This window comes from Mucilaginibacter agri, assembly GCF_009928685.1.
Classification (GTDB): Bacteria; Bacteroidota; Bacteroidia; order Sphingobacteriales; family Sphingobacteriaceae; genus Mucilaginibacter; species Mucilaginibacter agri.
In genome coordinates, this window is record NZ_WWEO01000045.1 from 115343 (window position 1) to 230685 (window position 115343).

Annotated in this window: 117 protein-coding genes, 1 tRNA gene, 2 other RNA genes and 1 riboswitch (2 of these 121 running past the window's edge); of the genes, 58 read left to right on the plus strand and 62 right to left on the minus strand. The window is 41.9% G+C overall.

Annotated elements, in window-relative coordinates; all coding sequences use genetic code 11:
* Window positions 1-210 carry the end of an NAD(P)-dependent oxidoreductase gene (locus GSY63_RS20580; protein WP_166587741.1) on the plus strand. Its footprint begins 432 nt before the window's first position, so the window shows 210 of its 642 coding nt (coding positions 433-642); its start codon lies beyond the left edge, outside the window; its stop codon occupies window positions 208-210.
* Window positions 211-368: 158 nt separating this feature from the next.
* Here GSY63_RS20580 and GSY63_RS20585 read toward each other — a convergent pair whose 3' ends face one another.
* From GSY63_RS20585 to GSY63_RS20605, 5 genes are all read right to left on the minus strand, one after another.
* Window positions 369-1160, minus strand: coding sequence for a PhzF family phenazine biosynthesis protein (locus GSY63_RS20585; protein WP_166587742.1), 792 nt, complete (start codon window positions 1158-1160; stop codon window positions 369-371).
* A gap of 46 nt (window positions 1161-1206) precedes the next feature.
* Entirely contained in the window at window positions 1207-2559 is a 1353-nt protein-coding gene (locus GSY63_RS20590; RefSeq protein ID WP_208094624.1) for a hypothetical protein, read from the minus strand.
* Window positions 2560-2634: 75 nt separating this feature from the next.
* Window positions 2635-3588 carry a pepsin/retropepsin-like aspartic protease family protein gene (locus GSY63_RS20595; RefSeq protein WP_166587744.1) on the minus strand — a complete coding sequence of 318 codons (954 nt, stop codon included), beginning with the start codon at window positions 3586-3588 and terminating at the stop codon, window positions 2635-2637.
* A 136-nt stretch (window positions 3589-3724) separates the two neighbouring features.
* Window positions 3725-4423 carry a deoxyribonuclease V gene (gene nfi / locus GSY63_RS20600; RefSeq protein ID WP_166587745.1) on the minus strand — a complete coding sequence of 233 codons (699 nt, stop codon included), beginning with the start codon at window positions 4421-4423 and terminating at the stop codon, window positions 3725-3727.
* A gap of 48 nt (window positions 4424-4471) precedes the next feature.
* A complete protein-coding gene (locus GSY63_RS20605) occupies window positions 4472-5332 on the minus strand; it encodes a sigma-70 family RNA polymerase sigma factor (protein WP_090466905.1) in 861 nt (286 codons plus the stop codon).
* A 281-nt stretch (window positions 5333-5613) separates the two neighbouring features.
* Between GSY63_RS20605 and GSY63_RS20610 the strand changes: the two genes are divergently transcribed.
* Complete coding sequence (locus GSY63_RS20610; RefSeq protein WP_166587746.1) at window positions 5614-5826, plus strand: helix-turn-helix domain-containing protein; 213 nt, start codon at window positions 5614-5616, stop codon at window positions 5824-5826.
* Here GSY63_RS20610 and GSY63_RS20615 read toward each other — a convergent pair.
* Both GSY63_RS20615 and lpdA read right to left on the minus strand, forming a co-directional pair.
* Window positions 5821-6660 carry an MBL fold metallo-hydrolase gene (locus GSY63_RS20615; protein ID WP_166587747.1) on the minus strand — a complete coding sequence of 280 codons (840 nt, stop codon included), beginning with the start codon at window positions 6658-6660 and terminating at the stop codon, window positions 5821-5823. The two genes, GSY63_RS20610 and GSY63_RS20615, sit on opposite strands and share 6 nt — an antisense overlap.
* Window positions 6661-6790: 130 nt before the next feature.
* Complete coding sequence (lpdA, locus tag GSY63_RS20620; RefSeq protein WP_166587748.1) at window positions 6791-8182, minus strand: dihydrolipoyl dehydrogenase; 1392 nt, start codon at window positions 8180-8182, stop codon at window positions 6791-6793.
* Between the two features lie 332 nt (window positions 8183-8514).
* Between lpdA and GSY63_RS20625 the strand changes: the two genes are divergently transcribed.
* Window positions 8515-11718, plus strand: coding sequence for a TonB-dependent receptor (locus GSY63_RS20625; RefSeq protein WP_166587749.1), 3204 nt, complete (start codon window positions 8515-8517; stop codon window positions 11716-11718).
* Window positions 11719-11846: 128 nt separating this feature from the next.
* Here the strand turns inward: GSY63_RS20625 and GSY63_RS20630 are convergent, their stop codons facing one another.
* A complete protein-coding gene (locus tag GSY63_RS20630) occupies window positions 11847-13028 on the minus strand; it encodes an AIR synthase related protein (RefSeq protein ID WP_208094625.1) in 1182 nt (393 codons plus the stop codon).
* Window positions 13029-13100: 72 nt separating this feature from the next.
* On the opposite strand from GSY63_RS20630, the gene GSY63_RS20635 reads away from it, so the two are divergent.
* Window positions 13101-14891, plus strand: a complete 1791-nt coding sequence (locus tag GSY63_RS20635; RefSeq protein WP_166587750.1) for a chloride channel protein — start codon at window positions 13101-13103, stop codon at window positions 14889-14891.
* Between the two features lie 48 nt (window positions 14892-14939).
* Here GSY63_RS20635 and GSY63_RS20640 read toward each other — a convergent pair whose 3' ends face one another.
* The gene (locus GSY63_RS20640) at window positions 14940-17111 is read right to left on the minus strand and encodes a glutamine synthetase III family protein (RefSeq protein ID WP_166587751.1); all 2172 of its coding nucleotides are present in this window, start codon (window positions 17109-17111) and stop codon (window positions 14940-14942) included.
* Between the two features lie 242 nt (window positions 17112-17353).
* On the opposite strand from GSY63_RS20640, the gene GSY63_RS20645 reads away from it, so the two are divergent.
* Window positions 17354-18184, plus strand: a complete 831-nt coding sequence (locus tag GSY63_RS20645; protein WP_166587752.1) for an energy transducer TonB — start codon at window positions 17354-17356, stop codon at window positions 18182-18184.
* A 73-nt stretch (window positions 18185-18257) separates the two neighbouring features.
* Here GSY63_RS20645 and GSY63_RS20650 read toward each other — a convergent pair whose 3' ends face one another.
* Together GSY63_RS20650 and rnpB are read right to left on the minus strand one after the other, a co-directional pair.
* On the minus strand, window positions 18258-19649 hold the full coding sequence (locus GSY63_RS20650; protein ID WP_166587753.1) for a sigma-54-dependent transcriptional regulator: 1392 nt from the start codon (window positions 19647-19649) through the stop codon (window positions 18258-18260).
* 121 nt (window positions 19650-19770) lie between these two features.
* Window positions 19771-20160, minus strand: an RNA gene (gene rnpB, locus GSY63_RS20655) — RNase P RNA component class A.
* A 284-nt stretch (window positions 20161-20444) separates the two neighbouring features.
* Here rnpB and GSY63_RS20660 point away from each other — a divergent pair.
* Both GSY63_RS20660 and GSY63_RS20665 read left to right on the plus strand, forming a co-directional pair.
* Window positions 20445-20630 carry a hypothetical protein gene (locus GSY63_RS20660; protein ID WP_166587754.1) on the plus strand — a complete coding sequence of 62 codons (186 nt, stop codon included), beginning with the start codon at window positions 20445-20447 and terminating at the stop codon, window positions 20628-20630.
* Window positions 20631-20931: 301 nt separating this feature from the next.
* Complete coding sequence (locus GSY63_RS20665) at window positions 20932-21411, plus strand: hypothetical protein (RefSeq protein WP_166587755.1); 480 nt, start codon at window positions 20932-20934, stop codon at window positions 21409-21411.
* A 50-nt stretch (window positions 21412-21461) separates the two neighbouring features.
* On the opposite strand, the gene GSY63_RS20670 is transcribed toward GSY63_RS20665, so the two are convergent.
* From GSY63_RS20670 to GSY63_RS20680, 3 genes are read right to left on the minus strand one after another with little or no spacing between them, the layout of a single operon-like run.
* Window positions 21462-21881 carry a c-type cytochrome gene (locus GSY63_RS20670; RefSeq protein WP_166587756.1) on the minus strand — a complete coding sequence of 140 codons (420 nt, stop codon included), beginning with the start codon at window positions 21879-21881 and terminating at the stop codon, window positions 21462-21464.
* On the minus strand, window positions 21878-22513 hold the full coding sequence (locus GSY63_RS20675; RefSeq protein ID WP_166587757.1) for an SCO family protein: 636 nt from the start codon (window positions 22511-22513) through the stop codon (window positions 21878-21880). The genes GSY63_RS20670 and GSY63_RS20675 overlap by 4 nt, the downstream gene beginning before the upstream one ends.
* A complete protein-coding gene (locus GSY63_RS20680; protein ID WP_166587758.1) occupies window positions 22510-22935 on the minus strand; it encodes a hypothetical protein in 426 nt (141 codons plus the stop codon). Before GSY63_RS20680 ends, GSY63_RS20675 begins: the two co-directional genes overlap by 4 nt.
* A 202-nt stretch (window positions 22936-23137) precedes the next feature.
* Here GSY63_RS20680 and GSY63_RS20685 point away from each other — a divergent pair, with 202 nt between their 5' ends.
* Window positions 23138-23377 carry a hypothetical protein gene (locus tag GSY63_RS20685; RefSeq protein WP_166587759.1) on the plus strand — a complete coding sequence of 80 codons (240 nt, stop codon included), beginning with the start codon at window positions 23138-23140 and terminating at the stop codon, window positions 23375-23377.
* Window positions 23378-23418: 41 nt separating this feature from the next.
* Here the strand turns inward: GSY63_RS20685 and GSY63_RS20690 are convergent, their stop codons facing one another.
* Window positions 23419-24108: a CBS domain-containing protein gene (locus tag GSY63_RS20690; RefSeq protein WP_166587760.1), complete on the minus strand. Its 690-nt coding sequence runs from the start codon at window positions 24106-24108 to the stop codon at window positions 23419-23421.
* Between the two features lie 309 nt (window positions 24109-24417).
* Between GSY63_RS20690 and GSY63_RS20695 the strand changes: the two genes are divergently transcribed.
* The 3 genes from GSY63_RS20695 to GSY63_RS20705 all read left to right on the plus strand — a co-directional run bounded on the left by GSY63_RS20695 (window position 24418) and on the right by GSY63_RS20705 (window position 28681).
* Window positions 24418-25728, plus strand: a complete 1311-nt coding sequence (locus GSY63_RS20695; RefSeq protein ID WP_166587761.1) for an aspartate kinase — start codon at window positions 24418-24420, stop codon at window positions 25726-25728.
* A gap of 26 nt (window positions 25729-25754) precedes the next feature.
* Window positions 25755-26915: a diaminopimelate decarboxylase gene (gene lysA, locus GSY63_RS20700; protein ID WP_166587762.1), complete on the plus strand. Its 1161-nt coding sequence runs from the start codon at window positions 25755-25757 to the stop codon at window positions 26913-26915.
* Between the two features lie 422 nt (window positions 26916-27337).
* Complete coding sequence (locus GSY63_RS20705; protein ID WP_166587763.1) at window positions 27338-28681, plus strand: GH1 family beta-glucosidase; 1344 nt, start codon at window positions 27338-27340, stop codon at window positions 28679-28681.
* A 26-nt stretch (window positions 28682-28707) separates the two neighbouring features.
* On the opposite strand, the gene GSY63_RS20710 is transcribed toward GSY63_RS20705, so the two are convergent.
* Both GSY63_RS20710 and GSY63_RS20715 read right to left on the minus strand, forming a co-directional pair.
* On the minus strand, window positions 28708-30729 hold the full coding sequence (locus tag GSY63_RS20710) for a tetratricopeptide repeat-containing sensor histidine kinase (protein ID WP_166587764.1): 2022 nt from the start codon (window positions 30727-30729) through the stop codon (window positions 28708-28710).
* 156 nt (window positions 30730-30885) lie between these two features.
* Window positions 30886-32067, minus strand: coding sequence for an acyl-CoA dehydrogenase family protein (locus GSY63_RS20715; RefSeq protein WP_166587765.1), 1182 nt, complete (start codon window positions 32065-32067; stop codon window positions 30886-30888).
* 83 nt (window positions 32068-32150) lie between these two features.
* Here GSY63_RS20715 and folB point away from each other — a divergent pair, with 83 nt between their 5' ends.
* Both folB and GSY63_RS20725 read left to right on the plus strand, forming a co-directional pair.
* Window positions 32151-32507 carry a dihydroneopterin aldolase gene (gene folB / locus GSY63_RS20720; RefSeq protein ID WP_166587766.1) on the plus strand — a complete coding sequence of 119 codons (357 nt, stop codon included), beginning with the start codon at window positions 32151-32153 and terminating at the stop codon, window positions 32505-32507.
* Between the two features lie 2 nt (window positions 32508-32509).
* The gene (locus tag GSY63_RS20725) at window positions 32510-33940 is read left to right on the plus strand and encodes an FAD-binding oxidoreductase (RefSeq protein WP_166587767.1); all 1431 of its coding nucleotides are present in this window, start codon (window positions 32510-32512) and stop codon (window positions 33938-33940) included.
* A gap of 82 nt (window positions 33941-34022) precedes the next feature.
* Here the strand turns inward: GSY63_RS20725 and GSY63_RS20730 are convergent, their stop codons facing one another.
* A complete protein-coding gene (locus GSY63_RS20730) occupies window positions 34023-34469 on the minus strand; it encodes an acyl-CoA thioesterase (RefSeq protein ID WP_166587768.1) in 447 nt (148 codons plus the stop codon).
* Window positions 34470-34601: 132 nt separating this feature from the next.
* On the opposite strand from GSY63_RS20730, the gene GSY63_RS20735 reads away from it, so the two are divergent.
* Entirely contained in the window at window positions 34602-35039 is a 438-nt protein-coding gene (locus GSY63_RS20735; protein ID WP_166587769.1) for an Hsp20/alpha crystallin family protein, read from the plus strand.
* Between the two features lie 84 nt (window positions 35040-35123).
* Here GSY63_RS20735 and GSY63_RS20740 read toward each other — a convergent pair whose 3' ends face one another.
* The gene (locus tag GSY63_RS20740; RefSeq protein WP_166587770.1) at window positions 35124-35615 is read right to left on the minus strand and encodes a YajQ family cyclic di-GMP-binding protein; all 492 of its coding nucleotides are present in this window, start codon (window positions 35613-35615) and stop codon (window positions 35124-35126) included.
* A 170-nt stretch (window positions 35616-35785) separates the two neighbouring features.
* Here GSY63_RS20740 and ppk1 point away from each other — a divergent pair, with 170 nt between their 5' ends.
* The 3 genes from ppk1 to GSY63_RS20755 all read left to right on the plus strand — a co-directional run bounded on the left by ppk1 (window position 35786) and on the right by GSY63_RS20755 (window position 39474).
* Window positions 35786-37837: a polyphosphate kinase 1 gene (gene ppk1 / locus GSY63_RS20745; RefSeq protein ID WP_166587771.1), complete on the plus strand. Its 2052-nt coding sequence runs from the start codon at window positions 35786-35788 to the stop codon at window positions 37835-37837.
* A gap of 2 nt (window positions 37838-37839) precedes the next feature.
* The gene (locus GSY63_RS20750; RefSeq protein ID WP_166587772.1) at window positions 37840-38715 is read left to right on the plus strand and encodes a Ppx/GppA phosphatase family protein; all 876 of its coding nucleotides are present in this window, start codon (window positions 37840-37842) and stop codon (window positions 38713-38715) included.
* 195 nt (window positions 38716-38910) lie between these two features.
* Window positions 38911-39474 carry a UbiX family flavin prenyltransferase gene (locus GSY63_RS20755; protein WP_166587773.1) on the plus strand — a complete coding sequence of 188 codons (564 nt, stop codon included), beginning with the start codon at window positions 38911-38913 and terminating at the stop codon, window positions 39472-39474.
* A gap of 60 nt (window positions 39475-39534) precedes the next feature.
* On the opposite strand, the gene GSY63_RS20760 is transcribed toward GSY63_RS20755, so the two are convergent.
* The 8 genes from GSY63_RS20760 to GSY63_RS20795 form a co-directional block, all read right to left on the minus strand.
* Window positions 39535-41973, minus strand: coding sequence for a S9 family peptidase (locus GSY63_RS20760; RefSeq protein ID WP_208094626.1), 2439 nt, complete (start codon window positions 41971-41973; stop codon window positions 39535-39537).
* A gap of 103 nt (window positions 41974-42076) precedes the next feature.
* Entirely contained in the window at window positions 42077-42664 is a 588-nt protein-coding gene (locus GSY63_RS20765) for a TMEM175 family protein (protein WP_166587774.1), read from the minus strand.
* Window positions 42665-42731: 67 nt separating this feature from the next.
* Window positions 42732-44933, minus strand: a complete 2202-nt coding sequence (locus GSY63_RS20770; RefSeq protein WP_166587775.1) for a tetratricopeptide repeat protein — start codon at window positions 44931-44933, stop codon at window positions 42732-42734.
* Window positions 44934-45027: 94 nt separating this feature from the next.
* Window positions 45028-45996: a YpdA family putative bacillithiol disulfide reductase gene (locus GSY63_RS20775; RefSeq protein ID WP_166587776.1), complete on the minus strand. Its 969-nt coding sequence runs from the start codon at window positions 45994-45996 to the stop codon at window positions 45028-45030.
* Window positions 45997-46012: 16 nt separating this feature from the next.
* A complete protein-coding gene (locus GSY63_RS20780) occupies window positions 46013-46291 on the minus strand; it encodes a GNAT family N-acetyltransferase (protein ID WP_166587777.1) in 279 nt (92 codons plus the stop codon).
* A gap of 54 nt (window positions 46292-46345) precedes the next feature.
* Window positions 46346-47008, minus strand: coding sequence for a fructose-6-phosphate aldolase (fsa, locus tag GSY63_RS20785; protein ID WP_166587778.1), 663 nt, complete (start codon window positions 47006-47008; stop codon window positions 46346-46348).
* A 184-nt stretch (window positions 47009-47192) separates the two neighbouring features.
* Window positions 47193-47292: signal recognition particle sRNA small type (ffs, locus tag GSY63_RS20790), an RNA gene on the minus strand.
* Window positions 47293-47375: 83 nt separating this feature from the next.
* Window positions 47376-47948, minus strand: coding sequence for a 2'-5' RNA ligase family protein (locus GSY63_RS20795; protein WP_166587779.1), 573 nt, complete (start codon window positions 47946-47948; stop codon window positions 47376-47378).
* Between the two features lie 72 nt (window positions 47949-48020).
* Here GSY63_RS20795 and dinB point away from each other — a divergent pair, with 72 nt between their 5' ends.
* Window positions 48021-49208, plus strand: coding sequence for a DNA polymerase IV (dinB, locus tag GSY63_RS20800; RefSeq protein ID WP_166587780.1), 1188 nt, complete (start codon window positions 48021-48023; stop codon window positions 49206-49208).
* Between the two features lie 86 nt (window positions 49209-49294).
* On the opposite strand, the gene GSY63_RS20805 is transcribed toward dinB, so the two are convergent.
* Window positions 49295-50518: a serine hydrolase domain-containing protein gene (locus GSY63_RS20805; RefSeq protein WP_166587781.1), complete on the minus strand. Its 1224-nt coding sequence runs from the start codon at window positions 50516-50518 to the stop codon at window positions 49295-49297.
* A 66-nt stretch (window positions 50519-50584) separates the two neighbouring features.
* Here GSY63_RS20805 and GSY63_RS20810 point away from each other — a divergent pair, with 66 nt between their 5' ends.
* Complete coding sequence (locus GSY63_RS20810) at window positions 50585-51214, plus strand: EcsC family protein (protein ID WP_243749292.1); 630 nt, start codon at window positions 50585-50587, stop codon at window positions 51212-51214.
* A 31-nt stretch (window positions 51215-51245) separates the two neighbouring features.
* On the opposite strand, the gene GSY63_RS20815 is transcribed toward GSY63_RS20810, so the two are convergent.
* The 4 genes from GSY63_RS20815 to GSY63_RS20830 all read right to left on the minus strand — a co-directional run bounded on the left by GSY63_RS20815 (window position 51246) and on the right by GSY63_RS20830 (window position 53571).
* Window positions 51246-51803 carry a GNAT family N-acetyltransferase gene (locus GSY63_RS20815; RefSeq protein WP_166587782.1) on the minus strand — a complete coding sequence of 186 codons (558 nt, stop codon included), beginning with the start codon at window positions 51801-51803 and terminating at the stop codon, window positions 51246-51248.
* A 119-nt stretch (window positions 51804-51922) separates the two neighbouring features.
* Window positions 51923-52513 (minus strand): hypothetical protein, encoded by a 591-nt coding sequence (locus GSY63_RS20820; RefSeq protein WP_166587783.1) that lies wholly within the window; start codon window positions 52511-52513, stop codon window positions 51923-51925.
* Window positions 52500-52997 (minus strand): RNA polymerase sigma factor, encoded by a 498-nt coding sequence (locus GSY63_RS20825; RefSeq protein ID WP_166587784.1) that lies wholly within the window; start codon window positions 52995-52997, stop codon window positions 52500-52502. The genes GSY63_RS20820 and GSY63_RS20825 overlap by 14 nt, the downstream gene beginning before the upstream one ends.
* Window positions 52998-53043: 46 nt before the next feature.
* Window positions 53044-53571: a hypothetical protein gene (locus GSY63_RS20830; protein WP_166587785.1), complete on the minus strand. Its 528-nt coding sequence runs from the start codon at window positions 53569-53571 to the stop codon at window positions 53044-53046.
* A 60-nt stretch (window positions 53572-53631) separates the two neighbouring features.
* Here GSY63_RS20830 and GSY63_RS20835 point away from each other — a divergent pair, with 60 nt between their 5' ends.
* The 8 genes from GSY63_RS20835 (at window position 53632) to GSY63_RS20870 (ending at window position 60997) form a co-directional block, all read left to right on the plus strand.
* Complete coding sequence (locus GSY63_RS20835) at window positions 53632-55032, plus strand: dicarboxylate/amino acid:cation symporter (RefSeq protein WP_166587786.1); 1401 nt, start codon at window positions 53632-53634, stop codon at window positions 55030-55032.
* Between the two features lie 149 nt (window positions 55033-55181).
* Complete coding sequence (locus GSY63_RS20840; RefSeq protein WP_166587787.1) at window positions 55182-55682, plus strand: hypothetical protein; 501 nt, start codon at window positions 55182-55184, stop codon at window positions 55680-55682.
* Window positions 55683-55761: 79 nt separating this feature from the next.
* Complete coding sequence (gene rplU, locus GSY63_RS20845; RefSeq protein ID WP_166587788.1) at window positions 55762-56070, plus strand: 50S ribosomal protein L21; 309 nt, start codon at window positions 55762-55764, stop codon at window positions 56068-56070.
* A gap of 33 nt (window positions 56071-56103) precedes the next feature.
* Complete coding sequence (gene rpmA / locus GSY63_RS20850) at window positions 56104-56535, plus strand: 50S ribosomal protein L27 (protein ID WP_166587789.1); 432 nt, start codon at window positions 56104-56106, stop codon at window positions 56533-56535.
* Between the two features lie 89 nt (window positions 56536-56624).
* Window positions 56625-56823: riboswitch (cobalamin riboswitch) on the plus strand.
* Window positions 56824-56928: 105 nt separating this feature from the next.
* Complete coding sequence (locus GSY63_RS20855; RefSeq protein ID WP_166587790.1) at window positions 56929-58881, plus strand: TonB-dependent receptor plug domain-containing protein; 1953 nt, start codon at window positions 56929-56931, stop codon at window positions 58879-58881.
* Window positions 58882-58936: 55 nt separating this feature from the next.
* A complete protein-coding gene (locus GSY63_RS20860; RefSeq protein ID WP_166587791.1) occupies window positions 58937-59518 on the plus strand; it encodes a DUF6580 family putative transport protein in 582 nt (193 codons plus the stop codon).
* Window positions 59519-59580: 62 nt separating this feature from the next.
* A complete protein-coding gene (locus tag GSY63_RS20865; RefSeq protein ID WP_166587792.1) occupies window positions 59581-60276 on the plus strand; it encodes an SIR2 family NAD-dependent protein deacylase in 696 nt (231 codons plus the stop codon).
* Window positions 60269-60997 (plus strand): Dph6-related ATP pyrophosphatase, encoded by a 729-nt coding sequence (locus GSY63_RS20870; protein ID WP_166587793.1) that lies wholly within the window; start codon window positions 60269-60271, stop codon window positions 60995-60997. The genes GSY63_RS20865 and GSY63_RS20870 overlap by 8 nt, the downstream gene beginning before the upstream one ends.
* Here GSY63_RS20870 and GSY63_RS20875 read toward each other — a convergent pair.
* Complete coding sequence (locus tag GSY63_RS20875; RefSeq protein ID WP_166587794.1) at window positions 60994-61242, minus strand: hypothetical protein; 249 nt, start codon at window positions 61240-61242, stop codon at window positions 60994-60996. The two genes, GSY63_RS20870 and GSY63_RS20875, sit on opposite strands and share 4 nt — an antisense overlap.
* Window positions 61239-61949: a DUF3291 domain-containing protein gene (locus tag GSY63_RS20880; RefSeq protein WP_166587795.1), complete on the minus strand. Its 711-nt coding sequence runs from the start codon at window positions 61947-61949 to the stop codon at window positions 61239-61241. Before GSY63_RS20880 ends, GSY63_RS20875 begins: the two co-directional genes overlap by 4 nt.
* A gap of 74 nt (window positions 61950-62023) precedes the next feature.
* On the opposite strand from GSY63_RS20880, the gene GSY63_RS20885 reads away from it, so the two are divergent.
* Genes GSY63_RS20885 through GSY63_RS20910 form a run of 6 tightly spaced genes read left to right on the plus strand, consistent with a single transcriptional unit; the run spans window position 62024 to window position 66548 of the window.
* Window positions 62024-62506, plus strand: a complete 483-nt coding sequence (locus GSY63_RS20885; RefSeq protein ID WP_166587796.1) for a GAF domain-containing protein — start codon at window positions 62024-62026, stop codon at window positions 62504-62506.
* Entirely contained in the window at window positions 62499-63146 is a 648-nt protein-coding gene (locus GSY63_RS20890) for an alpha/beta hydrolase (protein WP_166587797.1), read from the plus strand. The genes GSY63_RS20885 and GSY63_RS20890 overlap by 8 nt, the downstream gene beginning before the upstream one ends.
* Window positions 63143-63745, plus strand: coding sequence for a DNA-3-methyladenine glycosylase (locus GSY63_RS20895; protein WP_166587798.1), 603 nt, complete (start codon window positions 63143-63145; stop codon window positions 63743-63745). The genes GSY63_RS20890 and GSY63_RS20895 overlap by 4 nt, the downstream gene beginning before the upstream one ends.
* A 56-nt stretch (window positions 63746-63801) precedes the next feature.
* A complete protein-coding gene (locus GSY63_RS20900; protein WP_166587799.1) occupies window positions 63802-64308 on the plus strand; it encodes a pyridoxamine 5'-phosphate oxidase family protein in 507 nt (168 codons plus the stop codon).
* A gap of 45 nt (window positions 64309-64353) precedes the next feature.
* Window positions 64354-65646, plus strand: coding sequence for a kynureninase (kynU, locus tag GSY63_RS20905; RefSeq protein WP_166587800.1), 1293 nt, complete (start codon window positions 64354-64356; stop codon window positions 65644-65646).
* Window positions 65646-66548: a histone deacetylase family protein gene (locus GSY63_RS20910; RefSeq protein WP_166587801.1), complete on the plus strand. Its 903-nt coding sequence runs from the start codon at window positions 65646-65648 to the stop codon at window positions 66546-66548. The genes kynU and GSY63_RS20910 overlap by 1 nt, the downstream gene beginning before the upstream one ends.
* 116 nt (window positions 66549-66664) lie before the next feature.
* On the opposite strand, the gene GSY63_RS20915 is transcribed toward GSY63_RS20910, so the two are convergent.
* From GSY63_RS20915 to GSY63_RS20945, 7 genes are all read right to left on the minus strand, one after another.
* On the minus strand, window positions 66665-67099 hold the full coding sequence (locus GSY63_RS20915; protein ID WP_208094627.1) for a hypothetical protein: 435 nt from the start codon (window positions 67097-67099) through the stop codon (window positions 66665-66667).
* The gene (locus tag GSY63_RS20920; protein ID WP_166587803.1) at window positions 67092-68120 is read right to left on the minus strand and encodes a carboxypeptidase-like regulatory domain-containing protein; all 1029 of its coding nucleotides are present in this window, start codon (window positions 68118-68120) and stop codon (window positions 67092-67094) included. The genes GSY63_RS20915 and GSY63_RS20920 overlap by 8 nt, the downstream gene beginning before the upstream one ends.
* Before the next feature lie 100 nt (window positions 68121-68220).
* Window positions 68221-69000 (minus strand): SDR family NAD(P)-dependent oxidoreductase, encoded by a 780-nt coding sequence (locus GSY63_RS20925; protein WP_166587804.1) that lies wholly within the window; start codon window positions 68998-69000, stop codon window positions 68221-68223.
* Window positions 69001-69207: 207 nt separating this feature from the next.
* Window positions 69208-70590 carry an MATE family efflux transporter gene (locus GSY63_RS20930; RefSeq protein ID WP_166587805.1) on the minus strand — a complete coding sequence of 461 codons (1383 nt, stop codon included), beginning with the start codon at window positions 70588-70590 and terminating at the stop codon, window positions 69208-69210.
* Between the two features lie 52 nt (window positions 70591-70642).
* A complete protein-coding gene (locus GSY63_RS20935) occupies window positions 70643-71266 on the minus strand; it encodes an AlbA family DNA-binding domain-containing protein (RefSeq protein ID WP_166587806.1) in 624 nt (207 codons plus the stop codon).
* 17 nt (window positions 71267-71283) lie between these two features.
* On the minus strand, window positions 71284-71739 hold the full coding sequence (locus GSY63_RS20940) for a GNAT family N-acetyltransferase (protein ID WP_166587807.1): 456 nt from the start codon (window positions 71737-71739) through the stop codon (window positions 71284-71286).
* Window positions 71740-71743: 4 nt separating this feature from the next.
* Window positions 71744-72220, minus strand: a complete 477-nt coding sequence (locus GSY63_RS20945) for a DUF4442 domain-containing protein (protein WP_166587808.1) — start codon at window positions 72218-72220, stop codon at window positions 71744-71746.
* A 213-nt stretch (window positions 72221-72433) separates the two neighbouring features.
* On the opposite strand from GSY63_RS20945, the gene GSY63_RS20950 reads away from it, so the two are divergent.
* Complete coding sequence (locus GSY63_RS20950) at window positions 72434-72637, plus strand: hypothetical protein (protein WP_166587809.1); 204 nt, start codon at window positions 72434-72436, stop codon at window positions 72635-72637.
* 960 nt (window positions 72638-73597) lie between these two features.
* On the opposite strand, the gene GSY63_RS20960 is transcribed toward GSY63_RS20950, so the two are convergent.
* Window positions 73598-74563, minus strand: a complete 966-nt coding sequence (locus tag GSY63_RS20960; RefSeq protein WP_166587811.1) for a glycosyltransferase family 2 protein — start codon at window positions 74561-74563, stop codon at window positions 73598-73600.
* Window positions 74564-74619: 56 nt separating this feature from the next.
* Between GSY63_RS20960 and GSY63_RS20965 the strand changes: the two genes are divergently transcribed.
* The 6 genes from GSY63_RS20965 to GSY63_RS20990 all read left to right on the plus strand — a co-directional run bounded on the left by GSY63_RS20965 (window position 74620) and on the right by GSY63_RS20990 (window position 79043).
* Window positions 74620-74778: a hypothetical protein gene (locus GSY63_RS20965; RefSeq protein WP_166587812.1), complete on the plus strand. Its 159-nt coding sequence runs from the start codon at window positions 74620-74622 to the stop codon at window positions 74776-74778.
* Between the two features lie 72 nt (window positions 74779-74850).
* Window positions 74851-77076 (plus strand): phosphoribosylformylglycinamidine synthase subunit PurL, encoded by a 2226-nt coding sequence (purL, locus tag GSY63_RS20970; RefSeq protein ID WP_208094628.1) that lies wholly within the window; start codon window positions 74851-74853, stop codon window positions 77074-77076.
* On the plus strand, window positions 77076-77465 hold the full coding sequence (gloA2, locus tag GSY63_RS20975) for an SMU1112c/YaeR family gloxylase I-like metalloprotein (RefSeq protein ID WP_166587813.1): 390 nt from the start codon (window positions 77076-77078) through the stop codon (window positions 77463-77465). The genes purL and gloA2 overlap by 1 nt, the downstream gene beginning before the upstream one ends.
* 96 nt (window positions 77466-77561) lie before the next feature.
* Window positions 77562-78266: a tRNA1(Val) (adenine(37)-N6)-methyltransferase gene (locus tag GSY63_RS20980; RefSeq protein ID WP_243749293.1), complete on the plus strand. Its 705-nt coding sequence runs from the start codon at window positions 77562-77564 to the stop codon at window positions 78264-78266.
* 2 nt (window positions 78267-78268) lie between these two features.
* On the plus strand, window positions 78269-78547 hold the full coding sequence (locus GSY63_RS20985) for a hypothetical protein (protein ID WP_166587815.1): 279 nt from the start codon (window positions 78269-78271) through the stop codon (window positions 78545-78547).
* A 1-nt stretch (window position 78548) separates the two neighbouring features.
* Window positions 78549-79043, plus strand: coding sequence for a metallophosphoesterase family protein (locus tag GSY63_RS20990; protein WP_166587816.1), 495 nt, complete (start codon window positions 78549-78551; stop codon window positions 79041-79043).
* Between the two features lie 86 nt (window positions 79044-79129).
* Here GSY63_RS20990 and rnhA read toward each other — a convergent pair whose 3' ends face one another.
* Window positions 79130-79597, minus strand: coding sequence for a ribonuclease HI (gene rnhA, locus GSY63_RS20995; protein ID WP_166587817.1), 468 nt, complete (start codon window positions 79595-79597; stop codon window positions 79130-79132).
* A 115-nt stretch (window positions 79598-79712) separates the two neighbouring features.
* On the opposite strand from rnhA, the gene GSY63_RS21000 reads away from it, so the two are divergent.
* Window positions 79713-79786: transfer RNA gene (locus tag GSY63_RS21000), tRNA-His, on the plus strand.
* Window positions 79787-79879: 93 nt separating this feature from the next.
* Here GSY63_RS21000 and GSY63_RS21005 read toward each other — a convergent pair.
* Window positions 79880-80797 (minus strand): hypothetical protein, encoded by a 918-nt coding sequence (locus GSY63_RS21005; protein ID WP_166587818.1) that lies wholly within the window; start codon window positions 80795-80797, stop codon window positions 79880-79882.
* A 156-nt stretch (window positions 80798-80953) separates the two neighbouring features.
* Here GSY63_RS21005 and GSY63_RS21010 point away from each other — a divergent pair, with 156 nt between their 5' ends.
* Window positions 80954-81877 carry an AbiTii domain-containing protein gene (locus GSY63_RS21010; protein WP_166587819.1) on the plus strand — a complete coding sequence of 308 codons (924 nt, stop codon included), beginning with the start codon at window positions 80954-80956 and terminating at the stop codon, window positions 81875-81877.
* A 124-nt stretch (window positions 81878-82001) separates the two neighbouring features.
* Here GSY63_RS21010 and GSY63_RS21015 read toward each other — a convergent pair whose 3' ends face one another.
* The 4 genes from GSY63_RS21015 to GSY63_RS21030 form a co-directional block, all read right to left on the minus strand.
* Window positions 82002-83927: a beta-N-acetylhexosaminidase family protein gene (locus tag GSY63_RS21015; RefSeq protein WP_166587820.1), complete on the minus strand. Its 1926-nt coding sequence runs from the start codon at window positions 83925-83927 to the stop codon at window positions 82002-82004.
* Window positions 83928-84246: 319 nt separating this feature from the next.
* Window positions 84247-85320 carry an NHL repeat-containing protein gene (locus GSY63_RS21020; RefSeq protein WP_166587821.1) on the minus strand — a complete coding sequence of 358 codons (1074 nt, stop codon included), beginning with the start codon at window positions 85318-85320 and terminating at the stop codon, window positions 84247-84249.
* Between the two features lie 299 nt (window positions 85321-85619).
* Entirely contained in the window at window positions 85620-86795 is a 1176-nt protein-coding gene (locus GSY63_RS21025; protein WP_208094629.1) for a polysaccharide lyase 6 family protein, read from the minus strand.
* Between the two features lie 219 nt (window positions 86796-87014).
* Window positions 87015-87851: a hypothetical protein gene (locus GSY63_RS21030; RefSeq protein WP_166587823.1), complete on the minus strand. Its 837-nt coding sequence runs from the start codon at window positions 87849-87851 to the stop codon at window positions 87015-87017.
* Between the two features lie 233 nt (window positions 87852-88084).
* Here GSY63_RS21030 and GSY63_RS21035 point away from each other — a divergent pair, with 233 nt between their 5' ends.
* A complete protein-coding gene (locus GSY63_RS21035; protein WP_166587824.1) occupies window positions 88085-90469 on the plus strand; it encodes a TonB-dependent receptor domain-containing protein in 2385 nt (794 codons plus the stop codon).
* Window positions 90470-90473: 4 nt separating this feature from the next.
* Window positions 90474-91604, plus strand: coding sequence for a PepSY-associated TM helix domain-containing protein (locus tag GSY63_RS21040; protein WP_166587825.1), 1131 nt, complete (start codon window positions 90474-90476; stop codon window positions 91602-91604).
* A 27-nt stretch (window positions 91605-91631) separates the two neighbouring features.
* Here GSY63_RS21040 and GSY63_RS21045 read toward each other — a convergent pair whose 3' ends face one another.
* Entirely contained in the window at window positions 91632-92354 is a 723-nt protein-coding gene (locus GSY63_RS21045; protein ID WP_166587826.1) for a hypothetical protein, read from the minus strand.
* Between the two features lie 132 nt (window positions 92355-92486).
* Between GSY63_RS21045 and GSY63_RS21050 the strand changes: the two genes are divergently transcribed.
* From GSY63_RS21050 to GSY63_RS21060, 3 genes are all read left to right on the plus strand, one after another.
* Complete coding sequence (locus GSY63_RS21050; RefSeq protein ID WP_166587827.1) at window positions 92487-93317, plus strand: SDR family NAD(P)-dependent oxidoreductase; 831 nt, start codon at window positions 92487-92489, stop codon at window positions 93315-93317.
* Window positions 93318-93380: 63 nt separating this feature from the next.
* Complete coding sequence (locus tag GSY63_RS21055; protein ID WP_166587828.1) at window positions 93381-93971, plus strand: Crp/Fnr family transcriptional regulator; 591 nt, start codon at window positions 93381-93383, stop codon at window positions 93969-93971.
* A gap of 84 nt (window positions 93972-94055) precedes the next feature.
* The gene (locus GSY63_RS21060; protein ID WP_166587829.1) at window positions 94056-94808 is read left to right on the plus strand and encodes an SDR family oxidoreductase; all 753 of its coding nucleotides are present in this window, start codon (window positions 94056-94058) and stop codon (window positions 94806-94808) included.
* Between the two features lie 69 nt (window positions 94809-94877).
* Here GSY63_RS21060 and GSY63_RS21065 read toward each other — a convergent pair whose 3' ends face one another.
* From GSY63_RS21065 to GSY63_RS21075, 3 genes are all read right to left on the minus strand, one after another.
* Complete coding sequence (locus tag GSY63_RS21065; protein WP_166587830.1) at window positions 94878-95897, minus strand: tetratricopeptide repeat protein; 1020 nt, start codon at window positions 95895-95897, stop codon at window positions 94878-94880.
* A 56-nt stretch (window positions 95898-95953) separates the two neighbouring features.
* Window positions 95954-96346, minus strand: coding sequence for a response regulator (locus tag GSY63_RS21070; protein ID WP_166587831.1), 393 nt, complete (start codon window positions 96344-96346; stop codon window positions 95954-95956).
* A gap of 171 nt (window positions 96347-96517) precedes the next feature.
* A complete protein-coding gene (locus GSY63_RS21075) occupies window positions 96518-97063 on the minus strand; it encodes a 5' nucleotidase, NT5C type (RefSeq protein WP_166587832.1) in 546 nt (181 codons plus the stop codon).
* 254 nt (window positions 97064-97317) lie between these two features.
* Here GSY63_RS21075 and GSY63_RS21080 point away from each other — a divergent pair, with 254 nt between their 5' ends.
* Window positions 97318-97611, plus strand: coding sequence for a hypothetical protein (locus GSY63_RS21080; protein ID WP_166587833.1), 294 nt, complete (start codon window positions 97318-97320; stop codon window positions 97609-97611).
* Between the two features lie 277 nt (window positions 97612-97888).
* Window positions 97889-98452: a hypothetical protein gene (locus GSY63_RS21085; protein ID WP_166587834.1), complete on the plus strand. Its 564-nt coding sequence runs from the start codon at window positions 97889-97891 to the stop codon at window positions 98450-98452.
* A gap of 106 nt (window positions 98453-98558) precedes the next feature.
* Here the strand turns inward: GSY63_RS21085 and GSY63_RS21090 are convergent, their stop codons facing one another.
* From GSY63_RS21090 to kaiC, 4 genes are read right to left on the minus strand one after another with little or no spacing between them, the layout of a single operon-like run.
* Window positions 98559-100298, minus strand: coding sequence for a PAS domain-containing sensor histidine kinase (locus tag GSY63_RS21090; protein WP_166587835.1), 1740 nt, complete (start codon window positions 100296-100298; stop codon window positions 98559-98561).
* 14 nt (window positions 100299-100312) lie between these two features.
* Entirely contained in the window at window positions 100313-100624 is a 312-nt protein-coding gene (locus GSY63_RS21095) for a circadian clock KaiB family protein (protein ID WP_166587836.1), read from the minus strand.
* An 18-nt stretch (window positions 100625-100642) separates the two neighbouring features.
* Window positions 100643-100927, minus strand: coding sequence for a circadian clock protein KaiB (gene kaiB, locus GSY63_RS21100; protein ID WP_166587837.1), 285 nt, complete (start codon window positions 100925-100927; stop codon window positions 100643-100645).
* Entirely contained in the window at window positions 100927-102690 is a 1764-nt protein-coding gene (gene kaiC, locus GSY63_RS21105; protein WP_166587838.1) for a circadian clock protein KaiC, read from the minus strand. Before kaiC ends, kaiB begins: the two co-directional genes overlap by 1 nt.
* 239 nt (window positions 102691-102929) lie before the next feature.
* Between kaiC and GSY63_RS21110 the strand changes: the two genes are divergently transcribed.
* The 6 genes from GSY63_RS21110 to GSY63_RS21135 all read left to right on the plus strand — a co-directional run bounded on the left by GSY63_RS21110 (window position 102930) and on the right by GSY63_RS21135 (window position 108532).
* Window positions 102930-103919, plus strand: a complete 990-nt coding sequence (locus GSY63_RS21110) for an aldo/keto reductase (protein ID WP_166587839.1) — start codon at window positions 102930-102932, stop codon at window positions 103917-103919.
* Between the two features lie 142 nt (window positions 103920-104061).
* Window positions 104062-104967 carry a helix-turn-helix domain-containing protein gene (locus tag GSY63_RS21115; RefSeq protein ID WP_166587840.1) on the plus strand — a complete coding sequence of 302 codons (906 nt, stop codon included), beginning with the start codon at window positions 104062-104064 and terminating at the stop codon, window positions 104965-104967.
* 67 nt (window positions 104968-105034) lie between these two features.
* The gene (locus GSY63_RS21120; protein WP_166587841.1) at window positions 105035-105886 is read left to right on the plus strand and encodes an SDR family NAD(P)-dependent oxidoreductase; all 852 of its coding nucleotides are present in this window, start codon (window positions 105035-105037) and stop codon (window positions 105884-105886) included.
* 37 nt (window positions 105887-105923) lie between these two features.
* A complete protein-coding gene (locus tag GSY63_RS21125; RefSeq protein WP_166587842.1) occupies window positions 105924-106769 on the plus strand; it encodes an oxidoreductase in 846 nt (281 codons plus the stop codon).
* A gap of 106 nt (window positions 106770-106875) precedes the next feature.
* A complete protein-coding gene (locus tag GSY63_RS21130; protein WP_166587843.1) occupies window positions 106876-108144 on the plus strand; it encodes a hypothetical protein in 1269 nt (422 codons plus the stop codon).
* 205 nt (window positions 108145-108349) lie between these two features.
* The gene (locus GSY63_RS21135) at window positions 108350-108532 is read left to right on the plus strand and encodes a hypothetical protein (protein WP_166587844.1); all 183 of its coding nucleotides are present in this window, start codon (window positions 108350-108352) and stop codon (window positions 108530-108532) included.
* A gap of 44 nt (window positions 108533-108576) precedes the next feature.
* Here the strand turns inward: GSY63_RS21135 and GSY63_RS21140 are convergent, their stop codons facing one another.
* A complete protein-coding gene (locus GSY63_RS21140; RefSeq protein ID WP_166587845.1) occupies window positions 108577-108954 on the minus strand; it encodes a VOC family protein in 378 nt (125 codons plus the stop codon).
* Between the two features lie 73 nt (window positions 108955-109027).
* On the opposite strand from GSY63_RS21140, the gene GSY63_RS21145 reads away from it, so the two are divergent.
* Window positions 109028-109396, plus strand: a complete 369-nt coding sequence (locus GSY63_RS21145; protein WP_166587846.1) for a DUF4406 domain-containing protein — start codon at window positions 109028-109030, stop codon at window positions 109394-109396.
* Window positions 109397-109409: 13 nt separating this feature from the next.
* Here the strand turns inward: GSY63_RS21145 and GSY63_RS21150 are convergent, their stop codons facing one another.
* Genes GSY63_RS21150 through GSY63_RS21170 form a run of 5 tightly spaced genes read right to left on the minus strand, consistent with a single transcriptional unit; the run spans window position 109410 to window position 114378 of the window.
* On the minus strand, window positions 109410-111071 hold the full coding sequence (locus tag GSY63_RS21150; protein ID WP_166587847.1) for a MutS-related protein: 1662 nt from the start codon (window positions 111069-111071) through the stop codon (window positions 109410-109412).
* Window positions 111072-111099: 28 nt separating this feature from the next.
* A complete protein-coding gene (locus GSY63_RS21155) occupies window positions 111100-112356 on the minus strand; it encodes an aspartate kinase (RefSeq protein ID WP_166587848.1) in 1257 nt (418 codons plus the stop codon).
* Complete coding sequence (locus GSY63_RS21160; RefSeq protein WP_166587849.1) at window positions 112357-113154, minus strand: DUF3298 and DUF4163 domain-containing protein; 798 nt, start codon at window positions 113152-113154, stop codon at window positions 112357-112359.
* 2 nt (window positions 113155-113156) lie between these two features.
* A complete protein-coding gene (locus tag GSY63_RS21165; protein ID WP_166587850.1) occupies window positions 113157-113630 on the minus strand; it encodes a GNAT family N-acetyltransferase in 474 nt (157 codons plus the stop codon).
* Between the two features lie 58 nt (window positions 113631-113688).
* Entirely contained in the window at window positions 113689-114378 is a 690-nt protein-coding gene (locus GSY63_RS21170) for a YggS family pyridoxal phosphate-dependent enzyme (protein ID WP_166587851.1), read from the minus strand.
* 44 nt (window positions 114379-114422) lie between these two features.
* On the opposite strand from GSY63_RS21170, the gene GSY63_RS21175 reads away from it, so the two are divergent.
* Both GSY63_RS21175 and GSY63_RS21180 read left to right on the plus strand, forming a co-directional pair.
* Window positions 114423-114875 carry a DUF4296 domain-containing protein gene (locus tag GSY63_RS21175; RefSeq protein WP_262887372.1) on the plus strand — a complete coding sequence of 151 codons (453 nt, stop codon included), beginning with the start codon at window positions 114423-114425 and terminating at the stop codon, window positions 114873-114875.
* Window positions 114872-115343, plus strand: the beginning of a protein-coding gene (locus GSY63_RS21180) for an endonuclease MutS2 (protein ID WP_166587853.1). It continues 1895 nt past the right edge of the window; 472 of the gene's 2367 nt are visible here — the first part of the coding sequence; its start codon is at window positions 114872-114874; its stop codon lies off the right edge, out of view. Before GSY63_RS21175 ends, GSY63_RS21180 begins: the two co-directional genes overlap by 4 nt.

The following is a 115343-nucleotide window of genomic DNA, read 5'->3' on the forward strand; positions in this document are numbered from 1 at the left end:
CAGGAAAAAGAGCTTGAGTGGACATCGGTTAGCCCATCGGAAGTAATATACCCTGGCGAGCGCACAGGTAAATATCGTATTGGCACAAATCAATTATTGAAGGACGAGCATGGCAAAAGCCATATCAGTATGGAGGATTTTGCCGCAGGTATTTTAGATGAAATCGAAAATCCGCAACATATCAGGCAACAAATGACGGTGGGGTACTAAGGCAAAGAATCAAGAATCGAGAGACAAGAATCAAGATAAAATTTCAAAATAAAAGTTGTCATTCAGAGCGATAGCGAAGAATCTTCTGCGATGCCTACAACTGCTATACTTGTTTGAGAAGATTCTTTACTATGTTTAGAATGACAAATCATCCCCATCTAAATGTATATCTCTCCCTTCAAATAAGTCACCGCGTTGCCGCTCATCAGCACGCGGTCGCCTTTAAGTTCGCACCAAAGTTCGCCTTTGCGGGAGGATACCTGGTACGCGTGCAGTTTGTTTTTCCCTAATTTTTCTGCCCAATAAGGTATCAGGTTGCAATGTGCCGAACCTGTAACCGGATCTTCGGGAACGCCTGCTGCCGGGGCAAAAAAGCGCGACACAAAATCTACTGTGTTACCCGGCGCAGTTACAATTACACCTATGGTATCAATTTTAGATAGTGCCATATGATCAGGGTCGATGTCTAAAATGTCCTGTTCGTTCTCATACACCAAAAAGTAATCCCGGGAGCGTAAAATCGCTATCGGTTCTTTACCATTATCGCCAAGTGCCTCGAGTAAACCCGTGGTTAACTCAACAGGGTAGGGAGGCCTCGATGGGAAATCGAGTGTGTATTTATCTCCGTTTCGAGTTACTTTTAGTACGCCTGCTTTTTCGGTATCGAAAGTTATTTCGCTACCTGTATAATTAAGCTGCGTGAAAATGATATGTGCGGTGGCCAGGGTAGCATGCCCGCAAAGGTCTATCTCCAATTCGGGTGTAAACCAGCGCAAATGATAGCCGTGGGCTGTTTTTACGAAGAAGGCAGTCTCAGCCAAATTATTTTCCTTCGCAATTTTCTGCATCACATCATTAGGTAGCCATTCTTCCAACGGACAAACGGCTGCCGGATTACCGCCAAATAACCTGTCGGTAAAAGCATCGGCCTGGTAGATAGGTATGGTCATAATTGGTGAAGTATTATAATGCAATATAGCTATTAACAATTAAAAGCTACTCTATCCACAACACAGAGTTACCGGTTCCGTATTGGTTTTGCTCCCATATTTTATTCCCCGGGTCAAGTATCCATTTGCCGTCTATCAGAAATTTATACAGGTATTTGCCAGGCTTCAATCGCATGTTTATTACCCATTGATCGCCGCGGTGTTCGAGGGTATAGCCTTGTTCGTTCCAGTTGTTAAAGTCGCCAGCTAAACGTACGGTATGAGCTGAGCTATACCCTTTTAAAATAAAGGCGTGATTAGATCGTACTGCGAGGAATGAATTGGTTTTGCCATCCGTAGTGATCTGGTGTGGATTTGCGGGATCAGCTATCGCTTGGCCGTCGACAATGAACTTGTATTGATAATTTCCAGCTGAAATAGTGTAAGATAGCACCCAACCGGTAGCTGTTTTGCTAAGCTGCAGCATGTCGGCATCCCAGTTGTTAAAACCACCGGCAACACATACTTTGTGGGCGTTGGTGTAACCGTTGAGTTTAAATGTGACGCTTTCACCCAAAAGCAAAACTGAGCTAAGTTGCTTATTTTGCATCTGGGTCATTTTATTGGCCGGGTCAGTTATCCAACTGCCGTTTACCATAAAATGATAAAGGTAAATACCATCATGTAAATAAAGCGATGTTTCCCAGACACCATCCTTTTGGCGCATAGCTAACTCCAGCCATTTGTTGAAACTACCAGATACACTTATTTTCTTTGCCGATTGATAGCCAGCGAGTTTAAATGTATAGTTGTAGCGGTAATAAATGGAGTTGTTATTGCCCAAGCCATCATCTTCTAACAGGTTGTTGTTAAGATCGGGAGTCCAATTGCCGTTAACAATGAATTTGTAGGCGTATTTACCAGGTTCTAAACGGATATCGGCTACCCACCCACTGTCGGTACGGTTCATGATGCCTTTAATAGTGCTCCAGTTATTGAAATTGCCAGACAACAGCACACGTTTTGCCTGTGTATTGCCGGGGATAAAAAATCGTGTCAGGCCTGACGGCAACTCATGCACACTAACCCGGTTTGCAAAACTGTTTACCCCAAAAGCTACTTCAGACGGATAACCCGGCCTGCCATTGCTTTTGTACATATTGGAACTTAACAAGTAGGGGGTAAGTTGTTGGCTCTCATTAACATCAGCTAGCGAACGGTCTAACTCAATGATGTTTTTTTTAGCTTTTACGTTCCATCCGTTTTTTGTGGCGGCAGCGTAATCACCTTTCAATAGCATTTCGGCTGTTTGGCCAGTAACACCACCAGCTATAAGCATGCTGTCAATCTCGTTTTTACTCGTGCGGGTGTCCAGTATAAGTACTAAGCGGCCATGTTGCATCACCATTTTATTACGCATTTGGGCTACTGTTGCATTTAAGCAACCGAGTAACAGTAGTAACGTGAATAAATGCCGAAGCCTTGCCATTTTGTGTTATTGTTGATTGTAAATGTACATTTCAAATTCTTTTTTCGCGAAGTTTACGGTGAAAACACCGCGCGCAAAAAAGTCGTATCCCAATATACCGTCTACCGTGTAACCATAAGCCTTGCCAATATTTTCCAGGTTGGATACCAGTACCCTGTTGCTTATAAAAGGATAATCGCCAATGATGAGCTTTTCGAAACGGGCATAGATTATTTCGTACGATGACCCGCCGACACCCGTAACCTTAGATCGGTTGATAACCTGTAGCGATTTAATAATCTTTTTAGGTGCGTGATAATCTATCATGTTAGTTTCGGCGCCGGTATCAAAAGCAAACCACATCGATTTGTCGCTAACCGTTCCTTTAATAAATATTACGTCATTCATATACCGAAAGGTGATTTTTACAGTAGGGGTGTTAAATACGCGTTCCGCCGGGATGATCTCGCCTTTACTATCCAGCTTATGGACGTAGAGCAGGTTTTTATTTAAATCGATGGTAATTGCCAGTTTGGCGAAAAGCCTGGTACCTAACAAGCCCAGTATTTTTACCTGCTTACTGTTTTCAATGCCAGAAAGATCGGTTACATCGGCAACCAATCGATCGTAATGCAAGTCGAAACCTAAAGAAAAATTATGAACTACTGCTGTAAAGGTGCCTGCTGTACGACCGTTGATTCCACCGGCATCCTGCTCAGTAATTTTGGGTAGGTAGCGGAAATAAGTAGCGTTTAAGATAAGGTAAGGTGCGCCGGTATCGAGCAAGAAATTTCCGGCTACAGAATCTACCTGCGCCTCAACCAAAATCAGGTTGCCCGCACGTTTAATCGGTATGGTAAGTACTTTAAAGTCGCCGTAAGGATCGGAGTCGCCTTCTAATGCTTTTAGGTTTACACCTGCAATACGGATGTCGGGATTGCAAAATGCTTTGTCACAGCATAGCGCTGAAACCAAAAGCATAATAAGCAAAACCCGGTTGAACATGGAGACGTAATTGTTTAGTTAAGACGCCAAGCATAGTCGAATAGTTACGGCTGGATTTGGGTGATGGGAATAAATATTGGGGATACGCTTTGAGCTCGGAATAATTCTCTGATTAAAATAATGAGAACTGCTTATCTGTTCCGCTATCCTCAACTCTCACCCTGTTAACCAAAATATGAGCCTGACGGGTAGGCTCGGGAATACGATAACCACGAATGCAGTTTTTGATGATCTGGACGCTCTGATCCATGCTAACACGGTGCCCGGGCGAAATATAAATGGGGTTGCAATTCTTTTTGCTGCGCAAGGCTATGCCCACTATTTCGCCGCGATCATACATCGGACTTTCGGCGAACACTTCGTTGGCGGGCTCTTGATGGCGGCCGTACAGACGGCTTTTAGCACTGCCGATAGTTGGCACATCGGTAACTAAGCCAAAATGTGTGGCAATCCCTAGTCTACGTTCGTGCGCAATGCCTTGTCCATCTAGAACGAGGAGGTCGGGTTTAATATCTAACTTGTCCCATGCTTCTAGTAGGGCTGGTACTTCTCTAAAAGCTAATAGGCCGGAAATATAGGGGAAAGATGTACGGCTAATCACGGAGGAATGACCAACTACGGTCATCTCAGGACATTTTAACAGGATGATGCCTGCGTAAACTGTTTCGGAATATTTATTGAATGAGATGTCGGCACCGCCGATAACGTTGATTGGATTATCAAGCGATTCGATATGAATTTGCTGTCGTAATTCGCTTTGGTAGGCAATAGCTTGGGAAGGGGTGAGATGCTCATAGTCGGCGGGCTGCATACTATATAAAACAAAAAAGCCTCCGTTTGTTGCGGAGGCTCTGCGATTTTATCCTAAATAAGATTTCAGAATTTTACTTCTGGAAGTGTGTCTCAGCCTTTGTAGCGCTTTGTCTTTGATCTGGCGCACACGTTCGCGGGTTAAATTGAACTTTTCGCCAATTTCCTCGAGCGATAGCGGGTGATTGGTGCCTAATCCAAAAAATAAAACGATGATCTCACGCTCACGCTCAGTAAGCGTAGATAGCGAACGTTTTATTTCTTCTGATAACGACTCGTTAATTAAAATAGAGTCGGTGTTTGGCTCCTGGTTTTCCAGTACATCCAACAAGGTGTTTTCTTCACCCTGAACAAATGGGGCATCCATAGATACATGGCGGCCTGAGTTGCTCAGTGTGTCAGAAATTTTGTCAACGGTGGTTTCTAAAATGTCAGCAAGTTCTTCTGGTGATGGCTCGCGCTCATACTCCTGCTCTAATTTAGAGAATGCTTTGCTGATCTTACTTAATGAACCTACCTGGTTTAATGGTAAACGCACAATACGGGATTGCTCGGCAATAGCCTGCAAAATTGATTGACGGATCCACCAAACGGCATAAGAGATGAACTTGAAACCTTTCGTTTCATCGAAACGCTTGGCTGCTTTAATTAAACCTAAATTGCCTTCATTAATCAAGTCGCCCAATGTAAGGCCTTGATTTTGATACTGTTTAGCAACAGAAACCACAAATCGGAGGTTAGTTTTTGTTAACCGCTCTAAGGCAGCCTGATCGCCCTCGCGAATCTTTTGTGCTAATATTACTTCTTCTTCGGCAGTGATTAGGTCAACCTTACCAATCTCGTGGAGATATTTGTCCAGTGACTGTGACTCACGGTTGGTAATGGATTGAGTTATTTTGAGTTGTCTCATCTATTTTTATTACCTCGATTCTTGTTATAGAATTGAACGTGCAAAGATACAAAATTGTTGTTGAATATTTGCTCTTTATCCGATAATTACTTTCAGGTTGAAAATGTATTAAATTTAGGTTGTTTCTCGGTAATTATTTATCGATATTCAATAAATAATTAGACGCTCCCCAAGCTTGGTGCTCAAAAGCACTTAAATGTACAAAAAATAAATCATTTGTTAAAACACCTATTTTTTGCGAGTGCAAATATTTTTCTTTCAAATAAGACCTACAATATAAGATGCCAATAATTATTAATTTGGATGTGATGATGGCCCGACGCAAAATGTCATTGAACGAATTGAGCGAGCGGGTTGGTATTACCCTGTCTAATCTTTCGATATTAAAAAACGGTAAAGCCAAGGCCATCAGGCTCGAAACACTTGATGCGATATGCCAGGCACTGGATTGTCAACCAGGCGATATTTTGGCATATGAAAACCGGGAGTTATAACTCCGTTAATGCGAATGTTTCTTTAACACGTATTCCTTTTTCTGTTTGTTGCACGGTGCAACATTCGTTTGCAGAATCATGCTCGAGGTACAATACATACTGCTTGTCGGCTGCCTCATTAAAAAATAGCTTGCGCTCTGCCATTGTTTTCAACGGGAACATATCGTAAGCCATTATGTAGGGGATAGGCAAGTGCCCGATTGACGGTAGCAAGTCTGCCATGTATAAAATTTGTCGGCCCTTATAATTAATCAATGGAAGCATCATAGCCTCGGTATGGCCGGATACGAAACGGATACTGAAATCGTCAGTAAACGGTGTTTCATCTGTTATATCAACAAATTTTAGCTGAGCGTTTTGCTGAATGGGCAATATATTCTCTGTTAAGAATGAAGCTTTCTCGCGCTCGTTTGGGTTGGTAGCCCAATCCCAATGGCTGGAGTTGCTCCAATAAGTTGCATTTTTAAAGGCAGGGGCTAGTTTGTCGCCTTCGCGTTTTACAGCGCCGCCTACATGGTCAAAATGCAGGTGAGTTAAAAACACATCTGTGATATCATCCATCCCAAAACCTTTCGCGGCAAGCGATTTTTGAAGCGTATCGTCGCCGTGGAGGTAATAATGGCTAAAAAATTTTTCACTTTGTTTATCGCCGATGCCGGTATCTATCAATATCAAGCGGTTGCCATCCTCAACCAGTAAACAACGCATAGCCCAGGTACACATATTGTTATCGTCGGCCGGGTTAGTTTTTTGCCAAATGGATTTGGGCACTACACCAAACATAGCGCCGCCATCTAATTTAAAAAAGCCTGTATTGATAGTATGTAGATTCATGCCCCAATAGCCCCCTAAAAGGGTAATAAAATGTGAAAACTAATAATAGAAAAAGCCCTCATTAATTAATGAAGGCTTTCAAATTTATAAATACTTTAAGCTTTTCCAAACTCCCCTTTAGGGGTAGGGGCTATAAGTGTATTACTTCACCGTATGCATCAGCTGCAGCTTCCATAATAGCTTCGCTCATGGTTGGGTGAGGGTGTACGGTTTTAATAACATCATGACCGGTAGTTTCCAGTTTGCGGGCGGTAACTACTTCGGCAATCATTTCGGTAACGTTAGCGCCAATCATGTGTGCTCCTAAGAACTCGCCGTATTTAGCATCAAAAATTACTTTAACAAAACCTTCTTTGGCACCAGCTGCACTGGCTTTACCAGATGCCGAGAATGGGAATTTACCCACTTTAATTTCGTATCCGGCTTCGCGGGCTGCTTTTTCGGTGTAACCAACAGAAGCAACTTCCGGAGAGCAATAAGTACAACCCGGGATATTGTTATAATTGATTGGGTCAACATGTAAACCTGCAATTTTCTCAACGCAGGTAATACCTTCTGCAGATGCCACGTGAGCAAGTGCCTGGCCTTTTACAATGTCGCCAATAGCGTAAATGCCTTCAATATTGGTGCGGTAGTAATCGTCAACCAATACTTTGCCTTTGTCAAATTTAACGCCGGTTTCTTCCAGTCCGATACCTTCCAGGTTGGTGCTGATACCGATAGCCGATAATACAACTTCAGCTTCAAGCACTTCCATGCCTTTTTCGGTTTTAACATTTACTTTGCAAAGGTCGCCGCTGGTATCAACAGACTCAACTGTGGAGCTGGTCATGATGTTGATGCCTTGTTTTTTAAGGCTGCGGTTAAGTTGTTTTGATACTTCCTCGTCTTCTAACGGAACGATGTCACCTAAAAATTCAACTACAGTAACTTTGGTACCAATTGAGTTATAGAAGTAGGCAAACTCGATACCGATAGCGCCCGAACCTACTACAACCATTGATTTTGGCTGTTTAGGCAAGTTCATCGCCTGGCGGTAACCGATAATTTTAACACCGTCTTGTTTAAGATTAGGTAACTCGCGCGAGCGGCCACCTGTTGCCAATATAATATGTTTAGCCTGATGATCAGTTGTTGAACCGTCATTGGCTTTAACTTCTACAACGCCTTTGCCTTTAAGCTTGCCAAAACCGTTAATTACATCGATTTTGTTTTTCTTCATCAAAAACTGCACGCCTTTGCTCATACCATCGGCAACGCCGCGGCTGCGTTTAACAACAGCTTCAAAATCAACCACACCCTGACCTTCTATTTTAATACCATAGTCGGCAGCGTGATTAAGGTATTCAAATACCTGTGCGCTTTTTAATAGTGCTTTTGTTGGGATACAGCCCCAATTAAGGCATATACCACCCAAAGACTCCCGCTCAACTACTGCGGTTTTTAAACCTAACTGGGAAGCGCGGATTGCAGCAACATAGCCACCCGGGCCCGACCCTATAACAATGACATCGTAGTTCATGATATTTTACAGATTATGCTTTTTGTTTGCGCCAAAACTAAGTAAAAACCCCGAAATGCGAAACAGCCAATGGGGCTTAGCTATATATTGATGACGTTACTATTATAAAGAGGCGAAGATGCGATTGCAAATACCGTAATAAATATGATACAATTGAACGGTGCAATTGGCTTCTTACGAATTTTAAGGGCGTTTTGTTGCAAAAAATGTTTTTTGGATGATATATTGTTGATAAATCGATGTCTTTATTAACAATTCCTTAACATTGGCTCTTAGTGCTTTATCTATATTTGCGCCTTATTTAATTGATACGTTAAACAAACAAAACAAACATGAGAAAACACTTACTTCTCTCAATCGTGTTTCTGTTATCTACGCTGTTTACCTTTGCACAGGTAACCACAGGTAGCTTTACAGGTACAATCAAAGATTCGAAAGGTTTACCCTTGCCGGGTGCAACTGTTATTGCTACGCACGTACCTACCGGTACCAACTACAGTACAGTATCTCGCGGTAATGGTGATTTTACTATTCCAAACGTTAAAGCTGGTGGCCCTTACACCGTAAAAATCAGCTTTATCGGTTTTGCTTCACGCAGCTTTACAGATCTGAACGCGAGTTTAGGTACGCCAACTAAAGTAGAAGTAACTTTACTTGATGAAGGCAAAACGCTTGCTGAAGTAAACGTTACCGGCGCAAAAAAAGGTAGCGTTATCAGCGCTGAAAGAAGAGGTCCTTCTACCAATATTTCTTCTCGCGAGATCCAAAGCTTACCAACTGTTACCAGAAGCGTACAAGACTTTGCGCGTTTAACTCCGCAAGCTGTTTCAATCAACAGCAACTCTGACGGTAGCGCATTGGGTATCCAATTTGCTGGTCAAAGCAATAAATATAACCAGTTTACTGTTGACGGTGCCATGAGCAATGACGTTTTCGGTTTAGCTGGTAGCGGTACCAATGGTGGTCAAGCTGGTGCTAACCCTATTCCAATCGAATCTATCCAGGAGTTACAGATCGTGCTTGCACCTTATGATGTTACTCAAGGTGGTTTCACTGGTGGTGGTATCAACGCGGTTACAAAAAGTGGTACTAATACATTACACGGTTCTGCTTATGGTTACTACCAAAATCAGGATTTCGTTGGTAAAAGCGTAAGCACTGATTTAAAATATCAGAACTTCAAAAACAAAACTTACGGCTTTAGCTTAGGTGGCCCGATTATCAAAAACAAATTATTTTTCTTTGGTAACTACGAGCGTATAGATAATACTACTCCTTTAGCTAATGACCCTGCTGAAGCTGGTTCTGGTTCAAAATTCGATCCTGCTGTATTACAACAGTTACGTACTTTCGTTCAACAAAAGTATAACTTCGATATTGGTGATAGCTATGGTACTATCAACAAAAACCAAGGTTCACACTATGCTTTCGGTCGTTTAGACTGGAACATCAACGACAAAAACAAGTTAACTGTACGTCATAGCTATACTGACGGTGATAACTTTGTGATTAGCCGTAGCCCAACAACCATTAACTTCACCAGCAACGGTTACACTTTCAAAACTAAGAATAACTCAACTGTTGCCGAGTTAAACTCAAGCTTTGGAAATGGTTCATCAAACGTATTACGTTTAACTTATACCGCTACACGTGATAAACGAGCTACCTCAGATTTTCCTTTGGTATACATCCAGGATAATGGCTTGAACTACAACTTCGGTGGTGATGGTTCATCAGTAAGAAACAGCTTAAACCAAGATAGCTGGACTTTAACTGATAACTATACTATCTACAAAAACAAGCACACCATTACTTTAGGTACTGATAACTTGTTGTACAAATCAAACAACGTATTTATCCAATACTACTACGGTTACTATAACAAGTATACTTCAATAGCCCAGTTTGAATCTGGTACAGCAGCACCTGCTAACTACAGTGCTTACTACTCAAACGCTGGTGGTAATGATAATGCAAACCAGATCTTAAAGGCGGCTCAATTAGCTGTTTATGGTCAGGATGTTTGGAGCATAAGCGATAAATTTAAACTGACTTACGGTTTACGTATCGATATGCCTGTATTTATCAATAGCCCTGCTGAAAACACTGCATTCAATGCTACTGCTATTGCACAGCAATACGGTGTTAAAACTAACGAGGCGCCAAAATCAACTCCGTTATTTGCGCCAAGAGTTGGCTTTAACTGGGATGTTAACGGCGATGGTTCTACACAATTACGTGGTGGTGCTGGTATCTTTACCGGTCGCGTGCCTTTTGTGTGGATCTCTAACCAATACGGTGGTACTGGTGTAACAATCACCAAATTCTCATCAAGCGCTACTACTAATCCATCTACAGCTAACATCCATTTCAACTACGATCCTAACGATCCACACTTAGGTGCTCAGTTAGGTGCCAGCAATGCTCCATCTGAGATTGACTTAACTGACAAAAACTTTAAGTTTACTCAAACAGTACGTGGTAACATCGCTATCGATCAGAAATTACCTTTCTGGGGCTTGATCGGAACTTTAGAAGGTATTTATACCAAAAAGATCAACGATATCAACTATCAGAATCTTAACTTAACTGCTACTCCGGGTACTGTTACTTTGGGTAACACAACTCGTCCGTTCTACAACTTTACAAGAGCAAATAACAACTATACAGACGTTATTTATATGACCAACACAAGCAAAGGTTATGCTTATAACTTAACTGCTCAAATCCAGAAACCAATCTCTAACGGCTGGGCTGGTAGCATTGCTTACACTTACGGTCACTCAACTTCAGTTAACGACGGTACTAGCTCTACAGCTATCTCTAACTGGCGTTTCGCTTACAACACCAACGGTTTAAATAACCTTGATGTTAGCCGTTCTAACTACGATCCAGGATCACGTATAGTAGGTTACATTTCAAAACGTTTTGCTTACCTGCACAACAAAATGGCTACTACCGTTGGTTTAGTATATATTGGTCAGTCTGGTCAAACTTTATCTTACCTGTATGCTAATAACATTACTGGTGATGATGTATCAAGCAAAAGCTCTTCTGCTAACTTAGTATACTTACCTACTACAGTTGCTCAGGCTCAATTTGCTCCGTTAAAAGTTGGTACCACTACTTTAACTGCAGATCAGCAGTTTGCAGATTACATGGCTTTTGTTGATCAAAATCCATACCTGAAAAAACACTTAGGTCAGAATGTTGAGCGTAACGGTGACAGAATGCCTTGGGAAAACCACGTTGACTTAAAAATTCAACAAGATTTCCGCGTGTACAAAACTCACACGTTATCAGTTACTTTCGATGCAATGAACATTGGTAACTTGTTAAACAAAGATTGGGGTAACTCTTACTATGCGGCAAACCAAAGCGTAAGCTTGTTTACTGTAGTAACTCAAACAGCTACTCCTACATTTAACTTCGACAAAACTAAATTCAACACTGTTGATGGTAAACTTAGACCATACTTCTACAACGATTACTTATCTCGTTGGAGAGGTCAGCTAAGCGTACGTTACTCATTCTAATATTTAGAAAAGTAATATATGGCAAAGGCCCCGATTTATCGGGGCCTTTGCTGTTTAAGGGTAACTTGATAATTCACAATAAAAGCCCCGGTTAATTTTTTAACCGGGGCTTTTATTCTAAACCAGAGCTAATTATATACAAACTCGCCAAACTCAGAGCGGATGGTTACCTGTTTTTGCTCGGCTGCTTCTACACGGCCAATGATCTGTGCGTCGATGTTAAAGCTTTTAGAGATATTAATGATGTCTTCAGCAATTTCCTGCGGAACATACAACTCCATACGGTGGCCCATGTTAAACACCTTGTACATCTCTTGCCAGCTGGTACCAGATTCGCTTTGGATCAGCTTAAACAATGGAGGAACGTCGAACATGTTATCTTTAATAATGTGTACGTCGTTTACAAAGTGTAATACTTTGGTTTGTGCACCACCACTGCAATGTACCATTCCATCAATTTGCGAACGATATTTATCAAGTATAGCTTTAATAACGGGCGCATAGGTGCGGGTAGGAGATAACACCAGTTTACCGGCATCTACGGTTTCTCCGTTGCCTATGTCGATTTTATCGGTTAAGTTTTTACTTCCCGAAAACACCAATGAGTAAGGAACGGCTGGATCATAACTTTCCGGGAATTGTTCAGCCAGTTTTTTATTGAAAACATCATGGCGGGCGGAGGTTAATCCATTTGAACCCATGCCGCCGTTGTATTCGTTTTCGTAAGTTGCCTTGCCATAAGAAGCTAAACCGACAACTACATTACCAGCTTTAATGCGATCATTGCTGATAACATCACTGCGCTTCATGCGGCAGGTTACGGTACTATCTACTATAATAGTACGCACTAAATCACCAACATCGGCAGTTTCACCACCGGTTGAGTAAATGCCAATACCTGCTTCGCGGAGCTCAGCCAATATTTCTTCGGTGCCATTAATAATGGCGGCAATAACATCGCCCGGGATCAGGTTCTTATTGCGGCCAATGGTTGATGATAACAGGATATTATCTACAGCGCCTACACAGAGTAAGTCATCAACATTCATAATAATAGCATCCTGAGCAATGCCGCGCCATACGGAGATATCGCCCGTTTGCTTCCAGTATAAATAAGCCAATGACGATTTAGTACCCGCGCCGTCGGCATGCATAATATTGCACCAATCGGCTTCGCCACCCAATACATCCGGAATTATTTTACAAAAAGCTTGAGGGAATATGCCTTTATCAATGTTTTTAATGGCGTTGTGTACATCATCTTTGGAGGCCGACACGCCCCGCTGGTCATACCTTTGCGAAGAAATCATGGGCAAATATAAGCATCCCAATAGTTTTAAGCAGCAAATTCATTAAATTGCCGGCCTTCGCATCTTATTCTCATGATAAAGACACTTCTTCACTATATTAATGTTAACCGCTGGCGTTTGGTAAGATTAGGAAAAAATAACTTTCTGATCTATTGCAGTGTTTTTGTTGGCTTAATTGCCGGTCTCGGAGCCGTGTTGTTAAAATACCTGGTGCATTTTATGGAAGACCTGAGTCGCAGAATCTCGCTGCACTTACCGTTCCATTTTATCTATATCTTTTTACCGGCACTGGGTATACTACTTACGGTAGCCTACCAACATTTAATTAATCGCGATCAGATTCAAAAGGGGATAGGTACACTTATTTATATTATAAAGCGTAAAAAAGCTAACGTTAAGTTCAATAATGTTTACTCACATTTAATTACCAGTTCGCTTACTGTTGGCTTTGGTGGTTCATCGGGGTTGGAGGCACCAATTGTGTCTACCGGGGCGGCTATTGGCTCAAACACCGGTCGTTTTTTTAAATTGAGTTCTTATCATAAAACAGTATTAATGGCGGCTGGTGCATCGGCAGGTATCGCAGCTGTATTTAACAGCCCAATAGCAGGCGTACTGTTCTCGTTAGAAATTTTACTGGGCGAGATGAGTATATCCACGTTTATTCCGCTGCTTATAGCATCTGCTACCGGGGTGGTTGTAGCTAAGGCATTGTATTCGCGCCAACTGTTTCATTTGGTTACCGAAGGTTGGGTAATGGCTGCACTACCGTTCTACATTTTACTAGGGTTGTTAAGCGGATGGGTTGCCATCTATATATCAAAAACAGCGGAAAAGCTAGAAAAAGGAATTTTTAAAAAGCAAAACCGTTATGTGCGAGCAGTACTGGGCGGATTAATATTAGGAATCATTATTTTGATATTTCCACCAATGCTTGGTGAGGGCTATCATTATTTGCAGGAGTGTTTAAACGGAAATATTGGCGTGTTGAAAGAAGAGTCGCTATTTGCACCGCTTTTAGAACATCCTTGGGTAATGGCCGGGTTTATTGCCGCATTAGTGTTTATGAAGATTATTGCTGCAGGTATTACTTTGGGCTCTGGTGGTAACGGTGGTACATTCGCGCCAACAATGTTTACCGGTGCATTTTTGGGCTTGTTTGTGGCCTATGTGGTTAATCAAACAGGCCTTGTACATTTAAATACGAGCAACTTTATTGCTGTAGGTATGGCCGGTGCACTAAGCGGGGTTTTACATGCCCCATTGACCGCTATATTTCTCATCGCGGAAATCACCGGAGGTTATGTATTGTTTATTCCGTTGATGATCGTTTCGGCTATTGCCTATATTATATCGAGGCTGTCTAACCCGCACAACATGTACTGGCACGATCTGATCCACGAAAAGCATGTATATCCGGGACAGGATGACCAGATGCTAAACTCCATACAGTTGAATAAGGTAATTAATCGGAATTTTGTTCCGCTTGATAAGAATCAACCCGTATCCGAACTCTATAAATTGCTGGCAAGTACCAACGAAAATGTTTTTGCAGTATTAGATGCAGATCAGCAGTTAAAGGGTGTGCTTTGGCTCGACGAAATGCGTAAGGTATTATACGACCCTGCATTACCTGCAGATGCCACCATAGGTGATGTAATGGCGATACCTCCGGCAATTATTGACTACGAGCAATCCGCCCAAGATGTGATGCAACTTTTTGATACCATAGACGCCTGGCGCTTGCCGGTAACGCATAACAATAAATTCATCGGCTTTATATCTAAATCGGCACTGCTGAACCAGTATCGAGATGCGATGGTAAAACAGCATAAGCAGGCTGATTTGTTTAATCAAGCATAAATAAAAAGAAAGAGGCTCAGTTTGAGCCTCTTTCTTTTTATAAATCAATTATTTGATAAATAGCAATTCTCTGAATTTTGGTAACGGCCAAAGGCTATCGTCAACCAGTTGCTCCAACTTATCTACATGGTAGCGAATTGGTTGGAAGAATGTTTTTACCTTTTCGTCATAAGCAATAGACTTTTCACGAACATCGTCGATAGCATTAGCTTTCTTACGTTCGTCTACCATCTTATCAACATTGGTTTTAATGAAGTTTATATGCTCTGCCAATTTGGTGATGATATCTAATTGTGCGGCATAAGTATCAGGTTTTAAACCGATATCTTTAAGGCCCCTTACGCTCTCAACCAATTTGCTTTGGTAAGTAATGGCAGCAGGAATAATTACGTTGTTAACCAACTCGCCCATAACACGTGCCTCTATCTGAAGTTTCTTGTAGAATTCTTCTAACAAAATATCATGACGGGCGTGTGCTTCGCGACGGCTGAATACGCGGGTATCTTCAAACAGCTTTTCGGTTTTTTCGGTAATTAAAACGTCTAATGCTCTTGGAGTAGTTTTAACGTTTGAAAGACCTCTGGTTTCTGCTTCTTTTTCCCATTCTTCACTATAGCCATTGCCTTCAAAACGAATGGCTTTCGATTCTTTGATGTAACGTTTGATAACCGTAAGCAAGGCAAGGTCTTTTTTCTCGCCTTTTTTAATCAGTTTATCAACTTCAAGCTTGAACTTTCTTAACTGATCTGCAACGATCACGTTCAGAATGGTCATTGGATTGGCCGAATTTGCTGATGAACCTACAGCACGCAGCTCAAATTTATTACCGGTAAAAGCAAAAGGAGAGGTACGGTTGCGGTCGGTATTGTCTTTCAATATCTGCGGAATCTTCGGGATGCCTTGCCATAGTAAAGCTTCTTCCTTCAATTTTTTGCTGATACGAGAGGTTTCGATCTCATCCAATACATCATTTAACTGGCTGCCCAGGAAAATAGATATAATGGCAGGAGGGGCCTCATTAGCGCCCAGGCGGTGATCGTTATTTACGGTAGCAATAGATGCCCTCAAAAGGTCAGCATGCTCGGCAACCGCTTTAATGGTGTTCACAAAGAAGGTTAAGAACATCAGGTTGTTCTTAGGTGTTTTGCCAGGCGATAACAGGTTTTTACCGGTATTGGTAATCATTGACCAGTTATTGTGTTTACCCGAGCCGTTTACGCCTGCGTATGGTTTCTCGTGCAATAACACTTTAAAGTTATGGCGTTTGGCAACCTTGTCCATCAAATCCATTAATAAGGAGTTATGGTCGATAGCCAGGTTTATCTCTTCGTAAATTGGGGCGCACTCAAACTGCGATGGTGCAACCTCGTTATGGCGGGTTTTTAACGGAATACCTAGTAATAAGGCTTCGGTCTCAAAATCCTGCATAAAAGCGTAAACACGCTCTGGGATTGAACCGAAATAATGATCTTCCAGTTGCTGGTTTTTGGCAGACATGTGGCCAAACAGCGTACGACCGGTTAAGTACATATCCGGGCGTGCATTATATAAGGCAAGGTCTACCAGGAAATACTCCTGTTCGATACCTAAAGAAGCATTAACTTTCTCAATGCCTTTATCAAAATAGTGGCAAACATCAACAGCTGCTTTATCAAGCGCGCTTAGTGCCTTTAACAAGGGTACTTTATAATCCAGCGCTTCGCCGGTATAGGATACAAATACAGTAGGGATACACAAGGTGCGGCCCATAATGAAGGCAGGCGATGATGGGTCCCAGGCGGTATAACCACGGGCTTCGAATGTATTACGGATGCCGCCATTAGGGAAGCTAGATGCATCTGGCTCTTGTTGTGCAAGGGCATCGCCGCTAAACTTTTCTATAGCCCCGTCTGATGTCGGCTCAAAAAAAGCATCGTGTTTTTCGGCAGTTGTTCCGGTTAAAGGTTGAAACCAATGGGTATAATGGGTAGCACCTTTGCTCATTGCCCATGCTTTCATAGCCGATGCAGTTTGCTCAGCCGTATCGCGGGCAATAGGTTCGCCGTGGTCAATCGAATTTACGATACTATCGTATGCTTCTTTCGACAAATATTCCCTCATCTTCTTTTTATCGAAAACGTTGGCAGCAAAATAATCGGAAATTTTAGCACTTGGGGTTTTTACCTCTGGAATAGTGCGGGTTAACACTGCTTCTAACGCTTTAAATCGAATGTTTGACATTTTAGGAAAGGATTATTGACAATTAATTCATCAAAAATAAAAATCGAATTATAAAAACGGGTAAGTATTTGATATTTATTCAATAAAGTTTCAGAAAATTAGAAAATTATAAGTGAAATAATATATGTTTTAGCAATATGATATAAATGCAATTTTGGGCTAAAAAAAAGTAAAAACTTTATGGCTTGATAAAATATTATAATGTTTAAACACGTTATATATAAAATTTAATTTCAATCACCATGCTTATCCCAAAATTTGATTTGTACAAGTCTGAGTGGCTCGAACTTGTATTTGAGAAACGTAACAAGTCTTACGGTGCTTATGAATTAAGGCAACACTACTCGCAATATATGGTGCGGGCCTTATCGTACACCCTTTTTGGATTTGTTGCTATTGCTATTACTTTAAGTATTGTTGCACGTACTAAGCAGGTCGAACTAATTCGTGATAAGGAGATTACGATTGATCTCACGAAGGTGGTTATGCCTCCGCCTCCTAAACAGCAGGATAAAGCGCTGCCTCCACCTCCGGCTAAACCAATAACGGCTAAACCGTTAGCGCCAACTCAATCGGCGCCTAACGTAGTAATACCAACCCGCATCACGCCGGAGGAGGTAAATACAAATCCGCCAACAATAGCCGATCTTCAAAAATCTATCTCTGGTTCTGAAGTATCTAAAGGTACGGGAGCGCCTGCTGTACAACCAATTACAAATGGGGGCGGTGCAGGAAACGGTACTGCCGACAAAGGAGATGATAACGGTGGCGTACTGCTTACAGCAGATGTGGCACCTGAACCAAATGGTGGTATGGCTGGTTGGGCTAAGTTTTTACAACGCAGCCTTCGCTATCCAGATACTGAAGCTCAGGGCCGCGTTTTTGTAAGTTTCGTTGTAGAACGCGATGGTAGTTTAACTGATATTAAAATAGTTAAAGGCGTTAGTCCCGAACTGGATGCCGAAGCCTTGCGAGTATTGCGTATGGCTCCGAAGTGGAAACCTGGTTTGCAGGGCGGGCGTGCTGTACGTGTTCAGTATAATATCCCGATTGTATTCCAACTGAACAATTAATAAAGTTATTCTTATATAGCAAGAAAGGGTTAACAGTGATGTTAACCCTTTCTTGTTTGATCAAAGACTGGAATTATTCTCCTCTCTTCAATCCGTATTTCTCTATTTTGCTATAAAGGTGGCTTCGCTGTATGTCGATATCGTCAGCAGTTTTAGACACGTTCCAATTGTTTTTTTCGAGCTTGAACTTAATGTACTCACGCTCGGCAAAATCTTTATATTCCTGGAAGTTTTTAAACTGGTCGAAATCTGTTTGCGGTGTAGCGGCCCCACCGCCATTGGCCGCAGTGGCAATAGTAACGGGAGCCGATGGGTTGGCAAAGGCTTTTACATCACCATCGGTAATTACCTTATCGCTCAGGATGATCAGGCGCTCAACCATGTTACGCAGCTCGCGAATATTACCACTCCAAGGCAGTGCTTTAAGGGCTTCCATGGCGGGTTCTGAGAAACGTTTTACCGGCATACCATATTCGCTGCAAATTTCCTCCAAAAAGCTTTGTGTAATTAGTGGAATATCGTCGCGGCGCTCGGTAAGCGGCGGTACATGAATCAGGATCACGCTTAGGCGATGGTACAAGTCCATACGGAAATTACCGTCTTCAATTTCTTTCAACAGATCTTTGTTCGTAGCCGCTACTACGCGCACGTCAACCTCTATTTCCTTTTCGCCGCCTACGCGGGTTATTTTGTTTTCTTGAAGGGCGCGTAATACTTTAGCCTGGGCCGATTGGCTCATGTCACCAATCTCATCCAGGAAAAGTGTACCGCCGTTAGCCGACTCAAATTTGCCGATGCGTTGTTTTACCGCAGAGGTAAATGAACCTTTTTCATGGCCGAATAATTCGCTTTCAATCAATTCTGAAGGTATAGCCGCGCAATTAACTTCTATAAGAGGCGCATTACTTCGGTTCGACTTTTCGTGCAACCAGCGTGCAACCAATTCTTTACCGCTACCATTGGCACCGGTAACCAGTACGCGTGCATCGGTAGGGGCAACACGCTCTATCGTTTCTTTGATTTTTACTATTGCCTGCGAGTTACCCAATATAGGGCGAACTTTAGATACCTTACGTTTTAAAGTCTTGGCTTCGGTTACCAAACTTCCGCGATCGAGGGCGTTGCGTACAGTTATCAGTAAGCGGTTGAGGTCTGGTGGTTTTGATATAAAGTCAAATGCGCCTTTTTTGCTGGCTTCAACTGCCGTTTCAACCGTACCATGGCCCGAGATCATGATGAAAGGAAGGTCGGGCTTAATTATTAAGCCTTCGGTTAGCACCTCCATGCCATCCATTCGGTTCATTTTAATATCGCACAATACCAGATCGTAATCGTTTTTCTGGATCATTTGCAACCCATCTATACCATTATCGATATCTTCTACCTGGTAATCTTCGTATTCCAAAATCTCTCTGAGCGTGTTGCGTATCGCGCGCTCATCGTCTATAATTAAAACTTTCGCCATTATAAAGGTGTAATGCAGCTAATAATTGAAGTGCTAATATATTATTAATTGTATAGTAAATTAAACACTTGGGTTTTTGTTTTAAAAAAATTAACCCACCCTGAAACAGAGCGGGTTAATAACCAGCAGCAAAGCTATAAGCCGGGTTCTGTGTTGCCCCGAAGGGCAATTTCTATCATTAATCTTATTTTGACATTGCTGCCAAACTTTAACAACCTACCCATTCTGACCATGTTGCGAACAACATATAAAAGCGAGCAGCTTTAAATTCAGAACCTATTTGGTTTTTCAACTCCTGAGGTTTACCGTCATCCCGGTCGCCCGGTAATGCCGTGAGCTCTTACCTCACGTTTTCACCCTTACCCCGATAAATCGCGGCGGTATTTTTTCTGTGGCACTTGCTGTCGCCGGCTGGTACGGCGCCTTCCCGTTAGGAAGCAGGATGCTCTGTGTTGCCCGGACTTTCCTCCGTTCCGACTCTCATCGGTACAGCGATAGAACGTTTTGCCATGCAAAGATAGGGTTTTAATTGGTTGATGGTGTTGCGCAAAATAATTTCACAATACGATAATTTGTTGATTTGTTAATAAAAAAGCTGATTGGCTGATTGTTTTAATTACCCACAAATGCATTCTTAGCAGAATTAGCAAATCGTTCACTCAGTATTTGTATTAAAAAACAAAGTGTTTAAATTGAACTTGTATATATACCAACTAGCTAATAAACAGAATATAAACCTGGATAAATTATCGCCTGCTCCCCAACTGCGATATTGCTCCTTTATCTAAGCTCAGTATGAGATCATTTTTGATGACTGATGCGTACAACGATGCGCAAAATTTGAAAGCCTCTCTTGAAGCAGATTTAGAAATTATAGCAGCCTTCGAAGAATTAATGAACCTGGAAGAACAACAGGAAGAAAAGGCAGCGGAGAAGAAGAAAACAGTAGTTAAGAATCTGCACTATCGCAGAACAGCTTAAGCTTAGTTTTTCGATTTGGTAATTTGTTGATTTGTCAATTGGCGTTGACCGATTTGTTGGGTTATACGCTGTAATCGCATGGTTTTACTATTTTTTTCTTATCTTGCATGGGAAATAAGGATGTATGTCATCATCTCAACCGGAAAATATAGTTACTCAAAACTTAATTTCTCCCGAAACGGAAACAGATCGGTTGAAGCGCAATATCTATCGATCTGATATGGAAAAGTTTCTTTTATTCACTAAAATGCTTCGCGCCAACAAAATGTATAGTAAGGCTAGAATAACTCATAAGTAATTTATGGATGTACTTGACGAAGATTTGCTTCGTTTTTGGAAAAAGTTAAGCGAACACCGGGTCAATTATATTATGGTTGGCGGATTTGCCACACGTTTTCATGGTTTCAATAGGAATACCGACGACATCGATCTTTGGCTTGAAGATACACTATCAAATCGCCAGCGTCTTCGATCTGCTTTTAATGCTTTAGATTACGGCGACCAGCCTTTATTGGAAACTATGGAGTTTGTACCGGGCTGGACAAGTTTTTATATTGGCAGCGGTATAGAATTAGACATCATGACCACTATGAAGGGGTTAGAAGATTTGACTTTTGCTGAATGCCTGGAAATTGCTTCCGTTGCTAATCTTGATGGTATAGATATACCCTTCTTGCATATCAATCAATTGATTCAAAATAAAAAGGCTGTAAACAGACCTAAAGATCAGATTGATGTTATAGAATTGGAAAAAATAAAAACTATTAGAGAGCAAGAATAGTTTGGGCGTCGGCCATACTTATAATAAATTGGGAATAAATAAGTCCTCTCTTACTTACAATCCCCTAAGTCCTTATTAACATCCTCAACCTTTACAACCCCCATTTTATTACCAAACGAATTTTTAACATAAGTGAGCACCTGTGAAATTTCGATAGGGGCGAGGTCGGCGGGGGGCATTTGATTTTGATAGGGTTTGCCACTAACGATAACCAACTTATCTTTTAAGCCAAACTTGATGATGCAGGCCAGTTGAGTTTTGTTTTGCTTGAGGTAAACCGAGTCGGTAAGTGGCGGCATTAGTGCGGAAAGACCCTCACCATTATTACCATGACAGTTTTGGCAATGCTGTGTGTAAACTACTTCACCAGCCGAATAGGCACGCTTAAATTCAATGTCCTGATCATTAGCGCAGGATATAACCAGGAATGAGATAACGAATAAAATAAGCGCGCTTAGTTGCCACCTCATTGTGCAATGTTTTGATCTGGTTCGGCCTGTAGTGTTTTAATATCGGCTATCATTTTGGTAACCTCAGCAGGGTCCGTACCCAGGTACGATCCACGGATACGTTTTTGCTTATCCACCAGTATAAAATAACCATCGTGCACATTACCCTCGCGGGCTTCAACCATGTAGCCTTTGGCCAGTTTATAGGTTTCTTCTTTTTGTCCCTGTAGAAATAACCAATTATTGCCGGTAACACCTAGTTTGTCGGCATATTTTTTTAATACGTCAACACTGTCGTGCTTTGGGTCGATGGTATAGGATACGATCTTAAAATTGCCTACGTTTTTAAATTCTTTATATACGTTAAGCATGTTGCGGTGCATAACGGGGCAAATGCTTGGGCAAGTGGTAAAAAAGAAATCTGCTACGTATATGTTACCATCCAGGCTTTTGTTGCTTATGCTATCGCCATACTGGTTTATAAAATTAAACTTGGGGATAGTTTGGTAAATGGTATCCGTAACTGTTTTCCCATCAACCGTTTTAGTGCTTGCCTCTCGATTACCATATATAGGCAGCATTTTCTGGCTGGCCGAATTATTACAAGCGCTCAAAGCTAAAACGCATATTAACGCATAAAATAAGTTTCTCATTGTTGTTTGTATTTAGCCAGCGCCTTTGTCGACAGATCTATTGAGCTATTCAACTGCGAATCTATTTTGTTGATCTGTATGTTTTGCGTATTAAGGTACTCCATCACATCAGCATGCGATTTACCTTTGTAGTCAGGATCAAACTTATGCATCCAATCTTCCATGGCTTCGTCGGCAGTTTTAAGATTGCTGCTCTGTGTTCTAAATTCGGCTTTAAGCGCGGCAGAATCCTGGGGTGCAAATTTATCCAGTTTTAACAGGCTATCTATCTGAATTTTATTGGTCATGGCTTTATCTTCGGCAGCCATCACTTTATCGTGCGTAGCCAAAATTCCGTCCATTGATTTTTTTTCCTCAGCTTTATCATCGCTGCAGGCAACGATGGTTACACATGTTAAAGCAAGCAACCAAATTTTTTTCATAAGATATTCGATTAAATATGCGCCAAAGTTAATATTAAAGCGCAATTGAAAACTGAGACAAAATACAGTTTAAAATCATTTTTGATTATTAGATACAAAGGAGGATGCTTTCGCCATGCATTGCTATTGTAAACCTTAAACTAAATTGCGTGCTTTGAGCTAATATTTAGAAACCACTTCACAAAAATTGAGTTATAGCTATATGAATCCGTTTGTAGTAGAAATTCCGATGATAGATCGCCCGTTGGTGATCACCGTAAAACACCGCCCCGAAGCAAAAGCAAGCTTGTACGATTTATACTATGCCGACGGGCTTTGTGGCTATATGTATTGCAACGAGCATAATGTATGGATCTATAAACCGCATTTAAATGCGGCATTGCTGTTAGACGAGGGCCATATCCAGCATTTAGGTACAGCTATTCATGAGCAGTCGAAGTAAAGCCCTCTCAATCCCTCCCGAAGCGGAGGGATTAAATTTTATTACAAAAGACTTCTTAATACTTCCTGAGATATCTTGCGTTCGAGATCATTTTTGAGTACGATTCCTATCATTTTACGTTGGGAGTCGAGTACAGGGAGATAATCGTTTTTACCTCGACTAGAGATGTAGCTTTTCGATACTTTTTTATATGCATCAAGTACAGTATCATCGACGAACACAAAATCTTTAGTGGCCTTCGGATATTGCTTTTTAAATGTTTGGGAATCTTGAATTGCCGTTACAAAACTATCAATGGCAGCGTTATCAAAAGCAGGACCATTAGGTTCATTGTTGGGATGCAGATGATCTATTGGAAGTAGGCATTTGAACTGTTCGTCTTCGTTAACTATCTCTATGTATTTTAATTTTGTTAATCGCTCTAAATAATAAACTATGTCTTCGGATTTATAATAATCTCTTCTGCCTAAGACAAATCTTATACGAATACGCCTATTCTTTTCCTCTTCGCCAAGCTCATTAATTTCAGACCGCGGACCCTTAATTATAATAACATCTTTACCTTGGTCTATAAACTCAAATTTAGTAATTAATGATTCTGGAAGATCTTTTTTTAAATTGGCTTCTAGTTCTAAGCCCAATCCTTTAAATGTTTTTATATACCCACCAATAATGAGTGCAATTAAGATAGGGGTTCCTGCTACTAGCAACCATTTTGCGTCAAGTTTCATAAAGGGATAATTCCTCGCCTCAAGAGATAGGAACACAATTAATAAAATAATTGAAAAAAAGCTAAAAACCAAGAGTGTGAGATGTGGCCTTATATTTTTCATATTAGCGAAAAATGAGATTTATAAAGATAGCAAAGTTTAATAATGGAATCGCCTATTAAACCGTGTGCATTTTTTGTATTTTTAGCGCCGCCAAAGCTGGTGCGCTGTAAATTACTGCTGATATACAATCTTAGTACTTCTCCTTGCATCTTAAAACCTGCTTCTGGCAGCGGAATATCAGTTTTTGTCTTTTAAACAGAATAAATAATGAAAGTCTTAAAATTTGGCGGAACATCTGTAGGTAGTCCTGATCGGATGAAAAAGCTGCTGAATATTATTAATGCCGATGAACGCCAGATTGTGGTGTTGTCGGCAGTTTCGGGTACTACCAATAGTTTGGTTGAAATTGGTCAAGCCTATTTGGCCAGCGATAAGGCCAGGGCTGCAACATTAATTGCCACACTAAAAGATAAGTACGAGTTATTTATTAAGGAACTGTTTAATGACGAAAAATGTCTGAGCAGGGGTAAAGAGGTTATCGATTATCACTTCGGTTTATTAAGCCAATTATCCAACGATTTGTTTACACACATCGAAGATAAGATTGTATTGGCACAAGGCGAACTACTGTCGACTACTTTATATCATGTTTATCTGCAAGAGATCGGTGTGCCATCGGTATTATTACCAGCGCTCGACTTTATGAGAGTGGATGAAGATCACGAGCCTGTTGTAGATTATATAACCGATCATATTAACCCTTTGCTGAATAAGCACTTGGAGAATAAATTATTTATCACCCAAGGATATATTTGTAAAAATTCGTTCGGGGAAATTGATAATCTGCGCCGCGGCGGCAGCGATTATACCGCCTCGCTTATTGGTGCGGCTATCCGTAGCGAAGAAGTACAAATCTGGACGGATATCGACGGCATGCATAACAACGATCCAAGGATTGTGAAGAGCACGCAACCTATTAGCCAGTTATCATTTGATGAAGCGGCCGAGCTGGCATATTTCGGTGCAAAAATATTACACCCGCAAAGTGTTTTCCCGGCACAGAAATACAAAATTCCGGTTCGGTTACTAAATACTATGGACCCGCAAGCCGCCGGTACACTAATAACCGGTGACAGCGTGAAGGATGGTATTAAGTCCATCGCCGCTAAAGACGATATTACGGCTATCAAAATACAATCGAGCCGAATGTTATTGGCTTATGGCTTTTTACGCCGCGTGTTCGAGGTATTTGAGCGTTATAAAACTTCGATAGATATGATCACTACTTCTGAGGTAGGTGTATCTTTGACAATCGATGATACTACTCATCTGGGAGATATTACCAAAGAGTTGAATTCATTCGGCTCAGTTGAGCTAGATGTTAACCACACTATTATCTGTGTGGTTGGCGATTTCGGCGCCGATAAGCATGGCTACGCAGCACGTGTATTAGAATCGGTAAAGCACATCCCGATCAGGATGATCTCCTACGGAGGCAGCGATCATAACTTGTCGTTACTCGTAAAAACAGAAGACAAAGTAGAGGCCCTGAGAAGCCTGCATAGCAGATTATTTTAGTTTAGATTTTTTTAAAGCATTAATTAATGTTTACCAACGATATCACCAACCGTTTTCAACAATTAGAAACACCGTTTTACTACTACGACCTTAATGTACTGCGCAATACTTTGCAGGCTTGCCAAACAGCGGCTAACAAGTATAACTTCCATGTGCATTATGCCATGAAAGCAAACTTTAATCCTAAAGTATTGCAGGCTGTGCAATCATACGGATTTGGTGCCGACTGTGTTAGCGGTAACGAAGTTAAAGCTGCTGTAGAATATGGTTTTGGCAAAGACAAAGTTGTATTTGCGGGCGTAGGTAAATCGGATCGAGAGATCAACTACGCGCTGGATGCCGATATTTTCTGCTTTAATGTAGAGTCTGTTCAGGAGTTATTGGTTATCAATGACCTGGCTGCTGCTAAAGGCAAAATTGCTAATGTTGCTATCCGTATTAACCCAAACGTTGATGCGCATACCCACCACTTTATTACCACTGGTTTAGAAGAAAACAAATTTGGCGTAAACGTTTGGCAATTGCCCGATGTGGCAGATACTTTGCGTAACTGCAAAAACCTGCAATTGCTGGGCATCCACTTCCATATCGGCTCGCAAATTACAGACCTGGAGACGTTTAAAACGCTTTGTACCCGTGTTAACGAATTGAGCGAATGGTTTGAGCAAAAAGGTTTTAATATCAAAGTACTTAACGTAGGCGGTGGCTTAGGCGTAAACTATTACTCACCAGACCATGATAACGTTGCCGATTTTGATGCATATTTTAAAGTGTTCAGCGATTTTCTGAATGTTAAACCCAATCAGGAAGTACACTTCGAATTAGGTCGTGCTTTAGTGGCGCAATCGGCTTCTTTAATTGCGAGGGTATTATACGTTAAAAACGGCCTTAAAAAGAATTTTCTGGTGCTTGATGCCGGTATGACGGAATTGATTCGCCCGATGTTATATCAGGCATATCACCAAATTGAGAATTTAAGTCAGGTTGCTGAGGCAGAGAAACAACCGATCAAATACGATGTGGTTGGCCCGATATGCGAAAGCACGGATTGTTTTCGTAAGGATGTGGAATTGCCAGAATCATTCCGCGGCGATCTGATCGCTGTCCGTACTGCCGGAGCCTACGGCGAAGTAATGGCTTCACGCTATAACCTGCGCGATCAGGTGGAGAGTGTTTATAGCGAATAAGCCTTTTGTCAATCCTTATCGATCAGAGAAAGTTGAAATTATATGTAGAGACACATACTTTGTGTCTCTACTTTTTTTGCCCCGTCGCTTAACATAAACTTCATTTTAACGAAGCTTTAACTTAACTGTTAATCAGTATCTTAGTATTAATCAAATTACAGCGTTATGAATTTGCTTAATAGGATTTACAGACTGTTTAACAGTTTACGCGAAAGAGTGATGCTACAACGCATTAAGTCGGTTTACATGCATTAATAGTGTTACTTTATATCGTCTATTTATCGGCTTGTAAACAGGTCGCCTTCCATATTACACCTGTTAATTTTTTAACGGGCAATTTATATTTTCACGAAACTTTACCGGCACTCCATCGGTTTGTTGTTTCTTTGTTGCACGCTAAAAACAATGAGGCATACTAACTAATGGGTGAATTAAACAGAAAGCAGTTTGGTGACGATTTTCAGTGGGGGGTATCCGCTGCTGCGTTACAAACAGAAGGCGCTTGTGATGTTGATGGTAAAGGCCAGTCTATCTGGGATACGTTTTCTTCAAAAAAAGGTAAGATTTTAAATGGTGATCATCACCATGTAGCCTGCGATTTTTACAATCGATATGAAGAAGATATCGACATTGTTAAAGGCCTTAATATACCCAACTTCCGTTTTTCTATCGCGTGGACGCGCATTTTGCCATCGGGTACAGGTAAAGTAAACCAAGCTGGTTTAGATTATTATCACCGGGTGATAGATTACTGTCTAAAACAAGGGGTTGAGCCCTGGATAACGCTTTATCATTGGGATTTGCCGCAAGTGTTGGAAGACAAAGGCGGCTGGGCAAATCGCGAAATTATCAGTTGGTTCTCCGAATTTGTTAATGTTTGTGCCGAAGCTTTCGGGAGCAAGGTGAAACACTGGATGGTTATGAATGAACCTTCGGTATTTACTGGTGCCGGATATTTTCTGGGAATCCATGCACCTGGCAAAAACGGGCTAAGAAATTTTGTTCCCGTTGTGCATAATACGGTGCTAAGTATTGTTGCGGGCGCTAAGATACTACGTAACAAGCTTCCCGCCGACAGGCAGATAGGCACCACTTTTTCCTGCTCTTATATCGAACCCAATTCGCATTCCTCGAAAGATATCGCAGCGGCAAAACGTGCCGACGCGCTGATTAATCGATTATTTATCGAGCCTATATTAGGCATGGGTTACCCCATGACAGAAGTTACCGCCTTAAAACGTTTAGAAAAGTACATACTGCCAGGTGATCCCGAAAATATGCATTTTGATTTCGACTTTATCGGCATTCAAAATTACACAAGGGAACTTGTAGAATACTCATTTTTTACCCCTTACATAGGCGCTAGCTTGGTTAAGGCTACAAAACGCAATGTGCCAACAACAGAAATGGGATGGGAGGTGTATCCGCAATCTATTTACGAGATGATTAAAAAGTTTGGCGCTTATCCAAATGTTAAAAAAATCATTATTACAGAAAATGGCGCTGCATTTAAAGATCAATTGGTTGACGGGAAAATAGATGATACCCGGCGCGTATCATATTTGAACGATTATCTCGAGCAGGTGCTAAAAGCCAAAAACGAGGGGTTGAACGTACATGGTTATTTTGTATGGACGCTTACGGATAATTTTGAATGGGCAGAAGGCTATCATCCGCGTTTTGGTTTGGTACACGTCGATTTTGATACCTTAAAACGCACAATAAAAGGGTCGGGATATTGGTATAGTAATTTATTGAAAGGATAGCGCCTTTTTCGAGGATAGCGTTTGGTTTATATACTTTTTGTCTCTCTATTCAACGAAACGTAGAATGTTGTGCCGTCAGCTCCGCTGTTGAACCAAATACTGCCGTGGTGCTTATCGATAATCTGTTTGCAGATAGATAAACCAAGTCCAAATGATTTTTCGCCCATAGTGCCTGGCCTTTTGGCTTCAGTAAACATATTGAATATCTTATCACGCAGATTATCGGGAATGCCTATACCATTGTCGGCAACTGCGATGCAGATAGTTTTATCGTAGCGTGCGGCGCTTACTTTTATCACCGAGCCAACCGGACTAAATTTAATGGCGTTAATAATCAGGTTGCTTACTACCCGCCAAATCTTTTCCCGGCTTATCATCAACATTTCCGGCGAATCCAGCGTTTCCAGTTCTATTTGCTGATTTTTTTCGGCCGCTTTAAAACGAAGTAATTCTACGCTATTGTTAAGCAACACATTAATATCAACTGACTGCATTTTCAACTCTGTAAGCGAGTTATCTGTAGCTTCGAATATCTCATTTATCAGCTCCAGGGAGTTGGAGGCAGTGTCTTTAATAATATTAATGTAGTCCTGCTGTTCTTCAGTGTAGCCATCGTCTGAGGCCATTACGTTGGTTAATGACGATATGCCGCCCAGTGGGTTACGCAGATCGTGCGCAACGGCGTGTAAAATGCGGTCTTTTTCCTGGCTGCCTTCATTTAATCTGTCAAGCGCATTCTGCAAGTCGGCCTTTTGCTTTGTTACCTGTGCGTTTAAACCACTTACAGTAATAAGCTCTTTTTTAGATCTTTTCCAGTTACGATAAATCAACAGGATAATAATAATAGCCATTACCGCGAGCAAAATAGCCACGGTTAAATATATGCGCTGTAGCTTATTATTGTAGGTGAGAGTTTCTATCTCACGTTCCTTTTCGTAATTATTAAGCTGTTCGCCAATGTTCGTTTCTTTTAACTGGCTTACATTTTCGATCAGAGAATCTCTGAGCTCGTTATAACGCCTGTTGTAATTTAGCGCCAAGGCAAGTTGGTTTTTACGGGCGTAATATTCACCCATTAGCTTAAACCAGTCGCTTTCTGCCTTTTTGTTTGAAGTGTGTTTTAACTGTGATTGAACGCTATCTAACACAGGTAACAAAAGATCATCGCGCTTTTGGTCCGCATAAATCTTTGCCAGTTTTATTTCCGATAATTCGGCGTCAAAATTATCATTGAGCGGTAAGCTGGTTATAGCAATACTCTTCTTTAAAAGATCTACCGCTTGCGGATATTGACGCTGTTTGATATAAATGTCAGCCTCGTTGCCATAAACTACTGCTTTAGCAACGTCCATTAAACCCGGTTTAATTTTCTTATAGTTTGAGCCTTTTTGGTTTACATAACTAATAGCCTTTTCAAAATAGGCGATCGCACTATCAGGTTTATTAAGATGCCGATAGGCAAGGCCTATGTTGTCGAGTATTTCCTGGTTGCGGTAAAAGATCACAAACTGGCTATCCAGCGGCAGTGATTTTTTATAGCTTTCTTTAAAGTAAGTAATGGCTAGGTTATAATGCGATTGCTGATAGGTGATCATGCCTATGCGATAGGCATAGGCTGTAAGCGTTAATTTGTCGAGGTGATTTTTGCCGATCTGGTACCCAATGAAATAAGATGGATAAGCATTATCATAATCATGAAGGTTAAAATAGGCGTCGGCTTTGGCAAAGCTGGCTTCTGAATAAAGTGAAGGATTACGTTGTTGACCACCATTCTCATTAATCATATTCAGCATACTGTCGGCATATAGCAGCGCCTCCTTGTCATTATGCCTTATGCGGATCGCCAATACATAATGAAATCCTATTCGTCTGAATTTATCGTTAACCGTTGTGTTTTTAAGGCGTTTAAACGCCTGATCGATGTATTTAACACCTTCTTCGGGATGTTTGTCGCTAATTAGATTGGCTGTATCGAGTATCTTTAAAAAACCTGCGGAATAAACGCGTTCATCATCTTGCCGGTGGCAGGCGTTAAATACCAATAACATACACAGCGCAACTAACAGCTTTTGGCCGTAGCGTAGAACGTGTTTATTATATAATTTGGGGCGAAGCAATGGTATTAATTAGACGGTCGACAAAAATAATATTCAGTATTTTAAGGTAGTAATTTTTAGTCTATAATGGGTTAAAACACTGTTTTTTTATTTGAAAGCGTCTAAACCAGTAATATCCATGCCTGTTATCAGTAAATGAATGTCGTGTGTTCCCTCATAGGTAATTACCGATTCAAGGTTCATCATGTGCCGCATAATCGAGTATTCTCCAGTGATGCCCATTCCGCCCAAAATTTGCCTTGCTTCACGGGCAATATGAAGGGCCATGTCTACATTATTGCGTTTGGCCATTGATATTTGAGCCGCTGTGGCGCGGTTCTCGCTTTTTAGTGTCCCCAATCGCCAAGCCAATAATTGCGCTTTGGTAATCTCAGTAACCATTTCGGCTAGTTTTTTTTGTTGTAATTGGAAGCCGGCTATCGGTTTGCCAAATTGCACACGTTCTTTAGCATAGCGCAAGGCGGTATCGTAACAATCCATCGCAGCACCAATAGCTCCCCATGATATACCATATCTGGCTTGATTTAAACAACCCAGCGGACCTTTTAATCCGGCTACATTAGGCAACAGGTTTTCTTTAGGTACTTTTACGTTATCAAAAACTAGTTCGCCTGTGGCGGAAGCGCGCAGTGACCATTTATTATGGGTTTCTGGTGTGCTGAAGCCTTCCATGCCGCGCTCAACGATAATCCCGCGAACCTTACCAGTTTCGTCCTTAGCCCATACAACGGCAATATCGGCAAAGGGGGCATTAGAGATCCACATTTTGGCGCCGTTTAATATGTAATGATCTCCGGCATCTTTAATGTTTGTAATCATACCACCCGGGTTCGAGCCGTGGTCGGGTTCGGTTAAGCCAAAACAACCCATCAACTCGCCCGAAGCCAGTTTGGGCAGGTATTTATGTTTTTGCTCTTCCGATCCATAAGCGTATATCGGGTACATTACCAATGAGCCTTGAACAGATGCTGTAGATCGGATACCAGAATCGCCACGCTCCAATTCCTGCATAATAATGCCGTAGGCGGTATAGTCGAGGCCGGCGCCGCCGTATTCAACAGGCACAGTCGGGCCAAAGGCACCTATATCTGCCAGGCCTTTTATTAATTGTTTAGGAAACTCGGCCTTTTGCGCCTGATTTTCTATAATCGGGCTTACTTCTTTCTTTACCCAATCACGTACAGATTGGCGTATTAATTTATGTTCGTCACTTAAAAGTTCATCAACCAGGTAATAGTCCGGCGATTCAAACAAGTCGGTTCTTGGCATAATTTCGGTATTGTCAGTTAAGCAAATCTAATCAAAGCTTACATTCGTTGGTTATATTATGCGGTTTAATTTACTTTTGATTTATGATAGAAGTTGCATTACATGGCGCTGAATTTTTTGCCCGACATGGCTATTACCCGCAAGAACAACAATTGGGCAATCGCTTTTTATTGGATATCGAAGTAGGTTTTAATCCAGCCAACAGCTTTGGTGATGATAAATTGTCTAATACGCTTAATTACGAGCAATTGTATCAAATTGCCGACGAAGAGATGAAAGTTACCCGCCAATTGCTCGAAACCGTAGTACAAACTATTATAGATCGCATTAAAACCGAATTTTCCTTTGCTGAAATTATAAGGGTAAAATTAAAAAAGCTTAGTCCCCCTTTAAAAGGTAAGGTTGAAGCTTCTTCTGTTACTATTACTTATAAAAAATAACGATGGACTATAAGCCTGTTAGCCCCGAACTATTGCAGCAATTTAGGTTAATTGTCGGCGAAGCTTATATACTAACCGACACTGACGATCTGGAACCATACAGTCATGATGAAACCGAAGATTTGCAATATTATCCGCAGATAGTTGCCCGCCCGCAAAGCGCAGATGAGGTTTCTGCTTTGCTGAAACTATGCAACGAAAATTATATCCCGGTAACACCCCGTGGTGCGGGCACAGGCTTAAGTGGTGGCGCATTGCCCGTTAAACGAGGGTTGGTGATTGCCATGGAGCGTTTTAATAAAATCGTTAAAATAGACGAAGAAAACCTTCAGGCCACGGTCGAACCAGGTGTTATTACCGAAGTTTTTATGGATGCTGTTGCCGAAAAAGGCCTGCTTTACCCGGTAGATCCAGCCAGTAAGGGTAGCTGTTTCATCGGGGGCAACGTGTCGCATGGTTCGGGCGGGCCAAGGGTAGTTAAATACGGCACTATCCGCGAATATGTGCTGAATTTGCAAGTGGTTTTGCCTAGTGGTGACATCATCTGGACTGGCGCCAATACGCTTAAATATGCATCTGGCTATAATTTAACCCAGTTAATGATTGGCTCGGAAGGGACGCTCGGCATTGTTACTGCCATTGTGGTAAAACTCATTCCTCAGCCTAAATATAATGCGTTAATGTTAGCTTCATTTACTACAAACGAGGCTGCTTGTGGTGCGGTATCGGCTATATTCAGGGCAGGGGTAATTCCGTCTACACTGGAGTTTATGGAGCGAAAGGGGATAGAGTGGGTAATTAAATTCGACGGTTTAGTCTTTGATTTGAAAGATGGTATCGAAGCATTTTTGCTCATTGAAGTTGATGGCAACAACCAGGATGTAATACTCGAAAACTGCGAGCAGGTTAATACAGTGCTCGAAAACTTTGATTGCAAGGAGGTTTTGTTTGCCGATACAACCGCTCAAAAAGAAGAACTTTGGCGTATCAGGCGCACCATGCCGGTTTCGGTAAAATCAAACTCGGTTTATAAGGAAGAAGATACCGTAGTGCCCCGTGCTGCGTTGCCGGTGCTAATTAAAGGTATTAAAGAAATTGGCGCTAAGTACGGCTTCGAATCTGTTTGTTATGGTCATGCTGGTGATGGTAATCTGCATGTTAACATCATCAAAGGGAATATGAGCGATATCGACTGGAATACTAAATTGAAAGACGGCATCCGCGAAATCTTCAAATTAACAGTTGATCTTGGTGGCACGCTTTCGGGCGAACACGGTATAGGCTTGGTGCAAAAGGATTACATGAATATTAAGTATACTGATGTGCATTTTGCGCTATGGCGGGGGATTAAACAGGTATTCGATCCGAACGGTATATTGAACCCAGGCAAAATTTTTGCCCCTAGCCCACTGAAGGGGGGAATAGAAGTTTGATTTTATGTCTCGACCTACCTCGGTAAAATTTGGGAAGCCCTGATTCTCGCCTTTCTAACTCCCCCTTTAGGGGGCTGGGGGGTTAATGTGTATTCGTAATCAACCCCGGCTCATCGTATTTGATCATACTGTCGCGTTGCTTAGGCGGAATTGGTACCGACTTATTGCTCTCGTAATCGTAACTAATGCATACCGATTTGCCTACCGTGCAAATTTCTTCGCCATCAGGCGTTTCGCGGGTTAGTAAATAAACCATATCAAAGCTGCTGTTGCCAATGCGCGATGTGCGCACGTAACAATAAATTGTATCATTTATTGAGATAGGTTTCAGGTAATTGATCTCCGAGCGCCCCAGGATAACGCCCGTTTTAGAGAAATTCCAATCGGTAACTTCCTTCCAATAACATAAACGGGCTATTTCAAAATAGGTTAAATATATCGTGTTGCTTACGTTTCCGTAGGCATCTATATCCGAAAAGCGGATCGGGATAGGTGTCTTAAAGTTATAATCAGTAATTCTTTCAGCCATGTGGTGTCAAATTGTCTGTTGTTGTTATTTTATACCGACAAAAAGTCATTTTTAGATTAAAAAATGCCGTTGGTATAAGAGTTGACTTATAGTGAACGAATATAATAAAAGAAAATTCTGGAGGAACATAAAATGACATTAGTAAAATTTAACAACGGACACAGAAACGCAGTTAATCCATTTTTTAGCGACGTTTTTCAATCATTATTAAACGATACCCAAGTAAGCGACAGATTTGTAACTAAAACTCCTGCCGTAAATATAGCCGAAACCGAAAATCAGTTCGAAATTGAATTGGCTGCTCCCGGTTTAAGCAAAGAAGACTTCAAAATTAGCATTGACAAAAACGTTTTAAGCGTTTCTGCAGAAAAGAAAACCGAAAACGTAGAAGAAGGTAAGAAATACAGCAAAAAAGAATATGCTTACAACTCATTTGTAAGATCATTCACTTTGCCAGAAAGCGCTGATCAGTCTAAAATTGAAGCCGAATATATTAACGGTATCCTTACGCTGAAAGTATCTAAAAAAGAAGAAGCTAAAGTTCAATCAAGAGAAATAGCTGTAAAATAATTAAAGTTTGTTTTCATAACAGTGTTGGTTTAGTTTAAAGGCGGCTCCTCAAAAGGGAGCCGCCTTTGTTTTAAGCCTAAACTGTTAACTGCGCATATTAATATACTGCAACGGCTGGCCAAAATCTTCGGTGCGGCAAAGGCTGATCACGGCCTGCAGATCGTCTATCTTTTTGGCGGTTACCCTAACCTGGTCGTCCATAATAGATGCCTGTACCTTTAATCCACTGTCTTTAATTTTTTTAACCACTTTTTTGGCGGCTTCTTTATCCAGGCCTTCTTTAATTTTAATTCCTTTACGAATCATGTTGCCAGATGCTGCCTGCTCTTCGCCAAAGTCGAGCGCTTTCGGATCGAGGCCTTGTTTCATCATGCGGCTGATGATGGAGTCTTCTATGGCTTTAAGGCGCATATCGTTCTCAGTTACAATAGTTAGTTCGTTGGTTTTTTTGTCCAACTCTACAGTGCTTTTCGAATCGTTAAAATCGTAACGGTTCAAAATCTCCTTTTTTGCGTTGTTTATGGCGTTGTCGAGCGTTTGCCCGTCAATTTTAGATACGATGTCAAATGATGGCATAATAGGTGATGGTTTTACTTTAAAATTAGGTAATAGTAACGTAATAATAGCCCACAAATCTATTTGTTTTAACGTTTATTTAAAACTTACTTATTTATATTAAGTTAATATTATCTTAACAAATAAATGAGCAGTTTTGCATACAGCGCCTAATTGCCGAAGCAAATAAAATGTCTCTTGATAAACGAATACCTTTAGTAAACAGAGAAATAAGCTGGTTATATTTTAATGACAGAGTATTGCAGGAGGCTGCTGACCCAACTGTACCGCTGATAGATCGTATAAAATTTCTGGCCATTTTTTCTTCAAATCTCGATGAGTTTTACCGGGTAAGGGTTGCCACGTTAACGCGCCTGGCCAACCTGAACGAAAAGGCTAAAAATCTTCTAGGGTATAATCCTAAAAAGGTTTTGTCGCAAATAAAAACTATAGTTATTAAGCAGGAGCGTAAGTTTAACAACCTCTACGAGAATATCATTGTTAAAGAACTTGCGGCCGAAAAGATCTTTATCCTGAACGAAAAGCAGATTAACGTAACACGTGGTGCATTTGTAAAGGATTATTTCCGCAACAAATTACTGCCTACGCTGGTGCCGATAATGCTCGACGAAGATTCGCCGATACCAGAACTGCGCGACAGAGCGATTTATTTCTTCGTAAAGCTTACTACTAAAAAGAAAACCCGTTACGCGCTTATAGAGTTTCCGGATAATTTGCCGCGCTTTTTGGTGCTGCCGCAAACCAATGATTTGAATTTTATTATCCTGCTGGACGACATTATCAGGTACAGCCTGGAAGATATCTTCTTTATTTTTGAGTACGACAGTATCGAAGCATATTCTATACAGCTTACCCGCGATGCAGAGTTGGACCTGGATAAAGAAGTAAGCGAGAAATTTATCGACGCCCTTGCTAAAAGCCTGCATAAGCGTAGTAAAGGTAAACCCATGCGTTTACTCTATGATGCCGAAATGCCGGTGGATATGGTAAACAACCTTACTTTTAAACTTAACCTGCACAGCGAAAACCTGATACCAGGTAACCGCTACCATAACTTTAAAGACTTTATTAAATTCCCCAACACCAGCAGGCCTGAGTTGGAGTATCCGCGCTATAAACCCGTGCCGGTTAAAGACCTTTCTTTCGCCAAAAGTTTAATTAATCAAATTATGGTGAAAGACTACCTGGTGAGTACACCATATCAGTCTTTTGATTATACCATCCATTTTTTGCGTGAAGCTGCTATCGACCCGAAGGTTAAAGAAATCAATATCAGTTTGTATCGCGTGGCCGAAAATTCGAGTGTGATCCACGCGCTGATCAACGCTGCCAAGAATGGTAAAAAGGTAAACTGCCTGATAGAGTTGCGTGCACGTTTCGACGAGCAGAACAATATTTTCTGGAGTAACCGTCTGGAAGAAGAGGGGGTGAAGGTAATTTACGGCATCCCGAATTATAAGGTACATGCCAAAACTTGTTTAGTTACCCGACTAGAAAAAGGTAAGCCTGTATATTATGCATGTTTCTCCACTGGTAACTTTAACGAGAAAACGGCTAATATTTATGCAGATCACACATTGTTTACCTGTAACACCAAACTTACCGACGATCTGGTAGAGGTATTTAAAGATTTACAGAAGGGCAGCTTACCGAAAGGTTTAAAGAATCTTATTGTGTCTCCGGTTGATTCGCGCCCGGCTATTTATAAAATGATAGACCAGGAGATGAAGAACGCTAAGGGGGGTAAGCAAGCATATATGATATTGAAGATGAATAGCCTCTCTGACGAGCAATTGATTAACAAGCTATACCAGGCAAGCAACGCCGGGGTGAAAATTAATCTTATTGTACGGGGAATGTGCTGCCTGATACCGCATGTAAAAGGTTTCAGTGAGAATATCAGAGTTATAAGTATTGTAGATAAATACCTTGAACATGCCCGTGTACTGATATTCGGTAACGGCGGCAAAGAGAAAATATACCTCACTTCTGCCGATTTAATGACTCGTAATATTGATAACAGGGTAGAGGTGGGCTTCCCTATATACGATGAAGAATTAAAAAAGGAAGTTCGGGATATGATCGACATCCAATTGCGCGACAATACGAAGGCTAGGGATCTTAACGGCATAGGTACTAATAAATATCACCGTACAAAATCTGCTTCGCTCCACAGAGCACAAATAGAAATATATAATTATCTGAAAGCTAAAAACACATAAAATTGAGATACGCCGCTATAGACATCGGATCAAATGCAGTAAGATTGCTTATTGCTGATATAACTAAGCATAGCTCTACTGCTTCATTCAAAAAAAATACGCTGATTAGGGTGCCATTGCGCCTTGGCGACGATGCGTTTCTAAATCAGCATATTTCGCTCAAAAAAGCCGACGAACTGGTTAAAACCATGAGTGCTTTTAAAAACCTGATAGACGTTTATAAAGTGGACGATTATATGGCCTGTGCTACTTCGGCCATGCGCGAGGCTGCCAACGGGCAAGATATCGTAAAGCGTATTAAAGACGAAGCAGGCATTGATCTGGAAATTGTGCATGGCGAGCGCGAAGCAAATATTATTTATGCCAGCCATATTGAGCAAAATATAGATAATACTAAAAATTACCTGTACATAGACGTGGGCGGAGGTAGTACCGAACTGTCGTTATTTACGTCGGGTAGGTTTGTGGCCTCACAATCATTTAATATAGGTACCATCCGTATGCTGGACAACCAGGATAAAGATGAGACCTGGAATGAGATGAAAGCCTTTATCTTAGAGCATACCCGTAAACTAAAAGGTGTATCTGGCATTGGCACCGGTGGTAATATTAATAAACTTTACAAGTTATCCGACGAGAAAGACGGTTCGCCATTGAGTATAAGTAAGTTAAAAACGTTGTATAACCACCTTAATTCGTACTCGCTTAAAGACCGTATTAATATTCTAGGGCTTAACCCAGATAGGGCCGACGTGATTATCCCGGCCTCTGAAATATACCTTACTGTGATGAAATGGGCAGATATAAAGAATATTTACGTGCCAAGCGTAGGCATGGTAGATGGCATTATCCAAACCCTGATAGAGAAGAACGGTTAACAAAAACTGCACGTTAAAATTATTTAAAATAATTGTTTATAAATTAAATTTTAGTTTCTATATTTGTATTGCCCTCTCAAGGGCATGTTTTTCATAGGTAGATGTAGGGTCGAGTACGAGTTATTCGACCCTTTTTTATTTAGATATTTCCGTAACATTGTCCCTGTAAATTCTGTTTATCTGCCAATAGTACGCATGAAAAAGATTGTAGTTGCTGTAACGGGGGCCAGTGGGTCTGTATATGCTAAAGTATTGTTTGATCAGTTATTGAAACTGCAAAGCCAAATTACTAAGGTGGCGGTGGTAATGTCAGACAATGCCAAAGAGGTTTGGAAATACGAACTACAAAACGAAGATTATCAGAATTACCCTTTCGATTTTTACCAAAAGAATGATTTCTTTGCGCCATTTGCTTCAGGCTCTGCCAGGTTTGATACCATGGTTGTGGTGCCATGCTCAATGGGTACCTTAGGCCGTATAGCAGCTGGTACATCAGACGATCTGATCTGCCGCGCCGCAGATGTGATACTAAAAGAACGTCGCAGGTTGATACTGGTAGCGCGCGACACGCCGCTTAACCTCATTCATATTCGCAATATGCAAACCGTAACCGAAGCGGGGGGGATTATTTGCCCGGCTGTACCATCATTTTACAGTTTACCTAAAACCATTGAAGATGTGGCACTAACGGTAGTAAACCGAGTAGTTGACCTGATAGGATTGGAAAATGAAAGTTATCGCTGGAGCGAAGAGGAATAAACAAGAAAGCCACCGATAAAATCGGTGGCTTTCTTGTTTATATGGAGGAATACAAGTCTACTATTTACTCGCGCTCTCTACAGGTTTGGCATTCTTTACATAGGTATCTAACCATGTATTTATTTCCCAAAGCTTGTGTAACAGGTTTTCACGGCCACGATAACCGTGAGCCTCGTAGGGCAGGTAAACAAACCGTACTGTGCCTCCAAGGCCTTTAATGGCAGCAAACAGGCGCTCGCTGTTGATAGGGAAGGTGCCCGGATTGTCATCCGCATCACCGTGAATCAGCAGTATTGGGGTTTTAATTTTGTCGGCAAAGCTAAACGGACTCATATCGTAATACAGTTTCGGATCATCCCAATACGTACGGTCTTCGTTTTGGAAACCGAATGGCGTAAGGGTACGGTTATAGGCACCACTTTCGGCAATGCCTGCTTTAAATAAACTGGTATGTGCCACTAAGTTAGCCGTCATGAACGAGCCATAGCTATGGCCGCCAACTGCGATGCGGTTTTTGTCGCCCACACCCATTTCAGATAGTTTGTTGATAGCCGCTTCGGCGTTTAGCTGTAACTGCTCAACGAAGGTATCGTTAGGTTTTTTGCCTTCTTTAGCTACAATAGGCATTTCGGCATTATCCAAAATAGCATAGCCGTTGGTTACAAAAAATACCGGACTACCGCCGCCAATCACCGTAAATTTATATTGTGAACCACGCACCTGTGCCGCATCTGATGCGGAGTTAAACTCGCGGGGATAAGCCCATATTAATACTGGCAGTGGGCCGTCTTTGTCTTTGTTGTAGCCCTTTGGTAGATATAGATCTCCGGTCAGGTCTACACCGTCGGCCCGTTTGTAGTGGATTTTCTCCTTCGTAACACCTACTAATTGCGGGTAAGGATTAGCAAAAGCGGTGATCGGCCTATCAGCTATGCGAAGTACCAGATTTTTGATATAGTAGTTCGGTACATCCTTTTGCGACTCGCGGCGGGTAAGCAGAACCAATTTGTCGGGGTCAATTACATCAACAACGGTTTCAAAAGTACCCTCGCCGCAACGCCATAAGATCTCATTTTTACCCGTAGCAATATCAAAACGAGCCAGGAAAGGCAGGTCGCCTTTGTCGGATGCTCCCGTTGTATTGTTCATCAGTAATTTGGTGCCATTGTCGGTAGTCAATATTACCTCGCGGCCAAACTTATTTTTGGTAGTTACAGGGCTACCCGGATCGCCATAGGCATCGCTGGTGTTGCGTTCGTAAAGTTTTTCCAGTTTATGCTCGGTAGTGTTGAAGCGGTCTACACGATCTAATTGTTTAGAGCGAAGCCCCTCACGAACCAAGGCAATCTGCTCATTGCCCCATTGTGTGCTGCGGTAACGGTATTGAGTTTTAAATAACTCAACAGGCTGGCCGGTAAACGGTGCATTAAGTGCATAAACAGCATCATGAAAGTCAACCTTTTTACGGATACGGCCGCTATCTAAGGGGTGTGCCCATGTAATAGTTGCCGGTTCGTCATCGCGCCAGTCAAATGCACGGTCGATGTTTTGAGTGTTATCATAACCAGATGGAGTGGCCTCACTCGAAGGTAATTCAGCCAAAACTTTAACTGTTTTGCCACTCAGATCCGTAATTTTTACGGTTGAAGGAAATCCTTGAGCTGTTACCAGGTAAGAGAAAGGTTTTTTAATGGTACGCACCATCATGTATTTCTTATCAGGCGATAAAGTTATGCCGCTGTTAATACTTGGTTTACCAATTGCGGTTTCAACACCACCTTTGTTGGCTACCAATTGCGAAGTACCGAAAAATTCGAATAACTGCTCGTCATACGGTGTTTTGATCAAATCTTCATACGTAGCACTTGGAGCAACCTTACCTAAATTTTGCTGAACAGTTGGGCCTGTAGGTACCGCTGGCTTGGCCGGGGCCGCCGCCGCCGGTTTGGTTGCTACACGGTATAATAGTGTGCTGTTATCAACCCAGGTAGCCGCGCCGCCAAAGCCAGTTAAAACAGTGTTTAACGCTCGTTTATTAGTTTTAACTGCTTTTTGAGTAGCCACGTCTATTACGTACAGATCTACTGTTTTGGCACCGGTTTGGGTAAAAGCTATCTTCTTTTCGTCGGGGCTCCAGCTGATATTGCCAGCAAATAGTGGGGTAGGGAGGCCGGTAATAGAGTAAGTTTTACCGGTCTTAATATTTTTAAGGGTAAAGTTGTTGATGTAATTACCGCGACTTAATGAATAGTTAGCCGGGTTAATGCGTAAGCCTGCAATGCGCAGCTCGGGGCGTGCCAGTTCTTCCACAGAAGGATAAGGGTTGCGCTCGCTCAGTAGCATCCACTCGGCCTTAGAGTCGATGCTAACTGCCGGAGTAGGCTTGGCCAATAGCAGGTCGGCCATGTCTTTAGGCGGCAGTTTGTAACTTACTGCATCCTGAGCGTTGGCATAAACTGCCGGCAACAGAAGCAAAAAGTAAAGGGTAAATTTTTTCATGATGTATAGTTATAGTTTACAGCATGAAATTAAAAAATATTATACGGCGGTGTGATGATACACGATGTAATATTTTGATTATAAAGCAGTAAGAGACTGATATTTAACAAGATTCTTTACCCAGTACCTTACGTTCTACTCGGGTATCGGGCACAAACCATATCATAGCTACAATTACATATAAGCCCATGCTGATGAGCGGGTTGTAAAAGGCAGAGGCAATGCCCGCAACGTAGATCAATACAGAAAGCCAGCTTTTCCAATCGCGGCCCAGCGCATCGGCCAATGCCGAATCTTTGCCCGAGCGTTTGATCAGCAAGCGTGCAAGCAGACCGTAAGATGCACCATTCATGGCTAAAACAATACCATAAAAGATAACCGGCCATTGGGCAAAGTGATTCTCGCCGGTCCATGCAGTAACAAAGGGTACAAGCGAAAGCCAGAATAACAAATGGAGATTTGCCCAAAGCACGCGCCCATCAATACGATCAACCATATAGATCATATGGTGGTGATTGTTCCAGTAAATGCCCACGTAAATAAAACTTAACACGTAACAAAATAGGGTAGGGAGCAGCGGTTGTAGCGCATGCAGATCGGCACTATGTGGTACTTTAAGTTCGAGTACCATGATAGTAATAATAATGGCGATAACACCATCGCTGAATGCTTCTAAACGTCCCTTTTTCATACGGCTACTATGTTTAGCCGTAAAATAGCAAGTATTAGGCTAAAACAGAAATAGGAAAACAGTTAGATCAACTAACGCCCGTCAACGCAGCATGAAGCTTATCAATTTCGATAGGCTTGCGTAAAAAACCGTTAAAATAATTCACATACTCCGACTGGTGCTCGGCCGTAATGTCGGCTGTGAGTGCGAAAATCGGGGTTTTGATATTAGGGTTTTCGTTATTTCGGATATGTGCGGTAGCATCGAAGCCATTCATTTCGGGCATATGGATATCCATTAAAATAAAATCGTAAGCCTTTAAGCCCGACATAGCAACCGCTTCGAGCCCGTTTTTGGCATGCTCGGCAGTGATGCCCCATTTTGATAACAGTTTACGGGCCACCAGTGCATTGATCATATTGTCTTCGGCCAGCAGTATGTTACAATCCTTTATATCAGCCAAATTCTTTACAGATGGTACTGCCTGCGGTGCGCTTCTGCGAAGCTTTAAATTAAATTGGAATACAGAGCCCTTACCTAATTCACTGCTTACCTTAATCTCGCTTTGGTGCAGCTCTATTAGCTTTTTAACAATAGCTAAACCCAAACCCGAACCACCTTGCTTGCGCGTGGTGATAGATTTAGGTTGAGAAAAGCTCTGAAACATTTTATCAAAATACGTGGCCGGTATCCCTTGTCCGGTGTCCCTGATTGTAAACTCAAGGATGTCATCATCGTCTTCAGATGCAAGTTTATTTACTTCCAGTTGTACCGAACCTTCGTCCGTGTATTTGATGGCGTTACTGATCAGGTTTCCTAATATCTGGCTGATTTTAGTTTCATCCAACTCATAATACTGATTAATATCAGAATTTAACTTTACCGTAACACCAAGGCCTTTTTCTTCGGCCATTTTATCGTAGATGCGTGTAATTTGGTTGATAAGCACCTTGATATCACACGGCCTGTTTTCCAGTTCAACCTTGTCGGCATCAAGTTTGGTAAAGTCCAGAATATCGTTGATGATTAGCAGGAGGTTGTTGGATGCAAATTTAAGTGAATCGAACAGATCTTTTTCCGAAGGTTCCGAGCGCTCACTCAATAAAGATGTAATGGTGATCACCGCGTTTAACGGCGTGCGTATCTCGTGGCTCATGGTCGACAGAAACTCCTGCTTCATTTTAGCTGTTTGCTCTGCAAGTTCTTTCTTCTCCAAAATTTCGGCTTTCTCATTTTGTATCCTCGTTTCATTTTTGAGGGCCTCCATTTTGGTTATCAACTCATAATTTTCTATTACCTGCAGGGTTTGGGTATTGATAACCGCCTCTTTATATTGCAGGTAAAGTTCCAAGCACTCTAAAGATTTTTGGGTATTGTTTTCTTTCCTGTAGATAATATACAGCTGGTAGCTCGATTTAAATTTAGTGCTGATGATGTTATACTTGTTGGTATGCTCTAAAGCTGTGTTCAGTATTTTCTTGGCATCAGCAAATCTTTCCATTCTGGTGTACAGCACACCCATTTTGTACAAGGTCATTGCAATGCCCAGCTGATCATTCTCGCGGGTATGTATCACCAGGGCTTCCTTAAAATCACGTTCTGCTTTTTGATATTCACCGGTTTGGGTGTACACTTTGCCACGACCGTATAACGAAAAAGCCAACCCCCGTATATCGCCCGATTCGCTCTTAAGCTCGATCGCATTCTCTATCAATTCGAGGGCTTTTTGTACCTTTCCCTGTTTTAAATAAATACCCGATAGGGGGTTGTAAGCATTGGATACCAGGTTGTTATCCATTACATTTTCGCCTGCCTCTATCGAACTTTCATAGGCACGAACAGCATTCTTAATGTCGCCGATATATTCATAGATAGTGCCTAATGATTTTTGAGTACGTGCTTGGTTATGATAATCGTGATACTTGCGGTAGATAGTCAGGCAATCCATTAGGTAAACCAGGCCCAGGTGATAGTTGTCTGTTTTGTAGTAAACGCCCGCAATATTGTATTTAGCATCGGCAATGCCATGCTCGTTACCAAGCTGCTCAAAACGCTTTATCGCTTCCTGCGCCATGTCTATCGATAGCTTGTATTCACCCATGATCATATAAAACAGCGAAAGTTGATTGAGGCTATTGCCGGTTAGCAGCTGATCGTTTATTTCGCGGCTTTGCTTTAAAGCTTTGCTGGCAAGCTGTGTGCTTTTTTTAAGATCGTAAATGCGGGTTTTGTAAGCTTCTTCCAGCAGGGAATTAATCTGTTTTACAGGGTTCTCGGGGGTGTTATCCATGGCTATTAACAGCTGCCAGGCAGCTGGTTGGGTGGTTAGAGGTTATTAGCAGCAATTTAATATAGTTTTCCTTAATTAAAAAGAAAGACTTGTGTTAACTCCTGTTTTGTTTACGTTTAATATCGTCCAAAATCATATCTGCATGGATACGCGAGTTTTCTATAAACCACAAATGAGTATCCATGCCACCGCAAACTACACCGGCAAGATAAAGGCCATTCAGATTGGTCTCCATGGTTTCTTTATTGTAATGAGGAAGAAACTTGCCATCGTCAGACAGATCGATTCCAATGTTTTTCAGGAAATCAAAGTTGGGCTTATAACCTGTCATGGCCATCACAAAATCATTAGGAATAGTTATCAAGCCTTCAGGCGTCTCAATATCAGCTTCCGTTTCTCTAATCGCCTTTAAATTGGAATTAAAGTGAGCCTTAATGCTTCCCTCTTTAATGCGGTTGATGATATCTGGCCGTACCCAATATTTAACCCGTTCGCTGATTTCGCTTCCACGTACAACCAAAGTAACCTCCGCACCCTTGCGCCAGGTTTCCAATGCTACGTCAATGGCCGAATTGCTCGATCCCACCACAATTACCTTTTGCAACGTGTAAAAGGCAGGATCCTGATAGTAATGTTTTACTTTGGGCAGGTCTTCGCCTGGGATATCGAGATTTACAGCAATATCGTAAAAGCCGGTCGATACAATAACGTATTTGGCCTCGTAAGTTGCTTTGGTGGTGCTTATCTCATAATGGTCGCCTGTTTTTTTTACCCCGGTTACTTCTTCAAATAAGTTAAGCGGGAGGTTGTTCGACAATGCTACCCTGCGATAATATTCTAATGCATCGGCGCGATTGGGTTTGGTGTGGGTAGTTACAAAGGGAACTCCGCCAATTTCGAGTTTCTCTGAGGTAGAGAAAAACGTCATGGTAGAAGGGTAATTATATAACGAATTGATCAGTGTGCCTTTTTCTACAATCAGGAAGTTAAAACCGGCTTTCTGAGCTGCCAAACCGCAAGCCAAACCAATAGGGCCGCCGCCTATAATTAAAATATCAAGCATATTTCAAATGTAGCAATTATGCTAATACATCATTAAAATTGCCTTTGTCGAATATACTTTTGGCGAAGCCACAAGCTGGTTTTACTTTAAGATGATGTTTGCGGGCGTATTCAACGCCGGCTTCAACCAGGCTCTCGCCAATATGCTGGCCTTGCAGGTTATCGTCTACACCGGTATGGAAAATACTCATTGTATCGGCGTTTTCCATTAGGTAAAACATAGCGGCTACTTTGCGGCCGTCTTTTTCGACGAAGAAGAAGCCTTCATCGCCTTTCTTTTGGTGTTTAATATCCATTTTATGCTGTTACTTATTGGTAAAGCATAAAATGGATATAATGTTTAGTAAATATTATTTACCGGCAGCTTTAGCATGGTCGGCCAAGAAAGTAGCCAAACCGCTATCGGTTAAAGGGTGTTTTAATAATGCAGTAATTGCAGATAGGGGAGCAGTAATTACATCAGAACCCATTTTAGCACAGTTAATGATGTGCATAGGGGTACGTACCGAAGCAGCCAGAATCTGGGTTTCGTAAGCGTAGTTGTCAAAAATTAAACGAATATCTTCAATCAGTTGTAAACCGTCTGTAGAGATATCATCTAAACGACCAACAAAAGGAGATACATAAGTAGCACCTGCTTTGGCAGCCAATAAAGCCTGACCAGCAGAGAATACCAATGTACAGTTGGTTTTGATTCCGTTTTGAGTAAAGTATTTAATGGCTTTTACACCATCTTTTATCATTGGTACTTTAACCACAATGCTTGAGTGAAGTTTTGCCAGGGCTTCGCCTTCGGCAATGATCTCATCATAAGTAGTAGCAATAACTTCAGCGCTAACCGGCAAATCTCCTACAATGTCGCAGATAGCCAAGTAGTGTTTAATAACATTATCCTGCCCGGTAATGCCTTCTTTAGCCATTAATGACGGATTGGTGGTTACACCATCTAAAACTCCAAGATCATGTGCTTCCTGAATCTGTGCCAGGTTTGCGGTATCAATGAAAAACTTCATATGTCTAATTTGTTGATTTGTTAATTATGTTCAGATTTAAAAGCCTAACAAATGGTAATGCGCTAAACTTCTGCGCGAAATTAAGATTTGAAATAGGTATTGAAAGCTTTTTTGTCAATAAATTTTGACCGGATGAAGAGGATCTTAACTGTTAACGGGCATGTTAACCAATTAAAAAGAAAAAAATGGGTAAGCTACTTTTATCGCACCGCTACAACCCTCTACCCTTGCTGCGTTCCCACCCTGGGGGAGTTCAAGAGGAGCTGGTCGTAAAAGACTTACCCGCCACAAAAGTAGAAAAATTATCAAGTTCTGAGAAGGAATTATGCGATTATTGATTGAATGGCTGAAAATGAGGGCGATAAATTTAAGCCGGGGTCAATATATCTGCTATTTTTTGCTCAAATACATAATCGTGATAAATGGCCCATTTCGACTGGCTATTTAAGGTTTCGCGCTCCAATACAGTCAGGCTATTCACCGTAAATCGCTGGCGGAAAGTAATATACTTAAAGTGCGGCCATAGCCTGTAAAAACTGTTTTCGTTAATGGAGCGGGCAATAGTTATATGCGGGGTGATCTGGCTTTTGCTGATACGCAAATGCCGGCCCAGGGTAGTAAACCAGTTATCGCTTTGATAAGTCGCCTCGATAGCTGCATAAATGGTATACGTATTGTTTTTGTGTACAAAGAATTTAAAGTTATTGATTTGCAAACTTACAGCAGGCATACTTTTAAACTTAGGCTGGAGTGTATCTAAAGCGGGCCGCATGATGTAGGCTTTTTTGCGGGTATATTGTGCTATAGAAATATGTGCCGTTGAGCCCATAGAAGGATATTTGCCAACTAAACCGGCGGCGAACTTTTTATAGCCGTTAATTTCTGCACAAACCAGCTCATCGGGCCGGAGCAGCAACATATAGTCCATATAACTCGTCATAACGATGAAATTTGATAAACAAAAATGCTAAAAATATTAGTAATTTTACATTAATTTTTCCACATTTGTAAAGTGGTTCAAAAACGGTATATAGTTCATATCGACCTCGATTCGTTTTTCGTTTCTGTAGAACGGAAGTTTAATCCCTCGCTTATTGGTAAGCCGGTTATTATAGGCGGTTCGGCAGATAGAGGTGTAGTGGCTTCGTGTAGTTACGAAGCCAGGTCGTTTGGGGTACACTCTGCCATGCCAACGCGACAGGCACTAAAACTTTGCCCGCATGCTATATTGGTACGGGGCTCTCACGGCCGCTATGGCGAAGCATCGCGCGAGGTTACACAGATTATTGATGAAACAGTGCCCTTGTATCAGAAAACCTCTGTAGATGAGTTCTATATCGATTTGAGTGGTATGGAACGTTTCCATAACCCCTACAAATTTGCCACCGACTTGCGCCACCGCATTATGCGCGAAACAGAGCTGCCCATTTCCTTCGGAATGGCCTCTACCAAAACGGTTGCTAAGATGGCCACTAATCAGGCAAAACCCAATGGGCAAATCTTTATAGAACACGGCACAGAAATGGAATTTATGGCACCCTTGCCCATCCGTAAAATCCCCATGCTAGGGGCCAAAACCTGCGAGAAGCTTTACAGTTACGGCATTGAAAAAATAGGCGACTTGCAAAAGGTAGAATTGCGTTTCCTAGAAACGGTATTCGGTAGGGCGGGACTATATATATGGAATAAGGCGCGAGGTATAGATACCAGCGAAATTACACCTCATGGCGACCGTAAATCCATATCAACAGAGCATACCTTTGATGCTGATACTGCTGATATGCGCACCCTAGAAACCATATTAGTATCCATGACTGAGGAACTTGCTTTTAAGCTGCGCAAGGAAGGCAAGATTGTAGGCTGTATGGCTGTTAAAATACGCTATAACGATTTTGAAACGCATACGCTGCAAGAGAAGATCAGCCTTACTGCTGCCGAGCATATCCTGATTCCCGGCATTAAAAATCTATTAAAAAAGGCTTGGAGTAAAAATAAAAAGGTGCGGTTAATTGGCGTAAAGCTTAGTCAGCTGACTACCGGCAGCAACCAGATTAACCTATTTGATGATAACGAAGAACAGATTAAGCTATACCAGGCAATGGACACTATTAACTTCAAGTACGGCGACAAAACCGTGTGCCGGGCCTCTGGTATGGAAATAGGAACGAGAAATTTTAATCCGTTTCTGGCAAACGCATAGCCCCTAGCTCTCTAAAGGGGAAACAGAAGTTTACCTATCTTTTCTCTTGATTATCACCTTTTGGCCTTTTTCTCCCCTTTAGGGGGCTATTGCACTATTGCCTTAAGCACCCCGCCCACCAAGCCGTCCAAAGCTTTATTATCTATCCAACGAGCCACGATAATGAGGTCGTGTTCGGTGTCACAGTAGATCATGTTAGTGCCGTTGCCAATGTGTACCCAAACTTTGTCGGAGGCAGAAGGCAGCAGTTTTTTGTCAGTATTTAAGAACCAGTTCATGTAACCGTAGCCAGTATTGGCTGTGGTAGGAGTAAGGGCCTGATCAACCCATTGTTTGCTGATTAATTGACGGCCTTTCCAGTTACCCGAATGTAGGGTAAGCAGTCCGAAACGTGCCATATCGTAAGCATTCATAAACATCCCGCCGCCCCAGTGACCGCCGCCGCTTACGGATTGTACTGGCGAGCCATCCAACACAATCCACGAATTGCGGTAACCATACCAGCGCCAGGTTGTCGAAGCACCAATGGGATCCATAATAGTTTCTTTAAGCACTTCTGGTAAAGGCCTGCGCCATACATTGGTCGCAGCAAGGGCAAGGGCGTTTACGCGCACATCGTTATATTTCCAAAAAGTACCGGGCTCATCGCGTTTGCGTTTTTTATATTCGTCTATATCTCCTTGCGGACGGTCGGCCCAATCTGGCTTGCCCCATAGTGTTCCTTCCCAGTCGCTGGTTTGGCGTAGCATTACTTCCCATGTTAGTTTGCGATTATGGGCCGAAGAAAATGGATAAATAATATCGTTCTGATTGCTTTCGGAACCATTACTGCTGCCCGGATTGTATAGTTCCACAAATGGTACATAACCAGAAACTGTGTCAGCTGTACTACGGATTAAGCCGCGGTCTACCGCCACGCCGATAACCGTAGATAGAAAGCTTTTAGATACACTATTTACAATATCAACCTTGTTTGGGTCGCCCCATTGGGCCACCACGTAGCCTTTATAGATGATCAATCCTGTTGGTGCTGCACGCTCGATAAGCGGGCCTAAAGCTTCGCTCATGGGCTCCTTGCCGAAGCTTTGGTATTGCGATATTACACCATCGCGCGATGATTTGGCTTCGTTGGCCAGCGCAAAACTCACCGCCCTTTGAATAGCGCCTTCATCAAGCCCGGCTTGTGAAGGGGTTTTTTGCTGCCAAACATTGGGCGCCGGAAAATAGTCGTTTAATTTTTGAACTTTTTGTGCAAAGGTAGTTGCCGAGGTTAGGGCGATGCACAGGGTAAAAAGCAGACCTTTATTCATACTGCCAATATAGCGAGGATTTCGGATTTCGGAATTGAGATTTCGAATTTGTTAGTTTTTAACGGATTGGCAGAGGCCGAAACATGGCACGATAATAGTGCTGTTATAGATAATAATTATACATCGATGCGTAACATATCATTACCGAAAATAAATCTGAATAAGGCAAAAGCAGGTCTGAAAGTGAATTTTGAACGTTTATCTAAAGGCGGCTTTGAGAAAATATTTAACCAGATAGATCAATTAGGCATCAAACGAGGGGTTGATCACTTGGGGCTTGATAAGTTTATTAACCAATGCGCCTTACTGGCAGCCGGATCGGGTGTGGTGACGGGTGCGGGTGGTATTTCTACCATGTTGGTTGGTGTTCCGTTGGATATGATCAATTTGATTACTCAGCAATTTAGAGTCACGCTGGCCATTAACTATTACCATCGTGGCGACTACCGGATAACCTTCGACGAGTTTATTAAAATTATCGCCACTTCACTAAAAGTAGATACCGGTATTACGGTAACCAAAACCATTATGGAAGAGGTAGCTGAAAAATTGCTTCTTAACATCGGCACCAAAACCGCCGAACGTTTAGTGCCAGTAGTAGGTGCTATTATTGGAGGCTCTGCAAATTATTTGTTTATTAAACGCATGGGCGAGTCTGTTAAAGAGATGCATTTGAAAGTTGTGGAAATTGAGTGACCTCTCCCAACCCTCTCCGGAGGAGAGGGCTTTATACAGACAATCTAATGGAATCCCTCCCCTTTAGAGAAGCTAGGAGGGGTTTCTTCATTAACAAATCCGTCTGCTTATCGCTCCCTAACATAAAATCGTGGCTGCCAAAAATTTCAAAGCCATGGCGTTCATAAAAACGAATGGCTTTATCATTTGCATCCCAAACGCCAAGCCAGATATAAGTGAGATTTTCTGTTGCGGCTTTATCAATAGCAAATTGTACCAGTTGTTTGCCGATCTGTTGATTCTGGAAACGGCTGTCGACATAAATACGTTCTATTTCTAAAGCCTCGGGGTCTTGAAATTCGGTTTGTGCTTTGTTGTAGTTGAGTTTAAGATAGCCGGCTATCTCATCATTTAAATAAGCGAAATAGAAATACGAATCTGGATTAGCGAGTTCTTCGCTTAACGTTTCAATAGTGAAAGATTTGGATGCATAGGCGGCCATATCATCCGGAGTGTTGAGATGAGCGAAAGCCGTGAAGAACATATCACGGCTCACGTTAAGTAAGATCTGGACATCGGATAGTCCGATTTGTTTAATGTTGATACTCATTCGTAGGATTTTGTCATCCAGAGCGACAGCGAAGGATCTTCTAAACCAAGCAAGTCGCAATGCTAATTGGAGAAAATTCTTCGCTGTCGCTCTGAATGACAACGGGAAAAATAAGATGCTTACTCAAATTGAGTCTCCAAACGCTGTAAGCGCTCAATCATCAGGTTCAATTTTTCTTCTTCGCTTTTAAATATCCGGCGTTTAAGATAGAAGGTACAGAACAAAATCCATACAATGGTTAAGCTATAGGTAGTATACTTTTTAATAGGCGAAGCATGTTCCAGTACCTCAAAGAGATAAAGCGCCAAACCCAAACTAATCAGCATAACAAAAATATAGTAAAACCAACCTGCAAGCGTAGTTCGTTGCTTTTGGTATTCTTTTAACGTGTTCAGATACTCGGTAGGGCTAACCGTTAAATCGCGTTTATGGAGTATACGGTAATGCCTTAGTATCAGAAATAAATATAACAGCATGGTAATAAACATTACGCTTATGCCGGCATAGGTTTCCCAAAGTTTGAAGGTAAAAAAGAACAGCACTACAAATGTGTAAACGGTAAGCGCTATCATGGCTACAATACCCCAATATAGCTTGGCCGTAATGTTGGTTATGCCCTTCTTAACCTGCTTCAGTACCTCATCCACAGAAAGCTGATCGTTGGCTGGCTGTCCCTGCCAAACCGACATCAAATGTTCAAAGTCTTTCATAGTGGTTGTATAAGTCTGTTAATTTTTGTTTTATTCTATAAATTTTCACCCGCAGGTTCCCCTCAGATATACCCGAAATATCTGCAATTTCCGGGTAGGGCATTTCATCCAGCACCATCGTTATTATAATTCTTTCTGTTTCTTCTAATTTCGAAATACACTTATACAGCAAAGCCACCTGCTCGTTTTTCTCCGACAGTTCTTCACGCCGGGTTTCTGCAAGCTGGGGTGTCAGTTCGTCTTTGGCCTGCCGCTTTTCCGAGCGCAGGTAAGTAAGGCAGGTGTTAACCGCAATACGATAGATCCATGTTGATATTTGGGCCTGGTTACGAAACTTATCCAGGTTTTGCCAAACTTTTAAGAAGGTATCCTGTAAAAGGTCGTTGGCGGCATCATCATCGCCCGTGTAACCATAACACAAATGGTATATTTTTTTAGAGTTAGCTTCAAATATTCGCTTGAAGTCAGCTTCTTTATCGGCCACGCGTAATTGTTTAGTTTAAGGTTTAGACCTCAATCTGATCCGGATGTTACATTAAAAATTCTGACTTCCTAATCCAGCTTAGTTTTTTGTCGGCATCCATCACCAGGTCGTTATATTCCTGCTGGTAATCAAACTGTAAATCTTCCTGCAATTTACCAATTGCTGCCTTAATTTTAGTAAACTGGCGTATTAAAATTTGTTGCAACGGCTTATAATTGCCGCGGCGGTCGGCATAATCCAAATAGTCTTTACAAAACTGAAGCAGCAATTCTACCTCGGCTTGTTTAGATCCCGTAAACTTAATATGCTTATTAACAAGGCGCAATATTTTGCGGATGCCTTTGGCCATTTGGTAACTCGGGCCGCTTAGCTGACTAAACATCATTCCCGCTTCGCCTTTTACACTAGCTATAAAAGCATCCTGATCATGCGCTTCGAAAAGCAAATACCCTAAAAGCTCCTTGTTTTCTTTCTTATACTTTACCATCCGCAGGCACAAATCGGCCAGTTGGGTGGTGCTTAAATGCTTTAATTCAGCCTTAATCTCCTTTAATCCGTATGTGTTGATACTCATTCAAGCTTAAATTTCACCAAAATATTAATAAATTGTAGCTTCGCCGTTTAATCATATTGCATGACCAAGAATAAACTTACCTTATTTATCTTTATTGCCCTTGTTGCCGGCGTTATTACCGGATACATTTATAACGTAAAGGTAATAGATAAAATAAATGATAACATTAGTGCGGCCGATGTGCAGATAAAAGCCATTGATACCCGCATTGTTGAAATGAAAGATACCACCGTTGCCGAATTTAAAACCCTTAAACAGCAACGTGCCGCACAGGTTACCGAACGCAAAACAAACGACACCTTACGGGAAGACAAATTAACCGGCTTTAGTGTTTTAAGCGATATATTTTTACGCCTTATAAAAATGGTGGTTGCGCCGTTGGTATTTACCACCTTGGTTGTTGGCGTAGCGAAAGTAGGAGATGTAGCCTCGGTGGGTCGGATCGGTGGCAAAACTATGTTATGGTTTTTAAGTGCTACGCTGGTGTCATTACTGTTAGGTATGATATTGGTTAACCTTTTTGAGCCCGGCAAAGCTATGCATTTACCATTGCCGGATAGTCATTTAGGCACCGATGTTAAAAAAGCTGCCTTATCACTGCGCGACTTTATCGGTCACGTTTTCCCCAAAAGCTTTATTGAGGCTATGGCCAATAATGAAATTTTGCAGATTGTGGTGTTTGCGCTGTTCTTTGGGGTAGCAACAGGTGCTATCGGCGAGAAAGGCGATGTAGTGATTAAAGCTATGGATGCCTTTGCGCATGTAATATTAAAAATTACTGGTTACGTAATGAAATTGGCGCCAATTGCTGTGTTCGGGGCCATCACTGTGGTAATAGCCAAACAAGGCGTGGGCGTACTTTCTACCTATGCTATATTTATAAGCGAATTTTATTTTTCGCTTCTTTTGCTCTGGTTGGTAATTATATTGGCGGGCTTTATGGTGTTGCGTACAAGGGCTTTTCGGTTGGTTAACAATATTAAAGATGCCATATTGGTAGCGTTCAGCACCTCAACCAGCGAGGCGGCTTATCCGCGCGTTTTGGTAGAATTAGAACGTTTCGGTTGTAATAATAAGATCGTGAGCTTTGTACTGCCGCTAGGTTACTCGTTTAACCTTGATGGTTCTATGATGTATATGACTTTTGCATCGCTGTTTCTGGCCCAATCGTACGGCATTCACCTGGCTTTCTCTCAGCAATTATCTATGCTGCTTATCCTGATGCTTACCAGTAAGGGTGTAGCGGGCGTGCCTCGTGCATCATTAGTGGTTATAGCAGGCACTATTGCCACCTTCGGTATCCCAGAAGCCGGTTTAGCTTTGTTAATAGGTATAGACCCGTTGTTAGACATGGGCCGCTCGGCCACCAATGTATTGGGCAATGCTATGGCTACTGCGGTGGTAAGTAAATGGGAAGGAGAGTTAGGAGAGGAGAAAGAAGTATTGGTGGAGGACTTGTAACGCTACTTTAATTTTATTGTCATCATTACAGGAATAAACTAATCTCTAAACTATCTTATTAACTTTGCAGGCGGTTTGCTATGCGATGATGCTTCGAGTGCCTCAGCATGACAAGTTTTACAAACTCGTAATTGAATAACAAATAACTAATGTCTAATCGTTCTAAAAAGATTTTCCTTGCTGCAACTGTGGTTGTGCCGTTTTTGGTGTATTGCCTGTATTACTATGGTATGATGGTTAAAAATGCACCGTATAAATTTTCTGAATTTAAATCTATCGTGTTTAAATATGGAAAAGGGGATAGCCTGGTAAACCAATACAATTCTAAAACCGGCGATTACGAATACAAAACCCGCGACGGCCGTTTGGTTAAAAGAAACCTGCGCCTGAGCAAAGACGAGTTGTTATATCTTCACCGCAAGGCATCCGATTTAGGGTTCTGGAATTTTCCGGAGCAGGAACTGCGCAAGGATACGATGAAAGTAGTTTCACCGCGCTACCTGATCCAGTTTAATTACGACAAGAAAAGCAAAACCGTGATCTACGATGATGGCTTCGATGGCGACCCATCACTAAAGGACGCCAATCAAAGGCTGATTAAAGAAATCCAGAAGGTATTGGATGAGGCCGAAGTTCATCAGGCGAAATAATAACGAGGCAGCATTGCATTTATGAAAGGTAATGCCTATATTTGCACCTCGAATTTTTAAACAAAATAATATTAACCCAATGTACGCAATAGTAAGTATAGCCGGACAGCAATTTAAAGTTGCAAAAGACCAGCAGATCTTTGTACACCGCTTGCAAGGAGATGAAGGCGCTAGTATTGAATTTGACCAAGTATTATTGGCTGAAAACGAAGGTAAATTTAAGCTTGGCGCTGATTTATCTAAAGCTAAAGTTTCAGCTAAGATCGTGTCTCATGTTAAAGGTGATAAAGTGATCGTCTTCAAAAAGAAAAGAAGAAAAGGTTACAAAAAGAAAAATGGTCACCGCCAGCAGTTCACTAAGATTGAAATTACTGGTATTACATTATAATTAAAGGTTTCACCCTAAAAAAAGACATTAGAAATGGCACATAAAAAAGGGGCCGGTAGTTCGAAGAACGGTCGTGAGTCGCATAGTAAACGTTTAGGTATCAAAATTTTCGGTGGTCAGCCAGCAATCGCAGGTAACATCATCGTTCGTCAACGTGGTACCAGACACAATCCAGATAAAAACGTAGGTATTGGTAAAGACCATACATTATTCGCTTTAGTAGACGGTCACGTTGTGTTCCGTAAAAAAGCTGATAACCGTTCTTACGTTTCAGTATTGCCTTTCGAGGCAGCTCCAGTTGCAGAGGTAGCAGCACCTGCGCCTAAAGCAGCAGCTGAGCCAAAAGCAAAAAAAGCACCTAAAGCAGAAGTAGCTGAAGAAGCACCAGCAGCTCCAAAAGCAGCTAAAGCTCCAAAAGCACCTAAAGCAGAAACTTCAACAGATTCTGAAGAAGTTGTAGCTTAATACTTCGGTATAAATATTAAAAGGCCTTATGTGAAAACATAAGGCCTTTTTTGTTGCCGCCAAATATCTAATATTTGACAACAAATATTACTTTTGCAACGCTTTTAGGTTCTGGCGCCCACGGTGGGTATCAGATTAAAAGGGAACCCGGTGTAATTCCGGGACTGTCCCGCAGCTGTAAGCTCTGTAACCAATGTTTAACTATAGGTCACTGTTCTGTTTTGCCAGAATGGGAAGGCCAAACGGAGGGGAGCAAGTCAGAATACCTGCCAAAGAGCATTAATTATTCATAGCTTTCGGGGATTGAAGCTTGGATGAAAATGTCGCTTTGGGCGTATTTCCATTCTGTTCTCTTCATTTTCGGTATGCTGTGGGTTTAAACTCACAACAACATTGAAAAAAAATTACTTAAAAACTGTTGCAGGCCTGGCGCTTGCTCCGATGCTGTTACCAACATTAAAGGTACAGGCTCAAGACACCACACGCACGCTTAAAGATGTAGTGATCACTGCATCGCGCTCACCAAAAAAACTTTCAGACATCGGTAGGGTAGTAACCACCATTACCGCTGCCGAAATCAGCCGTTCGCAAGGCAAAACATTGCCTGAGTTGTTAAACACAGTACCGGGAATCATGTTCTCGGGTGCCGAAAACGTGCAGGGGCAAAGTTCAGACATTTACCTTCGTGGTGCATCTGCGGGTAATACTTTGATATTGATCGATGGTTTTCCGGCTAATGATGCTTCGTCTATTGCTGGCAATTATGATCTGAATGCTTTTCCAATTGACCAGATAGACCATATCGAAATTTTAAAAGGAAGCGGATCTACCCTGTACGGATCAGACGCTGTTGCCGGGGTTATTAATATTTTTACCAAACACCCACAACAACAAGGCTTAAAAGCCAATGCTCAATTTGCAGGTGGTAGCTACAATACTTTTAAAGAAGCTATTGGCTTAAATGGTAAACTAAACAAAACCGGTATTGCTTTAAATTTATCTAATACCGACTCTAAAGGTTTTTCTGTTGCTAATGATCAGTTAGGCACGGGTACCTTTGATAACGATGCTTTTCATCAACGTTCGGGTAGTTTAAACCTTACCCAGGAGGTTTCCTCGAGATTTACCTTGAACGGAAACCTGCAACTAACCCACAACACTGGTGATAACGATTACGATGCTTTTGTTGACGATAAGGATTATACCTACAAACGCACTTATTTATTTGGTGGCATCGGTGGCCGCTATCAATTAGATAAAGGAGCCATCAACGTAAATGTTAGCCAAAATAATGTTTGGAATGAATTTAAAAACTTGCCATCGGATAACTTCGACACCTATCAGTTAACGAGTAACATTGGCCGGATTACTAATGTAGAGGGTATCTTTACCTATAAATTTAACAAGTACCTCGACCTGACCAGTGGCGTTGATTATAAGTACAGCAACACTAAGCAGTATAGTGATTATAGCACCACCGGTTACGCTCCAGGTCCTTCACAAGTTTCGGCTGATACTGCACATACCGCTATCGGAAGCGCTTACGGATCATTATTTTTCAACTCCGGAATTTTCCACGCCGAATTAGGCGGCCGCTACAATCACCACAATAAGTATGGCGACAATTTTACTTATACTTTTAATCCCTCAGTATTATTGTTCGATAGATTGAAAGTGTTTGGTACTGTGGCATCAGCTTATAAAGCACCATCACTATATCAACTTTATTCTGAATACGGTAATATCAACTTAAAACCGGAAAAAACTAACCTTTCTTTAGAGGCTGGTTTCGACTTGGGTATCATTAAAGATGTATTATCGTTTAATACTGTTTTTTACAAACGAGATATTAAGGACGTACTTGCTTTCTACACTGATCCGAACACTTTTGCGAGCTATTACATAAATGCCAATAAGCAAAAAGATAAGGGATTTGAAAGTGAGCTAAACCTAAAGATTGATCAGTTGACAGCATCTGCTTATGCTGCCTACGTAGTTGGTAAACAATATGATGCCAATGGCGTAGAAACGCATAATTTGTATCGCAGACCTAAAAATACTTACGGCGCTAATGTAAATTATCAGATCATCAAAACGGTTTCTGTTGGCCTTAACTACAAATACACAGGCGATAGAAGAGATAACGATTTTACGGTATACCCGTCACAAATTGTTACCCTGAAACACTACAACCTGCTTGATGCGCATGTACAAGTTAGCCCGGTTAAAAATTTAACCTTGTTCTGCGACCTGAAAAATATTTTGGATGAAAAGTATTTTGACTGGTACGGTTACAATACCCGCCGTTTTAATTTTATGGCGGGGGCCAAATATCAGTTTAATTAGTAGTTTCCTTTTCATCATATTAATCAGTAATTTTGTTTACCGTTAATAGTTAATAATGTCGTCACAACAAAAAATCAATATCAGAAACATAGTGCTAATTCTCATGATAGTTGCTGCGGCAGCAATGCGTTTGGTGAGCTATAAATTTCCCGTACTAAGTAACTTTACACCAGTTGGTGCAATAGCACTTTTTGGTGGCGTTTATTTTAACGATAAATGGAAGGCTTATCTGGTGCCATTTGCTGCGCTTTTTGTGAGCGATGTTATTATTAACTACCTGTACACTTCACAGCTATTAGTTTGGTATAGCGGTGCTATCTGGATGTATATCAGCTTTTTTGCGATAGTATTTTTAGGCAGCCTTATTAAAAAGGTTAGCGTAGGTAATATTGTATTGGCCTCTTTGGCTGGCGTTGCTATCCATTGGTTGCTTACCGATATCGACCCATGGTTAAACGGAACTACTTATGCCAAAGGGATTAACGGCTATTTTCAATCGTTAGTTGCCGCCATTCCGTTCGAAAAAAATATGATTTTAGGTGATGCCGTTTTCGGTGCTATCCTTTTTGGTGGTTTTGAACTCGCCAAAAGAAAGTATACATTTTTACGCAGCAACCGCGAACCGGTAGCCGCTTAATATAAACGATAAATAAATTTAAAGCGATGAGCAATCATCGCTTTTTTTATGGAATTATATTGATGAAACAAAAACTGGTAGTGCTAACCGGCGCAGGTATCAGCGCCGAAAGCGGACTAAAAACCTTTCGCGACAGCGATGGCCTTTGGGAAGGGTACGATATAGCCGAAGTGGCCACCCCCGAAGCCTGGCAACGTAATCCAGCCCTTGTGCAGGATTTTTATAATCAGCGCCGTAAGTCTGTATTAGAAGCTAAACCCAATGCGGCTCACTATGCACTTGCTAAATTGGAAGAAAAGTTTGATGTAACCATTATTACCCAGAATATTGACGACTTGCATGAGCGGGGAGGAGCTACCAATGTATTGCATTTACACGGCATTATTACGCGCTCTCAATCGAGTATAAACCCAAAGCTTACCTATCCGATTGATGGTTGGGAGTTGGGTATGGACGAAGTTTGTGAACTTGGCTCGCCATTACGCGCGCATGTGGTATGGTTTGGCGAAGCGGTGCCTATGATAGAGCCCGCTGCGGAGATTTGCCATGCAGCAGATATCTTCATATTGGTTGGATCGTCTTTAGCAGTTTATCCAGCCGCTGGACTAATTAACTATGTGCCAAGAAAAACCCCGAAGTATATTGTTGATCCTGTAATTCCTGATGTATCGTTAAGCAATCTTATTAAGATTAATGCTAAGGCCACTGAAGGTGTGCCCGCATTAGTTGAACAATTACTAGCCGCAACAAATGACTAATAGGAAGCAATGCATTTTTAATTGGAGCGGTGGAAAAGATAGTTCGCTTGCGCTATATTATGCGCTTAAAGATCCTGAACTGGAGATCAAATACTTGGTTACAACAATTAATGACGCGGTAAACCGTATCTCGATGCATGGTGTCCGCGAAGCATTAGTACTGAAACAAGCTGAGAATATCGGGATTCCGTTGTACCAGATCCGTTTACCAGAAATGCCCACCATGTCTGCTTATGACGATACGATGCGAACGCATTTAACCCGGTTTAAAGAGGAAGGTATAACGCATTCTATTTTCGGCGATATCTTTTTGCAAGACCTCCGCGATTATCGTGACGCCCGATTGGCGGAAATAGGAATGACCGGCATATATCCCTTGTGGAAACGTAACACCCAGGAGCTGATCAACGAATTTCTTGATCTCAGCTTCGGTACGGTAATAGCCTGTACGCAAGAACGTTTGGGAGAATTTGTAGGGAAGGAGATTAGCCGTGAGTTAATAAAAGTATTGCCCGAAGACGTTGACGTATGTGGCGAGAACGGCGAATTTCATACCTATGCCTTCAAAGGCCCGATATTTAAAGAGGAAATTAAGTATCAATTAGGCGAAAAGGTTTTTAAAGAGTATCAAGCACCTAAAGACGTAGATGATAGTTGTGTATCATCGCAATTGGCGCCTAAAATATCAGGTTTTTGGTACTGCGATCTACTGCCGGTCTAGTAGTTATAGCGAAAGTAGCTGTCTTTAAAATCTTTGCTCATGGCTTGAAAACGTTCCCCAACTGTTTTTAGAAACGCTTCGTCTAAAAGTTCAAAAACGCTGTTTACACCGTCAGTCAAATCAACTTCAGGTAATTTGTAGGTTTGTTCGTATACACCTTTTTCTATCTTGATGATAAACTTTTGGTTCATACTCAGGATAGATATTTTGAAGTCGGGGTGTGGCAATTCGGCGATAATTCTCATGATGCAACAAAATTAAGTATTCCTTTTAAAGGATCAGCCCCCTGCAGTGTCCCAAATGATGCAATGGGTTTAAACCGGGCAAAAAGTTCTTCACTATACCAGTCCTCGCTTCGTGTTTTTTTGATCACTTCGGCATGCTCACGTGAACCATATGCAAATGCTTTGACATCATCCACGCTTTCCCATATAGAAAATGTGGCCTGTCTGTAAATCGGTGCTTCGCCAATCCCAATGGAAGTTATATAGCCCTTCGCCGAAGCCATAATGTTAGCCACGTCGTCTACGTGCGACCAAAAATTCTTCAACCTTCGGGTGCGAATAGTGGCACGAGTTAAAACCGCAACTGGTCCATTATAATCCATAATGTTTGGGCTGCCAAATGGTTGTTTGCCATCCCATTTACCGTGGCTTTGTATAGGTTCGCAAAGTATGGTCCAGCCCTCGCTGGCAAACATTTTCCACCAGTGGGCAACAAATGATTTTTTATAGAACCGGTCGAAATCCTCCTGCGAATCCCATACGGCCAGAAGGCCCCATTGCTGCCAGTCGGGCTTAAGATCAAAAGTGCCATTTCTGCCACTTCCAAGCAGCTTCCAAAAGCTACAACCCTTCTGTAATAATAGGGGCAAGCGGTGTACAGCCATAGCCAGCAAGGCTAATGGAATAAACGGTTTTTTATAGCGTATGATGGTTAAACTGGTAAGCATTGGATAGCGAAGTAAGCCATTAAATATGATATTTACCTTATTAAACTACCGGAATAGTGTTATACTTTTGTCAAATGGCAGAGGATTTAAAAATTTTAGATACTACAGATAAGGCGGAGCAATACCAATCGCTCATTCCACAAATTGAGGGATTATTGTTCGGCGAAACCGACCTGGTTGCAAATCTTGCAAACGTGTCTGCAGCACTTAAAGAACAGTTTAAATGGTTTTGGGTAGGCTTCTATCTGGTAAAGCAAGGCGAACTTGTTTTAGGGCCGTTTCAAGGGCCGGTTGCCTGTACACGTATTGCCAAAGGCAAAGGTGTTTGCGGTGCCTCGTGGGCCGAGGAAAAAACCCTGGTTGTTCCAGATGTTGATGCGTTTCCCGGACATATCGCCTGCAGTTCGTTATCGCGCTCAGAAATTGTTGTGCCTTTATTTAAAGACGGACAGGTTTGGGGTGTGTTAGATGTGGATAGTGAAGACCTTGACCAGTTTAATGAAACCGATGCTAAATATCTGGAGCAGATTGTAAAGCTTGTAAATTTTAATGGCTAAGATCTTTCTGATCGCCGGATTGGGTGCCGACTATCGTTTGTTTAAGAACATCGAGTTATCGGGGCATGATGTAATTTATGTCCACTGGATAGAACCCGAGCCGGAAGATACTTTAGCAACCTACGCTGGCAAACTGATCGACCAATATGATATTCAGGCCGGCGACGCAGTAGTAGGCGTATCGTTAGGTGGCATGATTACCATAGAGATTGCCAAGCAAGTTAAGCTGAGTAAAGCGATCCTGATTTCGAGCATAAAAACTAGTGATGAAGCCCCGTGGTATTTTGGATTCTTTAAAAAAGTAACGCTTTACAAACTGATCCCTAATAAATCATTTGCTCCCCTAGGCGTATTTATTAAACCCATATTTGGTCAGATGGCTAAAGATGATGAGTTGCTATTTAGATCAATGCTGGAGAATTCATCGCCCGTTTTTGTTAAGTGGGCTATGAATGCTGTTTTGAATTGGAAAAGCAAAACTGTGCTTCCCAATGTTTATCAAATTACCGGTAATAGGGATCTGGTGTTTAATTATAAAAAGATCAGTAATACTGCAATTGTAAACGGGGGCACTCATATTATGGTTTTTGATAAGGCAAAAGAGATAAACGGATGGTTAAAGGAGGTGCTCGAAAAATGATCCTTCCTGAATCGTACTACCTTAACAACGATGTTGTTGCGCTTAGTCGCGACCTGCTTGGCAAGTATCTATTTACTCGTTTTGACGGCCAGATAACAGGCGGTTATATTGTAGAAACAGAAGCCTACAATGGTGTGGTAGACAAAGCTTCACACGCTTACGGGAACCGTTTGACACACCGCACGCAAACCATGTACATGCAGGGAGGCGTAGCCTATGTGTATCTCTGCTACGGTATTCATGAAATGCTGAACATTGTAAGCTCGGTAGAAGGCCGACCACAGGCTATTCTTATCAGGGCCATAAACCCAACGGTAGGGTTGGATATTATGCAGTATCGTCGTAACATGGCAGTTATAAAACCAACGATTACTTCGGGTCCCGGTTCAGTTGCCAAGGCATTAGGTATTTCGAGAAAGATTAATGCCATTAGCCTGCAAAGCGACACGCTATGGCTTGAAGATCAGGGTCTTTCTTTTACTGACGACGAAGTAGCGGCTGTGCCACGGGTAGGAGTAGATTATGCCGGGGATGATGCCTTGCTACCGTATCGATTTTATGTTAAGGGCAACAAATTCGTAAGTAAGCCTAATAAATAATTTTTTAAACTAAAAGTAAATATTGGTGGTTGTATAAGTAAGTAATACAATCACCTATGGAATACGAATACGAATTAAAAAGGCTTGAAAATATTGAACGTTTGCGGGGAATGATCAGTAAGATCAAAACCGGAATGTTCACTACTTACAGCACCACGCAGGGTTTTCACAGCCGCCCGATGGGTACCGCTCAGCTGGATGTTGACGGTAACCTGTGGTTCTACACCAACGAATTTTCTACGAAGGTTACGGAGGTGTCTATCGACAATAAAGTATCGGTAACATATGCCGATGTGCCTAACAACACTTACGTTAGCGTAACAGGGGATGTTTATCTATCAGACGATCGTGAGAAGATCATTAAACTTTGGAATCCGGAACTGAAATTCTTTTTCCCGAAGGGAATCGACGACCCGCAACTGATTTTGATTAAGGTGGATACCGACCATGCCGAATATTGGGATACGAGCAAAAGTCAGATCGAGATTTTGTTTAAACGACTCAAGGCCGTCATCAAGGGCGAAAAATTTGACAAGGACGAACACAAGGAACTAGATTTATAAAAATGGAGGCAGATGAAAATCTGCCTTTTTTGTAATATTGACCCAATGAATTTTGAAAACACGCTTGAGTTTGCACAATCGTTGGATGCCAATGACCAGTTCCATAGTTTCCGCGATCAATTTTATCTTCCGCAGTATGCCGGACAGAATGCTATATATCTGTGCGGTAATTCATTAGGGCTTCAACCTAAAAGTACGGAGACGATGATAGCGGGGCAGCTGGCATCATGGAGAAACCTGGGGGTAGAAGGGTGGTTTGACGGTGAAGAACCTTGGCTACCATATCATCGCAAATTAGTCGGTCCGCTGGCTAAGATTGTAGGCGCAAAGGGGAGCGAGATAACGGTGATGAATTCGCTAACCGTCAACTTGCATTTGCTGATGGTGAGTTTTTATAAACCAAACGTAAAGCGCTTTAAGATACTGATGGAGGGCGGCGCTTTTCCTTCAGACCAATACGCGGTTGAGAGCCAGGTTAAATTTCATGGATTTGATCCAGCCGATGCCGTTATAGAGATTTTCCCACGTGAAGGAGAATACACTTTACGTACAGAAGATATTATCGCGCAGATCAACGCCGATGCCGATGAACTTGCCCTTGTGCTTTTTGGTGGCATCAACTATTACACCGGTCAGTTTTTCGACCTGAAAGCAATAGCTGAAGCGGGACACACGGCAGGGGCCATAGTAGGTTTCGACCTGGCACATGCTGCCGGAAACGTGCCTTTGCAATTGCATGAATGGGGGGCAGATTTCGCCTGCTGGTGTTCTTACAAATACATGAACTCGGGTCCGGGTGGGATAAGCGGAATCTTTGTGCACGAGAAACATCATAACGACGCAACCCTTAATCGCTTCGCCGGCTGGTGGGGGTACAAGCTCGATGAGCGTTTTAAAATGACGCCCGGCTTTCAACCCGAGCGTGGGGCAGAGGGTTGGCAGGTAAGCACCAGCCCAATTTTACTAATGGCTTCCTTGCATGCTTCGTTGCAAATATTTGAGCAGGCGGGCAGTGTATCTGCATTAAACAAGAAAAGTATTCAGCTAACGGGCTACCTCGAGTATTTGATTAATCAAGTTAACGAGTTTATTGGATATGAGCAATTTAAGATTATTACTCCATCCAATAAGCACAAACGGGGCAGTCAATTATCGCTGATTTGTAAGAGCGGTGGCAAAGCAATATTTGACTATCTTGTAAGCCAGGGTGTGATTGGCGACTGGCGCGAACCCGACGTTATCCGCCTCAGTCCCGTACCACTATACAATAGTTTTGAAGACGTTTACCACGCAGCCAGACACCTTTTGGCAGCTGTAAAAACAGTGGTTAAAACCTGATGCTAAAGATCGCGTTCGACCCGATATACGCCCATCCTTTGCCGGAGGGACACCGTTTCCCCATGCTGAAATATGAGTTGATACCAGGGCAGTTATTGCACGAAGGCGTAATCACACCAGACAATTTATTTTCGCCCCAACCGGTATCAGAGGAGATCGTTTTATGGACACACGATCGCGCATATTGGGAACAGCTCCGCGACCTCACGTTGCCACCTAAAGAGCAACGACGAATAGGTTTTCCTTTATCGGCGAGGTTGGTAGAGCGCGAACTTAGGATTGCGCAGGGCACTATCGACGGTTGCCATTACGCTATGGAATACGGGATTGCCTTTAACGTGGCAGGAGGGACGCACCATGCCGGTAGCAATTGGGGCGAAGGTTTTTGCCTCTTGAACGACCAGGCCATAGCGGCCAACTATCTTTTAAAAAAGGGCTTGGCCAAATCAATTCTCATTATTGATCTGGATGTACACCAGGGTAACGGTACGGCAGAGATATTTGAACATACCCCCGCCGTATTTACTTTTAGCATGCACGGCGATAAGAATTTTCCGTTCCGCAAGGAGCGGTCGGATTTGGATGTGCCCTTGGCAGATGATACCGACGGCGAAACTTTTTTAAAAATCCTCACAGAAACGCTACCAAAACTCATAACGGAGCAGAAACCCGATTTTATATTTTACCTCTCGGGCGTGGACATCCTGGCGACGGACAAGCTTGGCAAACTCAAAGTCTCGATAGCCGATTGTAAGGCCCGCGATCAGTTTGTGCTATCGCAATGTAAGCTCCACAACATACCTGTACAGGTAAGCATGGGAGGTGGCTATTCAACGGATATCAGAGACATTGTTGAGGCGCATTGCAATACTTACCGAGTAGCAAACGATCTTTATTTTTAAGGAGAACGCCTTTAAAATGATGTGTCAGAATAGTCTTTTTCGCTGTCAAAGTTTCATCAGCGGAAATTTAGAATGAAATTTGTATCGGTATTTCGGGGCGCAGAACAAAATCAGATTTACTCAGATTCTGTACCTTTTTTGGTAAAGAACAACCCAAGCACCAGTGTAACCACTCCCTGCGATACGTTAAAATATATCTTCGAATTGGTTAAAAGATCCACCATTGAAATATTAATTAGTGAGAAAGCAATTGGTGCCATCAATATCGTGAGGTACATTAACAGAAAGTAGAAGGCGGAAACAGTAAGGGCTAAACGATAATAAAATTTTTCAATAAATACATCGGCATTGGTTCGGCTATCGGAATTTGCAAATGTTCCAATCATTAAGGTTAAGGTAGGCACGATATTAGCCGTAAGCCATTCCCAGGCAGTATCGTTATGGCTGCCAAAACGGTTTACGATTGTAAAAAAAACAAATAGCAGGATGATGATCCCCGAATTTGCAAACCAAAGAACGGACAATTTTCGCTGGGCCAACCATTTATTCATTGCTATGGCCATTTAGTTTTGCAGTAATTTTCGATTTCTCTAAATGGTCTGCCCCGGTAATTGGGCTTGGCAAAAGAAGTTTTGCATCAGATGACTCCTCTTTCTGAAACTCATAAATCAACACCGTACAATTGTAACCGGGGGTTGCCGTTAAGTTACCGATAACGCTCGGTAATTTATTAAGGCCTGCATTTAACCATTTGGTTGCATCATCTTTAGATATCTGTTTTCCAGAGCTCGTAAATGCACTATCCGTTACTGCAAATACGATGATTCTGAAAAAGCCAGGGTTGGGGAAGAAAAGTGATTTAAAGTATGATTTCCACGATAACGGAGGCCAGATGCTGGTTTTAGCGCTCCATCTATATGGTGGCGGTAAAGTTTGCCCGTTCGTTTGTATTTGCTCTATTCTGGTAACTAACGCAAATCCGTTAGGGATATAAAAATAAGAAGGATCTGTGTAATTTAAATCATCAAGTGCTTGTGTCAAGATCTTGTCATAGTCGCTAAGCTTTTTTGCCGATTTAAAATATTGGGCTTTCAATACCTGCCTGGCGGAGAAATCTGGCGGTGGCCACGGAAAAATAGGAATGTCATCTTGTATCGAAGGCCTGGCTGATGGTTTTGGCCGATCATGAGCTGAGGTAGCCTTCGAAGAGTCCCTATAGCCATATCCTACAACAACTACATCATTAGCTCCAGCAGAAATGCCCGCTAAACGGATATTTAATAAATTACTGAAATTTTTATCCAGTGGATTTAATTTAAAACTTGTAGATGTATATCCTACAAAATTTGCGACGATCTCAAATGTGGACTTAAATATCGAATCTGGAATTATTAGGGTATAGTCTCCGTTTAGGTCGCTTTGCGTGCCAATTTTTGTACCCTTTATTGTTAGAGTGGTACCAGGCAACGGAGCATGGTCTGTCGAATCTGTTACCTTGCCGTAAACTTTCTGTTGAGCGACTGCACAGTCACCTAGTAATAAGCACAGTAAGAAAATGCAAAGAGTCTTCATGATAACCTTGGATAGGTTAATTGGGTATCATAAATATAGTAAGAATAATTAATTGTAAGTTAATTACTTGGAAAGTAGATAACTGTAAGACTTCTTTATGCTATCGCGCTCCTGGCGCTCGGTTCAAGCGCAAACCTCCATCAACTATTTGAGTTGTACCTGTAATGTAAGCAGCATCATCCGAGGCCAAAAAGACGGCTGCCTTGGCGACATCTAAAGGTGTTCCTGATGTTTTTGCCGGGATACGTTGCTCTAATTCTTTGCGGTAGTCGAGATCCTCAACGGCTTTTTGGTTCATTTGAGTCAAGATCATACCGGGAGCGATGTTATTAACGGTGATCTGTTTATCGGCCAGCTCCATTGCCAATGCACGGCTCAATCCGCCAACGGCTGCTTTAGAAGCACAATAGTCAGTTTTGCCCGGACTAACCACCTCCTCGTGAATAGATGTGATATTGATAATCCGGCCAATCCCGCCCTGTTGCAAGCGATGTTTAACAAAATTTTGACAGCATAGAAAAACGCCAAATAGGTTGGTTTTTATCGTATGTTCAAATTCTTCGAAGCTAAGTTGATCGATGTATTTGTCTGTACTTCGCACTCCCGCGCTGTTAACCAGGATATCAATTTGAGGGAAATGGCAAAGTGCTGTTTCAAATAAGTGTTCAACCGATTTAAGATCGCTTACATCGGCCTGAACTATAATCCCGTTACGCCCGGCTTCTTTAATACTTAGCAAGGTTTCCTGGGCAGCCGCTTCATCATTTAAATAGGTAATAATAACGTCGGCCCCATTAAGCGCAAATTCAATGGCAATGGCTTTGCCTATTCCGGATTCGGCTCCGGTCACTAATGCAGTTTTATTGATGAGCTTGGTCATTAATGTTTAATTGGTATTGCTAAGATAGTGTTATGAAATATAGTTGATAATAGCCTGTTGACTATGAGGAAGCTCGGGGGCGTGCGATTCCCTCCCTTGGGAGGGCGTAGGGAGGGGGGGCTGTGATTTGATTGCGACGAAACTCCTCCCTTCCACAATACAAGCAGGCCGCACCCCTTCCGGAGGGAGGGAATTCAACCGCTCTGTCTAATCACTAGCTATTTCCCCTTTAAGGGGTTGGTGTGCATGGCGTTTACTAATCGAGCTAAATCGTAAAAATAGCAGAATAGAAGCGGTGATCAACCCTAATACCAAACCAATCCAAACGCCAATTACACCCATGTGCAGGTGCAGGCCAAGTAGATAACCAATAGGGATACCAACTACCCAATAAGCTAAAAAGGTAATAATGGTGGGCACGTTTACATCGCCCATACCGCGTAATACACCGAGGCCGATAACCTGCGTGCCATCAAATAACTGAAACAAAGCAGCCATGATTAATAGCTGCGATGCTATAGCTATCACACGTTCATCTGAGGTATATGCCCAAGGTAGCCATTGGTTACACACCATAAACATAATAGCCGTAATTGCCATAAAAACCAACACCACATGGTAGCTCGCAATGGCCGAATGCCGGAGATCGTGAAATCGTTTTGCGCCAAAGTAATTGCCCGATTTAATAGCCGCTGCCGCCGAAATACCGCTAGCCATCATATACGTTATGGATGCCAGGTTTATGGCTATCTGGTGAGCTGCTTGTGGTACAGCACCCATGGTGCCAATAATAATAGCGGCACCGCCAAAGGCACTTACTTCAAAAGTATATTGCATGGCAACGGGTGCACCAATTTTAAAGATCTGCTTAACACGAAGCCAGTTAATGCTTTCGAGCGCAAAGCCTTTTATATACGCCTTAAATTTAGACGAGCGTAAAACATAGATCGACATGATGGTGGCCATCATGGTACGGTCTATCAACGTGCTGTAACCCACGCCACGCACGCCCATAGGGTGAATGCCGAACAATCCTTTTACGAAAGTGATACCTAATATAATGTTGAGCACATTACCGCCAATGGATATGTACATGGCCTGTTTGGTAAAGCCTAAACCCTCGGCAAATTGTTTAAAGGTGTTAAAGAAAAGCATTGGGATAACCGACAGACCAAGTAACAATAGAAACGGTTTGGCCTGCGCAACCACATCAGGTGATTGATCTAAATGCCCAAGCATCAATACCGCGCCAAAATAAATAGCTATAAACAGCACCACGCCGCTTATCATATTTACCAGTAAACTATTGGAAAGCAGCCGGCCGCACTCCGGGTAGTCGCCTTTGCCATTTTGCTGGGCTATAAGTGGTGTTAAGCCATAGGAAAGGCCCAGGCCTATTACCATAATGATCATGAACATGCTGCTCACCAATGACACGGCAGCAAGTGCCACAGTACCAGCAAAGTGGCCTACAATAATACTATCGGAAGTTTGCACCAGTATATGGCCCAATTGTGAGATCACCACCGGAATAGCCAGCCGGAGGTTGTCCCTGTAATGGGGCTTGTAAGTATTAAAAAGCTGTTTCATGGTTTTCGGCAGATAATTGAGCCGTCAAAAATAGCTTTTTAAGTTTTGAATATCAGCTTGCTGTGTAAAACTCTTCTTTTTCGGTGGTGTGTACGCGTACAACGCCAGATAATACCAGATCAACCATAATACGCTGTGCACGCCTGCGGCTGAGGTTTAGCAGGTTGCAATATTCTTTAACGGTAATGCGGTCATGAGCGGCCAAGTATTCTAGCAGGGCTTTTTCTTTTGATGAATATTCTATCAGTACACCATTATCATCGTTAGATCGTTTAAGTACATCAACAACAATTTTACTGGCCAGCACGCTTTTATCTTTTACCCGCACGTAAACCCACCATCGGCCATCATCGCCCAACGCGTAATGGGGTTTGGTGTCACTTTCGGGGATGGTTACAATCAGTACCAGTTTATCGTCTACATAGTATTCTTCAAATGTTGGCTCTAAGGCTGGTTTGGCAAAAAAGTGGGCAGCCTTGGTAATCATATAGCGCTCCTCGTCATCGGCTTTTACACCTTTAATAGTGCCATCGTCCAGTATGCCTATTAGCAGCCTTCCGCCTTTATTATTAGCGAAAGACACCATGGTTTTGGCAATCTTCTCGCAGCTGGTAATTGTTTTTTTAAAGTCTTGTGTAACGGTCTCGCCCTCCAAGATCATCCTCTTGATGTTCATTCTGCTCCCTCAAAAATCTATTTAACAATGTAAGGCGTTTTAATTTCCATCCACACTTCGGGTTCGGCAAAAGGCACAAAGCCAAATTGAGCATACAGGCCATGTGCATCTTTAGTTGCCAGGCTCCATCTTCTTAAATTCTGCAGATCAGGGTGTGTTCTGATGGTGTTAATCAGCCACTTGCCTAAACCATGTCCACGATGTTCGGCGCGGATAAAAACATCGCATATGTAAGCAAATGTGGCGTTGTCTGTAATTACTCGCGCAAAGCCTACCATAGCCTGATCTTTATAGATGCCGAAGCTCATCGAATTGTTAACCGCGCGAACAAAAATATCTTTAGGCATACCTTTTGCCCAATACGAGTCATTGATTAACAGCTTATAAGCTAAGTTTATATCAAATAAAACTTTATCTGTTGATATGCTGTAGCCTAGGCTTAGGCAGTTGTTAATAAGCTCTTCGGATATCATAAAATCAAGTTGTTTTATCGGCAAGGTTAACGTTACGAATATAAACTTCGTTACTTACTATTACGCATACTTCGCCTGCTTTATTGCAAATATCTATGTCAAAAACACGGGTATATTTTTCGCCGGCTTTTATAATGCGTTCTGCTTCGGCAATATCTTCATCGGTAAGGCGGGCTTCAAAGTGGAGGTCTGTATCGCCGGGTTTTATAAATTGTATCCGTGCCGACTTGCTCCACACAATTAACTTGTGCCCCCGGTTAATCAGTACCTGATGCATCATAATGGGATGAAACGGGTCGGCTGCGCAGAATAGGGTTCCACCAAAGATGGCGTTATTGTAATTTTTATTGAGAATGCTTTTGTTGATCTTAACCTTAACGCTTTTAAAGTCGGCCGCTATGTTAACCACCCATATACGCTGAAATAACAGGGGAGGATAAAAACGTAGTCCCCATTTTAGTAAAGAAGCCGATATAGCCATAAGCCGAATATCAGCATTAAGTGTTATTGTTGAAATAGTACGGTGAATTATTTGGATAAACTTGATAGCCTTTTAACAGAAGTTTGACGGAGGTTAGGAACTAACATCTGTGAAAATATGTGCATTTGTAACTATCAATTAAAAAGCAGAAACATTTAATTAATAGTGGCGTTATCTCTATGCATTTGAAGATTCACATCATAAACAATAACTATGAAAAAGCACATTTTAAAATTTGCCATAGCGGCAATATTTGCCGGCAGCATAGCTGCGGGTTGCAGCTCTGAGAAAGCTGCCAGCAGTAGTTCGGACAGTACTAAAATGGATTCGACCAAGATGTCGACACCGGCAGCTACCGATACCACCATGAAAACCGATACAGTTAAAAAGGATACGACAAAAACTCCAGGCAATTAATTTGTAACGAGCGGAACGAAAGAAGCTCCAATCCCCTTGAGGGTTGGAGCTTTTCTTTTGCGTGTAATTCGCGTACTATCTATGGTTGTGAAATAACCGTTAATGTATCCGACATAATACAATTTAAAACTAACTACGGTAGGGTAGTTGCTCTAAAGCTGATATGAAAAATCCCGACTATAGAACTTACATCTTTCTGGCTGTTTTGCTTTTGGCAATGTTCATTGGATGGAAAACCTGTGGCAATTATCACACTAGTCAGCATCCCAACAAAGTGCCCGTTAAGGCCGGATCGATTGATAAACCTGATAATAAATGATGTTAACTTGTAATTAATTAATATTGTTTATCAAGTGTTTATATTGATTAATTTACGTAATTATTTATATAAATTAAAACTTCAGCCAAAACTTTCAACTGAACCAGGTTTGTCATTCAGAGCGTAGTGAAGAATCTTCTACGCTGACTTTTCGCCAACGTGAAAGGTTTTTCAACAGGCTGTTGATCGCAAAAGAAAGCACCCCTAAATTAAAGTGGTGACAGTTGGTGTTACGATAAATCCCCTCTTTAGAGTAATAGCCCATGATGAGACAAAGCTTGTTATAAAAGTGCATGGTGGTGTGTGATTCCCTCCCTTGGGAGGGTGTAGGAAGGGGTTCCGCACTTGAATTACGACGAGACCCCTCCCTGCCACAGCACAACCCGACGCTCCCCTCCCAAGGGAGGGAATTTAACAATTCTGTTTAATCATGAGCTACTATTCTCGGGAGGGGAAGCAGAACAAATGTTATTTGCAATAACTTTCATGAGGTGTGTTCATTACATATAATTTATCAATCGGGGGCATTCAGTCAATTCTTAAATTCATTAAATTCCGGTTCAGATAAAAGCTATCAAACAAAAACGTCCGGCATAAACTCAATTATGCCGGACGTTTTGAATAGCTATAAAAGGATAAACTTAAGCGCTTATAATAGCAGGTTTAATAACCTTGCCACCCGAGTATATTTTACGTACCTGATAAGTCTTTTTGTTTTGTGATTCGAAGTAAGTACGCACGTTGATCTCGGCTAGGATACCCAGCGTAATCAATTGTACCCCACCTAATAATAATATTAAGCCTAGTATCAGAAGTGGTTTCCCCCAGATGTCGTGGCCCATTATTTTAAGAACCAGCAGATAAGCATTGATCAGCACACCGAAGAAAAACAGCGTGAAGCCAATGCTGCCAAACAAATGCATCGGTTTTTGAATGTACTTGCGGAAGAATACCATCAGGATTAAATCGCTGATTACTTTAAAGGTGCGGTTAATACCATATTTAGATTTACCGTGGATGCGTGCATGGTGTGCAACATCAACCTGGGTAATGCGCGCACCTTGTTGCTTGGCCAATACAGGGATAAAACGGTGTAATTCGCCATACAAGCCTAAGTTTTGCGCAATTTCTGAGCGGAAGATTTTTAGTGTGCAGCCATAGTCTTTGATGTAAACACCTGTAAGTTTACGGATCATTGCGTTGGCAATCTTACTCGGTATTTTACGCAGAAACATACCATCCTGGCGGTTTTTGCGGTTGCCGGCTACTACGTCCCAGTCTTCGTCCTTAAGCTTTTGCAACATGGAAGGGATGTCTTTCGGATCGTTTTGCAAGTCGCCATCAAGTAAGGCAATGTATTCGCCTTCGGCGTGGTCGATACCGGCGGTCATCGCAGTGCTTTGACCATAGTTTTTACGCAGTTCAACCAATTTAACGCGTGGGTTACCGTTTCTGATAATCTCCTGCTGCGTGCCATCTTCAGAGCCGTCATCAACAAAAACAACCTCATAATCAATATCAGCCAGGGCTGAACTGATCTCGGCAATAAGCGGATTTATATTTTCTTTCTCGTTTAATACCGTAATTACTACTGAAAGTTCGGGCATGTGGAAATTGTATTATTTGGGTTGCAAAGATAAGATTTTTAAATTTTGAAAGCAGAATGTTTGATTTTGGCAAGCTTGCCTTAAACCCGGTGATTACCCTGCTCAAATTTGCAATGTTGCCATCCGTAGCTTTCCCGGTATTTGAGGGTGGGGCGGAGGCCTATTTTTACCCGATTCCCGACACTCGAGTTCCGTTTCTGTTCCCGGTAAACTAATTATTAAAAATCTTCAAGCCATTCCAGTCATTTTACTAATTTTGCGAATCCTTTCATATAACACTTACAACATTGGAGCAACAGGAATTAACTACCGTTGAAACCGCCAAAGATTTAGGCTTATTACCCCAGGAGTATGACCGCATCATTGAAATTTTAGGTCGCGTACCAAATTTTACCGAGCTGTCTATATTTTCTGTAATGTGGAGCGAACACTGCTCTTATAAAAACTCAATCACCTGGTTAAAAACGCTGCCTAAAGATGGCCCGCGTATGTTAGCTAAAGCCGGCGAAGAAAACGCTGGTTTGGTTGACTTGGGCGATGGCATTGGTTGCGCATTTAAGATCGAATCGCATAACCACCCGTCGGCATTAGAGCCTTACCAAGGCGCTGCTACAGGCGTAGGTGGTATTAATCGCGATATTTTTACCATGGGTGCACGCCCAATAGCGCAACTTAACTCGTTACGTTTTGGCGATTTGGCACTTGACCGTACCAAATGGTTGGTTAAAGGTGTGGTAAAAGGTATCAGCCACTATGGTAATGCTTTCGGTATTCCAACTGTTGGGGGTGAACTGTTCTTCGACGAAAGTTTTAACGTAAATCCACTGGTTAACGCCATGTCGGCCGGTATAGTTAAAGCTGGCGAAACCGTTTCTGCTACATCTTATGGTGTAGGCAACCCGGTTTACATTGTTGGTTCTGCCACTGGTAAAGATGGTATCCACGGTGCGGCATTTGCGTCGAAAGACATCACAGAAGATTCTGTTAACGATTTACCTGCCGTACAGGTGGGCGACCCATTCCAGGAAAAACTATTACTGGAAGCAACTTTAGAAGTAATTAAAACCGGTGCCGTTATTGGTATGCAGGATATGGGTGCAGCAGGTATTATCTGCTCTAACTCAGAAATGTCGGCCAAGGGCGAGCACGGGATGAAAATATGGTTGGATAAAGTGCCAACCCGCCAGGAGAACATGAAACCTTTCGAGATCCTGCTTTCAGAATCACAAGAGCGTATGCTTATTGTGGTAGAAAAAGGCAAGGAAGCTTTAGTACAGGCGGTGTTTGATAAATGGGATCTTAACTGCGCCATTATTGGCGAGGTTACGGATACCAAACGTTTAGAGTATTATGTAAACGGCGAATTGGTTGCCGATGTACCTGCCGATGATTTAGTATTAGGTGGCGGCGCGCCGGTTTACCAACGCGAATACCGCGAGCCAGCTTACTTTGCAGAATATCAGAAATTTGATATTAACGATGTAGCTGAGCCAGAAAACCTGAAAGATGTTGCGGAACATTTAATTGCCCATCCAAACATTGCGTCTAAACGCTGGGTAACTGATCAGTACGATTCTATGGTAGGTACTGCTACCATGACCACTAATCGCCCAAGCGACGCTGCGGTTGTGGCCGTAAAAGGCACTAACAAAGCAATCGCATTAACTACCGACTGTAATTCGCGTTACGTAAACGCCGATCCGCAAAAAGGGACTGCAATTGCTGTAGCTGAGGCTGCCCGCAACATCACTTGTTCTGGTGGCGAGCCTGTTGCAATTACCAACTGCTTAAACTTTGGTAACCCTTATATTCCTGAAGTTTACTGGCAATTTGTGAGTGCTATTAAAGGTATGTCTGAAGCTTGTACCAAATTCGAAACCCCGGTAACCGGCGGTAATGTGAGCTTCTACAACCAGTCGTCAGACGAAGGCCCGGTTTTCCCTACGCCAACTATCGGTATGTTGGGAGTACTGGATGATATCGACAACATTATGACTGCTGATTTTAAACAGCCTGATGACCTGATCTACCTGATCGGCGAATCTGTAAATGATATCGCGTCGTCTCAATACCTGGCATCATATCATAAAATAAAAGAATCTCCTGCTCCATATTTCGATCTGGAAAAAGAGTACGCCATGCACCAGGTTGTAAAACAACTGATCCAACACAAAGTGATCCAATCAGCTCACGACGTTGCTGATGGTGGTTTATATATTAACCTGTTGGAATCTGCCATGCCTAATGGCCTTGGTTTCAATATCGAGTCGGACAGTGAGATTCGCAAGGACGCTTTCTTGTTTGGCGAGGCACAGGGTAGGGTAGTGGTAAGCGTTGCACCGGCAGATGAAGAACGTTTTGTGGAAATGATGGCAACGTCAGAAACACCGTTCAGCCTGTTAGGTACAGTATCTCACCAGGGTAACTTGTTTGTTGACGACGAATTGTTCGGTAATATCACAGATATTAAACTGGTTTACGATAACGTATTACATGTTTCACTAGGCGCATAATGCTGAAAATTAACCGGGTACACCACGTAGCTATTATCTGTTCGGACTATGCAAAGTCAAAACAGTTTTACACGGAGGTGCTTGGTTTAAAAGCTGTACGCGAAGTATTCCGCAAGGAAAGAAATTCATATAAGCTTGATCTGGAAGTGGGCAACCTCTACCAGATCGAGCTTTTTTCGTTTCCAAACCCGCCCGCCCGACCATCGCGCCCGGAAGCCGCAGGTTTGCGACATCTTGCTTTCGAGGTAGATAATATAGATGAAGCCGTAGCCGCGGTGAATGCTCACGGGGTAGTAACTGAACCCATCCGGATAGATGAGTTCACCGGTAAAAGATTTACTTTCTTCGCCGATCCGGACGATTTGCCAATAGAATTTTACGAGGTATAAAACCTCTCCCAAACCCTCCCCAAAGGAGAGGGCATCTTTTAATTCCCCTCTTGAGAGAGGTTAGGGGTGTGTTCCTCAAAGCGATAAACCATGTCCATGTTCCAATTTAAACAATTTGCTGTAGATCAATCTGGCTGTGCTATGAAGATCAATACGGATGGCGTATTGCTTGCTGCACTGCTACAAGGGGATAACCCTCAGCGAATACTAGATATTGGCACAGGTACCGGCGTTATTGCCCTAATGCTTGCACAACGTTTTAATGAGGCTACAGTCGATGCTGTAGAAATAGATGAATCTGCTGCAGCAACTGCCAAACGCAATTTTAAAGCATCCAAATTTGCAGAGCGGCTAAATAGCTATCACACTGGATTCGAAGATTATTTAGCACAACACAGCGCCAGGCAATACGATCTGGTAGTAAGTAACCCACCTTTCTATATCCATTCCCTTAAATCGCCGGAGGCACAGCGTGAGCTCGCCAAGCATACCGATAAGCACTTTTTTGATAATTTGTTAAACAGTACTTCTAAATGTTTAACAGACGGAGGTTCTTTATGGCTGGTGTTGCCCATGAATACGGCCGAACTTGTGCAGGAGATGGCCGTTAAGTACAAGCTTTCCATACATACGCAGGTTAGTATTGCCTCATATCCCAATTCGGATCCGCACCGGCAAATAATTGCGCTTTCAAAATTTCAGTATCCAATAAAAATCAGCAACTTTATCATCTACGATTCGCCAAAGAAATACACGGATCAGTATAGTATAACCCTAAAAGATTTTTTTACTATTTTTTGATTATGAAAGCACTTTCCATTTTGATGATTGCCTTGCTGTTTGTTTATTTAGGCATGGGTTCAAATGCTGTTTACAACATCTATAAGCTGTATTACAACAACGATCTCATTCCACAGAAAGTAACCAATCACATTATGCTGCCTTATCTGTTGTTTGATGTGTTTTGCTTGGCGCTGATCGTTTTCGCCATCATCAAATTTGCAAAACAGAAATACCAGATTAGCCTGTACTATTCTTGCACAGCCCTCGTTGGCGGTGTAATTTTCTTCGCTTTGATGTAATATGACTCGTATTGGCCTGATATCAGACACGCACAGCTACCTGGACGATGCCGTGTTTAAGCATTTTGAAGACCGGGATGAGATTTGGCACGCAGGCGATTTCGGCACACTCGAACTTGCTGACCAGTTAGCCGCTTTTAAACCTTTAAAAGGTGTATATGGTAATATCGACGGTAAAGACGTGCGTTTGGTTTACCCGGAGCACCTTCGTTTTAAATGCGAAGACGTTGATGTATGGATGACACACATCGGCGGCTATCCCGATAGATACAGCGCTAACGTAAAGCCCGAAATTTATACTAATCCGCCACAATTATTTATTACCGGGCACTCACACATTCTTAAAGTGATCTATGATAAAAAGATTAGCTGCCTGCATATTAACCCCGGCGCCGCCGGAAAACAAGGCTGGCACAAAGTGCGTACCCTCATAAAGTTTGATATTAACGGCAATAAGATCGAAAATCTGAATATTGTCGAACTAAGCGGACGATAAGCCGGTCGAGTCGTGAATCAAGAATCGAGAATCAAGACTTTTGGCAATCTTGATTCCTGATTCTCGATTCCTGATTCCATCGTACGCTACGCCAATCCTCTTGCGTTTTCTGCTTCAAAAACGGTATCAATAAGCAATTCCCGCTGTTTAGATGCTGCTACGGCCAATTGATCGCAACGCTCGTTTTCGGGGTGGCCGTTGTGGCCGCGTACCCATACAAAGCGAATTTTGTGTAGTTTGCTTATTTCGAGATAGCGCATCCATAGGTCTTTATTTTTTTTACCAGCAAAGCCCTTTTTAACCCAGCCATATACCCAGCGTTTTTCGATAGCGTCTATAACATATTTGGAGTCGGAGCATATCACTACATCCTGGTTAGGGGTTTTAAGAGCCTCTAAGCCCTTAATTACTGCCAGTAGTTCCATGCGGTTATTAGTGGTTTTGCGGAAGCCCTCCGACAGTTCTTTATAGTGTTTACCGGCACGCAGTACCACACCATACCCACCCGGACCCGGATTGCCGCTCGATGCACCGTCTGTAAAAATTTCGATCATAGTATTTGAGGGTGCAATTATAATAATTTACTATCAGGCTAACAGTAAGTTATAATTTTTTTAAAAAATGGTTTGCAAACAGCCCGGATTTTTCTACTTTTGCACTCACCAAACGGTAGATGTAGCTCAGTTGGTTAGAGCATCGGTTTGTGGTACCGAGGGTCGTGGGTTCGAGCCCCATCATTTACCCTTAAAGGGGCAAAGATTTTTAAGAGTCTTTTGCCCCCTTTTTTTTGCTTTAATTTTCCGTTAGCATATTTCAAACGTGGAACTTTTCAAAATTCACGGCTTATCAAAATCACTTTTAATATTTACAATCTCTTGATCAGCTATGGTTGAAAATGTAATATGCTGTTTACGTCGTTCGTCTAAGTAACTTATTTGTAAGCATAAGCCATTAAGTGCTCTAGGTATTTTCGGATAGAGAATTTCGTCCGCCTCAACATGAGTACTTTCTATATGGCATTCATATTCTGCGTTTAACGGTAAATTTCCTCCCGGCTGCAAATTGTTTATTTTATCGGGTTGTTCTAATTTGCTAAACTGCTGTTGTGAGATAAAATCTAGTTTAATATTATAAGCCGGGTAAGTAGAATTATTATGTATGATAAGTAGATATTTCCAATCCAAACACCAATGTATAATTGGCTTAATGGCGAAACCTATATTATAAAAAGGTCGCCCAGTCTCGTCTATTTCTAAAGAGTTCTTGGCACTATAACCGTTGTTAGATCGTCCTTTACGATGATATCGTAAATCCGCTTCAAGATAAGGGCCAAGGTTAGATATCTCGGCATCGTTTCCCATTTTATCCGCATAAGCCATTTTCTTAAATTCCGCCGCGATAGAACTATGGTCGCCTGTATTAATCACATTGTTATGACCATTATTGTGGATATTGACGATTGTTGGCGTATTTGTATAAGTCTGTTGTTTTTTAAAATTTGCCATAAAACCACCGTTCTCTAAAAACAACTCAGTAGAGGGTTCGAGATGAATAATAAGCGGAAGATGCCGATCTATAGTTTCTCCAACTCGGGTTATAAATCCTTTTTTCACAAGCACGTCTAGTAAGGCGCTAGCTTTCCTATCACTAGGTTCAATGGTCAATATCTTATCGGCATCCAAGTGATCATTATTGCCAAACATGTTTAATATTTGGTCAAGCTGCTGGCACTGATTTTCGCTTAAATCATTCATATAGTTATCTGCTATTATTAGGTAAATATAAATTATAATAACCGGTTTTAGTTTGTGGAAAACAGCCTCGAGGAAAGTTGAGCTTGTTAGTTTAATAGTTTAATTTTGTATAACTATAAAATGGAATAAATACCAAATCCTTAACCATTATCATTAATGCAGCTAATTGAAATTATAACAAATGAGTTGACAGACGTTGATTTGTCGCTAACATCTCCTCTTTTGAAAACAAAGTTGCTTGCAAGCAGGATCGGTAATCAAGAATTATTAGCGTGGGTTAGTAATGAACTAAATGGCTACAAAAAGCAATCTGATCTTCCAGACTATCGTAAAACAACGGGTGAAATTGTAGGTGATTATATAAATGGCACAAACATAATCAATAATCATGTTTTGCCTATTCCGTCATTTGACAGTTCTTTTGATGATCAAATACGTGCTTTTGAGTTATTCGATGGTATTGAACCATTAGAACAGATGGCGACGCTGTACACTGATAGCTTACTAAAACCGTTTACCCAAGGGCAAGTGACGATATTTCAAAATTTGTTGATTAAGCACGTCAATACCTTTGGAAATTTTTCCTTGATGAGCGCAGGCGTCAGAGTACCAGCAGGTGCGCTTAAAAGGGTTTTAAATGCAGTGAGGAATCAACTACTTGATTTCATGATTGCACTTGAAACAGAATTTGGATTAGAAGTTAAGATTGAAACATTGCAATCTAATAAACAAAAAATAACCACTATTATGAATACCACAATTAATACTAACGGTGATGGGAACTTGGTTAATACCGGAACAGGCGCTAATATTACTTTTTCTGCTACAATTAATAAAGGAAATCAAGAGGCGTTGAAAAAAGCTTTATTAGAAAATGAAGTACATGTATCCGACGCTGAAGATTTGTTGGCCGTTATAGATACGGAGAGCCCTCTTTCTTCTACTGAATTTGGACCCAAGGTAACTCAGTGGGTTTACAAAATGATTGGAAAGGCCATGGACAATAGCTGGAAAATTGGCGTTAGCGCAGCTGGAGGTGTTTTAGGAAAATTGATTTGTCATTATTACGGCCTGCAATAAGTTTGAAGCTGAGTACTGACAATTACCAATTAAATACTTTGAGCACTGGTTAGTCTTAAAGCGCTATTAAATAATTAAGCCCCGTCCGTTCGGACGAGGCTTTAATAACAGATGCTTTTACTTATTAAAAAGCTATCAGTTTCGGCCCGTCGGATATGAAATCATCCAATACACCGTCGGCAATCTTTATCGGTCCGTTGAAACGCGTCGCTCCGGGGATGCTTTGTATCGCAGCAGCTTCTAATGCTATCTTTTTAGCATTTTCAAAATAACGCCCGGCTGCAGCGCTTCTCTGGTCGGCGGCATTAAGTCCGGCTGCTGTTAATTGCAATGCTCTGCCCCATAGCTGCATGGCATCAAGCCAGGGGCGGGCTTCCTGGGCAAAGGCAGGGTCTACTGTGCCAGAGCGGATAATATCCGGTGCGCTGGTAAATTCAACAGCGTATTCCGTCAAATCAACAATAGCGCGATGCCTTGCTACATTGTCTCCGTTTGCAATTGCTTCACGTACGGCATCAAGTTTAGCCTTCATTATTGGAGCTTGCGGTTGCCAAGGCTGACTGCCGAACGTTGGTGCCATATGCTGAGTATCAAAGAAGGTTAGCAGTGCGGCCATTGTACGCTCATCACCACCTGCCAGTTCATATGCGGCAGCATGCCAGGTTCGCTCTGCGTCGTAATCCTTGTCGTTCCAACCAAAGGCAGCCACACCTGTAACAGCAGGGCGACTAGCTGCTTCCTGATTCATTGGATTGGACAGGATACCCGTAAGTTCTGCCGATAACCCGGCTTCGCGCCGGGTATAGGGGGCAAGTAATAACCGGCCTGTAGTTTGTCCATAGTCATTAACCGGGTAATTATCCCAAAGCAATGTTTTCCGTCCAAATGCTTTTGTTGCCGCCTGTGCATCCCTTATGGCAATAGAAGGGGGCACCACATCGGTACCAGTCCATTGTACAACTATTTTCGGGTCGAGATTTTTGCGTAGCGCTGCTTTATAAGGGCTCTCTTTCGCATCGTAATATTCAGTAGGCACCATAATTAGTGGATGGCTTTCCGGATCGTGAGCACTAAGGCTTGCCTGTACGGCGTTAAGTAACTTTGCCTGTGCTACACCTGCCGCTTCTGCGCTGGGCGGGCCAAAGCTTTGTTTGTCTATATCGCAATTCCATTTGGTGTATTCGATGTCGTCGAGTGCTACATAAAAGTTATGCACCCCTATAGCGCGTAGCGCATCAAATTTATGCTCGAGCGTCTGAAGATCCGTAGGGTCAGAAAAACAGATTGATGGCCCCGGCGAAATGGCATACACAAAATTGATATGGTTGCGCCGGGCTGTTGCAACTAACTTCTCAAGTTCTGCTAAAGTAGCTTTTGGATAAGCCTCCCGCCAGCGATCGCGGGCATAAGGGTCGTCTTTGGGGCTGTATATATAGGTGTTAGCCTTAACACTGGCCAGAAAGTTGAGATGCTTAGTCCTGTTCTCCATTGACCATGGAGCACCGTAAAAGCCTTCAATAGTTCCGCGGATAGGCATGGCAGGATGGTCTTTAATCACGAGTGCCGGAATCGAGGTGCGACGCGCTAACTGACGGAAAGTTTGTGCTGCATGAAACAAGCCATCTGCATCGTACCCGGCAATAGTGACGAGCGCACCGCTGCCTGTTGTTAAACCGGCAATAGTATAACCTTCGGCATGGCTATCCAGCTCGGTATTGGTTCGCGCAAGCGCATCACGAATTATCCCGGTGTTTCCTGTGCCGATAATTAGGTAAGTACGGTCCACCGCGGCAGGCAAGCGTTGCGCTGTTGTAATTGTTTCTACGCCAACCGATTTAAGGATACCACGTATCAGCGTTGCGGTCTCGGAATCAGTACCCGCCGACTGAATCAATACAACCGACTTGCCCAAAATGATAGAACCTTGTCCAAGCTGGGTGGATACCGGGGTAGGAAATATCATTGGTAAAGTTGCCGGTGGAGCCATTTGGGCAAAAGAAGTGTTGGCACCGAGCGCAAGCAGGGTTAAACAAGTAAATAACTTATTCATGGATTTTTCAAGATTAGAAGATAAAAAGCAGAAATATAAAGATGATATACCGGTGTCTCGGTTTAAAACCGCTATAATAAGATTTTTTACTAACGTGGGCGGGATTTTTTTGATTTATAAGGGATAAGGCCTTCTTTAGGTTTCGAAAGCCCGGGGCCTGATTATATGGAAGGGGAAATAAAAGACGAGCCATGCGAATAGCTTAATTGGGTTTAATTTCAATGCCTTGGAGGATGCACAGAATTAAACCCCAAAGACCTTCATAAACATGAGCGTTTTTTGAGGGGGAACTGGTAAATATTTAAAGCCCTTTCGGACCTTACAGTAACAGAAGTTTCCTCACTGTCGAGTATCCATCGGTAAAATAAATGGTAGATTCATCTTTAGAAAGCGCCATTTTAAACGCGTATACGTCAGCTTTTGGGCCAACTCCATCGCTGCCGTGTAAGTCGGTATGCGGCCCAACAAGATAGCGGACAGTTCCGTTGATGATAGATTTAATAGCCCCATTGTCGGCAATGTACAGCGTTTTTCCATCTTTGTTAGCTATGATATCCGAAACCTGCGTAAACTTTTGATTTGGGAATAAATCCTGGAAAACGCCCGAAGGGGTCAGTTTGCATATTTTTTCGGAATGCAAAACGATGTACTTCACCGCGTTATAACCGCAAAATAAACTGGTAACATCGTGCACGTCATCAAAACCGCTAGGACGAGGTACGTAGTAGGTATCCTTACCATAAGTACCTGCCGCATCTGGTTGAAATTTTTCGATAAATGCCTGTTGAAAATTTTCGCCATTTGGATAAGTATTTCTTATCCCCCCGGTAAACAAATAGCTGTTATATGGATCTTTTGCCAAAGCGTAGTAAGTATATTCTGTATTATGGCGGGGTGGTGTAAACGACGTTGTAGCGCCGTTAGCTACTATCCAAAACCTGCTACGCTGGTTCTGATATTCATATTCTGCAGCGGTGATATTTATGGTGCCATTTTGTTGCACCCTGATGTTATTGGGTTGAAATAAGGTTTCTCCAAGGCTGTTTGGTGGAATGTTAACCGTGGATACGATATTGGGTAGGGTTATTTTTCGGATTTTACTATTATAGGTGTCTGCCAGGTAAATTGATCCATCGTCTGCTAGGTCGATGCCCGCAACTCCCAAAAATCTTGCTTGATCGCCGGCAGCGTCTACGTATCCTTCTATGTTGTATTTGCCTGCTATTGTTACAACGGTTAAAGGCAAATGTCCGTCCGCGGCATTTGTTGCAACTTGAAGTTCGCCTTGTTTTGCGTTAGTCGGTTGTACGCTATTGCTGAGCTCGTCCTTTTTACATGAAGACAATGACAACACTACACTAATGATGATTAATTTGTAGATATTGATTTTCATAAAAAATTGTGTTGGTTTATAGGATGTTATATGTCGCAGGATTTACAAATCTAAAATGGTCTATAACAACCACAGTGTTTAATACTACACATTTTGGTAATCAAAGTGCTCATCTCTTTTACACGCTTTGAATGCACTCAAGGCCGTCATTAACTTCACCAACACTGCGGTAACTTTGTTGCTAACATCTGGTCGATAGTATTGATGTTAAACCGTTCAAACCCCGCTTAGCGCAGATTTATTTATGGCAATATAAACCGCGATGTCTATTTTATTAAATAGCTTGCAGAGTTTAAGTGTTACTGTTCGTTATGCACAACAGAATTCTTGGTATCTATAATAACATTATCTACTAGTGTAATATTAAAAGGTGCAACATCCTGCACGGTACGAGAAGGGTACTTATTGGTATCGAATTTTCCGGTCCAGTCGGCATTCTTGCTATCGCCGATAAGGATGCCTGTATCGGTCTTACTGATGCGGTTGTTTTCTATGAGGCAATCGCTTGCGGCGATATAAAAGCCAATTTCCGTTTTGCCTTTAGCCATTCCATACATCAGCCTAATGCCTGTTGGCAAGTCTTCGAGTACGTTGTTGGTTATGGTGTGGTGGGTACCATTGATGCGGATGCCGCCCGTACCACCTTTAAAGGTATTGCTATCAATGAGGCAATCATGGCCGCCGCGCATCACTAACTCACCCTCGCAATCTTCGAAATAGTTATGAATGTAGTTGTTACCCGAGCTTTTATTGCTGATCACCTCGGGCTCGCCATTACAGTGGATAAAACGGTTGTCTCTGACCGTGGTGTAGGCATATCGGGTACCCAAAAGTACCGGGTCCTGACCAATCTGCACACATTCGCCGCCATTGAAAACTTTCCAGTTCACTTTATCTTTGTCTCTAAATACATTGTGATCAATCAACGAATAGGTGGGAATTTCATCTTTCGTAATTTTTACCTGTACTTCCTGATTGTCGATATTGCTTGTAAAGTTACAGTGGTCTATGCGGTTGTGTTCGCCTTTGCCAGATAGTACCACAATGGGCATAAACTGATCTTTCGCAAGGTTTTTGGCAAAGGTACAGTCTGTAACCCTGCAGTATTTAGAGTTCTTCAATTCTATCAGAAAGCCTCCGTTAGCTTTAAACACATTACACCCAGTAAAAGTTAGGCCGGTGAGCTCTGTATAACTACCAGTAAGTTGAAACACCGGCTTGTTTACGTCACCGGAGAAGATAACTTGTCCCGGCGATTCCGCCCTAATGATAATAGGCTTTTCCGCAGTGCCGCTGGTATTTATAACTACCTGCCAATTTGTATAGTTGCCGTTAGCAATAACCATTTCATCGCCTGCCACGGCTATAGTGGCCGCTTTTTGTAATTCATCGGGGCTGGATACCTTGTATCTTTTCCCGGCCATACTGGTTAAAGTACATAATAAGCCACATAACAATATTATAAAATACTTCATTTTCGATAGTGGTATAATTGGTTTTTAGATGCCCCGTGGACCGACGGCAAATTACTTAATAACAGTCTTATAGGGTAAGAGAGAGAGCTATTTATCTGCGATAACGTATTCATAAAGCTAACCGGAAGTAATTTGTTGACCAAGTGTTGATCAGTTGCATAGAGGTACTAATGGTTTATTTCCATTCCTTAGCCCTTAATTTTTGCTTATCCGGAAACGTTAATCTCTCGTTCTTAACATGCGTAGTAAGCGCACACCTATTAGATAAGGCATAATAAAAGGTATCGCAGGTATAGCAGCCAGAAATCCTACGATAGAAAATGGAGCAGGCCAGGAAGGGGGGAATGATACAAATAAAACACCCATTGCTGATAAAATTATATACCAGCGGCTGCCGGCAGTATTCAGTAAGCCGGCCTTTTTTAGCGCAACGGGAAATAGAATTGTGGTAAGGTAAATGAGTGCCACTTCGACAATAGCAATTACATAAAAAAGCATTTCAACCGGTGAATACCAATCTGGGCGTTTACCGGCAGGTAGATTTACAAATTCGCTGAAAGCCACTGGCAGGTAATATCCCCAAAAGGCCATGTTTAAAATAAATAAGGGTATTGCGATTCCTATAGTTGCGAAACCCAGAACTGAATAAGTGTGTTCTCCTAAGATCTGTAATTTAGCCTTCAATAGCGCGAACCCCAATAGCGCACTTATACCACCAATTATCAGGATGGTGTATCTTATTTGCTGCTCTGTTGCAGTTGCTACCCACCCCTTAATTGTGCCTGGCGGCCGCCCCATACCGGCAAAAACAGAAAATAGCAGCCAGGGTATAATTAGTAAAAGAGCTGTAAGTATCCATTCTTCTTTTTCAGATTGACTGATATTTGATTTAGCCAAGGCGAGTTGTCTAACCGCGAATAACATTAAGCTGGCATTTAGTATCCATATCGGGAGATAGAATATATAACTAACATGGCCAATCCCGAAGCCAACGGCAAAAACCATCGGGGGAACCAGGTAGAGATAGATGGACGATAACTTTTCTAAACGACTCATAGATAAGATTCTAGTTATATAAATGTATCGCTTTTTATTGAGCATTGAACGGTTGTGATGTTAAGCTCATTTCTCGAATTATGACCCATTTTATGACTCGTTATTATTGATTCTCAACGATAATATAGTAGCCAGAACCTGTGTTCAAACTTATTTTAAGATTTAATTTAGACTTAATATAAATAAGAATATATTTGCCGTGTCAAAATTACACTTACTCGAAATAACTATTGATGAAACGACTACTTTACATTTTTTTTGCACTTACACTACTCACTCCAATCATTTTAAAAGCCCAAACCGGGGGCAAAATAGCCGGTAAGGTATTAATGGTTGATGGCCGGCCGTTGGCATCGGGCTCGGTATCTATTAAAGAACTGGCAAAAGGCACGCTTACCGACGAGCATGGTAACTATACCTTCGTTAATATTATGCCTGGTGATTATACGCTCAAGATCCAGATATTAGGCGCAGCCGAAAAAGATATTCCGGTAAAAGTTATTGCAGAAGAGACCACAACCGCTGATTACCAGTTTACGAAAGAAAACGTAACGGCCTTGCAAGAGGTGGTGGTAACTACACCTACTAATAAATTCTCGAAAAAAGAGAGTGTGTACATCGCACGCCTGCCCTTAAAAAACATTGAAAATCCGCAAGTCTACAACTCGGTTCCGAAAGAGCTATTTCAAGAACAAATGGCGCTTGACCTGGGAAGTGTTTCTAAAAATGTACCCGGAGCAGGTATCCCAACTATAGCTAACCAAGGTAGGGTGACCTTCCTTTCCCGCGGTTTCGAAACCGAGCCTAATGCCAGAAATGGTGTTGCCGGTGCGGCTTTCTCGTCTATCGACCCTGCTAATTTAGAACGTGTTGAGGCTATCAAAGGACCTTCCGCTACCTTATTTGGTACAAGCATATCAAGCAGCTACGGAGGTTTATATAACCGCGTAACTAAAAAGCCTTATAACGGTTTTGGTGGTGAAGTATCTTACTTTGGTGGCAGTTGGAACTATAACCGCATTGTAGCCGATATTAATACACCCGTTAATGCCGATAAAACAGCTTTATTCCGTTTAAATACCGCTACTACCTTCCAAAAAAGTTTTCAGGATCTGGGTTATACCAATAACATTAGCGTAATGCCGAGTTTTTCATATCAGGTTAATGATCGTTTATCATTGTTACTTGATGTAGAATTTGGTCAGGAAAAAGGTACGTCGGTTGTTCGTTTTAATCCATACACAGGTGGTACTAACGTACGCACGTTGAATATTAAAACAATGGGTTTTCCATACAACAAAACTTTCCTGAGTAACGATTTGCCATATTCAACCCAAATGTTAAACATCTTCGGACAGGCTAACTATAAGATTTCATCTGAGTGGACATCACAGACCATTGTATCTCGCGCCCGTTCTACAATTAACGGATATATTACTGCTTTAACCGGCCGCAGTGATGTAACCATCCGTCCACAAATCATCGTTGGTAATACTTCATTTATCGCAACAGACATCCAGCAAAACTTCATCGGCGACTTTAAGATTGCCAATCACCGTAACCGTGTGGTGGCTGGTTTAGATTACTACAACAACTCTAATAGTTTCGATCGTGTTACGGTTAACTATAACCAGACTATTAATTTCGTAAATCCTCCTGCTTCTTACCGTATCAGCAAATTCAAGGTCGATTCGTTAACCAGTACAGGTACTTTACGTAAGGAAAATAATAGCGATGACACCTATGCAGCGTATGTATCGGATGTGTTTAATGTTACTGATAAATTATCAGTTATGGCCAGTTTAAGATTAGATCGTCACCAATATAATGGTGTTTACAATATTGCAACTGGCGTAACGGCAGGTGGTTTAGGCGCTAACGGTGTACAAACTGGTCCTTACGGCCAAACTGCGTTATCGCAAAAAATGGGGGCGGTGTACGAGGTTGTAAAAGACCGTTTCTCGGTATTTGGAAACTGGATGAATGGTTTCTTTAACGAAAGCGGCGTGTTTGCAGATGGTAGCCAATTTAAGCCCGAACATGCTAATCAGCTGGAGTTTGGCGTAAAAGGCGATGTACTCGATCATCGTTTGGTTGGTTCCGTAAGTTATTATAACATCCAGGTAAAAGACCAGATCAGGCCCGATCCTAATGATAGTCAGTATTCTATTCAAGACGGTACACGCTTAAGCAAAGGTATTGAAGTTGACCTTACTGCCAACCCTTTCCCTGGTTTTAACATCGTAGCGGGTTATGCTTATAACGATAGTAAATTAACACATTCAGATGCGTCGACTAACGGTTTGCGTCCTGCATATTCTGGTCCGGCCAGGATGTTGAATTTCTGGGCTAGCTACCGTATGCCGGAAGGTGATTTAAAGGGTTTAGGTTTGGGTTTTGGCGGTAACTCAGGTAGTTCGTCATACAACGTAAATACTACCACACTTAAGGTTGTAGTACCGTCGTACACTATCTTAGATGCTACCGTATTTTACGATCAGCCTAAATATAGAATAGGATTTAAGGTTGATAACCTCACCAGCGAAGAAGCATGGTCGTTACGTTTAACGCCGCAGGCGCCAGCGCGCTTTACGGGTAGCCTTACTTTGAAATTTTAAGTAAATGAAGACTTTTAAGAACATAACCGGTTGGTTGCATTTATGGCTTGGCCTTGCGGCCGGTATTATACTGATTATAGTAGCGCTAACCGGTAGTTTGTTGACTTTTGAAGATGAGCTCGAACCGCTCATCTTCCACAAAACACAAGTGGTAAAAGTATCGGGTACGCGTATACCCGTCGACAGTTTGGTGCAGATAGCCAATTCCGTTTTTCCCGATAAAAAACTGAGCCGCTTAATTATCCCTCAGGAGGCCGAGCGCAGCGTCGAAGCGCGCATAGGTGCAAAAGGAGAGAAGGGAATTAAAGTGGTCTACATTGATCCCTACACTGGTAAGGTATTGGGCAAGGGACCATATGATAAACAATTCTTTCAGCAGGTGCGCAGTTTGCACCGCTACCTTTTAATGGGTAAACAAGGCAAAATAGTTACAGGTATTTCCTGTGCTATTTGCCTGTTTTTGGTTATCAGTGGCTTAATCATCTGGTGGCCGGCTAACAAGGCTGCGATGAAACAGCGTTTCAAAATCAAATGGAATGCATCGGGCAAACGTCTCACCTGGGATTTGCATGCGGTAAGTGGCTTTTATATGTCTATCGTTTTACTATTTATAACCTTTACCGGCTTTGTTTGGAGCTACGATTGGGTAGAGGATATGCTGTTTAAAGTGATTGATGGTAAAGTAGAAAAAGCCGAAAAAGTTAAAAATAAAGAAAAAACTAAAGTGGTTAATGATGGTGTTTATCAGTTGATGTATAACGAGATCAATACCATTTACCCGTACAACGGCTCTGTTGCTTTTGCCATGCCCGCGAAACCGGCTTTGGCTACAACGGTGCAAAAGGAGCCTGAGGAAAGTAGGATAAGACAAGTAGATGCTGCCTTTTTCGACAGCCATACCGGTGGCTTGATTAAAAAATTACCGTATAGTGAAGTAAGTACTGGCACCAAAGTGCGCAGAATGATTTTGCCGATACACACCGGTAGTCTGTTGGGTTGGCCTACCAAGTTATTGTATTTGCTGGTGAGCTTATTTACCGCCAGCCTGCCCATAACAGGTATGCTGATTTGGCTGGGTAAACGAAAAAAGACTAAAAAGAAAACCAAGAAAAGCCCCCGAGTGGCTGTAGCTTAACAAAATTGATTATTGTTTGCTGGCGTATTAATCGGCCAGCAAACAGTAATTACAACGATGCCTTATACTGGTGTAAGCGATTCCTTTATAAGTTCCGGCAGAGTTATCGTCCCAATCTTCGCGAATAATGTAAAGACCCGGCATAGTGGTCTTAAAAGCAGCTTCTCCCTTTTCATCTAAGGTTAATTCTTTCTCCCAGTTTTCCGGATTAAATACTCTTAATTTGGTGCCTTTGGCAGCCGCTGAGCCATTGTTGAAAGCTTTAACGGTTATCAATTTCCCTTCACGCTCAACTATTATGTGCAGCAATTGTTCGGGCGTCGATCTTAAAGTACTTTCTTCTACACTATAGTCTGCCGATAAATAATCTACAGGCTTTACATTAATGCCTCCCGATTTCGAGCGGTCGACTACCGGGTGAGTATCATTAATTCCTAGTATTTGATAAGTGCCTTTTTGGGTAGGCGTAAATTCTGCCGACCAGCAATCTGACTGCTGAGTAAGCGTAAGCGCTGTCTTCTTACCTTCCGGATTTAGCACAACGAATTTGAACTCACCGGTAAGTTTTAATTCTGCACCTGTATCGCGATGACGGATATTAAAGGCGTCAATATTACCATAGCAAACCTCAATCTTTACCCTATTATTTAGTTTTCCGTTGCCTTTTACTTCCAGCCAGTAGGCCGCGGCCTTAGTTATAGTTGGAAGAAAAAAGAGTATAACTAAACTAAAAATCAATGCTGGTTTCATGCTAGCAAAAATAGAGAAACTTAGAATTTTAAGCTTGGTTATTTGTCGCAAATATCCCCTCGAAATGTCATTATTGCACCGTTTGCCTGCAGGAAAATAGCCTTAGCTTTAAATGGTCTTAAATATTTAGTTATGCTATTAAAAAATAAGAACGCCATTATTTACGGTGCAGGCGGCTCGTTAGGTAGTACTATCGCTAAAGCCTTTGCAGAAGCAGGGGCCAAAGTATTTTTAACCGGCCGTAATCTGGCTTCGGTAAATAAAGTACTGAACGAAATTGTTGCTGCTGGTGGAATTGCGGAAGCAGCTCAAGTTGATGCGCTGGATGAGCAAGCTGTAAATGATCATGTCAATGTAGTTGTACACAATGCAGGTACTGTAGACATTTCTTTTAACCTGATAGACACCCAGGCTATACAGGGGATACCCTTAACAGAAATGACTGTTGCTGACTTTACGCGCCCGACTAATATAGCTATGCAAACGCAGTTTATTACAAGTACCGCTGCCGCGCGAGTAATGATTAAGCAGCAATCGGGAGTTATCTTGTCGTTAACGGCTACGCCCGGTGGTGTGGCTTACCCTGGCGTAGGTGGGTTTGGTCCGGCTTGTTGCGCTATTGAGGGGTTCTTTAGAAACCTGGCCTCTGAAAACGGGCCTTACGGTGTGCGGGTAGTGAATATTCGCTCCGGTGGTTCGCCAGACTCTAACGTGTTTAAGGAAGCCATTTCGGCTAATCCGGAAGAAATGGAAATTGTGCTACGAAAAATGAAAGCCGATACGATGCTCAAAGAAATGCCGGCTATGGCGGATGTAGCTAATACTGCAGTGTTCCTGGCTTCGCCTTTAGCCGGTAAGATAACCGGGGTGACTATTGATTTAACCTGTGGTACAACCGTAGGGTTGAACTACCGTACTTCAGATTCGATGGAGCATGTGATCAAAGGTAATGCTAAGAAGTAACGCGTCTAACAGGATTTTTTGTAAGTTTAGTTTCAAAACCGTTGCAGGTAACGGATGCTAAAAATGAACGAGTTAGATCCATTCATATCACATATTCAGAAGAGAATTGATCTCACGCCTGAAGAACTAGCTGAAATACTAAGTGCTTTTAAATTAAGAAAAGTAAAAAAGCGCCAATTTATAATCCAGCCCGATTTTGTAGCGAAATATCGCACTTATATATTACAAGGGGCTTTCCGATCGTACGTTATCGGGCAAGATGGGGTTGACCATACCATACAGTTTGCCCTGGAAGACTGGTGGATTTCTGATATTAACAGCTATCTAGGCCAAAAGCCAGCCACCATGTTTGTGGTAGCCATAGAAGATAGCACCGTTTTACAAATAGAACACGATGCCGAGCAAGCCCTAAAGGCTGCCAACCATAAGTTTGAAACTTTTTTTAGAATAGGGGCAGAGCGTACCGCAGCGTTCCATCAACGGCGCATTATATCGGCGCTTACACGCACGGCCGAAGAACGGTATAACGATTTTCTCGAAACCTATCCTCGTGTTGCACAACGCTTACCTCAATACGCACTGGCGTCTTATCTGGGCATGACCACCGAGTTTCTTTCCAAGATCCGTAACAACAAAGTGAGGCGGAAAAGTTGAAGTAGTTCAACCGAATTTCCTAAGCTGGTTCATCTTTAAAATTTTCGAATCGCGGCAACTTTGTTATATCAAAACGATAACAAAATGTCACGTAAATTAGAAAACAAAGTAGCTGTTGTTACAGGTGGTAACAGCGGTATAGGATTAGCAACCGCAAAATTATTTGCAAAAGAAGGAGCCAAGGTCACCATCACAGGCCGTAGCTCTGCAACCATAAAAAGTGCTACAGAGGAGATCGGAAACGGTGCTATTGGCTGGGTAAGTGATGTGGCCGATATTAACAGCTTTAATCCGCTTTATGAAAAAGTAACCGACGAATTTGGTAAAATAGATGTATTAATTGTTAACGCAGGTGTGGTAGCGATGGGCCCGTTAGAAGACGTTACCGAAGAAACTTTCGATTTTATCAGCAATATCAACTACAAAGGCGTGTTCTTCACCGTACAAAAAGCTTTGCCGTATCTTAATGATGGCGCATCTATCGTGCTTACCTCTTCAACAGTAGCTAACAAAGGTTTGGCTGGTGCGTCTATCTACATCTCATCAAAGGCAGCCGAACGTGCGTTAGTTAGAGCTTTCGCGGCTGATCTGGTAGGCAGAGGAATCCGCGTTAACGCGCTTTCTCCGGGCTCTATCATTACTCCAGTGTTCGAAAAAGCTGGTTTTACTAAAGAACAATCTAACGAAATGGAGGCCTTCTTCCAACAGGTAACCCCTATGAAGAGATCAGGCACTGTGGAAGAAATGGCTAAAGGGTTTTTATTCCTCGCCTCGGATGATTCATCATATATGACCGGAGGCGACTTACTGCTCGATGGTGGTTTCAGCAACCTTTAATTATTGTGTGTGTTTTAAAAAAGAGAGCCCTTCGCAATTTGCGAGGGGCTCTCTTTTTATGTGTTAGATCTAAAAATCACGTTGAGTAGTTTGCAGCCATTGCCCCAGGTCATTGATTTGCTGGGTATTTTGCTTGCCCCATGTCGCATTGTTTGCCTTGGTATCAGTTAAGGCGATGGTATGCGCAAATGCTGGCATATAGTTGGTTTGGGCTAACTTATAAAAGTAATCGACATAAAATTTATCGAAAAACGTTTTATCAGTTTTCTTGGCGGCTAACTCACCGGCCATTGTGAAAATATTTTTCAATTGGTATTCAAGCAAATCCATACTGCTCAATTTTTTTGATGAGGCAGATTGTGCTATTAAAGACAGGCTCAGGTTTAGCGTACTGGTTTGCTGATCGTCTTTTGGGGAAAGGGAGATACTGGTATTGCCGTTGGCATCTTTCAATATTCCGCCTTGTAATATATGCTGAATGTTGCCGTAGGCTTCGGCAGCGCGTGTGCCAGTAGGTTCTAAAAGGATGAAGCTACATAAGCCCATTAAGGCATTTACCCGCTTATTTTGATGAAAGGTAACCAATCCGTATAAACGTTGGCTGCTCGGGTCTTTCGGATTGTGTTTAATGGCGTCGATAGCCGCTTGTTCAGCTTCGGGGTATTTACCGGCACGCGAATAGGCGATACCAAGGTTATAATAAATTTGCGGATAATCAGGATTGATTTTGATAGCCTCATTATAGGTGTCTATAGCTTTTTGAGGTTGCTTGTTATCATCATAAATGCTGGCAAGCAAGCTGTATGCAGCTACCTTTAATTTGGCGTTATCTGTTTTAATAGCCTTATTAAGATACCCGATTGCATCATCGGGCTTTTTTAAAGCGTAGTAAGAAAATGCCATTTCATAATTGGCATAGCCGTTTTCTGGCTCAATTTTTAGTGCCTCGTTAAACTTGTTGATGGCCTCAGTGTAATTACCTTGGTTGTGTAGTTCTATGCCCTGCTTAATTAGATCGCCGGCCGAAGTTTGGGCCCGTGCCGAAAAATAACCACAGCATAATAAAAGGGACATTAATAGTCTTAGCATGTTTTTCATGCTTTAAAACTACTAAATGCCCCTTTAAATGAGAAAACCGTTTGCCCTTAAGCGCAACAATTTTCTTCGCTGAGATTTAAAAGATCTTTAACCGTATTGGTAATCTCGTCGAGCGAGAAGGGTTTGGCTATAAACGCATCCCACCCATAATTCCCCAATGATTCGAGCACGCGCGTAAATGCCGAAAGCATAATTACCGGGATGTGGCTCGTTTCCGGATGAACCTTAATCTGGTGGCAATATTCACCACCGTTTATGCCCGATAAAATATAGTCTGTAATAACCAAATCTGGCTGGTGCTGTTTAACTAATTGAATGATATCGTCTGTAGAAGTAAAGCCTTCCACTTCGTATCCTTCATTGAGCATGATCTCCTTTACCAACTCCAGCATGTCTTCGTTATCATCCAGGATCAGTACTCTCTTATTTTTAGACGTCATTATATGTGTAGATGTATTCTTGTTTCACTCTTTAACGTATAAAGGGCAAAATTGATTGTAGCAAAATTGTCAATTAATTCAAGGGTGATCATAGTCGATAGTTCATGACTGATTGAAGGAAATTTACATTACCTGGTAGCTATGAACCATGAACTATTACCCACGAACTCTTTAAGCCTCCTTTTCCAACAATGCCACTACTTCTTTCCAATTATTGGCCCGGGTGTGATGATGGTAACTCACATTGTGAAAAGCGTGGAACATAATCGTTTTGCCCTTAAAATTGTCGAGATTTTTAAGGTGGTCGTCTACCATGTAGTCAGTATTGATAATACTTTTATCGCCGCAGAAAATAATGTTCTTCCAACTGATGAAAGGGAAATTTGTATTTAACCACTTTAGTTTCTCCGAAAGGCTCAACGGAAATTCCATTGCCGCCGAAACGATATATACTTCAAATTTTTCAGACAGGCTTTTAATGGCTTCAACAGCGCCTTCCATAACAGGCAGGGTTGAAAAGAATCCCGCAGTTCGCGCGAAGCGGTGGATGGCACCTTTTTCGGGAAAGGCGGTGTCTTCGGTAAGGCCGCTCAATTGGTCTTTGGTCATTTTAACTCCGTAGTCACGTTCGTACCAGCTTAAAAATTGTGCTTCCACATCGGCCAGTACGCCGTCCATATCTACTGCAATTGTTTTTTTCTTTGATGAGATGTTCATCTATGCAATTAAAAACAAATTGGAGGCATATCAAAAGAAAACGCCCAATTAGAGACAGAAGTAATGATTTTTTAATCTTGACATGACATTTCCCAAGTGGGGCTGTAATCCGACTGGCTCTTTGAGATAAGAGGTTCCGGTAATATTTAACTTTTACGCGTGTTTAAAGCGATAAAATACCGTGAAAACACCGGGCTGGAAATTTGTCTAAATGACATAAATTTAAAGGAAACGCTTTAACCTCACATCAATTTATGGCCTTATACACTACCAGGATAGAAATACTTGGCTCAAATGACCATGGCGCCTACCAAACGCTTAACGACGCTATGGAAGCCAATGGCTTTTTTTGTACCATTCAACTAACCTCAACAAGCCCTGTTTATAAATTACCTACGGGCGAATACAATTGGATAGGAGAGATGAACGCCTCGTTTGTACTAGAGGCCGCCGTGAAGGCCGCCGCTCAGATTACCAACCAGGTACGTATATTAATTACCAAGGTAGATAACATAAGGGAGTGGTATAACCTGGAAGAGGTAAAATAGCAGTTATACAACCTATTATTAAATACTGTAGTGACGCACTTGCTGGCTTCTTTAACAGTGAAGATCGGCTGGATTAACTCGCCTTAATAATTAAATTTCCAACATCGGTAAACAGAAACAATATTTATTATTTTTGCCGCATACAATATTGTTTAAAACGACGTTTACAGGGAAGTTAATCCCTACAAAAAAAGGTTCAGCTAAAGTCAAATGTTAAAATGTGTGAAATCATACTTTTTAAACAATAAATGACTTTACTTTGAGCTAAATTTCACAGATGAAAATAAAATATACTCTTTTACTTGTTTTTTGTGCGTTTCTGATCCAAAGCTGTAAGAAAGACGAAATTACCTCGACCACAACTACTACAGCGCCTATTACTGCTTTTCAGGCTTATCTTAACGGTACTTTATGGGCTCCTGCAGATACTTTAGGTGCTACTATAACTTATAATGCGGCTACTAAAACTAAAGTGTTAACCTGCAGTGGTACCAAATACCCACAACAAGTAAACCTTACAGTAACGCAAAGCAACGCAACAAGCGGAAGCAGTTTCCCTATAGGTACTTACACTACCAATGCTACTTTTGATTACCGCACACAACAGAAAACATCTGGTGGTTATCTATATGTACCGTTTGGTACTGCTAAAGATGGTTCACAGTCTATCGCCGTTACGGCTATCGATACTGTTAAGAAAACGATAACAGGTACATTCAACTTTATTTCTACCAACACAGTTTATGACAGTAACGGTAACTTCGTATCTATCAGCGTTGCGCAAATTGCAACCGGACAGATAACCACGCTGCCTTATACCTACAAAACGGTAGCTAACTAACACAAAAGATTATACTTATTGTACAAAAGGCCGGACTAATTTTATATTAGTTCGGCCTTTTCTGTTAATGAAACCGTTGATTTATGGTTTATAAGATATTCTTAAATTAATGGGGAAGCGTAAACCAAAATGTACTTCCCTTGCCTAATTCGCTATTTACGCCAATTTGCCCGCCATGGCGTTTAATAATCTCGGCACTAATGTACAATCCAAGCCCCAACCCCGAAAACTGGGCGCCGCTATGGTCAGCACGGTAATAACGGTCAAATAGGTGAGGAATCTTTTCTGGTAATATCCCCGGACCATTATCCTTGACTTCTATTTTTATACTGTTTGTCATTCGCTCTGCGGTAATTAATATATCCCGGGAATCTGGAGCATATTTTACAGCATTGTTTAAAAAGTTAACTACTACCTGGTCAACCCTTTGTTCATCAGCATAAACAGTCACGTTAAAGTCGCCATTTAACTGTATTTGGTGCGTACCAACGGCAAGCAAGTGATGGCAGCTATTATCAATCATATCTGCCAATACAAATTGCTTCTTGCGCAACTCAAGTTGGCCATGAGTAATTCTGTTAACGTTCAACAGATCGTTGATCAGATTATTAAGCTTTTCTAAACTTCTGCCCGATTGCTCTATCAGCCTGGTTAACATTACCGGCGATGGGTTGTCTTTCATCCGGTCTAATAATTGTATCGAGGCCTTGAGGCTGGTAACCGGTGTTTTTAACTCGTGGCTGGCAATACTAATGAAATCATCTTTTTGCTGCATAGCCTTTCTGCGGGCAGTTACATCTGTAAACGTAACAACACCGCCGGTTAATTGATCATTCTGATCTACTAGCGGTGAGGCGTTAATAGATATATAAACAGGTTCGTTATGATGAGGTTGCTGTATAGCAATTTCCTGATCATAAACCGCTTGTTGATTAGCCAGCATAATAACAATCGGATGTTCTTCCTTAGGCAGTACAGAGCCATCAATGCGCAAGGTTTGCCAGTTGGGCGCATCAAATACCTGCAACTTGTTTTGGCTTTCCTTAAGGCTAAACATTGTTTGCGCCATTGGATTGGCATATATCAAATGGCCATTAAGGTCTATAATGCCTACACCTTCGGCCATCGTATCTAATACCCGTTGTAAGCGTTGCTGGTTTTCGCGCAGGCTCTCTTCGATTTTCGTTTTTTCGCGAATAGTGATTTCAAGTTCGCTTGTTCGTTCTTTAACTGTGCGTTCGAGATTTGCATTAAGGTGCTGGGCAATTTTTTGGGCTTCTTCTAGCTCAGCATTTTTTTGCTCCAACAAGTTTTGAGTTTCCTTTTGCTCAGTGAGGTCGGTTATAATCACGCTTAACGACAACCCTTCATCCAGATCGAGGGTGGTTAAAGAGAGTAGTACGGATACTTTTTTATTCTGATCTGTTAATAAACTCAACTCACCCTTAGTACTTTGGCTCCAGGCTTTTTTTATTAGCAATTGGCAATCTTCCTTACACTCTTCGGTAACAAATCTAAAAAAGGATTTTCCGGTTATCCGCTCCAATGGTAATCCAATTAGTGCTGCAAATTGCGAATTGCTATATAATATAAGACCGTCTGGGTTTACAGTCACAGCCCCCTCAGTCATCTGTTCAATAAAGATTCGGTAGGTTTGGTCGGCACTTTTAAGTGTATATAGCTGGTGCCCGTCGCCGTCGTTTACAATAAGTGCATCAACCTCGCCGGTGCGTATGGCCTCAATGGTATCTGTTGCCTCTTCTAAGCGGAAGCGTGTTTCCTCCATCTCCTGCTGTAAAACTTTCAGCTCGGTTAAAAGGTCATCATATGTTTTTATGCTTTCCAAAATCTCAAAAAGGTTTATAACAAGCCAAGGCCCCGAAGCACCTTGTCTGTATCAGACATATCACCAACCAGCTTGCGTAAAGGTGTTGGTTCTTTTTTAATTAGCACGGGTACAGCAGTAACATCTTCACTTTTTACCAGCAGCGGCTGCTGATAGGCATCTATGATCTCTAACTCGTACCGGTCTTTTAAATGCTGTTCTAAAATATTTTGCAGGTTGTTAATGGCGCGCACTGATGCTGGCGAAGCACCGGTTACAAACAAACGGAGTTTGTAAATCATTTCTTCGCTTTCGCCCCAATCAGTACTATCACCGTCGGTTACCATAGTTGCTGTATAATCATATTAAAGTTGTTTTGTGCGGATATCTAAGCCCACTAGTACCTTTTCTTCATTAGATAAGTCGCCTATTATTTTGCGTACCGGTTCTGGTACTTTTTTTACTAACGTTGGTATGGCCAATATTTGATCACCTTCGGCAAGTTGCGGATGTACAAGCAAGTCAATTACTTCTATGCTGTATTGCCCTTTCAAATGTTCTTCACAATATTTTTTGAGGTTATTTAATGCAGCAACAGATTTAGTTGTTTTGCCTGCCACATATAGCCTTAATTCATATGCTTTACTCACTATTTCTTCTTTTTAGTCTTTTTAATTTCGTCCTCCGAGTCGGCGTCGCTAATGTTTTTTCCTCTTAGTGTGGTCAACTTCTGCCGATTCTGTTCCAACACTTCTTTTTTGATGGCGTTTTCGACATAAGCTTTGTTAAGTTCCTCTTCGGTTGACTCAAACTCAGATCTGAGGCTTTCTATTTTAGATTCAAGCACCTTACGCTTACGCAATAGTTCGCGGTCTTTAACGCCTACAGCATGTGTTTGCAGTACTTGCCCTGTTTCTTCAAGTAGCATTTGTGCTTCGCGAGCCGAACCGGTAAGTATGCCATCGGGGCCTAAGTAAACATCAATAAGATCTAAGCCATTATCTGAGATTACAAATTCGCGCACCTGGTTAGAGTGTTTCATGCCGCGCGACTTCATAATATATAAACCACGGTTTCGCTCGCCATTCATTTCAATGTCCCTGATCATCAGCCAGGCATCTACTAAGGACGAAACTCCTTCATCTGTTTGCTCGTTAACCACCGTGTTTAAAGACAAAGCCGTAAACATTACGGTAATCTGTTCTTCCTGCAAGAAATCTATTAACCTAACCAACATCGATTTTACATCGCTTACAGAACCTACAGTAATAAGGTTGGTAATAGGATCCAACACTACCACTTGTGGTTTAAATCTTCTAATGGCTTTATGAATGGCAACCAGATGCATCTCTAGGCCATAAAGGGTAGGGCGCGAAGCATAAAATTGCAACAAGCCACTGTCAACATGTTGTTGCAAATCCATACCAATAGACCGCATGTTACGTATAATCTGCGCCGGAGATTCTTCAAACGCAAAAAACATACACTTTTCGCCACGGTTGCAAGCTTCATTACAGAAGCTGGCTGCCACACTGGTTTTGCCCGTGCCAGCCGTGCCCGAAACTAAAATACTGCTACCACGATAGAAACCGCCTTTGCTTAACATTTTATCGAGAGCGGGTATTCCAGACGAAAAACGGTCTGACGATACCGCCTTGTTTAGTTTTAACGATGTTACTGGTAACACCGAGATTCCGTCTTCATCAATTAAAAAAGGATATTCATTAGTGCCATGCAAAGTACCACGGTACTTAACGATACGTAATCTTCGGGTAGATATTTGATTAATGATGCGGTGATCTAACAAGATCACGCAATCCGATACGTACTCTTCCAGCCCCTGACGGGTAAGGGTTTTTTCTCCCCGTTCGCCGGTGATAATAGCGGTTACACCTTTATCTTTAAGAAACTGAAATAGCCTGCGCAGTTCTGCACGTAATATGGCTTGGTTGGTGAGGCCAGAAAAGAGATTTTCGATGGTATCAAGCACCACTCGTTTCGCGCCAATGCTGTCAATAGCGTAATTGAGACGGATAAAAAGGCCTTCGAGGTCGTATTCCCCCGTTTCTTCTATCTCGCTACGATCAATGTGTATGTAATCGATCTTGATTTTTTTCTGATCCTGAAGTTTTTGCAGATCGAAACCCAGTGAGGCAACGTTGGTTGCCAGTTCATCCGCTTTCTCTTCAAAGGCAATAAAAACACCGGGTTCGTTATATTCTTGTGCGCCCCTAACAATAAATTCAAGGGATAATAAAGTTTTACCGCAACCTGCACTGCCACAAACCAATGTTGGTCTGCCAGTAGGGAGGCCTCCTACAGTAATTTCGTCTAATCCGATAATACCGGTAGGGGTTTTGGGCAATTCGTGCGAGAGTTGTTTTGAAGTTGAGGACGCTTTCTTTGATGGCATAATCAATAGGTGGAAACCACTAAATTATAAAAATATTCTATTACTAATTAATTATGTGTCGATTTAGGATACAGGCGGTTTAGCGGTATTTTATAATCTAGAACTACTATGTTACGAAAGTGTTTTATATAAGGCTTAATATGTCCTTACTATTTGGCCGAATCATCTACTTATTACATTCCGCTGATTCGTTTGTTGCTTCCACAATATAAATTTGGATTATACAATTTACCACTATAATGAAATACAGAAATTTTGGAAACGGCGAGAAGCTATCGGCTATCGGCTTAGGCTGTATGAGTATGTCACATGCCTACGGCGTGCCCGATGATAAAGAATCTATAGCCACATTAAATTATGCGCTCGACCTGGGCGTTAACTTTTGGGATACGGCCGACGTTTATGGCAGCGGTGCCAATGAAGAACTAATCTCTAATGTATTAGTACCTAATCGCGACAAGATATTTATTGCCACCAAATTTGGCTTTACGCAGCGCGAAGGCAGCAATGGCAGAGATATGGTTTTTGATGGCTCGCCGGCTTATATGAAAAAGGCAATCGAAGCCAGTTTAAAACGTTTGAAGATAGATGTAATTGACCTTTACTATGCCCACCGCATTGATCCGAATGTGCCGGTAGAAGAAATGGTAGGGGCAATGGGTGAGCTGGTTAAGGAAGGCAAAGTACGTTATTTAGGTTTGTCTGAGGCCTCTGCAAATTCAATTCGTAAGGCACATGCCACACACCCAATCAGTGCGGTACAAAGTGAATATTCTTTATTGACCCGTGATGTTGAACAAAGTGTGTTGCCGGCGTGTAAAGAGCTAGGTATTGCCTTTGTGCCGTTCAGTCCTTTGGCGCGTGGCCTGATGACTAATACCCTTAATTTAAGCACCCTGCCTGATAATGATTTCCGCAAGAAACTGCCGCGTTATCAGGAAGAATACCAGGATAATAATCAAAAGCTGGCGCAAGCCTTTGCCCATCTGGCCGAAGAGATAGATTGCAGCCCGGCCCAATTGGCTTTAGCCTGGATACTTAAACAAGGCGACAACATTATCCCGATACCTGGTACCAAGAAACGTAATAAATTGGCCGACAATGCGGGTGCTCCGGATGTTGAACTAACATCAGAAAACTTGAACCAGATAGAACAGTTGTTAGCTAAATATCCCAATACCGGTGCAAGGTATGACGAGTCGGCCCAAAAAATGGTAGATAGGAGCTGATCGTTGCTTTTCGACATTTAATGCGTATTTAATAGCATCTAATAACACCAAAATGGTTTGTTTTCATATAGAGAGCAGGCCATTTTGGGTTTTGATAAAAACTGTTGTTGTTTGTTTAAGTTTGAATTGTGTAACTTTGGATATGACAGTAGAAACAATCGAAGATTTTTATAAAGGTAAGTTTAACTGGATGCCCGAGAATCTTCAAAAAGATATGGGCCATTTTAATGTTTTTAAAATGGAAGATTGTATTGGCCCCAATGCAAAGAATAGTTCAATTAGTTACAACCGACGTAACTATTATAAAATAAGCATGATGCGAGGTAGCAGCACCTGCCATTATGCAGATAAAAGCATCGATGTATCGGGGTGTACGCTAATGTTTTTTAACTCCAAGGTACCCTATGCCTGGGATAATCTAACAGAAGACAGAACAGGCTACTTCTGCATTTTTACGGAAGAGTTTTTTACTGATAAAATGCGTGGTGGATTGAACGAATTGCCTATTTATCAATTTGGTGGCAATCCATTTTATAAGTTAAATACGGAGCAGGAAGAATATGTGTGCAGCGTGTTTGAAAAAATGCTTACCGAAATCGGGTCAGATTATATATATAAATACGATTTGCTGCGAAACTATGTGACGGATATTATTCACTATGCTCTAAAAACACAGCCTGGTGAAACCTCGTACAGATATACAGATGCAAAATCGCGCATTACAGCTGTATTTACCGAATTGCTGGAGCGCCAATTTCCAATAGAAACTCCCAATCAGCGTTTTTCTATGCGATCTGCCAATGATTTTGCAAACCAATTAGCCGTGCATGTTAATCATCTTAATCGTGCTATTCGCGAAACTACAGGCCAAACTACTACAGACCGTATTGCCGAACGATTGCTTAGCGAAGCTAAGTCTTTATTAAGGCACACCGACTGGAATATCTCTGAGATTGCTTACTCACTTGGCTTTGAAGAGCCCACCCATTTCAACAACTTCTTTAAAAAGAAAACCGCACTGACGCCGTCTTCTTTTAGAAATGTTTGAATTTTGTAATGATCTGTTTGCTTGGCGTAAGCGGTAATCTATAGCCTTGCCCTACCTTTGTTCTATCATGAAAAACAAGGATATGGACAAAAAAGTATGGTTTATTACAGGAGCTTCTAAAGGGTTTGGTTTAAGCTTGGTTAGGCAGTTATTAGCTGCAGGCCAATATGTTGCCGCTACCAGCCGTAATTTAGCTGACCTGACAAAAGCCGCGGGTGAAAAGACCGAATATTTTTTACCCCTGCAGGTTGATATTACCTGCGAAGATTGCGTGAGCAAAGCAATCCACACTACCTATCAAACATTTAAAAAAATCGATGTGGTAATCAACAATGCCGGTTACGGTATTGGCGGTAGCATCGAAGAGTTAACCGATGCCGAAACACGTCAAAGCTTTGACGTTAATGTTTTCGGTACCCTCAATGTTATCCGTGGCGTAATGCCCTACCTGCGCCAGCAGAAATCGGGTCACATTATCAATATTTCATCTATTGCCGGTATCACAGGCGGCACTGGTTGGGCCATTTATTCTGCTACCAAATTTGCCGTAGTGGGCCTTTCAGAAATTCTTGCTCAGGATATAAAGGCTTTAGGCATTAAAGTTACCGTAGTGGCGCCAGGCGCATTTCGCACCAGTTTCTTAACTCCAGAGTCGTTGGTGATGACCAAAACGCCAATTGACGAATATGCTGAAGTAAGAGCTATGCATGCCAAATATCTGGATATGAATGGTCATCAGGCCGGCGATCCGGAAAAGGCAGCTGCGGCTATCATCGATGTTGGTAATGACGAAAATCCACCGCTGTACCTTTTGTTGGGTACCGACGCTTACGAAAGAGCGATGAAGAAGCTCGAAGTTTTGGACAAAGAGTTTCGAATGAATGAGGAAATATCTAAAGCAATGGCCTATCAAGGTTAATTTAAAGAATCATCTATCTAAAATCGAATCAATAAAAATGGAAAATCAAAAAGTATGGTTTGTAACCGGCGCATCAAAAGGCCTGGGCCTTGTGCTGGTACAAAAGCTATTGAGTAAAGGATATAAAGTGGTGGCAACATCCCGTAATGTTGCCGATCTGGAAAAAGAGGTTAAAACAGCAGCGGACAACTTCCTGCCATTAGCTGTCGATCTAAAAAGCGAAGCGAGCGTGCAACAAGCAATAGAAAAAACCATCAGCACCTTCGGACAAATTGATGTGGTGGTTAACAACGCCGGCTATGGTATGCTAGGCGGCATTGAAGAAACTACCGACCAGGAAGCGCGGGATAACTTCGAAGTAAATGTATTCGGCTCCTTAAATGTTATCCGAAAAGCATTGCCTTACATGCGCGAAAAGCAATCGGGTAATATCCTTAACATTTCATCTATCGGTGGTTTTACCGGCGCATTTCCGGGCTTTGGTATCTATTGTGGCACCAAGTTCGCGGTAAACGGTTTCTCCGAATCATTGTACGAAGAAGTGAAGCCTTTCGGTATCCACGTAACTATTGTACAGCCGGGTTACTTCCGCACCAATTTCCTGTCATCCGGATCATTGGTTACTCCTAAAAATCCTATAGATGCCTATGAAAACGTTCGCCAATCGCAAAATGCACACCAGAATCAAATAGATAACCAGCAGCCTGGCGATCCTGAAAAGGCAGCTGAGGCGATGATCGAAATAGTATCCGCTGAGAATCCGCCGCTCAATTTATTTTTAGGGGAAGATGCTTACCAAGCTGCGATGGCTAAAATTGCCTACGTGCAAAAAGATATGGAAACCTGGAAAGAACTGAGCGTTTCAACCTCATTTCAGGAATAAAAAATAATATCCTTGTTGCAAAAAAAGCACCTCTTTTAATTAGGAGGTGCTTTTTTTATACTTTAAATTCGCCGGTATAAATCAATCTGCCAATTATTTCTAACCAATGAAATCTATCTTATCAAAAGTATTTGTTGCCGGCTTATTACTCGGCAGCATGCATATTGTGGCCCAACCCATAAAGGTTACCGTAGCGAAAACAGACAACGGTTACGCGCTTATGCGTGGTGGTAAACCTTATTTTATTAAAGGTGCTGGCGGCACCAGTTATATGGACAGGCTGGTTGAGTACGGCGGTAATTCTATCCGTACGTGGGACAGCAGCATGGGCGAATTTAACTTAAACAACGCCCAAAAGCTCGGATTAACAGTTACCATGGGGCTTAACGTGGCCCGCGAACGTCATGGGTTTAATTATGATTCAGCTGCTGTACACCAGCAATTAGAGAAACTGCGTAAGGAGGTTATCAAATACCGTAATTACCCGGCGCTGTTGGTTTGGGGGATAGGTAACGAACTTAATCTCGAATATAAAAACCCTAAAGTTTGGGATGCGGTAAATGATATTGCCAAAATGATCCATAAGGAAGACCCTAATCACCCGGCTACAACCATGCTTGCAGGTGTTAACCCCAAAGTAGTGGCCGAAATATTAACCCGTTGCCCGGATCTCGATTTATTATCTGTTCAGGTTTACGGCGGTTTAGCTTCAGTGCCACAGGAAATTCGCGCCGCTAAATGGACTGGCCCATACATGGTAACCGAATGGGGCCCAACGGGCCATTGGGAGGGTCCGCAAACGCCTTGGCATGCATCTGTAGAAGAAACCAGCAGCGAGAAAGCTGCCGTTTATAAAAGTCGTTATGAGGCTTCCATTAAAGTAGATAAAAACTGCCTCGGCTCATACGTTTTTTTGTGGGGACAAAAGCAGGAGCGTACCCCAACGTGGTATGGCTTATTTACCGAAAAGGGTGAGGAGAATGAGGTGGTAGATGTAATGCAATACTTGTGGACTGGTAAATACCCTGCTAACCGCGCCCCGCATCTGGATTCGCTAACATTAAATGGTAAGCATGTGCTCGATTTTATTTACCTGCAACCCGGCAAAACTTATGATATCAAAGTATCTGTAAAAGATCCCGACAATGATAAACTAACCGCTCGTTGGGAGCTGTTGCCAGAGAGTACAGATCTTAAAAATGGCGGTGATCATGAGTCGAGACCGGCGCCTTTGGAAGGTCTTTTAAACAGTAGTAGCGTTAACAAAGCGACGATAAAAGCGCCCGAAAAAGAGGGTGCTTACCGCTTATTTTTATATGTAACCGACGGCCATAATAATGTTGCTACAGCAAATGTTCCTTTTTTTGTGAAATAGTAAAAAATATTTTATATTTAAGTAATTGACTTACAGGTGTTATTGCAGTGCCGCTTGCAAGCATTTTGTACCAATGGTAATCCAATTGTAAGGTTGTAAAAATACTTCGAATCGGGCTACACAATTTAATGGTACAGTTGTTGTAAATATTATAATACAGCAGTTAATTCTGTGTTGAAATTAATTTACCAATTATAATAGTCATATGAAAGAGCAACATCATGTAAAAGGGAACGCCAGTGTGCAGGGAGAGCCAACATCAGATCGTAATTTTAACGATATGAAAGAGGCTAAACAACAACGTGGCGTTAGCAATGGCGGCGGCCAGACGGCAAACCAAACCTGGAACCGCGACAGTGTTCACAAACCAAAACGTAGAATGTTATAACATAAAAAAGCCTCCCGAGCAATCGGGAGGCTTTTTTATGAGGCCTAAATCTTATTGGTTGCAGTTAAAACGATCCGGTATCCATCAGGATCGGCATAAGTTGCGCCATTTACTTTCCAATACGGGTTCTTAGCTTCCAGTTCCATAACATTATTAGCCTTAAACAATTCTTTTAGCGACAGGTATTCGGCCACAGTTGGTAAATAGAAAACCAACAGGTCATCTTCATCAGGTTTATGATCGGGAGCTTCCTTAGAAGTGGTGAATTCCAGATGCCAATCGGAGCCAATTAAACCAAGAAAGACACCGTCATAACCATCATGGTCCTTAAACTCGCCCAGTGTCGATAAACCTAGCAGAACCTTGTAGAAATGGATAATTGGCACCAGGTTGTTAGTATGGCGTGCTATTCTGAATTTCATTTTGCTTAGTTTGTAACATTATAAAGCTAAAAACAATCTTATAAGCTGTTATTAAATTGCTCAATTTATATCCATGAAAAAATCGATGATGATATTAGTTGCCGGCCCATACCGCTCTGGCACGAATGATGACCCGGCGCTGATTGCTGCCAACGTTAAAAACATGACTGATACCGCACTTGCAGTTTATCGCCTGGGCCACATGCCGGTACTTGGTGAGTGGTTTGCCCTGCCGCTAATTGAAGCTGCGGGCTCAAAGCAAATTGGGGACGATGTGTTTAACGAACTTTTTCACCCTGTTGCAGTTCAGCTAATAGATCATTGTGATGCTGTGTTGCGTATAGGAGGCCCTTCTGCAGGCGCCGATGAAATGGTGGCAACAGGGTTGGCCAAGCAGAAAGAAATATTTTACAACTTAGATAACCTACCAGCAGTGGAATAAAGCCGGGATAAAATCAATTATACTTTTTGCCCAATTCTTCGCTTACTTTATTTGCGTTGTTAATTACGCTTTCGGGGTAACCGATAGCTTTAAGAACGGCAATCGCATTTTTGTGCTTCAATATACCGGGCTTTATTTTGTAGTCGAATATTAGGCGTTCGTCGGCAGCCATTTCCTCGAAAGAATATACAGCATATTCATCTCCAAGGAGTTCGGCCAGTTCCAGATCGTGAGTCGACACGAACACGAAGGTTTTATTGGCTGATAAGTAAGAGAGTATAGCCTTAGCCGCAGCCACACGTTCTATAGTATTAGTCCCGCGGAAGATTTCATCAATGATAACGAGGCAATTTCCTCCGGTTTCTTTTACGTGGTTAAGGATATTAAATATGGATAATGCCTCTGCCTGGAAATAGCTTTTAGACTCATCGAGGCTATCGGTCATGTTTATGCTGCTGCAAATGTCTAATAGAGGCGCTTGGTAGCTTTTTGATGGAGATGTATATAAAGTTTGTGTCAGCAGTGTATTAACGGCTACCGAGCGTATAAAAGTAGTTTTCCCCGACATATTAGATCCTGTGATCAATACGCCTTGGCTATGTTTCGCCAATAAAGAGTTTGGTACACAGTTGTAAATTAGCGGATGGTACAGCTCGTCTATCTTTAATTCGTCACTACCATTCACAAAATTAGGCTTGCAATAATAGGGTAGCCCGGCGCGTAACGATTGAACACTAACCGCAGCATCAATTTCGGCTACGTAGTTAAATAATACTTCGATAGGCTCCCTTTGGAAATTTACCTCGTCGATTACATTAATAAATGCCCGTGGTTCTATTAACAACAATATCTTAAACAACTCCCATATTCCCGAGCCCAAATCTGTAGGATCATTACTTATCCCGCTTTCGAGGCTCACGTATGCCAGCTTTCGGTTTAACTTCTTTAATTGTGCTGTTGCATTTTGCGAGCCTTTATAACCTGCGGTTTGTATAATGTTTCCAATATTGTTAGCTACACTAATCATCCGTCTTAATTGCGGTAGTGAGTGTACAAAACCATAAATCTTTTCCTTATTGGTAAAATGGATATAGAAGTTGAACATTGTAAAACCCAACGTCAGGAAGAATAAGAATTGATTGTGAAGTACAATGGTAAGTGCCAACGCTGCTACCCAAAGTATCCCTGCAAAGCGAACATAAAGCTTTAGGATAGCATCATAAAGAAGCACGGCTTGGGTATGAAATAGCTGGTGAATATAATAAGCATCCGGATTGTTTAACCGCTGCAACTCCATCATAATGGCCTCGCGTTTTGCATCGTCGGCACCTACTTGTTCAATCAACTGGTCAAAATCCAATAGTTTATGTCGCTCTCGTTCGGGCTTGCGTAGCCTGGCGTACAAATATTGCTGACCAGGTTTAGAATTAGCCCTATCGACATATTCAAAAAGTTTTTCCAGGTCGATGTCAGCTGCCAGAGTTGCTGCTAACACGTCGTCATCCAGATGTTTACTGTAAGCCGTAATCAAACGGTAATGGCGAACGCTGTCCAATGGCTTTCCCCAATTGCTGCGAAGCTCGTCGAGGAGTCTTGCTCTTTTTTGTTTGTTTTTGTAGGTGCTAAAAAATAAAAAGGCAATTATAGCTATTAAAGCAATGGGCAACAGGATCATAAGTATGAAGGTACGGTTTATAACAACGTTACTTCACTACCATTTGCGCAGTGTTACGACTTAGTTGTTCCAATAGTACGGTTCTATCATCAATAAGAGCCTTCAGTTCTTCCTGTTTATAATGTCTTACTGTGATGATAGTTAGATTGTTATTGTACTTTACGTTAAACTCTTGTTTAAGTTGGTTATGTAAATTGTCGAAGCGCTCTTCACGGTAGTCAAAGCACACGGTAAAGCTTAAAGCCGATACCTGCATCATATTGATTTTAATGTGATTGGCAGCGAATAAGCTAAACACCGCACTCAAATGATCCTCGGTAATAAATGTATAATCTTTGGCAGACAGCGAAACCAAGACCTGATCTTGCTTAACAATGATCACCGGTTTTTCGTAATATAACGCGGCAGTTTCCGAAATCACCGTACCTATGGCATCAGGGTCGCCAAACGGTTTAACCAACAACGGGATATTGGCGTTTTGCAGTGGCTTAATGGTTTTGGGGTGAATTACTCCCGCTCCGTAGTAAGTCATCTCAATAGCTTCGGTGTACGATAGTTGATCGAATTTAACCGTGTCTTTAAAATGCTTAGGGTCGGCGTTGAGAATGCCTGGCACATCTTTCCAGGTGGTAACAGAGGTAGCCTTAAGGCAGGCTGCAAATATAGCCGCAGTATAATCAGAACCTTCGCGGCCCAGTGTTGTGGTGAAGTTTTCTGATGTGCCACCCAAAAACCCCTGGGTTACCACTATGCCTTTTTGCAGCAAAGCAGGTATATCTTGTTGGATATGTTCGCAGGTTTTAGCCCATTCCACTACACCTTCGCGATAAGTATTATCGGTATGGATATATCCCCGTACATCGAGCCATTTGCTGGTTAAACCAACGTGGTTCAAGTATGCGTTTACAATTCGGGTTGATACCAATTCGCCAATGGAAACCAATTGATCATAGATAAAATCATAGTCGTCATGCGGCTCGTCTTCTATCATCCAGTCTATTTCCACAAACGTGTTGGCAACCTCATCAAATGCTGGGTGCGATGGATCAAAGAGTTCGCTAAGGATATGAAAGTGATAGTCTTTTATTTCGTTATATATCAGATGTATATCATCTTTTTGGTCAACATAAGCTTTAGTTAATTTTTCTAAGGCATTTGTAGTTTTGCCCATGGCCGAAACCACGATAAGCAATTGTTGGCCGGCATATTTTTGAACTACTTTAGTAAGATTGATAATACCCGCAGCGTCTTTAACAGACGCCCCGCCGAATTTGAAAACAAGCATTTATTTGATGTATTGAGCTACAACCGTATTTGGCCGTATTAATTTTTTAATTTGAGAATAAGGGATTGTCAGATCTGTTTTGCCTGCCGCATAAGGCTTAATTTCGTACTGATTGTATACAAAGCGCAAACCCACCGGCGAGATCAGAAAGTTTTCGTTGAGGCTGAATTTGGCATCTTTAAAAAAGTAGTCATTAGATAAGGACGCAGTATCGCTTAGGTTCTCCTGTTTGCGGAAAATTTTCTCACCGATCTGCGTTAGTTGTGGGCCATAACCGTCAACCAGAATGTCTTTTAGTTCGAGGTTTTTATGCACCTTGGTTGCCCAATTAACGAAACCTGTAAATGAACCACCATGAGCGCCACCCAAATAGCTGTAACCATCTATCTGCAAGGTTGTTAAGGCCGAATCCTGTCTTAAAACCGTGGCTTTGTTGTCGAGCGTATAAAACATGCCTTTACGACTGCCAGTTTTGAGCTCTGACTGGTAAGCGCTCATAAAGTTTTTGGCCAGATCCTCAAAATTATCTTTGGTTCTTTCTCCTACCATAAATAAACCTACCAATTTATGCTTAAGGGTATCATTCAAGGCTGTTTCTGAAACGAAAGCAGGGTAGGTGATCTTAATTACTGTGCAAGCGCTGTCGGCCTTGTTTCCGCAATCGTCGGCACGCTGTTTAAAGGTGGTGTATTTATAAGTAAGTGTATCTTTTGCGACTGCAGCTTTTACATCGGGGTTTTTAGCTTGCCAGCAACTGCTTAGGGCCAAAAATGAAAAGGGTATTAATAAAAACTTCATCCTCATAAGTCTAACGCCATTATTTGTTCTTTGGTCAACGATGCATTTAACCATCCAGCCTCTACGTTGGCCTCGTATTTTTTATAAAAAGCTATAGCGGGTTCATTCCAATCCAGCACTTGCCAGGTCATACCATTAAAACCAAGCTCTTGAGCCTCCTGTATCAATCGGTTAAACAGCATTTTGCCAGCCCCCTTGCCACGAAATGCTTCAGTAACAATTAAATCTTCTAAATATAAGCGGCATCCCTTCCAGGTAGAATAACGCACATAATACAATGCAAAACCCACAATTAAACCATCCAGGCTGGCTACGTAGGCTTTCCAAACAGGGTTTGGTCCAAAGCCTGCTTCCTCAAATTCGTGCTGGCTTACCGTAACTTCCTCGGGCGCCCGTTCAAACAAAGCTAGTTCATGGATCAGATCGAGCAAACGCGCGCAATCATCTCTTTTAGCAACTCTGATCTTGATCTCCATAATTTTAAGGTTTAAGGGGCGTTTATTGTAAGTTAGTCGCTATTTCAGATGTTTGCAACTAATTGTTTTTAAAGTGCTTAATTACGCGCTGGCCAAATACGGTGCTGCCCAGGCGTACTATGGTGCTACCGTGTTCTATCGCCAATTTATAGTCAGAAGACATGCCCATAGATAGTTCGTCAAAACTGCCGTCCTTGCGGAAGTAGCTTTGCTTAATACCATCAAAAAACGTATCCAATTCGTAAAACTCTTCTTTAATCTGCTTCTCGTTATCGGTATTGGTGGCAATACCCATTAAACCACGGATTCGGATGTTTTTGAGTTCTGAAAACTCTTCAGAACGCACTAATTCTATCACTTCGTCAAAACCTAAACCAAACTTGGTTTCTTCGTCGGCAATGTAAACTTGTAACAAACAGTCTATAACACGATTATTCTTCAACGCCTGCTTATTAATCTCCTGCAACAATTTCAGGCTGTCAACCGATTCTATCATGCTGATAAATGGTGCAATGTATTTTACCTTATTGGTTTGCAGGTGCCCAATCAGATGCCACTCTATGTCTTTGGGCAGTTGCTCGTATTTTTCTACCAGTTCTTGCACCATGTTTTCGCCAAACACACGTTGTCCGGCATCATATGCCTCCAGTATGTCTTCAACGGGCTTAGTTTTAGATACGGCAACCAATTTTACCTGTATACTTTCTAACTCGTTTTTTAAACTTATGATATTTTCTGCAATGCTCATTAAATGCGTAATTTTGCTAATACTAACCGCCGCTAATTTACAGAATGCGTATTTATATTAACTTGTTTTTTTTAGGATTGCTTTTTTTAACAGCTTGTAAAAGTAATGACGTGCCGGCTGGCATCATCCCTCAAAAGAAAATGACTGGACTTCTCACTGAAGTGCATCTGGTTGATGGTAGCCTTTACCAGGTGAGCCAAAATCCCGATTCGTTATACAGGCATGGTATGGCCAGGTATTTGGCTGTATTTAAACAATACGGCGTCGACTCTACGCAATTCAGAAAGAGTGTGGAGTATTATACTGCCAATCCCGAAAAAATGCAGGTGATGTACGACCAGATTATGGATGTAATGACAGCAAAAACCGATTCCATGAATAAGGTTAGAGAAAAATACGACAAGGCGAAGACGGATTCAATTACTAAGGCTCAGGCTAAAATACAAGCCGCTAAAGTTGATTCATTGAAAAAATTAAAACATACTACTAAGAAATGATATACCCGGAAAATAGTGTAGATAAGCTGGGATTTACCGAGGTTAAAGAACTAATAAAAGCACATTGCCTGAGTGTAATGGGTCAGCAAATGGTTGATCGCATACAGGTGATGAATAACTTTGAGCAGATACGCAAGTTTTTGCATCAGGCCAACGAGTTTAAAAATATACTTCAAAACGATACCGCGCTCCCGATAAACCACTTTTATGATCTTAAAACGCTGGCTGCAAAGATTAGGATTGAGGGCACATTTTTAAGTGAAGAAGAGTTTTTTCAGGCCCAGGTTTCATTGTCGACCGTATTTGCTGTTATAGGTTATTTTAATGAGCGAGGAGGAATTTATCCTAACCTTGAAGCTTTGTTTGAGCACCTGCCGATAGAGAAAAGCATCGTTAGAAAGATTGATGCTGTGATTGATGTTAAAGGTAAAATCAGACCAAATGCATCGCGCGAGCTGATGGATATTA

Bases quoted from the DNA above. Each gene is read 5' to 3' on its own strand.
- GSY63_RS20625 (WP_166587749.1), top strand. From the start codon at position 8,515: ATGAGAAAACACTTACTTCTCTCAATCGTGTTTCTGTTATCTACGCTG.
- GSY63_RS21045 (WP_166587826.1), bottom strand. From the start codon at position 92,354: ATGAAACCAGCATTGATTTTTAGTTTAGTTATACTCTTTTTTCTTCCA.
- GSY63_RS20730 (WP_166587768.1), bottom strand. From the start codon at position 34,469: ATGGCTGAAAGAATTACTGATTATAACTTTAAGACACCTATCCCGATC.
- GSY63_RS21140 (WP_166587845.1), bottom strand. From the start codon at position 108,954: ATGAAATTCAGAATAGCACGCCATACTAACAACCTGGTGCCAATTATC.
- GSY63_RS20915 (WP_208094627.1), bottom strand. From the start codon at position 67,099: ATGAATAAATGGTTGGCCCAGCGAAAATTGTCCGTTCTTTGGTTTGCA.
- GSY63_RS20985 (WP_166587815.1), top strand. From the start codon at position 78,269: ATGAAAGCACTTTCCATTTTGATGATTGCCTTGCTGTTTGTTTATTTA.
- GSY63_RS21135 (WP_166587844.1), top strand. From the start codon at position 108,350: ATGAAAGAGCAACATCATGTAAAAGGGAACGCCAGTGTGCAGGGAGAG.
- GSY63_RS21120 (WP_166587841.1), top strand. From the start codon at position 105,035: ATGAAAAACAAGGATATGGACAAAAAAGTATGGTTTATTACAGGAGCT.
- GSY63_RS20660 (WP_166587754.1), top strand. From the start codon at position 20,445: ATGAGATCATTTTTGATGACTGATGCGTACAACGATGCGCAAAATTTG.
- GSY63_RS20665 (WP_166587755.1), top strand. From the start codon at position 20,932: ATGGATGTACTTGACGAAGATTTGCTTCGTTTTTGGAAAAAGTTAAGC.
- GSY63_RS21075 (WP_166587832.1), bottom strand. From the start codon at position 97,063: ATGAACATCTCATCAAAGAAAAAAACAATTGCAGTAGATATGGACGGC.
- GSY63_RS20690 (WP_166587760.1), bottom strand. From the start codon at position 24,108: ATGAAACTTGACGCAAAATGGTTGCTAGTAGCAGGAACCCCTATCTTA.
- GSY63_RS21020 (WP_166587821.1), bottom strand. From the start codon at position 85,320: ATGAAAATCAATATCTACAAATTAATCATCATTAGTGTAGTGTTGTCA.
- GSY63_RS21145 (WP_166587846.1), top strand. From the start codon at position 109,028: ATGAAAAAATCGATGATGATATTAGTTGCCGGCCCATACCGCTCTGGC.
- GSY63_RS20930 (WP_166587805.1), bottom strand. From the start codon at position 70,590: ATGAAACAGCTTTTTAATACTTACAAGCCCCATTACAGGGACAACCTC.
- GSY63_RS20650 (WP_166587753.1), bottom strand. From the start codon at position 19,649: ATGGCGAAAGTTTTAATTATAGACGATGAGCGCGCGATACGCAACACG.
- GSY63_RS21070 (WP_166587831.1), bottom strand. From the start codon at position 96,346: ATGACGTCTAAAAATAAGAGAGTACTGATCCTGGATGATAACGAAGAC.
- GSY63_RS20940 (WP_166587807.1), bottom strand. From the start codon at position 71,739: ATGATATCCGAAGAGCTTATTAACAACTGCCTAAGCCTAGGCTACAGC.
- GSY63_RS20755 (WP_166587773.1), top strand. From the start codon at position 38,911: ATGAAAAAGATTGTAGTTGCTGTAACGGGGGCCAGTGGGTCTGTATAT.
- GSY63_RS20925 (WP_166587804.1), bottom strand. From the start codon at position 69,000: ATGACCAAGCTCATCAATAAAACTGCATTAGTGACCGGAGCCGAATCC.
- GSY63_RS20840 (WP_166587787.1), top strand. From the start codon at position 55,182: ATGTCTAATCGTTCTAAAAAGATTTTCCTTGCTGCAACTGTGGTTGTG.
- GSY63_RS21085 (WP_166587834.1), top strand. From the start codon at position 97,889: ATGAAAATAAAATATACTCTTTTACTTGTTTTTTGTGCGTTTCTGATC.
- rpmA (WP_166587789.1), top strand. From the start codon at position 56,104: ATGGCACATAAAAAAGGGGCCGGTAGTTCGAAGAACGGTCGTGAGTCG.
- GSY63_RS20735 (WP_166587769.1), top strand. From the start codon at position 34,602: ATGACATTAGTAAAATTTAACAACGGACACAGAAACGCAGTTAATCCA.
- kynU (WP_166587800.1), top strand. From the start codon at position 64,354: ATGAATTTTGAAAACACGCTTGAGTTTGCACAATCGTTGGATGCCAAT.
- GSY63_RS21165 (WP_166587850.1), bottom strand. From the start codon at position 113,630: ATGGAGATCAAGATCAGAGTTGCTAAAAGAGATGATTGCGCGCGTTTG.
- GSY63_RS20880 (WP_166587795.1), bottom strand. From the start codon at position 61,949: ATGCTTACCAGTTTAACCATCATACGCTATAAAAAACCGTTTATTCCA.
- GSY63_RS20630 (WP_208094625.1), bottom strand. From the start codon at position 13,028: ATGATTTCTTCGCAAAGGTATGACCAGCGGGGCGTGTCGGCCTCCAAA.
- GSY63_RS21095 (WP_166587836.1), bottom strand. From the start codon at position 100,624: ATGGTAACCGACGGTGATAGTACTGATTGGGGCGAAAGCGAAGAAATG.
- GSY63_RS21010 (WP_166587819.1), top strand. From the start codon at position 80,954: ATGCAGCTAATTGAAATTATAACAAATGAGTTGACAGACGTTGATTTG.
- GSY63_RS20675 (WP_166587757.1), bottom strand. From the start codon at position 22,513: ATGAGAAACTTATTTTATGCGTTAATATGCGTTTTAGCTTTGAGCGCT.
- GSY63_RS21060 (WP_166587829.1), top strand. From the start codon at position 94,056: ATGTCACGTAAATTAGAAAACAAAGTAGCTGTTGTTACAGGTGGTAAC.
- GSY63_RS20645 (WP_166587752.1), top strand. From the start codon at position 17,354: ATGCTTATCCCAAAATTTGATTTGTACAAGTCTGAGTGGCTCGAACTT.
- GSY63_RS20980 (WP_243749293.1), top strand. From the start codon at position 77,562: ATGTTCCAATTTAAACAATTTGCTGTAGATCAATCTGGCTGTGCTATG.
- GSY63_RS21080 (WP_166587833.1), top strand. From the start codon at position 97,318: ATGGCCTTATACACTACCAGGATAGAAATACTTGGCTCAAATGACCAT.
- rplU (WP_166587788.1), top strand. From the start codon at position 55,762: ATGTACGCAATAGTAAGTATAGCCGGACAGCAATTTAAAGTTGCAAAA.
- GSY63_RS20870 (WP_166587793.1), top strand. From the start codon at position 60,269: ATGACTAATAGGAAGCAATGCATTTTTAATTGGAGCGGTGGAAAAGAT.
- GSY63_RS20830 (WP_166587785.1), bottom strand. From the start codon at position 53,571: ATGAGTATCAACACATACGGATTAAAGGAGATTAAGGCTGAATTAAAG.
- GSY63_RS20705 (WP_166587763.1), top strand. From the start codon at position 27,338: ATGGGTGAATTAAACAGAAAGCAGTTTGGTGACGATTTTCAGTGGGGG.
- ppk1 (WP_166587771.1), top strand. From the start codon at position 35,786: ATGTCTCTTGATAAACGAATACCTTTAGTAAACAGAGAAATAAGCTGG.
- GSY63_RS20725 (WP_166587767.1), top strand. From the start codon at position 32,510: ATGGACTATAAGCCTGTTAGCCCCGAACTATTGCAGCAATTTAGGTTA.
- GSY63_RS20780 (WP_166587777.1), bottom strand. From the start codon at position 46,291: ATGGATATTAAACACCAAAAGAAAGGCGATGAAGGCTTCTTCTTCGTC.
- GSY63_RS21055 (WP_166587828.1), top strand. From the start codon at position 93,381: ATGAACGAGTTAGATCCATTCATATCACATATTCAGAAGAGAATTGAT.
- GSY63_RS21005 (WP_166587818.1), bottom strand. From the start codon at position 80,797: ATGAATGATTTAAGCGAAAATCAGTGCCAGCAGCTTGACCAAATATTA.
- kaiC (WP_166587838.1), bottom strand. From the start codon at position 102,690: ATGCCATCAAAGAAAGCGTCCTCAACTTCAAAACAACTCTCGCACGAA.
- GSY63_RS20770 (WP_166587775.1), bottom strand. From the start codon at position 44,933: ATGGATAACACCCCCGAGAACCCTGTAAAACAGATTAATTCCCTGCTG.
- GSY63_RS21110 (WP_166587839.1), top strand. From the start codon at position 102,930: ATGAAATACAGAAATTTTGGAAACGGCGAGAAGCTATCGGCTATCGGC.
- GSY63_RS20775 (WP_166587776.1), bottom strand. From the start codon at position 45,996: ATGCTTGATATTTTAATTATAGGCGGCGGCCCTATTGGTTTGGCTTGC.
- GSY63_RS20595 (WP_166587744.1), bottom strand. From the start codon at position 3,588: ATGCTTTTGGTTTCAGCGCTATGCTGTGACAAAGCATTTTGCAATCCC.
- GSY63_RS20740 (WP_166587770.1), bottom strand. From the start codon at position 35,615: ATGCCATCATTTGACATCGTATCTAAAATTGACGGGCAAACGCTCGAC.
- GSY63_RS21115 (WP_166587840.1), top strand. From the start codon at position 104,062: ATGACAGTAGAAACAATCGAAGATTTTTATAAAGGTAAGTTTAACTGG.
- GSY63_RS20710 (WP_166587764.1), bottom strand. From the start codon at position 30,729: ATGTTATTGGTATTTAACGCCTGCCACCGGCAAGATGATGAACGCGTT.
- GSY63_RS20885 (WP_166587796.1), top strand. From the start codon at position 62,024: ATGGCAGAGGATTTAAAAATTTTAGATACTACAGATAAGGCGGAGCAA.
- GSY63_RS20890 (WP_166587797.1), top strand. From the start codon at position 62,499: ATGGCTAAGATCTTTCTGATCGCCGGATTGGGTGCCGACTATCGTTTG.
- fsa (WP_166587778.1), bottom strand. From the start codon at position 47,008: ATGAAGTTTTTCATTGATACCGCAAACCTGGCACAGATTCAGGAAGCA.
- GSY63_RS20765 (WP_166587774.1), bottom strand. From the start codon at position 42,664: ATGAAAAAGGGACGTTTAGAAGCATTCAGCGATGGTGTTATCGCCATT.
- GSY63_RS21125 (WP_166587842.1), top strand. From the start codon at position 105,924: ATGGAAAATCAAAAAGTATGGTTTGTAACCGGCGCATCAAAAGGCCTG.
- GSY63_RS20760 (WP_208094626.1), bottom strand. From the start codon at position 41,973: ATGAAAAAATTTACCCTTTACTTTTTGCTTCTGTTGCCGGCAGTTTAT.
- GSY63_RS20875 (WP_166587794.1), bottom strand. From the start codon at position 61,242: ATGAGAATTATCGCCGAATTGCCACACCCCGACTTCAAAATATCTATC.
- GSY63_RS21030 (WP_166587823.1), bottom strand. From the start codon at position 87,851: ATGAGTCGTTTAGAAAAGTTATCGTCCATCTATCTCTACCTGGTTCCC.
- GSY63_RS20945 (WP_166587808.1), bottom strand. From the start codon at position 72,220: ATGGCTATATCGGCTTCTTTACTAAAATGGGGACTACGTTTTTATCCT.
- GSY63_RS20895 (WP_166587798.1), top strand. From the start codon at position 63,143: ATGATCCTTCCTGAATCGTACTACCTTAACAACGATGTTGTTGCGCTT.
- GSY63_RS20590 (WP_208094624.1), bottom strand. From the start codon at position 2,559: ATGCGTAATAAAATGGTGATGCAACATGGCCGCTTAGTACTTATACTG.
- GSY63_RS20695 (WP_166587761.1), top strand. From the start codon at position 24,418: ATGAAAGTCTTAAAATTTGGCGGAACATCTGTAGGTAGTCCTGATCGG.
- GSY63_RS20910 (WP_166587801.1), top strand. From the start codon at position 65,646: ATGCTAAAGATCGCGTTCGACCCGATATACGCCCATCCTTTGCCGGAG.
- GSY63_RS20820 (WP_166587783.1), bottom strand. From the start codon at position 52,513: ATGAAAGACTTTGAACATTTGATGTCGGTTTGGCAGGGACAGCCAGCC.
- GSY63_RS20950 (WP_166587809.1), top strand. From the start codon at position 72,434: ATGAAAAAGCACATTTTAAAATTTGCCATAGCGGCAATATTTGCCGGC.
- gloA2 (WP_166587813.1), top strand. From the start codon at position 77,076: ATGCTGAAAATTAACCGGGTACACCACGTAGCTATTATCTGTTCGGAC.
- GSY63_RS20795 (WP_166587779.1), bottom strand. From the start codon at position 47,948: ATGACGAGTTATATGGACTATATGTTGCTGCTCCGGCCCGATGAGCTG.
- GSY63_RS20605 (WP_090466905.1), bottom strand. From the start codon at position 5,332: ATGAGACAACTCAAAATAACTCAATCCATTACCAACCGTGAGTCACAG.
- GSY63_RS21050 (WP_166587827.1), top strand. From the start codon at position 92,487: ATGCTATTAAAAAATAAGAACGCCATTATTTACGGTGCAGGCGGCTCG.
- GSY63_RS20640 (WP_166587751.1), bottom strand. From the start codon at position 17,111: ATGTCAAACATTCGATTTAAAGCGTTAGAAGCAGTGTTAACCCGCACT.
- GSY63_RS21015 (WP_166587820.1), bottom strand. From the start codon at position 83,927: ATGAATAAGTTATTTACTTGTTTAACCCTGCTTGCGCTCGGTGCCAAC.
- GSY63_RS20615 (WP_166587747.1), bottom strand. From the start codon at position 6,660: ATGAATCTACATACTATCAATACAGGCTTTTTTAAATTAGATGGCGGC.
- GSY63_RS20935 (WP_166587806.1), bottom strand. From the start codon at position 71,266: ATGAACATCAAGAGGATGATCTTGGAGGGCGAGACCGTTACACAAGAC.
- GSY63_RS20900 (WP_166587799.1), top strand. From the start codon at position 63,802: ATGGAATACGAATACGAATTAAAAAGGCTTGAAAATATTGAACGTTTG.
- rnhA (WP_166587817.1), bottom strand. From the start codon at position 79,597: ATGATCGAAATTTTTACAGACGGTGCATCGAGCGGCAATCCGGGTCCG.
- GSY63_RS20835 (WP_166587786.1), top strand. From the start codon at position 53,632: ATGACCAAGAATAAACTTACCTTATTTATCTTTATTGCCCTTGTTGCC.
- GSY63_RS21155 (WP_166587848.1), bottom strand. From the start codon at position 112,356: ATGCTTGTTTTCAAATTCGGCGGGGCGTCTGTTAAAGACGCTGCGGGT.
- GSY63_RS21175 (WP_262887372.1), top strand. From the start codon at position 114,423: ATGCGTATTTATATTAACTTGTTTTTTTTAGGATTGCTTTTTTTAACA.
- GSY63_RS20715 (WP_166587765.1), bottom strand. From the start codon at position 32,067: ATGCCAAGAACCGACTTGTTTGAATCGCCGGACTATTACCTGGTTGAT.
- GSY63_RS20965 (WP_166587812.1), top strand. From the start codon at position 74,620: ATGTTTGATTTTGGCAAGCTTGCCTTAAACCCGGTGATTACCCTGCTC.
- GSY63_RS20585 (WP_166587742.1), bottom strand. From the start codon at position 1,160: ATGACCATACCTATCTACCAGGCCGATGCTTTTACCGACAGGTTATTT.
- GSY63_RS20865 (WP_166587792.1), top strand. From the start codon at position 59,581: ATGAAACAAAAACTGGTAGTGCTAACCGGCGCAGGTATCAGCGCCGAA.
- GSY63_RS20990 (WP_166587816.1), top strand. From the start codon at position 78,549: ATGACTCGTATTGGCCTGATATCAGACACGCACAGCTACCTGGACGAT.
- GSY63_RS20815 (WP_166587782.1), bottom strand. From the start codon at position 51,803: ATGAGTATCAACATTAAACAAATCGGACTATCCGATGTCCAGATCTTA.
- GSY63_RS20805 (WP_166587781.1), bottom strand. From the start codon at position 50,518: ATGAATAAAGGTCTGCTTTTTACCCTGTGCATCGCCCTAACCTCGGCA.
- GSY63_RS20635 (WP_166587750.1), top strand. From the start codon at position 13,101: ATGATAAAGACACTTCTTCACTATATTAATGTTAACCGCTGGCGTTTG.
- nfi (WP_166587745.1), bottom strand. From the start codon at position 4,423: ATGCAGCCCGCCGACTATGAGCATCTCACCCCTTCCCAAGCTATTGCC.
- folB (WP_166587766.1), top strand. From the start codon at position 32,151: ATGATAGAAGTTGCATTACATGGCGCTGAATTTTTTGCCCGACATGGC.
- GSY63_RS20920 (WP_166587803.1), bottom strand. From the start codon at position 68,120: ATGAAGACTCTTTGCATTTTCTTACTGTGCTTATTACTAGGTGACTGT.
- GSY63_RS21160 (WP_166587849.1), bottom strand. From the start codon at position 113,154: ATGAAGTTTTTATTAATACCCTTTTCATTTTTGGCCCTAAGCAGTTGC.
- GSY63_RS21025 (WP_208094629.1), bottom strand. From the start codon at position 86,795: ATGAAGTATTTTATAATATTGTTATGTGGCTTATTATGTACTTTAACC.
- GSY63_RS21065 (WP_166587830.1), bottom strand. From the start codon at position 95,897: ATGCTAAGACTATTAATGTCCCTTTTATTATGCTGTGGTTATTTTTCG.
- GSY63_RS20685 (WP_166587759.1), top strand. From the start codon at position 23,138: ATGAATCCGTTTGTAGTAGAAATTCCGATGATAGATCGCCCGTTGGTG.
- GSY63_RS21035 (WP_166587824.1), top strand. From the start codon at position 88,085: ATGAAACGACTACTTTACATTTTTTTTGCACTTACACTACTCACTCCA.
- lpdA (WP_166587748.1), bottom strand. From the start codon at position 8,182: ATGAACTACGATGTCATTGTTATAGGGTCGGGCCCGGGTGGCTATGTT.
- GSY63_RS20670 (WP_166587756.1), bottom strand. From the start codon at position 21,881: ATGAGGTGGCAACTAAGCGCGCTTATTTTATTCGTTATCTCATTCCTG.
- GSY63_RS20680 (WP_166587758.1), bottom strand. From the start codon at position 22,935: ATGAAAAAAATTTGGTTGCTTGCTTTAACATGTGTAACCATCGTTGCC.
- GSY63_RS21130 (WP_166587843.1), top strand. From the start codon at position 106,876: ATGAAATCTATCTTATCAAAAGTATTTGTTGCCGGCTTATTACTCGGC.
- GSY63_RS21150 (WP_166587847.1), bottom strand. From the start codon at position 111,071: ATGATCCTGTTGCCCATTGCTTTAATAGCTATAATTGCCTTTTTATTT.
- GSY63_RS21170 (WP_166587851.1), bottom strand. From the start codon at position 114,378: ATGAGCATTGCAGAAAATATCATAAGTTTAAAAAACGAGTTAGAAAGT.
- GSY63_RS20610 (WP_166587746.1), top strand. From the start codon at position 5,614: ATGCCAATAATTATTAATTTGGATGTGATGATGGCCCGACGCAAAATG.
- lysA (WP_166587762.1), top strand. From the start codon at position 25,755: ATGTTTACCAACGATATCACCAACCGTTTTCAACAATTAGAAACACCG.
- GSY63_RS20960 (WP_166587811.1), bottom strand. From the start codon at position 74,563: ATGCCCGAACTTTCAGTAGTAATTACGGTATTAAACGAGAAAGAAAAT.
- GSY63_RS20860 (WP_166587791.1), top strand. From the start codon at position 58,937: ATGTCGTCACAACAAAAAATCAATATCAGAAACATAGTGCTAATTCTC.
- GSY63_RS21040 (WP_166587825.1), top strand. From the start codon at position 90,474: ATGAAGACTTTTAAGAACATAACCGGTTGGTTGCATTTATGGCTTGGC.